This window comes from Hymenobacter sp. BT559 (assembly GCF_016427535.1).
GTDB lineage: Bacteria > Bacteroidota > Bacteroidia > Cytophagales > Hymenobacteraceae > Hymenobacter.
Genome location: NZ_JAELXV010000002.1, coordinates 806043 through 921385 on the forward strand (window position 1 = coordinate 806043; position 115343 = coordinate 921385).

78 protein-coding genes (2 of these 78 cut by a window edge) are annotated in these 115343 nt (G+C 59.3%); 29 read left to right on the forward strand and 49 right to left on the reverse strand.

Annotated features, from left to right (window positions below; all coding sequences use genetic code 11):
* From JAO77_RS09970 to JAO77_RS09980, 3 genes are all read left to right on the forward strand, one after another.
* Positions 1-1161 carry the 3' end of a polyketide synthase gene (locus tag JAO77_RS09970; protein ID WP_198990201.1) on the forward strand. Its footprint begins 5532 nt before the window's first position, so the window shows 1161 of its 6693 coding nt (coding positions 5533-6693); the start codon falls outside the window, past its left edge; its stop codon occupies positions 1159-1161.
* Between the two features lie 5 nt (positions 1162-1166).
* A complete protein-coding gene (locus tag JAO77_RS09975; RefSeq protein WP_198990202.1) occupies positions 1167-5219 on the forward strand; it encodes a non-ribosomal peptide synthetase in 4053 nt (1350 codons plus the stop codon).
* 134 nt (positions 5220-5353) lie between these two features.
* Positions 5354-6019 carry a 4'-phosphopantetheinyl transferase family protein gene (locus JAO77_RS09980; protein ID WP_198990203.1) on the forward strand — a complete coding sequence of 222 codons (666 nt, stop codon included), beginning with the start codon at positions 5354-5356 and terminating at the stop codon, positions 6017-6019.
* 20 nt (positions 6020-6039) lie between these two features.
* Here the strand turns inward: JAO77_RS09980 and JAO77_RS09985 are convergent, their stop codons facing one another.
* The 3 genes from JAO77_RS09985 to JAO77_RS09995 all read right to left on the reverse strand — a co-directional run bounded on the left by JAO77_RS09985 (position 6040) and on the right by JAO77_RS09995 (position 11314).
* Complete coding sequence (locus tag JAO77_RS09985; RefSeq protein ID WP_198990204.1) at positions 6040-6636, reverse strand: PH domain-containing protein; 597 nt, start codon at positions 6634-6636, stop codon at positions 6040-6042.
* The gene (locus tag JAO77_RS09990; RefSeq protein ID WP_198990205.1) at positions 6633-7823 is read right to left on the reverse strand and encodes a glycosyltransferase; all 1191 of its coding nucleotides are present in this window, start codon (positions 7821-7823) and stop codon (positions 6633-6635) included. Before JAO77_RS09990 ends, JAO77_RS09985 begins: the two co-directional genes overlap by 4 nt.
* 104 nt (positions 7824-7927) lie before the next feature.
* A complete protein-coding gene (locus tag JAO77_RS09995; RefSeq protein WP_198990206.1) occupies positions 7928-11314 on the reverse strand; it encodes a TonB-dependent receptor in 3387 nt (1128 codons plus the stop codon).
* 345 nt (positions 11315-11659) lie between these two features.
* Between JAO77_RS09995 and JAO77_RS10000 the strand changes: the two genes are divergently transcribed.
* Positions 11660-12574, forward strand: a complete 915-nt coding sequence (locus tag JAO77_RS10000) for a YicC/YloC family endoribonuclease (protein WP_198990207.1) — start codon at positions 11660-11662, stop codon at positions 12572-12574.
* 310 nt (positions 12575-12884) lie between these two features.
* Entirely contained in the window at positions 12885-13427 is a 543-nt protein-coding gene (locus JAO77_RS10005) for a hypothetical protein (RefSeq protein ID WP_198990208.1), read from the forward strand.
* 149 nt (positions 13428-13576) lie between these two features.
* Here the strand turns inward: JAO77_RS10005 and JAO77_RS10010 are convergent, their stop codons facing one another.
* The 12 genes from JAO77_RS10010 to JAO77_RS10065 all read right to left on the reverse strand — a co-directional run bounded on the left by JAO77_RS10010 (position 13577) and on the right by JAO77_RS10065 (position 34529).
* On the reverse strand, positions 13577-14227 hold the full coding sequence (locus JAO77_RS10010; RefSeq protein WP_370550020.1) for a M28 family metallopeptidase: 651 nt from the start codon (positions 14225-14227) through the stop codon (positions 13577-13579).
* 71 nt (positions 14228-14298) lie between these two features.
* Positions 14299-15333, reverse strand: coding sequence for a VanZ family protein (locus JAO77_RS10015; RefSeq protein ID WP_198990209.1), 1035 nt, complete (start codon positions 15331-15333; stop codon positions 14299-14301).
* A 114-nt stretch (positions 15334-15447) separates the two neighbouring features.
* Positions 15448-15828: a glycine cleavage system protein GcvH gene (gene gcvH / locus JAO77_RS10020; protein ID WP_198990210.1), complete on the reverse strand. Its 381-nt coding sequence runs from the start codon at positions 15826-15828 to the stop codon at positions 15448-15450.
* 119 nt (positions 15829-15947) lie between these two features.
* Positions 15948-23651 (reverse strand): T9SS outer membrane translocon Sov/SprA, encoded by a 7704-nt coding sequence (gene sov, locus JAO77_RS10025; RefSeq protein WP_235998341.1) that lies wholly within the window; start codon positions 23649-23651, stop codon positions 15948-15950.
* A 131-nt stretch (positions 23652-23782) separates the two neighbouring features.
* Positions 23783-24388 carry a Holliday junction branch migration protein RuvA gene (gene ruvA, locus JAO77_RS10030; RefSeq protein ID WP_198990211.1) on the reverse strand — a complete coding sequence of 202 codons (606 nt, stop codon included), beginning with the start codon at positions 24386-24388 and terminating at the stop codon, positions 23783-23785.
* Between the two features lie 197 nt (positions 24389-24585).
* Entirely contained in the window at positions 24586-26856 is a 2271-nt protein-coding gene (locus JAO77_RS10035) for an NADP-dependent malic enzyme (protein ID WP_198990212.1), read from the reverse strand.
* A 79-nt stretch (positions 26857-26935) separates the two neighbouring features.
* Entirely contained in the window at positions 26936-29227 is a 2292-nt protein-coding gene (locus JAO77_RS10040; protein ID WP_198990213.1) for a LysM peptidoglycan-binding domain-containing protein, read from the reverse strand.
* Between the two features lie 143 nt (positions 29228-29370).
* The gene (gene gatA / locus JAO77_RS10045) at positions 29371-30807 is read right to left on the reverse strand and encodes an Asp-tRNA(Asn)/Glu-tRNA(Gln) amidotransferase subunit GatA (RefSeq protein ID WP_198990214.1); all 1437 of its coding nucleotides are present in this window, start codon (positions 30805-30807) and stop codon (positions 29371-29373) included.
* A gap of 3 nt (positions 30808-30810) precedes the next feature.
* Complete coding sequence (locus JAO77_RS24535) at positions 30811-31260, reverse strand: Sec-independent protein translocase subunit TatA/TatB (RefSeq protein WP_198990215.1); 450 nt, start codon at positions 31258-31260, stop codon at positions 30811-30813.
* 46 nt (positions 31261-31306) lie between these two features.
* Positions 31307-31657, reverse strand: a complete 351-nt coding sequence (locus tag JAO77_RS24540) for a twin-arginine translocase TatA/TatE family subunit (protein ID WP_198990216.1) — start codon at positions 31655-31657, stop codon at positions 31307-31309.
* Positions 31658-32130: 473 nt separating this feature from the next.
* Positions 32131-33651, reverse strand: a complete 1521-nt coding sequence (locus tag JAO77_RS10060; RefSeq protein WP_198990217.1) for a lipopolysaccharide biosynthesis protein — start codon at positions 33649-33651, stop codon at positions 32131-32133.
* An 83-nt stretch (positions 33652-33734) separates the two neighbouring features.
* Positions 33735-34529, reverse strand: coding sequence for an enoyl-CoA hydratase/isomerase family protein (locus JAO77_RS10065; RefSeq protein ID WP_198990218.1), 795 nt, complete (start codon positions 34527-34529; stop codon positions 33735-33737).
* Between the two features lie 242 nt (positions 34530-34771).
* On the opposite strand from JAO77_RS10065, the gene mscL reads away from it, so the two are divergent.
* Positions 34772-35149 (forward strand): large conductance mechanosensitive channel protein MscL, encoded by a 378-nt coding sequence (mscL, locus tag JAO77_RS10070; RefSeq protein WP_198990219.1) that lies wholly within the window; start codon positions 34772-34774, stop codon positions 35147-35149.
* 122 nt (positions 35150-35271) lie between these two features.
* On the forward strand, positions 35272-35685 hold the full coding sequence (locus JAO77_RS10075) for a hypothetical protein (RefSeq protein WP_198990220.1): 414 nt from the start codon (positions 35272-35274) through the stop codon (positions 35683-35685).
* Between the two features lie 221 nt (positions 35686-35906).
* Here the strand turns inward: JAO77_RS10075 and infB are convergent, their stop codons facing one another.
* From infB to ggt, 4 genes are all read right to left on the reverse strand, one after another.
* Positions 35907-39020 (reverse strand): translation initiation factor IF-2, encoded by a 3114-nt coding sequence (infB, locus tag JAO77_RS10080; RefSeq protein ID WP_198990221.1) that lies wholly within the window; start codon positions 39018-39020, stop codon positions 35907-35909.
* 124 nt (positions 39021-39144) lie between these two features.
* The gene (gene nusA, locus JAO77_RS10085) at positions 39145-40458 is read right to left on the reverse strand and encodes a transcription termination factor NusA (protein WP_198990401.1); all 1314 of its coding nucleotides are present in this window, start codon (positions 40456-40458) and stop codon (positions 39145-39147) included.
* A gap of 180 nt (positions 40459-40638) precedes the next feature.
* Entirely contained in the window at positions 40639-41133 is a 495-nt protein-coding gene (gene rimP, locus JAO77_RS10090; RefSeq protein ID WP_235998342.1) for a ribosome maturation factor RimP, read from the reverse strand.
* Positions 41134-41507: 374 nt separating this feature from the next.
* Positions 41508-43268, reverse strand: a complete 1761-nt coding sequence (ggt, locus tag JAO77_RS10095; protein ID WP_198990222.1) for a gamma-glutamyltransferase — start codon at positions 43266-43268, stop codon at positions 41508-41510.
* Between the two features lie 74 nt (positions 43269-43342).
* Here ggt and JAO77_RS10100 point away from each other — a divergent pair, with 74 nt between their 5' ends.
* A complete protein-coding gene (locus JAO77_RS10100; protein ID WP_198990223.1) occupies positions 43343-45409 on the forward strand; it encodes an alpha amylase C-terminal domain-containing protein in 2067 nt (688 codons plus the stop codon).
* Positions 45410-45487: 78 nt separating this feature from the next.
* On the opposite strand, the gene JAO77_RS10105 is transcribed toward JAO77_RS10100, so the two are convergent.
* Together JAO77_RS10105 and JAO77_RS10110 are read right to left on the reverse strand one after the other, a co-directional pair.
* Entirely contained in the window at positions 45488-45961 is a 474-nt protein-coding gene (locus tag JAO77_RS10105; RefSeq protein ID WP_198990224.1) for a YdeI/OmpD-associated family protein, read from the reverse strand.
* Between the two features lie 11 nt (positions 45962-45972).
* Positions 45973-47403, reverse strand: a complete 1431-nt coding sequence (locus JAO77_RS10110; RefSeq protein ID WP_198990225.1) for a glycosyltransferase — start codon at positions 47401-47403, stop codon at positions 45973-45975.
* A 511-nt stretch (positions 47404-47914) separates the two neighbouring features.
* Here JAO77_RS10110 and JAO77_RS10115 point away from each other — a divergent pair.
* A complete protein-coding gene (locus tag JAO77_RS10115) occupies positions 47915-48841 on the forward strand; it encodes a cation diffusion facilitator family transporter (RefSeq protein ID WP_235998343.1) in 927 nt (308 codons plus the stop codon).
* A gap of 98 nt (positions 48842-48939) precedes the next feature.
* On the opposite strand, the gene JAO77_RS10120 is transcribed toward JAO77_RS10115, so the two are convergent.
* From JAO77_RS10120 to JAO77_RS10130, 3 genes are all read right to left on the reverse strand, one after another.
* Positions 48940-49695 (reverse strand): succinate dehydrogenase/fumarate reductase iron-sulfur subunit, encoded by a 756-nt coding sequence (locus JAO77_RS10120; protein ID WP_198990404.1) that lies wholly within the window; start codon positions 49693-49695, stop codon positions 48940-48942.
* 149 nt (positions 49696-49844) lie between these two features.
* On the reverse strand, positions 49845-51779 hold the full coding sequence (locus JAO77_RS10125; RefSeq protein WP_198990227.1) for a fumarate reductase/succinate dehydrogenase flavoprotein subunit: 1935 nt from the start codon (positions 51777-51779) through the stop codon (positions 49845-49847).
* Positions 51780-51876: 97 nt separating this feature from the next.
* Entirely contained in the window at positions 51877-52614 is a 738-nt protein-coding gene (locus JAO77_RS10130) for a succinate dehydrogenase cytochrome b subunit (protein WP_198990228.1), read from the reverse strand.
* 266 nt (positions 52615-52880) lie between these two features.
* On the opposite strand from JAO77_RS10130, the gene JAO77_RS10135 reads away from it, so the two are divergent.
* Both JAO77_RS10135 and fabD read left to right on the forward strand, forming a co-directional pair.
* Positions 52881-55844, forward strand: coding sequence for a T9SS type B sorting domain-containing protein (locus tag JAO77_RS10135; RefSeq protein ID WP_198990229.1), 2964 nt, complete (start codon positions 52881-52883; stop codon positions 55842-55844).
* Between the two features lie 121 nt (positions 55845-55965).
* Entirely contained in the window at positions 55966-56868 is a 903-nt protein-coding gene (fabD, locus tag JAO77_RS10140) for an ACP S-malonyltransferase (RefSeq protein ID WP_198990230.1), read from the forward strand.
* A gap of 95 nt (positions 56869-56963) precedes the next feature.
* Here fabD and folK read toward each other — a convergent pair whose 3' ends face one another.
* Positions 56964-57455 carry a 2-amino-4-hydroxy-6-hydroxymethyldihydropteridine diphosphokinase gene (folK, locus tag JAO77_RS10145; protein ID WP_198990231.1) on the reverse strand — a complete coding sequence of 164 codons (492 nt, stop codon included), beginning with the start codon at positions 57453-57455 and terminating at the stop codon, positions 56964-56966.
* A complete protein-coding gene (locus JAO77_RS10150; protein WP_198990232.1) occupies positions 57452-58321 on the reverse strand; it encodes an alpha/beta hydrolase family protein in 870 nt (289 codons plus the stop codon). Before JAO77_RS10150 ends, folK begins: the two co-directional genes overlap by 4 nt.
* An 82-nt stretch (positions 58322-58403) precedes the next feature.
* On the opposite strand from JAO77_RS10150, the gene JAO77_RS10155 reads away from it, so the two are divergent.
* Positions 58404-59393, forward strand: a complete 990-nt coding sequence (locus JAO77_RS10155; protein WP_198990233.1) for a polyprenyl synthetase family protein — start codon at positions 58404-58406, stop codon at positions 59391-59393.
* Between the two features lie 38 nt (positions 59394-59431).
* On the opposite strand, the gene JAO77_RS10160 is transcribed toward JAO77_RS10155, so the two are convergent.
* Positions 59432-60118: a peptidoglycan DD-metalloendopeptidase family protein gene (locus JAO77_RS10160; protein ID WP_198990234.1), complete on the reverse strand. Its 687-nt coding sequence runs from the start codon at positions 60116-60118 to the stop codon at positions 59432-59434.
* Positions 60119-60250: 132 nt separating this feature from the next.
* Here JAO77_RS10160 and JAO77_RS10165 point away from each other — a divergent pair, with 132 nt between their 5' ends.
* From JAO77_RS10165 to dut, 3 genes are all read left to right on the forward strand, one after another.
* Complete coding sequence (locus JAO77_RS10165) at positions 60251-61348, forward strand: ferredoxin--NADP reductase (RefSeq protein ID WP_198990235.1); 1098 nt, start codon at positions 60251-60253, stop codon at positions 61346-61348.
* A gap of 193 nt (positions 61349-61541) precedes the next feature.
* The gene (locus tag JAO77_RS10170; RefSeq protein ID WP_198990236.1) at positions 61542-63290 is read left to right on the forward strand and encodes a M3 family oligoendopeptidase; all 1749 of its coding nucleotides are present in this window, start codon (positions 61542-61544) and stop codon (positions 63288-63290) included.
* A 97-nt stretch (positions 63291-63387) separates the two neighbouring features.
* Positions 63388-63828: a dUTP diphosphatase gene (dut, locus tag JAO77_RS10175; protein ID WP_235998344.1), complete on the forward strand. Its 441-nt coding sequence runs from the start codon at positions 63388-63390 to the stop codon at positions 63826-63828.
* Between the two features lie 63 nt (positions 63829-63891).
* On the opposite strand, the gene JAO77_RS10180 is transcribed toward dut, so the two are convergent.
* Positions 63892-64272, reverse strand: coding sequence for a hypothetical protein (locus tag JAO77_RS10180; protein ID WP_198990237.1), 381 nt, complete (start codon positions 64270-64272; stop codon positions 63892-63894).
* A gap of 97 nt (positions 64273-64369) precedes the next feature.
* On the opposite strand from JAO77_RS10180, the gene JAO77_RS10185 reads away from it, so the two are divergent.
* The 7 genes from JAO77_RS10185 (at position 64370) to JAO77_RS10215 (ending at position 73766) form a co-directional block, all read left to right on the forward strand.
* Entirely contained in the window at positions 64370-65344 is a 975-nt protein-coding gene (locus tag JAO77_RS10185; RefSeq protein WP_198990238.1) for a threonine ammonia-lyase, read from the forward strand.
* Between the two features lie 116 nt (positions 65345-65460).
* Positions 65461-66471: a sugar phosphate nucleotidyltransferase gene (locus tag JAO77_RS10190; protein ID WP_198990239.1), complete on the forward strand. Its 1011-nt coding sequence runs from the start codon at positions 65461-65463 to the stop codon at positions 66469-66471.
* A 114-nt stretch (positions 66472-66585) separates the two neighbouring features.
* The gene (locus tag JAO77_RS10195) at positions 66586-68400 is read left to right on the forward strand and encodes a tetratricopeptide repeat protein (protein ID WP_198990240.1); all 1815 of its coding nucleotides are present in this window, start codon (positions 66586-66588) and stop codon (positions 68398-68400) included.
* Complete coding sequence (gene lolB1 / locus JAO77_RS10200) at positions 68393-69184, forward strand: lipoprotein insertase outer membrane protein LolB1 (protein WP_198990241.1); 792 nt, start codon at positions 68393-68395, stop codon at positions 69182-69184. The genes JAO77_RS10195 and lolB1 overlap by 8 nt, the downstream gene beginning before the upstream one ends.
* A gap of 252 nt (positions 69185-69436) precedes the next feature.
* Positions 69437-70912 (forward strand): murein hydrolase activator EnvC family protein, encoded by a 1476-nt coding sequence (locus JAO77_RS10205; protein ID WP_370550033.1) that lies wholly within the window; start codon positions 69437-69439, stop codon positions 70910-70912.
* A 708-nt stretch (positions 70913-71620) separates the two neighbouring features.
* Positions 71621-72973 carry an exopolysaccharide biosynthesis polyprenyl glycosylphosphotransferase gene (locus tag JAO77_RS10210; protein WP_370550094.1) on the forward strand — a complete coding sequence of 451 codons (1353 nt, stop codon included), beginning with the start codon at positions 71621-71623 and terminating at the stop codon, positions 72971-72973.
* A 46-nt stretch (positions 72974-73019) separates the two neighbouring features.
* Positions 73020-73766: a WecB/TagA/CpsF family glycosyltransferase gene (locus tag JAO77_RS10215; protein ID WP_198990243.1), complete on the forward strand. Its 747-nt coding sequence runs from the start codon at positions 73020-73022 to the stop codon at positions 73764-73766.
* A 45-nt stretch (positions 73767-73811) separates the two neighbouring features.
* Here the strand turns inward: JAO77_RS10215 and JAO77_RS10220 are convergent, their stop codons facing one another.
* From JAO77_RS10220 to JAO77_RS10275, 12 genes are all read right to left on the reverse strand, one after another.
* Entirely contained in the window at positions 73812-76823 is a 3012-nt protein-coding gene (locus tag JAO77_RS10220; RefSeq protein WP_198990244.1) for a T9SS type A sorting domain-containing protein, read from the reverse strand.
* Between the two features lie 1009 nt (positions 76824-77832).
* A complete protein-coding gene (locus JAO77_RS10225; protein WP_198990245.1) occupies positions 77833-79020 on the reverse strand; it encodes a glycosyltransferase family 4 protein in 1188 nt (395 codons plus the stop codon).
* 13 nt (positions 79021-79033) lie between these two features.
* Positions 79034-80233 carry a hypothetical protein gene (locus tag JAO77_RS10230; protein ID WP_198990246.1) on the reverse strand — a complete coding sequence of 400 codons (1200 nt, stop codon included), beginning with the start codon at positions 80231-80233 and terminating at the stop codon, positions 79034-79036.
* A 3-nt stretch (positions 80234-80236) separates the two neighbouring features.
* Positions 80237-81076 (reverse strand): glycosyltransferase family 2 protein, encoded by an 840-nt coding sequence (locus JAO77_RS10235; protein WP_198990247.1) that lies wholly within the window; start codon positions 81074-81076, stop codon positions 80237-80239.
* 32 nt (positions 81077-81108) lie between these two features.
* The gene (locus tag JAO77_RS10240; protein ID WP_198990248.1) at positions 81109-82401 is read right to left on the reverse strand and encodes a glycosyltransferase family 4 protein; all 1293 of its coding nucleotides are present in this window, start codon (positions 82399-82401) and stop codon (positions 81109-81111) included.
* Positions 82398-83681 (reverse strand): glycosyltransferase family 4 protein, encoded by a 1284-nt coding sequence (locus JAO77_RS10245; RefSeq protein ID WP_198990249.1) that lies wholly within the window; start codon positions 83679-83681, stop codon positions 82398-82400. The genes JAO77_RS10240 and JAO77_RS10245 overlap by 4 nt, the downstream gene beginning before the upstream one ends.
* Complete coding sequence (locus JAO77_RS10250; protein ID WP_198990250.1) at positions 83678-84697, reverse strand: nucleotide-diphospho-sugar transferase; 1020 nt, start codon at positions 84695-84697, stop codon at positions 83678-83680. Before JAO77_RS10250 ends, JAO77_RS10245 begins: the two co-directional genes overlap by 4 nt.
* Positions 84698-84766: 69 nt before the next feature.
* Complete coding sequence (locus JAO77_RS10255) at positions 84767-86056, reverse strand: O-antigen ligase family protein (RefSeq protein WP_198990251.1); 1290 nt, start codon at positions 86054-86056, stop codon at positions 84767-84769.
* A gap of 65 nt (positions 86057-86121) precedes the next feature.
* Complete coding sequence (locus tag JAO77_RS10260; RefSeq protein ID WP_198990252.1) at positions 86122-87336, reverse strand: glycosyltransferase family 4 protein; 1215 nt, start codon at positions 87334-87336, stop codon at positions 86122-86124.
* Positions 87333-88913: a lipopolysaccharide biosynthesis protein gene (locus tag JAO77_RS10265; protein ID WP_198990253.1), complete on the reverse strand. Its 1581-nt coding sequence runs from the start codon at positions 88911-88913 to the stop codon at positions 87333-87335. Before JAO77_RS10265 ends, JAO77_RS10260 begins: the two co-directional genes overlap by 4 nt.
* Before the next feature lie 30 nt (positions 88914-88943).
* Entirely contained in the window at positions 88944-91331 is a 2388-nt protein-coding gene (locus tag JAO77_RS10270; RefSeq protein ID WP_198990254.1) for a polysaccharide biosynthesis tyrosine autokinase, read from the reverse strand.
* 67 nt (positions 91332-91398) lie between these two features.
* Complete coding sequence (locus JAO77_RS10275; protein WP_235998345.1) at positions 91399-92127, reverse strand: polysaccharide biosynthesis/export family protein; 729 nt, start codon at positions 92125-92127, stop codon at positions 91399-91401.
* A gap of 443 nt (positions 92128-92570) precedes the next feature.
* Between JAO77_RS10275 and JAO77_RS10280 the strand changes: the two genes are divergently transcribed.
* Positions 92571-93128, forward strand: a complete 558-nt coding sequence (locus JAO77_RS10280) for a hypothetical protein (protein WP_198990255.1) — start codon at positions 92571-92573, stop codon at positions 93126-93128.
* Between the two features lie 244 nt (positions 93129-93372).
* Positions 93373-94554, forward strand: a complete 1182-nt coding sequence (locus JAO77_RS10285; protein WP_198990256.1) for an OmpA family protein — start codon at positions 93373-93375, stop codon at positions 94552-94554.
* Between the two features lie 165 nt (positions 94555-94719).
* Here JAO77_RS10285 and JAO77_RS10290 read toward each other — a convergent pair whose 3' ends face one another.
* The 5 genes from JAO77_RS10290 to JAO77_RS10310 all read right to left on the reverse strand — a co-directional run bounded on the left by JAO77_RS10290 (position 94720) and on the right by JAO77_RS10310 (position 104524).
* Entirely contained in the window at positions 94720-94920 is a 201-nt protein-coding gene (locus JAO77_RS10290) for a hypothetical protein (protein ID WP_198990257.1), read from the reverse strand.
* 208 nt (positions 94921-95128) lie between these two features.
* On the reverse strand, positions 95129-97459 hold the full coding sequence (locus JAO77_RS10295) for a sensor histidine kinase (protein WP_198990258.1): 2331 nt from the start codon (positions 97457-97459) through the stop codon (positions 95129-95131).
* Between the two features lie 241 nt (positions 97460-97700).
* Positions 97701-98609 (reverse strand): glycosyltransferase family 2 protein, encoded by a 909-nt coding sequence (locus JAO77_RS10300; RefSeq protein WP_198990259.1) that lies wholly within the window; start codon positions 98607-98609, stop codon positions 97701-97703.
* Positions 98610-98611: 2 nt separating this feature from the next.
* A complete protein-coding gene (locus JAO77_RS10305) occupies positions 98612-99985 on the reverse strand; it encodes a flippase (RefSeq protein WP_370550039.1) in 1374 nt (457 codons plus the stop codon).
* 423 nt (positions 99986-100408) lie between these two features.
* Complete coding sequence (locus JAO77_RS10310; RefSeq protein WP_198990260.1) at positions 100409-104524, reverse strand: DUF7948 domain-containing protein; 4116 nt, start codon at positions 104522-104524, stop codon at positions 100409-100411.
* Positions 104525-104671: 147 nt separating this feature from the next.
* On the opposite strand from JAO77_RS10310, the gene JAO77_RS10315 reads away from it, so the two are divergent.
* The 3 genes from JAO77_RS10315 to JAO77_RS10325 all read left to right on the forward strand — a co-directional run bounded on the left by JAO77_RS10315 (position 104672) and on the right by JAO77_RS10325 (position 108653).
* Complete coding sequence (locus JAO77_RS10315) at positions 104672-105862, forward strand: endonuclease/exonuclease/phosphatase family protein (RefSeq protein WP_502213807.1); 1191 nt, start codon at positions 104672-104674, stop codon at positions 105860-105862.
* Positions 105863-106040: 178 nt separating this feature from the next.
* Positions 106041-107573, forward strand: a complete 1533-nt coding sequence (cysS, locus tag JAO77_RS10320) for a cysteine--tRNA ligase (RefSeq protein ID WP_198990262.1) — start codon at positions 106041-106043, stop codon at positions 107571-107573.
* A gap of 51 nt (positions 107574-107624) precedes the next feature.
* The gene (locus tag JAO77_RS10325; RefSeq protein ID WP_370550042.1) at positions 107625-108653 is read left to right on the forward strand and encodes a M28 family peptidase; all 1029 of its coding nucleotides are present in this window, start codon (positions 107625-107627) and stop codon (positions 108651-108653) included.
* Between the two features lie 79 nt (positions 108654-108732).
* Here JAO77_RS10325 and JAO77_RS10330 read toward each other — a convergent pair whose 3' ends face one another.
* The gene (locus JAO77_RS10330) at positions 108733-109320 is read right to left on the reverse strand and encodes a DinB family protein (RefSeq protein ID WP_198990263.1); all 588 of its coding nucleotides are present in this window, start codon (positions 109318-109320) and stop codon (positions 108733-108735) included.
* 99 nt (positions 109321-109419) lie between these two features.
* Here JAO77_RS10330 and JAO77_RS10335 point away from each other — a divergent pair, with 99 nt between their 5' ends.
* Positions 109420-110418, forward strand: a complete 999-nt coding sequence (locus JAO77_RS10335; RefSeq protein ID WP_198990264.1) for a hypothetical protein — start codon at positions 109420-109422, stop codon at positions 110416-110418.
* Positions 110419-110607: 189 nt separating this feature from the next.
* Here JAO77_RS10335 and JAO77_RS10340 read toward each other — a convergent pair whose 3' ends face one another.
* Positions 110608-111897, reverse strand: a complete 1290-nt coding sequence (locus JAO77_RS10340; protein WP_198990265.1) for a hypothetical protein — start codon at positions 111895-111897, stop codon at positions 110608-110610.
* 172 nt (positions 111898-112069) lie between these two features.
* Here JAO77_RS10340 and JAO77_RS10345 point away from each other — a divergent pair, with 172 nt between their 5' ends.
* Entirely contained in the window at positions 112070-113707 is a 1638-nt protein-coding gene (locus tag JAO77_RS10345; RefSeq protein ID WP_198990266.1) for an amidase, read from the forward strand.
* A gap of 87 nt (positions 113708-113794) precedes the next feature.
* On the opposite strand, the gene JAO77_RS10350 is transcribed toward JAO77_RS10345, so the two are convergent.
* Together JAO77_RS10350 and JAO77_RS10355 are read right to left on the reverse strand one after the other, a co-directional pair.
* Positions 113795-114145, reverse strand: a complete 351-nt coding sequence (locus JAO77_RS10350) for an avidin-fold protein (protein WP_198990267.1) — start codon at positions 114143-114145, stop codon at positions 113795-113797.
* Positions 114146-114148: 3 nt separating this feature from the next.
* A protein-coding gene (locus tag JAO77_RS10355) for an FAD-binding oxidoreductase (RefSeq protein WP_198990268.1) crosses the window boundary here: on the reverse strand, positions 114149-115343 show its 3' portion. It continues 215 nt past the right edge of the window; 1195 of the gene's 1410 nt are visible here — the last part of the coding sequence; its start codon lies off the right edge, out of view; the stop codon is at positions 114149-114151.

A 115343-nucleotide genomic window follows, 5' to 3' on the forward strand; every position in this document is an offset into this window, starting at 1 on the left:
CTGTGCGAGTTCACGGGCTTCGACCGGGTTGGCTTGTGCAATACTGGCTCGGAGGCCGTCCTAGGTGCCTTGCGCGTGGCCCGCACCGTCACGGGGCGCTCATTGGTGGTGGCCTTCACGGGGTCGTACCACGGCATTGTTGATGAGGTGCTGGTGCGCGGTACCAAACAGCTCAAGTCCTTCCCGGCGGCGCCCGGCATTATGCCCGAAGCGGTGCAAAATATGCTCATTCTGGACTACGGTACTGAGGAGAGCCTGCGCATCATCCGGGAGCGGGCGCACGAACTGGCGGCGGTGCTGGTCGAGCCCGTGCAAAGCCGGCGGCCCGAATTCCGGCCGGTGGCATTCCTGAAGCAGGTGCGCGAGGTAACAGCGGCTGCGGGTACGGCTCTAATTTTTGATGAGGTTATTACGGGCTTCCGGATGCACCCGGGCGGGGCGCAGGCGCTATTTGGTATCCGGGCCGACCTAGCCACTTACGGCAAGGTGGTGGGCGGCGGGCTCTCTATCGGCGTGATTGCGGGGCACGAAGAATGGATGGATGCCCTCGACGGCGGCCACTGGCAGTACGGCGACGCCTCGTTTCCGGAGGTGGGCGTGACCTACTTCGCTGGCACGTTTGTGCGGCACCCATTGGCGCTGGCGGCCGCCAAGGCCTCCCTCCAATACCTTAAAGAGCAAGGCCCTAGGTTGCAGCAAGAGTTGACAGCCAGCACCGAGCGGCTAGCCCATGCGCTCAATACCGAGCTCGAGCGCCAGCAGTTGCCCTTCTACGTGGCGCATTTTGGGTCGCTCTGGAAAATTAAGTTCTACGATGAGCTGCCGTATAACGAGCTGCTGTTTACGCTCATGCGCGAGAAAGGTATCCACATTTGGGATGGCTTTCCGTGCTTTCTCACCACAGCCCACACCGCGGCGGAAGTTGACCAGATAGTAGCGGCCTGCCTGGCTAGCGCCCGCGAGTTAGTGGTCGCTGGCTTCCTCAAGTCGAGCCGGCCTGCTACTGCCCGCCCGGCGGCGCCCGCCCTAGGTACCACCGAGCAGCTCAACCAGCCCCCGGCGCCCGGTGCTCGCCTGGGCCGCGACCGGGCCGGCAACCCCGCTTGGTTTGTGGCCGACCCCAGCCGCCCCGACAGCTATCGTCAACTTAGCGTGAACTAACGGCCATGAGCAAAATCTTTACTGATGACCCGCTCATAGCGCGCCTGCCAGCGCGCCTAGCCACGGTGGCTGAAGTGGAATTTGACCCCTTCGCCGGGCCCGAACTGCTGCGACTGGTGCCCACTACCGAATCGCAGGCCGAGATTTGGGCGGCGTGCCTGCTCGGCGGCGACGATGCCAGCCGCGCCTATAACGAGTCGGTGACCCTGCGCCTAGTAGGGCCGCTCGACCGCACCGCACTTGAGCGGGCGCTACGGGCACTAGGGCAGCGCCACGAGGCCCTGCGCTCGGCCTTCAGCGCTGATGGCAAATACAGCTGTGTATTTCGGGAACTGCCGCTGGAGGTTGCCTATCAGGCTATCACTGACCTAGGCGCCACTGAGCAGCAAGCGGCAGTGGCCGCTTGTGTGGCCCGCGATGCCCAGTACGTGTTTGACCTGCTACATGGCCCGCTGCTGAAAGCCAGTCTATTTAGCGTAGCGTCTAAGGAGCACCAACTGGTGTTGACAGTCCACCACATTGTATGTGATGGGTGGTCGCTGGGCATCTTGCTACAAGAGCTAGGTGCGCTGTACTCGGCTTATTACCAAGGCGTAGCGCCTACACTGCCGGCCGCCACGCCGTTTGGCCAATATGCCGACCAGCAGCTGCTTTTTAGTCGCAGCGCTGATTATCAAGTGGTCGAGCAATTTTGGCTGGCGCAATACCAAGGCCCGGTGCCGGTAGTGGCCCTGCCTACCGACTTTGCCCGGCCAGCCGTGCGCACCTACCATAGCGCCCGCGCCGATTATTCATTGGCTCCCAGCCTAGTAGCAGACCTCAAAAAAGTAGGCCTGCGGGCCGGCAGTAGCTTTGTGACGACGCTGCTGGCGGCCTTTGAGGTACTGCTGGCCCAGCTCACTGGCCAAAACGAAGTAGTAGTGGGGTTGCCAGCGGCCGGACAGTCGGCCAGCGGGCTACCGCAACTGGTGGGGCACTGTGTAAATCTGCTGCCCTTGCGTAGCCGGCCCTACGGCGATGGTGACTTTGTTTCTTATCTGCGGCAGCGCAAAACAGCGCTCTTCGACGCCTACGAGCACCAGCAACTCACCTTTGGCAGCCTGCTCAAGAAGCTGCGCCTAACCCGCGATGTCTCTCGCGTGCCATTGGTGCCAGTGGTGTTCAACATCGACCTAGGGCTGACCAACGAGGTGGCGTTTGAGGGCTTGCGCTACGAGCTGATTAACAACCCCAGAGCCTACGAAAGCTTCGAGCTGTTTTTGAATGCCAGCGGTACCGAGCAAGACTTGGTGCTGGAGTGGTCTTACAACACCGACCTATTCAAAGCCGAAACCATAGGCTTCTGGATGGCCAGTTTTGAGGCATTGCTGCGCCGCATTAGTACCGAGCCCACTACTAGCCTCAAGGCGCTGGTACAGGGCGAGGCTGCCCCGCTGGATGCGGCCTACCAAGCGCTCAATGCCACTGCGCAGCCGTATCCGGCACACAAACTGCTGCATCAGCTCATTGCCGAGCAGGCCCGGGCCACGCCCGAGCGGCCGGCGCTGCGGTTTCGCCAAGAACAGCTGTCATACCACGACCTAGACCGCCGCGCCAATCAACTGGCTAACTACCTCTGGCACCAGGGTGTGCAGCACGGCGACGTGGTGGGCATTGCGGTAGAGCGCTCGCCTGCGCTAGTTATTGCCCTGCTGGCGCTCATGAAGTGCGGGGCGGCCTACGTGCCCCTCGACCCCGCCTACCCAGCCGAGCGGCTCGAATTTATGCTCGCCGACGCAGGTGCGCGGCTGCTGCTGGCTTCTACCTCGGCTGCTCTGGCCACCACAGCCCGCGTGCTGGCCATCGACGAGGCCCTAGAGCTGTCGCGCAGCTACTCTGACCAGGAGCCCACCGCGCTGCCCGACAGCCAGCAGGTGCTGTATGTGCTCTATACCTCGGGCTCGACTGGCAAGCCTAAGGGGGTGGAAATCACACACCGCAATGCCGTAAACTTTCTGTGCAGCATGCAGCAAGCGCCGGGCATCACGGCCGAGGATAAGCTGCTGGCTATTACCACCATTTCCTTCGATATTGCGGGCCTGGAGCTGTACCTACCTCTAGTAAGCGGAGCCACCGTAGTGCTGGCCGACGCCTACGCAGCCAAGGAAGGACAGGAGTTGCTGCGACTGGTAGAAAGTGAGAAAATCACTATCATGCAAGCCACGCCCTCTAGCTGGCGCATGATGCTCGATGCGGGCTGGCAGCAGCCCCTGCCGCTGAAGGTGCTGTGCGGGGGCGAGGCCCTGCCACTAGAGCTGGCCAGCCGGCTGCTGGCTCGCAGCCAGGCCGTATGGAACCTGTACGGGCCCACCGAAACCACTATCTGGTCATCGGTTAAGCAGATGAGCCGCGCCGATACGGAAGTCACTATCGGCCACCCGATTGCCAATACCCAATTTTATATTCTGGATGAGCACGGCCGGCCGGTGGCCCCTGGTGCGCCGGGCGAGCTATGCATTGCCGGCGACGGCGTTGGCCGCGGCTATCTAAACCGCCCTGCCCTCACAGCCGAGAAGTTTGTGGCTAACCCCTTTGCTAGCCAGTCGGGGGCACTGCTTTACCGCACCGGCGACCTAGGCCGGCTGCTGCCTTCGGGCGAAGTACAATGCCTAGGGCGCCTCGACCAGCAAATGAAAATCCGGGGCTACCGCATCGAGCCCGCCGAAATTGAGCACGCCCTCGAAGCCTTTGAGGAGGTGCGCCAGGCTGTCATTAGCACCTACGAGCGCCACCCCGGCGACGAGCGCTTGGTAGCCTACCTCGTACTGGCCAGCCCGGCGGCCACGCCGCTCGACAAGGCCCGCACTGGTCGCTGGCAGCAGGCATTGCTAAGCCAACTGCCCGCCTACATGGTGCCTAGTGACTTTGTAACGCTTCCCGCGCTTCCCCTGACACTCAATGGCAAGCTCGACCGCAAAGCCCTGCCTGCGCCCAGCGGGGTAGAAATGGGCAGCACACTTGCCCCGAGCCAGCCCCACACCGACCTCGAAAAGCTGGTGGCCGCCACCTGGCGGGAGTGCCTAGGCGTGGCGCAGGTTGAGCTGAGCGATGACTTCTTTCAGCTAGGAGGCCACTCCCTCATTGCGGTGCAGGTGATGAGCCGCCTGGCCGAGGCCACTGGCCAGCGCCTGCCCTTGGCCACACTGTTTGAGCACCCTACGGTGGCAAAGCTGGCGGCTGTGCTGCAGCAGGATAGCCCATCGGCCGCATGGCACTCGCTAGTGCCCATCAAGCCCCAAGGTACCAGAACGCCCCTATACATCGTGCATGGGGCAGGATTCAACGTGCTTATCTTCAACGCGCTGTCGAAGCAGATGGCGCCCGACCAGCCCGTATACGGCTTGCAGGCTAAGGGACTCGACGGCACGGAGGAGCCCGCCGCTAGCGTGGAGGAGATGGCGGCACACTATGTGGCAGCCATTACGGCAGCTAACCCCAACGGGCCATATGCACTGGCGGGCTACTCGTTTGGGGGCATTATTGCTTTCGAAATGGCTCGCCAACTTACAGCGGCGGGCCGGCAGGTAGTCTTCCTGGGTATGTTTGACACCTATGCCGAGCGCACAACCCATTATGACCCGTGGTTGCGCAAAAAGTGGAAGCAAGGCATGAAGCGGGCTTATAACCTTTTCTATAATTTGGTGGCGCTGAAGAACAGTCCTCACGAGGCTATTAGGTTGAAGGTACAGTCGCTGCGGCGAGCCACAATAGAGCGGTTGCGGTACAGCCCAGCTGAGCAGTACGAGCGCATCAATGGGCACTCCTACCAGTTGGGCCTCGTGCACGCGCTGGCGCAGCATCAGTATCAGCTGCAGCCGCAAGCCGTTGTGGTGCACGTATTTCGCAGTAAGGAGCGCCTTTACTACATGGAAGACAGTACGTACCTGGGGTGGAAGGAATTTGCTACGGCTGGGGTGAAAACGTATGACCTGCCCGGCAATCATTTCCACATGTTTGCCCCGCCCCACGACATCGAATGCGCCCGGGTTCTGCAAGCCGCCCTCGACCAATGTACCTAGGTGGCAATTGCGCAAGTGTTGCCTGGCCTGGCAAAGCACACGCGCTCCTGACATGCAGTACCCGGCCGGGTACCGAAAGCTGGGAGGTACCAGTTTTCGGTACCCTGGCTGGCATCGCTGTTTTTCGGTTAGCTGTGTCTGGTAGCCAAGTAATGGTGTCGCAAGCCGTGGCAGTGCTGCAGGCCGCTGAGTTAGCACGCGCCCAGCGCTACCACCGCGCCGAAGACTACCACCGCTTTGTGCTGGGGCGGACGGCCCAGCGCTTGGTGCTAGGCGCATACTTAGGGTTGCCGCCAGCCAGCTTGCACTTCGAGCCGGGCGCTACTAAAAAGCCGCGCCTGCGCGAGGCCCCAGAGCTGCACTACAACGTATCGCACGCCGGCGACTGGGTACTACTGGCCGTAGCCGAGGCAGAGATAGGCATTGATGTAGAGCGCCTCGCCCCGCAGTTTGCTTTTCAAGAGGTGCTCGACTACAGCTTTAGTCCCGCCGAAAAAGTGTTCATTGAACGGAGTGCAGTGCCGAGCCAGGCGTTTTATCAACTTTGGACGCGTAAAGAGGCCTTCGTGAAAGCGACCGGGCAGGGCATCAACGCTGAGTTTGCCCAAGTGCCCGCACTGGATGGCCAGCACCGGCTAACTAGCTCCAGCCAGGTGCCTAGGTGGGAGGTTAGCACCTTTAACGTAGCGGCAGACTACATAGGCGCCTTGGCATACCCAGCGGCATTGCCCGGACCGCGGCAATTTTACGACTTAGGGAATGACGTGCTAAGCAACCTGTATGCGGGCGCCCAGCGCTAGTTTCGATGCAAGGCCAATCCTCAAATCCAAGCCCAGCCGCGGCGTCTTTCTACCACTTCTACCCCAAAATAGCGCAGGTAATGCACCAGTGGCTGCATACTCGGCAGTACCAGCGCGGTGAGAATAATGTCGCCCTGAGGCAGCGGCAGCCGCAGGTATTCATAAGGCCGCCAAAATACGCCGGGCCACCGGCAGCGGCTCCATTCCACTGGTCCGGGGCCGGGCCAACCCTGGCGGGCGGGGTCGTAGGCTAGCACGTCATCGAGCGCTACTTGTAAATGGCCCTTGGTTGGGTCAAAAACCAGTGTGGTAGCCGCATTGAGCGTGTAGTAACGCAAGTGCAGTAGTAAGGCTGGGGCAGCTAAGACAAGCACAGCCCCTAGCAGGCCCCAGGCCAGCCAGCGCTCGGCGGCTGTGGCGGCCAACAGGCCGGGGCCTGCGGCGGCCAGGCCAGCGCCTACTGCCAGCAGCGGCCACGCCAGCAGTGCCAACTGGCGGGTAGGGGTGGGGCGATAAACGGTGGTTTTCTTACTGAAAAGGCTAAGCACCCAGCGCACTAGCCCCAGCGCTACTACCAAGACCACGGCAGCTTCGAGCAGCGAGCGGAGAACTTTCATTGCCCCAAAATACGGGCATAGGCCGCACCGAAGGCCCGCCCTACTGCGGGGTAGCTATACTGAGACACCGCCCGTGCCCGTAGGCGGGCGGTGTCGAAGCGGCCAGCGGGGGCTGCCAGCACCTCGCGCAGGGCCTGGGCCAGAGCTACCTCATCGCCGGGCGGTACTAGTAGCCCTAGGCTGGGCTCGGGCAGCAACTCGGGTACGCCGCCCACGCTGGTAGCCACGGCGGGCAAGCCGCTAGCCTGCGCCTCGATGAGCACGCACGGCAGGTTTTCGTAGTTTGAAAACAAAACCAGACAGGCGGCGCGGCGCATCTCGGCCGCTACCTGGGCCGGGGGCAGCTTGCCCAGAAACGTGACTATACCCGTGTCCAATAGTCCCAGCTCCTGGGCTAGGCGGTGCAAGGCCGCCTCGGCCGGGCCGTAGCCTGCCACCCGCAGGCGCAGGCCTGGCTGGCTGTTCACTAGTTGGGCCACCGTGCGCAAAAGGCCGCCTAGGTTCTTGGCAGGCTCGTTAAAGGCGGCTACGTGCAGCAGGCCCCCGCGGCTACCTGGTTCGGTTGGCGGGCAAAATAGTTCGGTGTCAACTACGTTAGGGATGACGATGGTATGTGCATTGACGCCGCCTAGGGCCGCCAGCGCCCGCCCTAGGTCGGCCGAAACGGGCGTGAGCGCGACCGCCCGGCGCACTAGCTGGCCCACCAGCCAGCGCCTTAGCCACCCCAGCCGGCCTACATTGGCGGGTTGAAAAATCGTCCAATGCTCGGTGAGTACATAGGGCGTGTCGTGACGCCAACGCAGCCACCACGCCCACGCCGCTGGCCGAAATAGCACGTGTGCGTGCACTACCTCGGGCCGGGCGCCGCCCCAGTGGCGCCGCACCGCACGCAGGCCGCGCTGCTGGGCCAGCAGCCACAGCCCCAGCTTCAGCAGCCTGTCAAGGGGGGGGAGGCCAGTAGGGCGTGCCCGGTAGTAGTAGCGCCAGGTAGGCACCGGCCCACCTAGGTCAGCTTCCTCCACTAGCAATGTGGGAAGAGGGCCGCGTGCCACAGTAGCAAATACTACCGCGGCCTGCACCGGCCCGCCGTTCGCCGCGATGGCTGCCACATGCCGGGCTACAAAATCACCGTCCTGGTTGTCGTAGCGGTGCGGATACCACTTGGGCAGGTGCAGGATTCTTGGCAAGGGGCAGAGGCTAAATAGCAGTATGCAAAGTAATAGTATCCGTATAATTCAAACAGCCCGCTCTGGCCAGAGCGGGCTGTTTGATAAACTAGGCTAGCTGCTTCCTAGAACAGGTAGCGAACGCCCAATTGGCCCTGCCAGCGCGAGGCCAGTTGGTCGATGGAGTAGGTAGCCGGCGAGCTGTATGTGAAGGCTGGCCGGTTGTACTGGTTGGCGCTGTAGCTGGTCGAGAGGTTGCCGGCTGCGTCGGCAAAGGCCACTTGCGAGAGGCCAGTACCTAGAGTCGAGTTGAAGGTGTTGGGCACGAAGTACTGGCGGCCCCAGTTCTTGTTGAGCATATTGCCCACGTTCTGGATGTCGAACGAAATCTGGATGGTGTGGCGGGCCGGAATCTGGCCGGCTTCGTTAGCTTCTAGCTTGCCGAGCTTGGCCTCTACCATGAAGCGCACGTCGGCTTGGTTGTTCCAGGGCGTGCGGGCGGCATTGCGCTCGGCATACTGGCCGCGGCGATTCTTGAGGTAAGAGTCGTTGTCGATGAAGCTGCTGAGAGCCGCATACTGTGCGCCGCTGGCATCGAGGGCAAAGCCCGTGGGGTTTACGCTAGTAGCTACGCGGTTGACAAGGGTAATATCGGTAGCCGAGCCGGGAATGTAGGCGAGCTGCACGTTCTGCTGGCCGTTGCCCAAGAAGTTGTTGTTGTACACCCAAGTGTAAGGCGAGCCGCTGGCGTAAGTCAGGACCGAGGTAAAGTAGCCCGTGAAACGCTGACCTAGGCCGTGGTGCAGGTTAATGCTGGCTACCACGCGGTGACGCAGGTCAAAGTTGGAGTACGACAGAGCCGGGTCATTCACGTTCAGAGCTGGGTTCAGTTCCCAGTTGCTCTGGGGCGAGTTGCGGATACCGTTGCTGATGTCCTTGCTCACACCGTAGGTATAGGCGGCGCTCAGGTCTAGCAGGTTCACGAAGGTCTTGCCTACCGAGCCCGTAAGCTGGTAGCGGCGGCCTTGGTTAGTGTTGGTCAGCAGGAAGGCATTCGAGAAGGCCGTGTTCACCTTGGCATTGCCGCCGGCCGGGGCCGAGTAGCGCGGCGACTGGGTCGGGCCCTGGGCGAAGTAAGTAGCGTTGTCGGTCAGGTTAATATTCTGAAACTTCACGTCTTGCAGCACTTCCGTGTACAAGCCTTCTACCGAAGCCCGGAAGCCCATAGGCAGCTTGAAATCAACAGCCAGCGACGAGCGCCAGATTTGCGGCATCTTGAAGTCGGGGTCGATAAGGTTGATTTCGGTAGTATTCTGAGCTGAAGCCGGCAGCTGTGCATAAATCTGGTTAGGATTCTGGTTGAGCAGATACTTATTGCCGGCCGCCAGGTTGCCGCTGGTAGGTTGCAGGTTGTTGGCATCCACCGAGTTGTAGTTGATGCCGTTGTTGTAGTAGGCATATCCCAGCCACGCAAACGGAATGCGGCCCGTGAATAAACCCGTACCCCCGCGCACTACGATAGTGCCATCGCCCTTGGCGTCATAGTTGAAGCCCAGACGCGGCGACACTTGAATACGGCCCAGAATGTTGTTATTAAGGTCCGTCCAAGGCGTGTGCGAATACGTCTGGTTCAGGGTGCGGACGTCGTTCTGGGGGTTGTTTACTAAGGCCGTGTTCAGGGCTGGGGCCGTAGGCAACGAGGTGAGGTCAAAGCGGATACCGGGCGTGATTTTCAGGCGGTCAGTCACGTTCCACTCGTCCTGCAAGTAGGCTGAGTATAGGTTGACATTAAACGAAGCTGACGGGTTATTATAGTTGTACTCATAGCTATTATCGGTCTTGTTGTAAGTACCGCGAATACGCGTCGGCTGGTCGTTCAAAAACTGCGATACGCTGTTATACTCGATGCGGCCGTTCCAGGAGTTAATGAAGCCGTAGTCAATCTTGTACAGCTCGTTGTGGGTACCTAGGGTCAGCGTGTGGTTGCCCACGAAGTAGGTTAGGTTATCGGTAATTTCGAAGGTCTTGGTGCGGGTATTGAAGATGCTCGCCTCACGGTCAGAGCCCAGCAAAATCTGGTTCGAGCCGCGGTAGTACGAGCCTGAATACAGCGTGTTGTCGCCGGCTGAGGCGCCCACGTTATTAATCTGCACCGCCGGAAACAGGGTGCTCTGGCCACCCAGCAGCGAGCGGTAGTCGTGAATGTTGGTGTAGCCCAGAATAAGGTTGTTGGCAATCTTACTGCTGAAGTTCGATTTCACTTCCAGCACCGTCGAGTTTTGCAGGTTGTTCTGGTTGAAGTCCTGCGAGCCAAATTTGAACAAGCTGCCCGAGCGCTCTAGGTTAGTAGCGTCTGACTTTACATAGTTGTGGCGCAGCGCGATGCTCGTCTTTTCATCGAGGTTGAAGTCGAGGCGACCGAAGATTTTATCGCTGTTGGCGTGGATGTTATAGTTGTTGTACTCGCCTACGTTATAGCCGTAGGTGGTTTGCAGCTTGTTGGCGATGAGCTGGGCCAGGTCTTGCGACACCGGCGAGCCGGGCGTGCCTGCGCCGTAGAATTGCGGCTCTTGGCGGCGGGCTATTTCGCCGTTCACGAAGAAAAATAGCTTATTCTTTACGATGGGGCCACCTAGGCGGAAACCGGTCTGGTAGTCGTGGTAGCTGCTGCCAATGCGGTTGCGGTCGCCGTCGATGCTGCGGCCCGTAATATTTTGGTTGCGGCCGTAGCCGTACACCGAGCCGTGGAAGTCGTTGGTGCCCGAGCGCGTTACGGCGTTAATCGAGCCGCCCGTAAAGTTGCCCAGCTTCACGTCGAACGGCGCCACTGATGCTTGAATCTCCTGAATAGCGTCGAGCGAAATCGGGTTGGCGCGGGCCGACGAGCCCGGCAGGCCCGAGGTGCCGCCCTGCCCACCTAGGGAAGGCGAAAAGCCGATGGCGTCGTTGTTCACGGCACCATCCAGCGTGATGTTATTGTAGCGGAACGACGAGCCCGCAAACGAGTTATTCGAGTTGCGCGGGTCGAGGCGCGTAAAGTCTTGAATGCTGCGCGAAATAGTGGGCAGCTGCTGAATGGCTTCCTTGCCCACGTTGGTGCCCGCGCCGGTCTTGGTGGCCTGCGTGTTGCCCGTAATCACAACTTCATTCAGCGCCTGTGCCTCGGCAGCCAGCGTAAAGTTGAGGCGCGTGGTGTTGCCTAGGGTCAGGAATACACCGCTCACGGTCTGCGGCTTATATCCCACGTAAGTCACCGTCACGGTGTAGGGCCCGCCGGGCGCCAGGTTCGGGATGCTAAAGCGGCCGTCTACCTCGGTGCCAGTGCCGCGCTTGGTGCCGGTGGGCACATTGGTAGCCACAACGGTAACGCCGATGAGCTCTTCGTTCGTATCAGAAATGACCTTGCCGCTTATTGACGAGGTAGTGACCTGCGCCGAGGCCCAATGGGCAAGCAGCAGGAAGAGAAAAACGGCCAGTCGGGTTGCGGGCCGGCCTAGGGTAGGGGTGCGCATAGAAAGGGGGTTATGCCAATGCGCCTGCAAAGTTCCCCCACGGTATAAGCTAATTAAGGCTTCATAAATTATCAAATTATTGGTAATCAACAGAAGCTGTAATACTGGCGTAACATAGCCACCGCTGCTGTTGCCCCCAAGCGCACTCCTATATTAATAAGGTATGGCAAGGCTCACCAACCAACTGCTTCGGGGCGCAGTTATACTGTTTAACAAGTAAAACCACTCAGTCGCAGGGTAAATAGCCCTACTGGCCGTTAAAGGCCCTGGCGCAATAGCTTTGCCACTCACCTTTGTATCACCCAACGTTGCTCCTGGCGCCGCTGGCCCAGGCATCTCCCCGCTATGTTGCTATCCATGACCGGCTTCGGCCAGGCCCACCGCGAAACCGACCGCTATACCGCTACGGTAGAGCTGCGCTCGCTCAACTCCAAAACCCTCGACCTCACTCTGCGCCTACCGCGCTTTCTGCAAGCCCACGAACTCGACATCCGGCAGCAAATCACCAAAGCACTGCTGCGTGGCAAAGTTAATTTTAACCTCGATTTTGCGCGCACAACCACCACTGCCACGGTGGCCGTGCCGCTCAACCGCGAAGCCCTGCTGGCCGCTTTTCACGAGCTGCAAGCCGTGGCCCAGCACCTAGGCCTGCCCACCGGCGAAGACACCCTGCTGGCGGCCCTGCGCCTGCCCGGCGTTGTGCCAAGCGCGGCCGAGCAGGCGCAGGCTGCCCAAGCCGAAGCCGGCCCCGCCGATGAGCCCACCTGGGCCGAACTGCAACCGCTGCTTACCGAGGCGCTGGCCGCTATGCAACAGTTTCGCCACGACGAAGGCCAAACGCTTCAGGCCGAGATACTAAGCTACATCGCCACCATTCGGCAGCAACTGGCTGCCATCGAGCTGCACGACCCACAGCGTGTTGCGCACGTGCGCCAGCGCCTCGCGGCGCATTTGGCCGAGCTTGCTCAGCACGAGCAGTTCAATGCTACGCGCTTCGAGCAAGAGGTACTATACTATATAGAGAAGCTAGATATAGCCGAGGAGAAAGTGCGCCTAGCAGCTCATTTAAACTATTTCGAGTTAGCAATTCAGCAGCCCGATGAGGCAGTAGGCAAAAAGCTAGGCTTCCTGGCGCAGGAAATAGGCCGTGAAATCAATACGATAGGTTCGAAGGCCAATGATGCCACCGTACAGCACTTAGTAGTAGGCATGAAAGAGGAGTTGGAAAAAATCAAGGAGCAGCTCAACAACATTTTGTGATTACTACAAAAATATTTTTTGAAAAAAGTACTGCATCTTTCGGATTAGGTATTGCATATTTCTAATAAAATGAATGTTTTATAAATATGATTTATTGGGTTTTTATTAGATGCTTTACTTTATTAATCATTCATAAATAGTCTGTATATAAGCATTTTAATAAAATTAATTGTTAAGCTAAAATTTGATTTATCGAGCCTCCGGAGTCCTATTTCCTTGTGCAACGGAATTTGGATTTTGCTTGTAACTTAGATTCCACAAAGGACGAAGAGCTATTTCAACTCACTCACCCTCTTACTTTTTTACTTTTATGAAGTCACTCATACTAACTCTGCTGGTCTCGCTGTCGGGCCTGCTGATGGCAGCTCGGCCCGCTTCAGAAATCGAGCTGATAAAAAAGCGAGTGTTGAGCGAGCGCGTAGAAGTACTGATTCCGAAAGGCTTCGAACTGATGACCGAGCAGCAGATGGATTTCATCTACTCGCACGCTAGCAGCCGGCCTAGCGTAGTGTTCACCAACAACAACCTGGTGACGCTGTCCTTCAACTACTCTGACAATGAAGCCGACCAAGACATGGTCGATGTGTACCAAAGCAGCTTCTCCAAAACCTACCACAAGCAGTACAAGCAAACCACGTGGTTTGGTGAGGGTGTGAAGGAGGTTTCGGGCCGCAAAGTGGGCTACCTCGAATTTATGAAGCCGGAGATGGGCCACGAAGTTTATACGCTGGTGTTCTTCACCGACGTGCAAGGCAAGCTGCTCATCTGCACCTTTAACTGCGCCGACCGCCAGAAGCCCGAATGGGAGCCGCTGGCTAAGAAAATCTTGAACTCGTTGAAAGCCAACGGGTAAACGAGTTCCGCCTTCGGGCGGAAAGTGGGGGATACTTGTGACAGATTATTAGTGCATTAGGTTAGCGTTATAACAAGACTTATTCTATTATTTTATAAGAAAACCCCGGCCGGTTAGCGGTCGGGGTTTTTTAATGCCACGGTGGGTACCTAGGGCCGGGCGCCTAGGTCATCTAGAAAATCGCGCACCAGCCCAAACGCGCCCGCAAACCCTGCTAGCGATAGCGCGGCTGGTACATCGTGCACATCGTGGTAGGCTTGGCTGCCACCGCGGGTGTACAGAAAAAACGCTGGTACACCCGCTTCCGAGAAGGGAAAATGGTCGGAATTGGCGGCGCGGCCGCGGGCGGTGAGACGTGGCAGGTAGTGGTGCGCGTCGTTGAGAGCCATGAGGCGCTGGTAGGCGTGCTCGTATACTTTGCCATTGACTACGGTAGCACCTTCCTCACCGGTACCTAGGAGGTCGAGGTTGACCAAAAACTTGATGCGCGGCAGCGGCACTAGTGGGTGCGCCACAAAGTAGCGCGAGCCCACCAGCCCCGCTTCTTCGGCGCCGAATAGCAGAAACACGACCGAACAGGCCGGTTGGTTTTCGGGGCGGGCATAGTGGGAGGCTAGCTCCAATAGCAGCGCCACACCGCTGGCATTGTCATTGGCGCCTGAGAAGTAGGTCTTGCTGCCCATCATCCCTAGGTGGTCGTAGTGGGCCGATACTACCAGAAAGCTATCGGGCTGGGTACGGCCGCGGACGATTGCGGCGAGGTTCTGCGTCTGGTAGTTGCGCTTGAGTTCGGCGTCCACGCTAAGTGTAGCAGTGAAGGGAACAGCCGTATTGCTGATTTGAGCCAGTGGCCATTTGGAAGCCAGTACCTCTAGGTGAGGCTGCTTACCCTGCTGCGCAGCATGGAAGCGGTTAATTTATTGACCAATACAATGCGCGCCTCATACATTCTTTCCCATCTAGCCAGCAAATCAGCATTGCTAGGTGCAACTAATTGGCTTTCGGCACGTTGACTTAATACTAAGAATTGGTTCAGTTTTCGGTCTAAGTAGCCGGCCAATAATTCTCGTGCCTTGGCATCGCCTCCATGCAGGGCGGCGGTGTCGGCTGGGATAAGCGTGGCCGCCGTGATAGTAGTACTGGGCGATTCAGGTGAAACAATAAAATCGATGCCTGGCGTGAAAGATAAAGCAGGTACGGAAGACCGATTTTGGGAGCTAAGTCGTAGCTCCATCTTGCCCGGAAACGTATTCACGTCCAGCGTGAACGGCTGCGTAAAATCGAGGGCAAGCGGCTGTAGACCCAACTGGCGCAGCCGGCCACGTAAGTACGCGGCGGCTTTGTGCTCGCCACCTTGCACGTAGCCGCGCCCGTGCAGCTTCGGCGCCGCTAGTGCCTCAATAGTGCGGTGAGCGCGCCCTAGGTTGGGTGACTGGGCTTTGGCCGAGTGGGCAAAAAAAAGGCTGCTGCTCAAGAGCAGCAGCAGTACCAGCGGCGTGGCCACTTGGCGGCGCGACCACCAGTGCCAGCCTCCGCTAACCAGTAGCAGCGCCAGCGCGGCCCCTAGGCTATCGCCGACCAGGTCTGACCATTCGGCTTGGCGCCCCACCGCCATGAGGTATTGCAGAATCTCTATGAGTCCCCCAAATAGTACACTGCCGATGAGTACGGGCATGGCCGGCCGCTGCGCCAGCGCGGGCCAGCGACGCTGCTGCCGCAGGGCCACCCAGCTTAGCACGGCCAGCACGGCAAACACCCCGGCGTGGGCCGCGGTGTCGAAGGCTAGCAGCTTCCAGTCGGGAGTGTGGGGCATCTCCTTAGCCGGCGTGAGCGTGAGCACCAGCATAATGATGGCCCACAGCACGGGCGGCACGGCGTAAAATTTTCGGGAGGAAAGCTGGGTCATAAAGAATAGATACGGAGTAGCTGAGGCGAATAAGCGAAGAGAAGTTAAAAAAGAACGCCATGCCGAACGCGGAGCGTTCTGGGGCATGGCGTTCTGAAGCGGCGTAGGGCGGACCTAGGCGCCTACCAATTCGCTATAAGCTTCGGCGGTCATCAATTCGTCGATTTCGGCGGGGTTGCCAATAGACATTTTAATAATCCAGCCATCGCCGTAGGGGTCCGAGTTTACGGTTTCGGGGGCGTCGGCCAGCTTGGCGTTTACTTCGAGCACGGTGCCCGTGATGGGGCTGAACAGGTCAGAAACCGTCTTCACGGCCTCTACAGTGCCAAATACATCGTGCTGCGCGATGTCCTTATCTACGGTATCAACGTCCACGTACACAATATCGCCGAGCTCGCGCTGCGCGTGGTCGGTGATGCCGATGTACGCCACGTCGCCTTCGACGCGCAGCCATTCGTGGTCTTTGGTGTAGTGCAGGGTGGCGGGGAAATCCATGAGGTAAAAAGGGCGCTGAATAAATGAGTAAAGAAGAGGTGCGGCAAAAGTACGCCGCCGCGGGCAGTAGCCCTTGTTGAAAAATTGAGCAACGGCCACTTTACGCGTTTACACCGCGGCTATTGCAAGCTGTAGCGCAGCTGCAAGCCGCCTTCGGTGGTGGCGTTGCGGAAGGCATTGCTCACGCGGGGCTGCGTAATAGTTTGGGTGAAATAGAACTGGAGGTTGAGGCGGGCATTGAGCAGGTAGTCGACAGTGGGACGCAGCTGCACCGTGAGAGCACCATTGGTAATCTGCGAGGTTGGAATACCTACGTCGCCTTGTACGGCGGCTGCGCCGCCTAGCACGGCTGGAATGGGGTCTACTGAGTTCAGAATGCTGCGCTGAATAGTCGTGTTGTCACGAATGCTCAGGTCGAGGCGAGCCTGTAAGTTGTTTTTGAGCACGCGCTGCTCGCCGCCCACCCGGAAGGGCAGCCGCAAGCCAGTGGCCGCATAGCCAATGCCAATGGTGAGGTCGGTGGCGTGCACCTCGGTTACTTGGGCATTGGTGGTGTTCAAGGCCACGGCGCGGCTGGTAGCGTACTGCAAGCGGCCGGTTATATTGTTAACAGTCTGAAAGTTGATGCCGGCCAGCGGGGCCAGGCTTTCGAGGAAGCTGACCTGTCCCACCACGTAGTACGGCACGTACTGACCAGTGCTATTGACAACAAGGGGCACCAATGCGTTGGGTCCAAAATCGGGCTGGCGGCTGTAGCTGGTAGTAGTGGTGTAGCTACCTAGGGTATACACCGACGAATACAAGTGGTTGATAGTGAACGAACGAAACAAGTCGCGCATGCCCGGTAGCTCAGCGAAGGTGTTGTACTCGAGGCGCCAGTTGGGTAGTGGGAACATGCCAAAGGGATTGAAACGCTTAGCCTCGTAGCCATCCGACGATTTGCCGTGGTAGGCATCCAGGAAGCTCTGAATCAACACATCCTGCGAATTGAGGCTGTAGAGACCGGTAGTGGTACCAACCGCGGGCCTGGCCGGGTTAGCCGCCTGCAACTTGGCTTGCACGGCCGCACGGTTGGCCACGAAGCGGTCGAAGGCCTTACTAGTTTCGCCGTTGGCGCCTAGGTCACCAAAAAACGTTTGGATGGTGATAGTAGTGGCGCTGAATGAGCCTGTGCCTAGTGCTTGGACGGGAGCCTGTCTGAAATCACTAAAAGGCTGGAGGTAGCCAACTTCTTTATAGGCGATTGCTGACGTGTCTATTGCATTACGGTAGTATGACTCATCATTTTTGGTGCGCTGCCAGCGAGCATCAAGCTGGATGTTAAAGCCACGGAAGGGCTCTAGGGCAGTGCGGACTGCCACATTATCGGTCAGCAACGCGCTGTAAGCTGTGTTCAAGTATTGGCTCGACTGCGTATACCAACCCTTACTGACAGCTTCCTGGTAGAGCGAACTCAAGCTGTATTGCTGACCAAGAATGAAGGGAATGCCCGGCGCCAAGCCATCGAAGCTGCCATCGGTAAGGCCGAAGAAGCGCGTCCTAGGTAGGTAACCTGGCAGCAGCGTGCCATTAGAGTGAGCATAGGTAAAGTTGATACTGCGGGCGGTCATGATGGCGCGCAGGGCGGCCTTCACGAAGCGCAACGGGTCTTTGCGGGCCGTGTCGGGGGCAACTGGCTGCTGGGGGCGGCCAGGTGGCACTGGTGCGCCCGCCACCGGCTGGGCCGGCCGGGGGCGTGGGGCTGGCTGGGCATTATTGATGATGTTCAAAAACCGCACTTTGTTGTACAGCTTCACCAGGTCAATCTTGCCATTGGCCGTAAACTCAGCGTTGTTCTGCACCGTGTTGCCTAGGTTGATGGCTACAGTAGCAGTATCGGTCGGGTCTATTGTGCCATCAGCGAAGCGCATAGGGGTAGGGGTGCGGGCACGCAGGGCGGTAGAGGCGGCCTGCCAGGTGTAGTGCGCCGAGTAGCGCACATCGGCCGAGAGCCAGTCGGTAAGCGGAAACTTATCGAGCGGCAGGCGGTAGGTAGCCGAGATGGTTTGGTCGAAGTTGGTGGTGCGGCCGCCGCGTAGCAGGTTTTTCCACTGCTGCTCGCGGTTGGCGCGCGCCTCGGGGCTGTCGCCGATAGAGCGGCCGATGCCTTCGTCAATGACGCCGCGGTTATTAGCGGTGTAGTCGATGGCCAGCGCCTTGGTGATATCCCAGCGCAGGTCATACACCCTATTGATGTAAAACGACTTATAGAACACCCCCGGAATGCCGCCCGTGGTGGGCAGCGTGCCCGGCTCCAGCACACGCTGCAAGAAGCGCTCGTTGTAACGCCGGTCAAGGTCGGTGCGGAACGAGAAGCGACTGGGCAGCGGCGTGAAGTTGACTTCCTTAAAAATCTTGAGATAAGGATTGTCCAGCGCCTTGATAGTGCTCAGCGGCGTGAAGCTGCGCGGCGTGGTTTGGTAGATGTAGGCCAGCGCCGCCGTGTACGAGCGCGAGTAGTCGCGCTGAGTGTTAATGTCGGAGTGGGTGCGCTCGGTAATGGCGTAGCTCACGGCCACGTTCTCAATGTCCCAGGGGCGCACCTTGGTTTGGGAGGGGGCACGCTCCTTGCGCACATTCAGCACCGAGATGCTGCGGCTGGTGGTGCGGTCTACTACTAGCTGCTTATACTCGGCCTTGGCCTCAGCGGTCTGAAACTTGAGCAGGCTTTGCTCGAGCTTGGTATCGGGGTCGAGGGGGTCATACTGCGGGGTGCTGACCTGCGTGCTGGCCTGCACCAGCACGGGCACCTTCAGGCGCAGAGCGGGCGGCAAAAACTTATCAACCGCCACCGTAGCGTTGAGGTCGCCGCGCACGATATCGTTGGTCGAGCGGGCCTGAGCCTTGTCTTGCAGGCCGCCGAAGCCCACGCCCACAAACGACCCCGTAGCCGTGATATTAGCCAGGTCGGCCAGCTTCACATTCAGGCGGGCGTTGGCGGCCCAGCCACCTTGGTTTTCAAAGTCAAAGACCCGAAACTCATCGGCCCACAAGCAGAAGGTTTTTGAGCTAGTGTTGCCGGCCTTCACGGGGTTAAGCACGCCTATCATGCAGCCTTGCACCGCCGAAAAATCAGGGTTGCCTAGGATGGTAATGTAGGCCGTTTTGCCACTAGGTAGCAGCACTTTCTTTATATAAGGCAGCGTAAGCGGCCAGCCACGCTGGTTGCGCTCGGCCTTAGCGTCGATAAAATCCTGAAAGGCGATGTCTACGTTGTTGCTTTCGGGCCACACGTCGGTCTGAGCCGTTTGGCCGGCCGTCGTGAATGTCAGGGGCAGCGAGTACTCGTAGTAGTTCTGGGTGTAGTCGGTACCGATGCGTAGGAAAGCCCGCACACTGTCGCCTTCCTGCATGCTGCTCAGCGTGTTGGGGTCCTGCGAGTCGGCGTGGAGGTACATGCGCAAGCGCTTGTAGCGCAGCATGTTGATGCTGATGTTTTTGTAAGCCGCTTTGCCATAGCCATCGCGTAGCTCTTCTACGCACAGGCGCAAGCTCTGCTCGTTTTGCTGGCGCGATACCGATGACGAACCATACTCAATGTCACGCGTGATGCCGGGCGGCTGCACATAGGGAATAGCGCCGCTGCTGGCAGCCGTGGTCAAGCCGTTTTCCTCTACGCTTACCGTCGACACGTTGAACGCCCGCGCATCGGTTATCTGCGAAGTCAAGCCGACACTGGGGTCGGAAATGCGGCTCAGGAAGCGGCGCCACTGGTTGGCCACGAACTGCGGTTGCACCATGCGCAGCACCACCGGCTGCTGCCAGCCGGTGAGGTACATGCGCATGAAGCGAATGTTTTTGAAATCATTCGCCCCCCGGTTGCCTTGAATGCCGGTGTACTCGCGCACTGGAATGCGAAACTGATAGTACGTCACCGTTTCGCCCGTAATTGTTCCCGTAGTGTTGGTGACGGGGGCTTCTACTTTGTCAATAATGTAGTTTTCCCCGATGTTGAGCCTGCCTGGACGCAATTCCATGCTGTACTCGTAATACTGCTCCGAGTCTTGCACCACGTTGTCGCGGTTCAGGTCTTCTTTGTCGGGATAGGCCGTGGAGCTGAGCTGCGAGTTCTCAGGCGAGTTGCCTTCGTAGTTGTCGTAGTCTTTGTAGCGACCTAGGAGCTGGACGTTGTTCTGGGTATAGAACGGGTCAAGGTGGTGGCGGAAGTCGTCGGCCGCCGGGTCATCAAACGCGTCAAAACCTCCCGGCTTGCCATTCCAAAAAACCTTTTCATCGACGTTGCCGAAGCCATCGAGGCCCACATCTTGCAGAGCACGGGCGCCCGCTGCAGCATTGAACGCATCAGTCAAGAACTGCTGCGTAGTCACGCGGCCCCAGGCGGTAGGTTCTGTATTTTGGGCTGGGTCAGGGTCGGCTGGGGTAGGCAGGCCATTCTCAAACTCGTGGCGGTTGCCGTCTTTCAGCGCATCTTCACTCACGTTGCCTAGGTTCAGAATAAACCGGCCACCGGGGTTTGTATCTGCATAATAGGGCGTGCTAGAAGCCGGGTCATCTATCCGGGTAAGTTCCCGGTTGCTGGCCTTTGCGAAGGGGTCCAGCATCCAGAATTCTAGGTATTCAATGTTAGCGTTATCGAAATCTGTGTCAAACGTAATACCCCGCGAAATGCCGCCGAAGCGGCTAGCGTTGGCAGCTGGTGTGGTGTTGGCAAAGCGGCGGCCAGTACGGTCTCCGGCGTCAAGTCCGGTCGAGAAGTTATAAGGGCCGCGCTCGCTAGGGTAGTAGGCTAAGTCGAAGCTGTACTCGTAGCCGTTGCCGGTAGCCCCTAGGTCCTTATTAGGAAATATCTCATTGCGAGGTATGCCCCGGGTGTAGAAGTTGCTGAGCGTGGCCGCCGCAATACCCGATGTGCCGTTGCCACCGGTGTAGTAGCTCTGGTCGATGGTGTACCAGGCTAGCTTGCCACGCTGGTAATTACTGGCCAGCCCAGTAGCCGAGCCCAGAATGGGCGCGGGCGTGGCGGCCAGGCGCCAGGCCGGCACCGATGCCAGGCCCCCTAGGGTATAAGGCGTGCGGGCATTCTCGAAGTCGTCGATGTAGCTCACGCCGTTTTCGCCGCGCCCCAGTTGGGCCCGGCCAGCAATGAGCTTGGCCACTTCACCCGTAAAAGCCACTGTCGAAATCTCCTTGGTCGACACAATGGGCAGCATATCCACCAGCTTGGTCAGCACCCGGCTGTCTTTGCGGAAGCTCACGTCGCCGCCCAGCATGGTATTGTTGGCCGGCTCGTCGCCGATATTCACGCGGTTGATGCCGGGGGCCTGGTTTTCCAGGATGTGCATGGCCGTGAAGCCAAACAGGGCGTCCTTGTTGGCGGCGTAGTCGAGGCGGGTGCCCACCAGCTTACGCGGCTGCACCTGCACTAGGGCGTTTTTCTCAAAGGCTACCCGCAGCTCGTTGGCCGCGCTCAGGTAGGCAGGGTTGAGGACCTTGACTTTAGCCTGGTCATAGAACACCTGGTAGTCCACGCCCTCGGTCAGCAGCGTGCTACCCGAGTACACCTTCACCGAGCCCTGCGCCACCCCAATGCCGGGCAGGCTGATTTCGTCGGAGCCCGCCGCACCCTGAAAGCGCCCACGTAGGAAAAATTTGTCTTTTACCTGTTGCTGCTGTGCGTCGCTCTGCGTTTGGGTATAAAGCGCTTGGTACACATACTTCTGCACCAGCGCCCGCTCGGAGGCCGCTATCGTAGCATTGGTATTAGCCGTGTCGAACTGCGCCCGCAGGTAGGAACCAAACGGCTGCACGCTAGGGAATATTATCTTCCCTAGCTCCGGGTCAATGGTGATGCCCGGGAAAAAGTCAAAGTTGCCGTCGGCGTTGCGGTCGTTGTTGGCATTCACCCGGTCTAGCCCCAGCACCTGTATCAGCGGCGTATTCTGAATGCGCGCGCCTTCCTTCAGCGAAATCAAGTCTACGCCGGTGGCGTCGTCCTTGTAAATAATCTGAAGGTTAAAGTTGTCGCGGTTGAGTTGCGAGGCGTTCAGGGAATAGATGTTTTTCATCATCAAATCCCAGGCTGGCGTGTTGCGGGTGCGTAAGTTCGGGTTGAACTGGTTGAAATTGAGGCTCCTGTCATCGTAGGCTACGGTGCCCACACCAGGGTTGGTCGCCTTCAGCAGTTTCAGGAAGATTACCTGGTCCTGCGCTACGTTGCTGTACTCGTTTATCGTTTCGCCCACCGTGTAGGTAGTGCCGTTGTAGATGTACGAGTAGCTGACGCCCAGCACTTGGTCGGGCAGCAGGGCAGTATTGAGGTTAATATAGCCGAGCTGCGGATTGAAAGTGTACTCGCTGGGGGCCAGCTTGCGGGCGCGTACCCGCTCGTAGTCGAGGTTTTTAATCAGCGCTACCGTGCCCTGCGGGGTGGGCAGGCTACCTAGGTACTGCTCCACGTTCAGATTGTCGCGGGCAGCCGCGCCACCATTCAGCAGCGCATTATACAGCGAGTTGCCGGGGTTGCGAGCAAAGGGCGCCCCCCCCACAGTCTGGTTGAAGAACTGCGAGCGCAGCGTACGGTCGCGCCGGGGCTCGCCTAGGTCCATGAGGGCCACCACGTTGCGCAGGTTGTCGGTAGTGCGGTTGTCGTTGGTCACATACACCTCGAGGCGGGTGATGGTGATACCGCTCTGCACCGTGGGCAAGCCACGCAGGTTCTGGTCGTACTGGTCGCGGAAGTACTGGGCCAGAAAGAAGTGTCGGTCGCGCTCATACTGGCTGGCTTTCAGCTCGTAGGTGCGGCTTTGGGCACCGTTTTGCACCCGCACCTCGTCGGCCGAGCCGCGCAGCGTGGCCGCCACCGCCGTCACGCCCAGGCGCCCAAATTGCAGCTGGGTCTTGATACCGAACAAGTTAGAGCCACCCGTTATCAGCGAGTTGTTCAGGGGCATGCTTACGTTACCTAGGTCCAGTTTGCGCAAGATGTCGGTGGGCTGCCCCACGTAGTCGAACTTCATCTGGTTGTCGAAGTCGAACGCCGCCTTGGTATCGTAGTTGAACGTGAGCTTGAGCTTGGTACCGACCGTACCGCTCAAATTCAAGTTCATGTTCTGCTCAAATATGAAGTCGCCTACGCTCTGCTGGCGTAGGGTCAGGGCCGGGTTGCGGTTGGTGTTGAAGCGCGCGCCGGCCTTGAGCGTGAGCGAACCCGCTGGCCTAATGTCGATATAGCGCCCGCCAAAAATGCGGTCGGCTACCGGCCCGATGTCAATCTTCGGAATCAGCCGCTGGGCCTGGGCTGAGCCGGGCTGAGCCCCGGTGCCCGCCACGCCGCCCTGGCTGCGCAGGCGGTAGTAGTCGTTGATGGCCTGCCGCTCCTGAAACCGCAGTAGCTCCTCGCGCGTGATTTCGGTAGGGTCGCGGTAGTCGATGTCGGTGCCTACGGTTTCGCGCACGTCGTAGCGCTTCAGGCTGTCGTCGGGCGTCACCTTCACTTGCACGCTCTTGGGCAGGGGCAGCACCAGCGGCGAGCGCCGCCGCTGCGGCGAGAAGCGACTGCCCGGCCGGTCCTGGGTACGCACCCGCGGCCGCCGACTGGGGCGGTAGCGGCCAGTGTCGGCCGGTACAGTTTGAGTGGGCAAGCCCTGCATAGGCAACCCTAGCTGGCCCGCCCACGTAAACACCCCAACTGCTACGCGCGAGTGCCCCGCCGCCCCGGCCGAGCCCGCCCACGCCGCTGCCATAAACACCGACGAGACCAGTGTGGTCGTCAGGATGGTGGCAGGCGTAAGTAATTTATAACCAGCAGATAGTAGAGACTTCAAGCAGATACAAGGGTTCGGCCTGCCCTACCTAGGTAGGTGTCGCCGGGTTTAAGTATATAAAGCTAACAACCTAGGTAGCAGTTGTTGCTACTACCTAGGCTTGGGATACTAGTAGCTGCCGGGCCGCTGACTTAGTGCGATTTCAGGGCAAATTTGATTAGCTCTTCCACGCTCAAGTCGTTGCCGTGCTTGTGCTGAATCTGGTCGAGCGTCTTCTCAGCGGCCGCCCGGGCAAACCCCAGCATCACCAAGGCTTGCAACGCTTCTTGGCGCTGGGTATTGTGCTGGCGGGCCAGCGGCACGGTGTCTACGCCAGCCTTGGCTAGGAGCTCGTCTTTGCGCAGCTTGTCGCGTAGGTCCAGTATCACGCGCTGCGCCGTTTTGGGCCCTACGCCCTTGATACTTTGAATGGCGCGCACGTCCTCATTCACGATGGCCTGGCGAATCTCGCCCACGCCCATGCTGCTCACCATGATGATGCCCGTACCCGGCCCGATACCCGACACCGAAATGAGGTGCAGAAACAGCGCCTTCTCGTTGGGGTCGAGAAAGCCGTAGAGCGTCTGCCCATCCTCCTTGATGTGCTGGTAGGTATAGACCTTCACTTTCTCGTCTTCAGCCGGCAGCTTGGAGTAAGTAGCCAGCGAAATTTTAACTTCGTAGCCCACGCCGCCAGCGTCAATGATGGCTTGGGTGGGGTCTTTGTAGGCAAGTTTACCGTCTAGGTAGGCTATCATAGCAGAGAATACTGGCGGCGGACCGCCGAGGGAAAGTTGCCCGCCACGCCTAAGTATGGCCTGGCAAGCGGTTCTTGGCTTTGTACTATCAAAAATAAGCCCTAGGCGACCAAATACTAGCAAGGCGGCCCGAAAGCAAGCTGTCTGCTTTCGGGCCGCCTTAATAAAATAGTAAAACGGGGTTGTCTACGGCTGGCCTACAAGGCCTTACCGCCACGCTGGGCATCGGCCACCGCAATGGCCGTCATGTTCACAATCTCGCGCACACTAGCGCCAAGCTGCAGAATGTGTACGGGCTTGCGCATGCCCATCAGAATAGGCCCGATTACCTCGGCACCGCCAATTTCCTGCAGCACTTTGTAGGCAATGTTACCCGATTCTACGTTCGGGAAAATCAGCGTGTTGGCGCCGCGCTCGGCCAGCGGCGAGAAGCCGTACTGCTCGCGCAGCAGCTCAGGATTGAGAGCTACGTTAGCTTGCATTTCGCCATCGATGAGCAAGTCGGGATAACGCTCTTTGGCCAGGGCTGTGGCGGTGCGCATCTTGTCGGGCAGCACACCCGAGTTCGAGCCAAAGTTGGAGTACGAGATGGCCGCCACGCGGGGCTCGGTGTCAAAAAACCGCACGGCCCGCGCCGTTAGACCAATGATGCCCACGAGCTCCTCAGCGGTAGGGTTGATGTTCACCGTGGTGTCAGCGAAGAAGAACGGCCCGCGGCGGTTTTGGATGATGTACATCGAGGCCACCCGGCTCACGCCCTCGGCCGGCCCGATTACTTGCAGCGCCGGCACAATGCTTTTGCCATAGTCTTTGGTAAAGCCAGTGATGCAGGCATCTGCTGCGCCGGTTTCGACCATCATGGCAGCGTAGTAGTTGCGCTCGCGCATCAGGCGCTTGCCCTCGTAGAGCGTGATGCCCCGGCGCTGGCGCTTCTGGTAAAATAGCTCGGCGTACTCGTGGCGCGTGGCTTCTTCCTGCAGAATATCAATGATTTCGCAGCCTTCCAGGTCAATATTGTTCTCGTGAGCAATGGCCTGAATACGGTCGAGCGGCCCCAGCAAAATGGGGTGGGCGATGTTCTCGTCGCGCACAATCTGCGCTGCCTTGATAATCTTGTAGTTGTCAGCCTCGGCAAATACCACGCGGCGCGGCCCTGAGCGGGCTGCCGACGTAATGCGGTTCATCAGCTTCTGGTTGACCCCTAGGCGAGCGCGCAGCTCGTCTTCGTAGGCCTGCCAATCGGTGATGTCGCGGCGGGCTACGCCGCTTTCCATAGCCGCCTTGGCCACGGCCGGAGACAGCGTAGTGATAAGGCGCGGGTCGAGGGGCTTCGGAATGAGGTAGGCGCGGCCGAAAGCCAGCGTGTTATCGCCATAGGCTTTGTTCACCATGTCGGGCACCGGCTCCTTGCTCAGCTCGGCCAGGGCATGCACGGCCGCTAGCTTCATCGCCTCGTTGATTTCGGTAGCGCGCACGTCCAAGGCTCCCCGGAAAATGTAGGGAAAACCCAACACGTTGTTTACCTGGTTGGGGTGGTCCGAGCGGCCCGTGGCCATAATCAGGTCGGGCCGAGTGCTCATGGCTAGGTCGTAGCCAATTTCGGGGTCGGGGTTAGCCAGCGCGAACACGATGGGGTTGTCGGCCATCGTCAGCAGCAGCTCGGGCGGCAGCACGTTGGCCGCAGACAGACCTAGGAACACGTCGGCCCCTTGCAGCGCCTCAGCCATTGTGCTGATGGGCCGGTGCGTGGCAAAGCGCATCTGCATGTCGGCCAAGTTGGTGCGGCCGGGATTAATAATGCCGTCTTTGTCAAAGACAACCACGTTTTCGAGCTTCACACCCAGCTCTAGATATAGACGCAGACACGAAACTGCCGCTGCCCCCGCGCCGCTCACCACCAGCTGAATCTCGTCTATCTTCTTGCCCACGATTTCCAGCGCGTTCAGCAGGGCCGCCGACGTGATGATGGCTGTGCCATGCTGGTCGTCGTGCATCAGCGGAATGTTCATTTTCTCCCGCAGCTCGGTTTCGATGCGGAAGCACTCCGGCGCCTTGATATCCTCCAGGTTGATGCCGCCAAACGTGGGCTCCAGGGCCTTCACGATGCGTATAAACTCGTCGGGGTCTTGCGCGTCAATCTCAATATCAAAGCAATCAATACCCGCAAACTTCTTGAACAGTACGCCTTTGCCTTCCATCACGGGCTTCGACGCTGCCGGCCCAATGTTACCTAGGCCGAGCACGGCCGTGCCGTTAGAGATAACCGCCACTAGGTTGCCTTTGGCGGTGTACTTGTATACATCGTCAGGATTTTTGGCGATTTCCTTGCAGGGTTCGGCTACGCCCGGCGAGTAGGCCAGCGCTAGGTCGAGCTGGGTGCTCACGGGCTTGGTGGGTACTACCTCGATTTTGCCCTGGGGGCTAAGCTCGTGGTAGGCGAGCGCGTCTTGCGGATTGATTTTGAGCATGGTGGGAAGTTAGACCAAACAGAAACGGCCGCGAACCAATCGCGGCCGTTCGGCAAAATTACACTTTATTCGGCGGGCGCTACCCGCCCACTACCAGCTTTTGGCCCGGTTTTACCTGGTCGGTGGCCAAGTGATTGAGGCGTTTTAGCTGAGCTAGCGTCAGCCCAAAGCGCTTGGCGATGCTGAATAGCGTATCGCCGGGCTGCACGGTGTGCGTTTCCAGCGCAGGGGTAGCCAGGCTGTGCTTGGCGCGGCGCGGCGCCTGCGCCACCACCGGCAGGGAGGTAGCGTCGGCGGGCGCAGCTAGGCGCAATTGCTGCCCTGCCATCACGCTTTCGGTAGTTAGCTTATTCCAGGCTTTCAGCTGCTCGATGCTGACGCCTTGGGCCTGGGCCAGCTTGGTGAGATTATCGCCCGGCCGCACAGTATAGAGGACAGTAACTGCTTCGGTTTTTTCTTCCCTAGGTCGGCGGCTGTCGGCCTGCGTCCGGCCAGTGAGGCGTGCTTCGGCCAGTGCGGCGCGGTTGGTCCGAGGCATAGCCACAGCCTCTTCTGAGGCTAGGGCCGCATCTGAGTTGGCAGCGAGTTCTGGCTGCGGAGAGATGACCCGCGTTTCGCGGCGCTTGGTAATACGTGTAGGCTGCTGTACTAGTGCCACAGTGGCAGTGGCTTCGGTGGCCGCCGAGTCGGTGGGCATACCTAGACGCGTGGCGGCGGTGGCTTTGGCTGCGGCGGCCGCCTGCGCAATGGATAGGCGCCGCTGAGCCTCAGCTCGGGCTGCCAATTGTTTTTTCACGCGAGCCAATTCCTGAGCTTGGGCTATCTCGCGGGCGGCGCGCTCCTGGGCCTGGCGGGCGTAGCGCGCATTGGCAGCGGCTAGCAGCAGCGCCGTGCTGTCGGTAGGAGCAGCGCGGCGTAGCGTGGCCACCGTTACGGGGGGCGGTGCTGCCGCGGCTAGGATGGCTTGACTGGCCGCTGGGGCCGTGGGTGCTGGGGCGGGCACCAGCACTAGCAGCTGGCGGCCGGGCTTCAATGGCTGTTCTTTGCGTAGGCCGTTCCACTTGCGCAGTTGGGCCGGGCTTACGTGATATTTCTCAGCCACAGTGGCCAGGGTTTGCCCGCGGTGCAGGGTATGCGTGAGCCGCCGGAAGCGCGGCGCGGTCTCTTCAGATGTAGTGCGGGCTAATTGTGTGTTGGTCTGCCAAGGCTCCACGCCCGCCAGCCGAACAAATAGCGGCGATAGTGGCCGCGGCAGCTCGGCTGCGGGCTGGCAATAAGCCAGCAGTGTAGGGCGGTCTACATCACCTAGGTGCTCGCGGGCTGCCGTCGGAAACCGCAGCACGTAGGGCCGGTAGCCAGCCGGCAGGCTAGCGCGGCGCAGCTCGGGATTGTAGCGGGCCAGCGCCAGCGAGTCGTCATAGCCCAAGGCCCGGCTGAGGCGGCGCAGGTCAAGCGCCTGCCCATGCAGCGTTAGGGTGTCAAGCTGCTCGTAGTGCTGGTAGCGCAAGGCTGGGCTGTGCAAGTCGTGCTCCTTGGCGTATGTCATGGCGTACATGATGGCCGTGAAGGTGGGCACGTAGTTGCGCGTTTCGGCGGGCATGTGCGGGTACATATCCCAAAAGTTACGCTTGCCAGTCTTGCGGATTACCCGCTGCACATTGCCAGCCCCCCAGTTATAAGCTGCCAGCACTAGTTCCCAATCGTGAAACATGCGGTAGAGGTCACGCAGGTACTTGCAAGCCGCTTCCGTGGCTTTTTCGGGGTGCATACGCTCATCTACCCATTCGTCACGCTTGAGGCGCAGGTCGCCGGCGGTGGGCGGCATAAACTGCCACAGGCCCACGGCACCTACCTGCGACTTGGCCGTAGGTATCAGGGCAGACTCTACTACCGACAAATACTTCAACTCGTCGGGTAGGTTATACTTGGCTAGGTACTTCTCAAAAATTGGGAAATAAAAGTCTCGGCGCTCTAGCACGCGCTGGGTATAGCCACGCTGCCGCTCTGTAAAAAGCCGCACATAGGCCATCACCGCGTTGTTGAACTGGTGCGGCGCGGCTGTTTCGAAGCAGCTCATGCGGTCGCCTACTAGCTCTTGCAGCGTAGTTGGCGTTTGCAGCCAAGCTAGGCGGGCCGAATCTACCTGGGGCTCGACTAATGGCTCGGCGGCCAGCGAATCGATAGTAGCGGCGGGCAGGTCAACTAGTTGTCGAACAGTATCCAGCGGCGCGGCCTGCTGGGGGCGGGGCACCCGCTGGGCAGCTGCCGGCAGCGCGCCCAAGGCCAGGGCCCACACGAGTAACCGACCTGTCAAACGACCCCGCAAAGCAGGGCGATTGGCCGACGCGGGTACTTGGTGCGATACTTTCATTAGGCTAAGGTAAAATACAAGTTCTGAACAGCCTAACCGTTAGCAAACCTTGCTAAAAAAATGACTGACTGCGCAGCATCCCGCTACGCAGTCAGTCATTTTAAGGTTGGGCACTCCGTAAAGAGTACCTAAGAGAAAGTAAGCTAGCTAGCGGCCGTTACGGCGGTTAGTTCATTGGCAAAAGCCAGCAACTCAGCTTCCCGGAACGCGCCACTCAGAACCTGCAAGCCGATGGGCAGCCCTTCGGCGTCTTGCCCAGCCGGAATGGAGATGGCGGGCACGCCCGACAGCGACGCCTGCACTGTAAAAATATCAGCTAGGTACATCGATACGGGGTCCTGCTTCTCGCCAATTTTGAAGGCCGTAGTAGGCGTGGTAGGCAGTACCAGGAAGTCGTACTGGCGCAGTAATTCGTCAGTTTTTTCCTTGATGAGCCGCCGCACGCGCTGCGCCTTGGTGTAGTACGCATCGTAGTAGCTAGCGCTGAGCACAAAGGTGCCGAGCATGATGCGCCGCTGCACCTCGGGCCCAAAGCCCTGCGCCCGCGTTTTCTTGTACAGCGATTCCAGGTCCGTGGCGTCGGGCGCCCGGTAGCCGTACTTCACGCCATCGAAGCGCGAGAGGTTAGAGCTAGCCTCGGCCGTGGTCAGGATGTAGTAGGTCGGAATCATCTCGTCGAGGTACGGGAAGTCCACGGCTTCTACTACGTGGCCCTGGCTGCGCAGCGCGCCTAGGGTGCTTTCTAGCGCATCGTGCACCTCAGGCTGCAAGCCTGGCCGGTCGATAGCTTCTTTTAAATAGCCAATGCGGTAGTGGGGGAGGGGCTCGAGCAAGGCGCTGTAGGCGGGCACCGGTTGCTGGCTAGCCGTGCTGTCCATGCCATCAGGGCCGGCCATTACCTCAAGCAGACGCGCGGCATCCTCTACCGAATGGGTGATAGGGCCAATCTGGTCAAATGACGAGGCAAAAGCTACCAGCCCGTAGCGCGAGATGCGTGAGTAGGTCGGCTTCAGCCCAACTACGCCGCAAAAAGCAGCGGGCTGGCGCACCGAGCCACCCGTATCTGAACCAATGGAAGCCAGGCACATATCGGCCTGCACCGCTACGGCCGAGGCACCCGACGAGCCACCGGGCACGCGGCTAGGGTCCTGGGCATTGCGCGCGGGGCCAAAAGCCGAGTTCTCGTTCGAGCCACCCATGGCGAACTCGTCGCAGTTCTGGCGACCGATAAAAATGGCATCCTCGTCGAGCAGCCGCTGCACGGCCGTGCCGGTGAAGAGCGACTTAAACCCGTCGAGAATGCGGCTGCTGCTTTGCAGCGAGTGGCCTTGGTAAGCCAGCACATCCTTGAGGCCAATGACCATGCCGGCTAGGCGGCCGGCTGTGCCTAGGGCCAGCTTTTCGTCCACGGCGGCGGCTTGCTGGCGAGCTTCGTCGGCCCACACTTCCAGAAAAATATTCAGCTCGGCATTGCGCTGGGCGATGTTATCGAGGTAATACTCAACGAGCTGGCGGCAGGACGTAGTGTCCGCCGCCAGCTCGCGCTGGATTTCCGAAAGGGAAGAAAACAGAGGTTTCAAATCTTATGCGTCAGGTGAAGGCTGGTCGAGGCGCGGCTTGTTACCGGGCACGCTGCCCGGCAGGGGCGTGTCGTGTGCGTGCGGGGCAGGAGCTGCGGCGGGCGAATTTACGTCATTCGCGGCATTATACACCGGGTGCACGGGCTCATAGCCCGACGGCTGCGTGGGGGGCACATGGCCATACTGCGGCTGCGAGGGGTCGTAAGGCTGCTGGTAGGGCGCCTGCTGCTGCGGCGGATACTGGTTGGAATACTGGTTCGGACGCTGCTGGCCGGCATTCTCAAACTCATTGCGAATCTCGCTGCTGGCGTCCTTAAATTCTCGGATGCCTTTACCTAAGCCCCGCGCGAGCTCCGGAATTTTATTAGCACCAAAGAATATAAGAATGACGACCATAATCAGAATCAATTCGGAGCCGCCGATATCACCTAGGAAAAGCAGGGTAGAAGTCATAAGAAAGAAGGGGGTAAGACGAGAGAATAAAAAAGCTGGCTAGCAACTAGGCTGCCGGACCGTTTGGGTTGTACGGAGCGGCCGGCGGCACCTGGCCAGGCGCCTGTTGGCCGTAGCCGGGCTGCTGCTGCGTGTAAGGCTGGTGCGGCTGCGCATAGGGCTGCTGGGGCTGGCCAGCGTATTGCTGCGGCTGGCCATAGGGGGGCTGGGGGGCCGTGGGCGCTTGGTAGTTGGGGCGCTGCGGCTCATTGTTGGCATCCTTAAACTCGCGCACGCCCTGGCCAATGCCCCGGAACAGCTCGGGAATGCGCTTAGCACCGAAGAACAGCACCAGCACAAAGATGATAAAAATGATGGTCTTCGGATTGCTGATGAACAGCAGGGTGAGAACTAGCATGAGCAAGGGGGCTAAGCAGCCGTAGCGAGTGGAAAAACGAAGAGAAAAGATAGAAGCCAGTATACGATAAAAGCCGTGCTACTGGACTGCTACAAAGGTATCAGTTTAGTTGGTTTTGCCCGGCACTCAGTAATAGTAGTGCGCCAGCCCGCCACATAGGCTATGCTCCTAATGGTATTAAGGAAAGCCACCTGGGGAAAAAGATTACTAGATTATTCCAAGTAAATAATTAATTGAACGTTAGCATGCACATTCCATCTGTTCGCAGATTAGAAGGATGAATTCAGCGAAAAGATTCAGCAGTACTGCGCATATGTCACTCAAAACTGCCAACTTTGTATCGGTTAGCAACCTGATACTGTAATCGACCTTTTGGCCGATTCGGGAAAGGGAAGTTGGCTAAGTTTGTTTTCATAGCTCAGAAAGACACCGGGTTGTGCCCGGTGTTTTTTTTAGACCTATCTTCTCATAGGTCAGCCGCGCGCACGCCGCAACTGTCGGCCTTCCACCAAATACACTAGTCCTAAAAAGAGCAGCGGCAATAGTAACCCCACTGCATAGTGTGCGGGCCATGGCAGCACGCCGATGCTAGCTTGCCCTGCTACTACTAGGCCCACGGCGCCAAGCAGCCACAATAGTAGCCGACCCACCGGGTAGGGCACCGGAAAATGCCGCTCGCCCAGCCACCAGCACAGCGCCGCCATCAGGAAGTAGCACGCTAGTGTGGCCCAGGCGCTACCAGTATAGCCCAGCACCGGGATTAGCACAAAGTTGAGCGCGATAGTCAGTACCGCGCCGGCGGCCCCAATATAGGTGCCAAAATAGGTCTTATCGGTCAGCTTAAACCACACCGAAAGGTTGTAGTAAACACCTAGGAAAAGGTTGGCGAGCAAGAGAATAGGCACCACATCGAGGCCCGTCAGGTAAACTGGGCGCCGCAGAAATAGCGGACCTATCCAGCTCAGGTTTAAGCTAATACCCACAAAGATAAACGCGCAGCACAGGGTAAACCACTTGAGAACCAGCGCAAACGTGGCCGGCGAGTTTTTCTCGGTGCTTTGGGAGAAAAAGAAGGGCTCAGCTGCGTAGCGAAAGGCTTGGATAACAAGCGACATGAAGATGCTGAGCTTATAGCAGGCCCCATATACGCCCACGGCGCCCAGCCGGCTTAGGCCCGGGTAAAAGTTTTCGGGTAGCCAGCGCGGCAGCAAAATACGGTCGAGCGTTTCATTGACCATGCCGGCTAGGCCCATCAGCATGAGGGGAAGCGCGTAGGCTAGTAGCGGCCGCAAGAATGATAAGTCGGGCCAGCGAAAGCGAAAATCCAGAAGCTCGCGCCCCAGTAGCACTAGCGTCAGGGCCGAAGCGGCGAGGTTGGATAGAAACACGTACCCTACCCCTAGATTAGGATTATACACCGCTGCTACGAGCGGCCGGAGTCCGGCTAGCCAGCTGGTCGAAGCACTCTGCATTACGTAGGGACACAGCACCACGAAAAATAGATTGAGTCCAACATATAATAAAATGTTGGTCAAGCGGATAGCGGCAAACTTGCGCGCCTTGTTCTCAAGCCGCAGCCGTGCAAAAGGCAGGGCCGCTATTGCATCAAATCCTAAGATGAGCGCTACCCAACGAGCGTATTCTTCGTGTCCGGGTGGTAAGTCGAGCAGCCCTAGTAAGGGGCGAGCCAGCAATGCCAGTAGCAGCGTAAGTAACACGCTACTGAGCAGTAGCAGGCTCAGCGTGCGGTTGTATAGCTCGCGGCGGTCTTGGCCGGAGCGGTTGGCAAAGCGAAAAAACGTGGTTTCAAGCCCGTAGGTGAAGACTACGTTCAGGAAGGACACGTAGGCGTAGAGCCCAGTGACGATGCCATACTCAGCCGCTGCAAAGTGAGCCGTGTAGATGGGCACCAGCAAGTAGCTCAGCACCCGCCCCACTATGCTACTAACCCCGTAAATGGCCGTTTGGGAGGCCAGCTTTTTCGCAATACTCATTCGCTAACGCGTAGATTACCCACCAGGCTAGGTAACTGCATAGAAAGCAGTCAACTGCCTCAAATAGGCAACCCTTGGTAAAGTTATTTTCCGGTAAATACGGCCGGTCGTTTTTCAAGAAACGCTGCCGTTCCTTCTTTAAAATCACGGGTTCCGAAAGCCTGACCGAAGGCAGTTGCTTCGGCTTCGTAGCCTGCTTCACCACCCTGGTCGAAGTAAGTATTTACGCAGTCGATAGTAAGCCCTAGGGCGATGGGCGCCTTGGTTAAAATCTTAAGCAGCAGGTTACGGCAAAAAGTGAGTAGCTCGGTCTGCGGCACTACATGGTTGGCCAGGCCCAGGCGCAGGGCCTCGTCAGCTTTCACTTGGTCGGCGGTGAGCAGCAGCTCTAGGGCTTTGCCTTTGCCCACCAGCTGTACCAAGCGTTGCGTGCCGCCGTAGCCAGGCAGCAGGCCTAGGTTGACCTCGGGCTGGCCAAAGCGGGCATTCTCAGCCGCCACGCGGATGTGGCAGGCCATTGCTAGCTCGCAGCCACCCCCTAGGGCAAAGCCGTTGACGGCCGCCACCACAGGCTTAGGGCTGGTCTCAAATCTCCGAAATACGGCTTGCCCTCGGGCAGCGGCTTCCTGGGCCTCCGGGCCACTCAACTGAGCAAGCTCGGCAATATCGGCCCCGGCCACGAATGCCTTCTCACCACTACCCGTCAGCAGAATGCCTCGCACCGCCGCATCTTGGCGCGCGTGCCCTATGGCTTTCCCTAGGTCCGCAATAGTAGCAGCATTTAAGGCATTGAGCTTCGTAGGACGGTTGACGGTAAGCGTAAGAATGCCAGTAGCGGCATCCAGGTCGTAGAGCAAATTATCGAAGATGGGAGCCATAGAGAAAGCACAAAATGCGGATGGGCCCCCAAAGGTAAGGCTAGGTCAGTAGCAGTAGCGTTAGCCAGGGGTGGCAGTTACATGGCGTTAAATTATTCCTCGCTTTGACTGGACTATAGGATGTTTCCTGCATATTGCAGCAGTATTTGTGCCATCATTAGGGCAGGCAAGTAATTGCTAGTCATTCGCCTAGGTCGTACACATACAGTGCAATCTCCTTTTACCCTTTTCTCTTTCTCCCAATGAGCATCGTTTCCGAATTCAAAGAGTTTATTTCTAAGGGCAACGTACTCGACCTCGCGGTCGGGGTAATTATCGGTGCTGCTTTTGGTAAAATTGTTTCGTCGCTTACCGACGACATTCTGATGCCAGTTTTAGGCTTGGTGGTCGGCAAAATGGATTATTCTACTATCACCCTAGGGCCAATGAAAGTGGGATTATTCATTAATGCGGTGCTTAACTTTTTTATCATTGCCTTCTGCATTTTTCTCATCGTGCAGGCTGCTAACAAGCTTAAGCGGCCCGCTCCGGTAGTTGTAGTAGAGCCACCCACGCCCTTGCCCACTAAAGAGGAAGTATTGCTAACCGAGATTCGAGACGCGCTACGCACCCGAAACTAGTGCGGCGACAGCTGGGAGGTGCCAACTTCCTTCACACAATCGCACCTCCGGGCCGGAACTTATTGAAGTTTATAAGCAGTTAGCGGCGTACTTTCGAAGCTTCATATTTGTAATTTTTTCGCGTGAAAAACATCCTTGCTGCTGGTTTATTGGCTGGTTCATTTGTATTAGTGAGTGCTGTGGCCGCCCAGGCCCAATCAGCTACGGGTGGCACGCCAGCGGCCGAGGCCCCGCCTAAGTCTATTGACCCCGCCCGGACGCGCCGACAGCAGCAAATGAGTCCTGAAGACGCAGCGCGCGACCAGCAGATGCAAATTCTGGAAGCTCGCACGGGAAATACCAGCTTTGGAGCCAGTAACGGCAAGCCTGCGCACCAGTATGACAAGGGCAGCGGCGGCTTTACGCTGCGCAAGTACCGGGCAATGCCCGGCCAGGAAAACAAGCGCGGCCTAGGTCACCAAGCGCCTGGTAGTGTTACTAAAGGCCAGCCTTTGGTGCACAACCACAAAAAGAAAAAGAAATTCCTGCTTTTCTAGACCGCCGAGTCGAATGGATTTATTGGACGCAACGGATACGCCTGCCTACGGCAGGCTGACTACTCAGTCAGAAGCAAGTTTAGGTATAGGTAAAAAGAGAGGATTACCCAGTTGGGTAACCCTCTCTTTTTATTGAAAAGACCTTAGGTGATTTCTGGATAAGTCAGCCTGCCGTAGGCAGGCGTATCCGTTGCATCCAATAAATCCATTCGACTCGGCGATTAGAGCTTACGCTTAATTTCCTGTTCTTCGAAGCCTTCAATGTTATCGCCCTCTTGGAGGTCATTGAAGCCTTTGATGGAAATACCGCACTCGTAACCTTGGCGCACCTCCGACACATCGTCTTTAAAACGCTTGAGGTCCTGAATCTCGCCAGTATGCTGCACAATGCCATCGCGTACCACCCGCACGCGAGTTTTGCGAGTGAGCGTACCGTCCGTCATCATACAGCCGGCAATGGTACCAACTTTGGTGATGTTGAACACTTGGCGAACTTCGGCATTGGCCACTACCACTTCGTGCAGGGTCGGTGCCAGCATGCCTTCCATCGCGTCCTTCACCTCATTGATGGCGTTGTAAATGATGGAGTACAAGCGCACGTCGATTTGCTCTTGCTCGGCCAAGCGGCGAGCGCTCTGAGAGGGCCGCACCTGGAAGCCGATGATGATGGCATCGGAAGCCGAAGCCAGCAGTACATCGCTTTCCGAGATGGCACCTACCCCTTTGCTCAGGATGTTCACCTTCACTTCGGGCGTGCTCAGCTTCAGCAGCGAGTCGGAGAGTGCTTCTACCGAACCGTCCACGTCACCTTTTACCAAGATATTGAGCTCCTTAAATGAGCCGATAGCCAAGCGGCGGCCAATCTCGTCGAGGGTAATGTGCTTTTTAGTACGGATGCTTTGCTCGCGGGCCAGCTGCTGGCGCTGGGTGGCCAGTTCGCGGGCTTCACGCTCGGTTTCCATTACCTGAATACGGTCGCCGGCCTGCGGAGCACCTGTGAGGCCAAGTACCTGCACTGGGGTAGCTGGGCCAGCTACCTTCTTCTTTTTGCCACGGTAGTCGGTCATGGCCTTTACACGGCCATAGTGCGGGCCAGCCAGTACCACATCGCCTACGTTCAAGGTACCGGTCTGCACCAGCACCGTCGTAACGTAGCCGCGGCCTTTATCCAGCTCGGCTTCGATTACCGTACCCACCGCATTGCGTTCGGGGTTAGCTTTCAGGTCGAGTAGTTCAGCTTCGAGCAGCACTTTTTCGAGCAGGTCCTCTACCCCTAGGCCCGACTTAGCCGACACCTCTTGGCTTTGGTACTTGCCGCCCCACTCTTCTACCAGGATGTTCATCTGCGAAAGTTCTTCGCGGATTTTTTCTGGGTTAGAAGTGGGCTTGTCGACTTTGTTAAGGGCAATAACAATCGGTACCCCGGCTGCCTGCGCGTGGTTGATAGCCTCCTTTGTCTGAGGCATCACTGAGTCGTCGGCCGCAATCACGATGATAGCGATGTCGGTCACTTTCGCACCGCGGGCACGCATAGCCGTAAAGGCTTCGTGACCAGGCGTATCAAGGAAGGTGATGGGCGAGCCAGACTTGGTTGTTACCTCGTAGGCGCCAATGTGCTGCGTGATGCCACCGGCCTCACCTTTAGCTACGCTAGCGCTCCGGATGTAGTCAAGTAGCGACGTTTTACCGTGGTCGACGTGACCCATGATAGTCACGATAGGAGCCCGCGGCTGCAAGTCTTCGGGGGCATCGCTCAGGTCGATAGCCTCCTCGTCTTCTTCGGCCGAGAGGAATTCTACATCGTAGCCAAACTCGTCGGCGATAACCGTGATGGCTTCGGCGTCGAGGCGCTGGTTGATGGATACGAACATACCCATACCTAGGCATACCCGAATTACCTCGTTCACGTTCACGTCCATCAGAGACGCAAGGTCGTTAGCCGAGATAAATTCGGTAAGCTTGAGGGTCTTGGCGTCGAGTTCGTTCTGGGCGCGGAGTGCTTCGCGCTCTTCAGCAGCCATGCCTCGCTTATCGCGGCGGTAGCGGGCGCGGTTGGCAGCGGCGTTGTTTTTGCCGCCGCTCAACTTAGCCAGTGTAGCCTTGATTTGCTCCTGAATCTGCTTATCGTTTTGCTCGGGCGTAAGTGCAGGCTGCGGAGTGCGGTTGTTACCCTGACCAGAGCGGTTGTTACCTTGAGCGGGGCGATTACCTTGGCCCTGTCCACCGGGGCGATTGCCTCCCTGACCTTGCTGGCCGGGCGCACCCGCCGGGCGGTTGCCTTGGTAGCCGCCTTGCTGGCCAGTGCCAGGGCTAGTGTTAGCACCACCGCCTGGCTGGCCGGGAGCGGGCAGCCGCTGGCGCTTCTTCTGGTTATTATTGTTATTATTGCCAACGCCGCTCTTGCGCACATCAGACGAGGCGACGGGGCGAGGACCACGACCACCCGGACCACGACGGCTCGAGTCGACCGGCAATTGAATCTTGCCTAGTACAGTCAGGCCCTTCAGCTGGTCAGCCTTGGCCGTAATAGTGCCTTCTTCAGTAGCTGGCGCTTCTGCCGGAGCCGTAGGGGCAGCTGGGGTCGCGGGTGCGGTAGCTACTGGCGTAGGTGTAGGTGCAACAGGAGCTGCTGCCACAGGTGCAGGCGTAGGTACTACTGGCGCTGGCGCGGCAACGGGCTCTGCCTTAGCGGTTACTGGCTGGGCTGCCGGCGCAGGAGTAGGACGCGGAGCGGCCGGAGTATCAGGCTGAGGCTGGGCTACTGCAGCGGGTCGCGGTGCCGGAGCTGGGGTGGCTACAGGAGTAGGGGCAGGTGCCGGAGCCGGCGTGGCCGGACGCGGAGGAATAACGCGCCCCTTGCTATCTAACTCAATCTTACCCAAGACCTTCAGGCCAGGAGTTTTAGGTGCTTCAGCTACTGGAGCACTTGGTGCGGCAGCTGGCTGAGCAGGCGCAACTGGTGCTGGAGCCGATGCTGCAGCAACAGGAGCAGCTACTGGCGTAGGTGCGGGGGCTGCTGCTATAGGAGCAGGTGCTGGCTTGGGAGTTGGTGCTGGCGCAGGTGCAGGCGCGGCCGGTTTTGCAACGGCGGCTTGTGCCTGGGCATTCAGCTCATTCTGGCGGCGCGCCTGCGTATGGCGCTGTGCTTCCTGCTTGTCCTGAGCCGAGGCGGCAAATTCCTTTTCCAACAATGCCACCTGCTCGCCAGTGAGCTTGGTAGTGGGCTTATTTTCGACCACAATCCCCTTGCGGGAAAGGGTCTCGACGGCCCGGTCGATACCGATGTTCAGGTCTTTGGCCGCCTGAATAAGCCGTTTCGGGGTTGCTTCCGCCATTCTATAAAGTCGCGAACGATACGTTCTTGGGTGCAAAGGTAAAGATTAAATCTGGCCAGCAGGCTATAAACCAAGCCTACTGGCTCGATTTAATAATATCCCTGCGGGCGGTTGGCCCCGGCCCTCATTGGGCGGCCGGAGCGCTGTCGGGGGTAGCCGAAGCGGCAGGAGCAGCTTCGTCAGTCGGAAGGTCGTCGTCGTCCGCAAATTCTTGACGAATAATGCGGTATACATCGTCCACCGTTTCTTCTTCTAGCTCGGTGCGGCGCACGATGTCGTCCTTTTTAACGGCTAACACAGCGCGGCCCGTGTCGAGGCCAATTTTCTTGAGCTCGGTGATTACCCAAGCATCAATTTCATCGGTAAACTCGTCGAGCGCAATATCTTCTTCGTAGTCGGTGGCTTCGCGGAAGACGTCGATTTCCATGCCTACCAGACGCGAAGCCAACTTGATGTTGGCACCACCCCGGCCAATGGCCAAGCTCACTTGGTCAGGCTTCATGAACACGGAAACTCGGCCAGTTTGTTCACTGATTTTCATGGAACCTACCTTGGCGGGGCTGAGGGCCCGGGCAATGAACAGCTCAAGATTGTCAGTGTAGTTGATGATGTCGATGTTTTCGTTCATCAACTCTCGCACTACTGGGTGAATGCGGCTGCCTTTCATACCCACGCAGGCACCTACTGGGTCGATGCGCTCGTCGTAGCTTTCTACGGCTACTTTAGCGCGCTCGCCGGGCTCGCGCACTACGTTTTTGATGGTAATGAGGCCATCAAAAATTTCGGGTACTTCCTGCTCAAACAAGCGCTCGAGGAAAGCGGGGGCAGCGCGGCTCAGGATAACCTTGGGCGTGCCATTCACAACATCCACGCGGTGCACTACGGCGCGCACGGTGTCGCCCTTGCGGTAGCGGTCCTTCGGAATCTGCTCGCTCTTGGGCAGCACCAGCTCGTTTTCGTCTTTGTCCAAGATAAGGGCCTCGCGGCTCCATACTTGGTACACTTCGCCAGTGATGATTTCGCCTACTAGGTCCTTGTATTTCTGATACAGGTTGTCGCGCTCCATGTCCTTCACGCGCTGAATCAGCGTTTGGCGGGCTAGGAGTACAGCGCGGCGTCCAAAGTCATCAATCTTGATGGGCTCGGCTACCGACTCACCAATCTCAAAATCGGGCTCAATCTTTTGGGCCTCGTTCAGCGGAATCTTATCGAGGTCCCAGATATCCTCCGAGTCGTCGTCCACGATTTCGCGGTTACGCCAAATCTCTAGGTCACCATTATCGGGGTTGATAATCACGTCGAAGTTAGAGTCGTCCTCAAACTTCTTGCGAATCATCGTCCGAAACACGTCGTCGAGGATAGACATCATCGTGGGCCGGTCGATGTTGCGGCTCTTGGCGAACTCTTGGAAGTTCTCGATGAGCATCCGGGCGTTCAGGTCGGCCGCCGCGGCGGCGACTTCCTGTGGGCTAGGGGTTGCTTTTTTAGCCATGAGAGATAGTTTTTGGCTGCTAGCTTCGGGCTATCAGCTGGTAGCTTTTTGAATATCAACAGCCGGTCAAAACCGGCTGCTTGCGTCGGGCGAAAAGCTAACAGTTGCTAGCTGTTAGCTAACAGCTTATTTAAAGGAGATAACAACTTTTGCCTCCTTAATGTCCCCGAAAGGAAAAAAGGCAGCAGGAAGCGTAGTTTTCTTCGACTTTACTTTAATAACTTCTTCCAGCTCAATGCCTTCGGGCGTGACGGCAGTGAGCGGACCCGTTTTCTCAGTGCCATCGGCCAGCTTCAGCGCGAGGCTGCGGCCAACATGGCGCTGGTACTGGCGTGGGTCGGTGAGGGGCTGGTCGGCGCCGGGCGAGGTAACCTCGAGCGAGTAAGCAGCCTCTTCGCCATACGCTTCTTCGAGGCCGCGGTTGAGGCGGCGTGTCACCTGGGCGCACTCCTGAATGCCTAGGCCGTTGGGGCCATCGAGCGTGGCGGTGATTTTGGGCATCACCGAATCAGAAACGGTCAGGTCAACTACGTACAACCCACTGTCGCCGAGGGCGTCGGCGAGTAGCTGCTGAATACGGTGGCGGTCAAATTGGGCCATGGCGGGCGGGGGCTGGGACAAAAAAAGAGGGGACTGCGCGTCCCCTCTTTTCAGATTGAATACCAATTTCGAGTGCAAAGGTACGAAATTCTTAGAGGCTTTGCAAGTAGCGGCAACTAGCCATTCCTAGGTGTCCGTATTGCACCACCAAGCAACTAGGGTAATGAGCGAGGCAAGTGTGAGACTGCCAGCACAGAGACCCTGGGTTAAGTGCAACTGCCAGCATAAATTCTGGTGAGTTACTTGGCTGATACATGCTTCAGAGTTATTTGTTTCATACTTCAAACTCACTAGAATATCGGCAATAGCTAAGCCGGTCACAGCACTCATGACCAATAGGCCTGCTACCGACCAAGCAATAATAGACTCGGCTGCTTTGGACATGCAGCGTTGTGCTAGTAGCCTACCGAAGCATCGTCGCCCCTAGGGTCGGCGCCGCCCTCTAGCTGCCCGTTGGGCCGCACTCTAATGATGTCGAGCCGGCCCCACGGCGCCCGTGGCTTCGGGTTGTAGCCCTTTTCCTGTAGCGTTTTTTCAGCCTCGGGTGTGAGGGCGCCGGCCTCCACATCAAGCTGGTCGGGTAGCCACTGGTGGTGCAGGCGCGGGGCCGATACGGCCTGCTCGGCATCGGCCCCATAGTCTACGATGCTGAGGATGGACTGCAATACACTATTAATGATAGTGCTACCGCCCGGCGAGCCCGTTATGAGAGCTAGCTTGCCGTTTTTGGTAAGGATAGTGGGCGTCATGCTGCTGAGCATACGCTTGCCGGGGGCGATGGCGTTAGCAGTGCCGCCCACTAGGCCATAGAAGTTGGGTACGCCGGGCTTAGATGAAAAATCATCCATCTCATTATTAAGCAGGAAGCCGGCACCGGTTACTACTACTTTGCTGCCGTAAGCGCCGTTGAGAGTGGTAGTGCAACTTACAGCGTTGCCTTGCGCGTCGACGATGCTGTAGTGCGTAGTTTGGTCGCTTTCGTATGGCGGCAGGCCAGGGCCAGCCGTGATGCTGGCGCTCGGGGTGGCCTGGCCATCGGGGCGGATAGTCATGGCACGCTGCTTATTATAGTCTTTCGCGAGCAGCTGCGCTACGGGTACTTTTCCAAAATCGGGGTCACCTAGGTAGGTAGCGCGGTCGGCATAAGCCCGGCGCTGCGTCTCCGTAATAAGGGATACTGCCGTGGGCGTATGATAGCCTAGGTTAGCTAGGTTGTAGGGTTCTAGCATTTGCAGCATTTGCAGCAGGGCTACGCCACCGCTGCTGGGCGGTGGCATCGTGATGACATCATAGCCGCGGTACTGGCCATGCAGGGCGGCGCGCCACTTGGGCTGGTAGCTGGTAAGGTCTTGCTGGGTAATGAGACCCTTGCCACGCCGCATTTCGGCCAGTAATAGCTCGGATGTTTTACCTTGGTAAAAACCAGCGCGGCCTTGGTCCTGAACGCGTTGGAGCGTAGCCGCCAAGTCGGGCTGCTTAAGGGTATCGCCTTTTTGCCAGGCCGTGGCCCGCACGAACACGGGCGGCGAGCCAGGGTTGTACTTCATGAAATCGGCCTGAGTGCGGTTGAGGCCCGCGGCTTCTTTATCGGTGAGGGCCACGCCGTAGCGCGCCAGGCGCACGGCTGGGGCCACTAGCTTAGCCCAGGGGAGTTTGCCAAGCTTTTTATGAAGGACTTCCATGCCGGCCACGGTGCCGGGCGTGCCCACAGCCAGCGCGCCAGCTGTGCTGAGGCCAGGTACCACGTTGCCGCTGGCGTTGAGGTACATGTCGCGGCTGGCGGCAGCGGGGGCCGTTTCGCGAAAGTCTAGAGTGCCGGCCGTGCCGCTGTGGTCGCGGTACACAAGAAAACCACCGCCGCCAATATTGCCGGCCACTGGCAGCACTACGGCCAATGCAAACTGCACGGCCACGGCCGCGTCGTAGGCATTGCCGCCTTGCTGCATAATGTCGCGGCCTACTTTAGAAGCTGCCGGGTGAGCCGATACTACCAGCGCGTGCTTGGCTACCACGGGCGCAGCCGCTGGTGGCAGCTGGTTGGCCACGGTGCTAGTGGGCTTAGCTGGGCGGGTGGGCTTGGCTAGCTGCCCCAGCGCGGGGCTAGCTAAAGTGACCACCAACAAACCAGCTCCGTAGAGACGAGTAAATAATTGCATACTGCAAAGTAGGCACCGCGGCTCGGCTATCGGGCGGCTGCCTACCTTTGGATGTCCCTATTTTTTCCTTGCTTATGTCTGCCGACGACCAGGCCTCCGCCACCGTTTCTACCGCTCCTTCGCTGACGCTCACCCAAGAAGATTCTTGGTTGCAGCCCTACGAGCCCGTGCTCCTGGCCCGCCAACAGCGCCTGGCCGACCGGCTAGCCGTCATTAAGAAGGAATACGGCTCGCTTAGCAAATTTGCCCTGGCCCACCAGCGCCTAGGGCTGCACTACGACCCACGCCGCCGCGGCTACGTGGTGCGCGAGTGGGCGCCGGGTGCCGAGGCTATGTATCTAGTCGGCGACTTTAATTTCTGGAACCGCGGGGCTGACCCGTTGCACAAAGACGAAGCTACTGGTATTTGGGAAGGCTTTATTGCCGATGATGAGCACGGGCGCCGCCCCGCTGCCGGCTCGCGCTACAAGCTGCACGTGGTGGCCCACGGCCACGGCAAAGACCGCCTGCCCGCTTATCTGCGCCGGGCCGTGCAAGACGAGCACAGCAAAGATTACTCGGCCCAGCTCTGGGTGCCTGAGGCTCCGTTTCAGTGGACCGACCAAACATTTCGGGTGGCCAACGCCACCAAAGGCCAGCCGCTCATTTATGAGGCGCACGTGGGCATGGCGGTTGAAGAGGGGCGCGTGGGCACCTACCGCGAGTTTGCCGACCGTGTGCTGCCCCGCATCCAAGCCGATGGCTACAACTGCGTGCAGCTAATGGCCGTGCTGGAGCACCCTTACTACGGCTCGTTTGGCTACCATGTCGCCAACTTTTTTGCTCCTAGCTCTCGCTTCGGCACGCCCGAAGACCTGAAGTACTTAGTAAACGAGGCGCATAAGCGCGGCATTGTGGTGCTGCTCGACTTGGTGCACTCGCACGCTGTGAAAAACGAAGCCGAGGGCCTGGCCGATTTCGATGGCTCGGGCAACCTCTACTTTCATAAGGGAGACCGCGGCAACCACCCCGGTTGGGACTCGAAGCTATTTGACTACGGCCGGCCCGAGGTGCAGCAGTTCTTGCTCAGCAATCTGCGCTACTGGCTTGAGGAGTTCCACTTTGACGGTTTCCGGTTCGATGGCGTCACGTCGATGCTCTACCACCACCACGGCGAGGGCCACGCGTTTGGGGGCTACGACAGCTACTTTGGCCCGCAGGCCGACGACGATGCCATTCTCTACCTCATGCTGGCTAGCACGCTGGTGCGCGAGTTTAAGAAGTCGGCCATTCTGGTAGCCGAGGACATGAGCGGCCTGCCTGGCCTGTGCCGCCCCATTGCCGATGGGGGCGTAGGCTTCGACTACCGCTTAGGGATGGGCTTACCCGATTTCTGGATTAAGACCCTTAAGCACAAGAGCGACGAAGACTGGGACCTAGGCGAGCTGTGGCACCAACTCGTGAACCGCCGCCAGGGCGAAAAAACGGTGGCCTACGCCGAAAGCCACGACCAGGCGCTGGTGGGCGATAAAACACTGTCGCAATGGCTATTTGGCGATGCTATCTACCACCACATGCAGGCCAGCGACCCCGATGGCGGCGCGGCGCGGGCCATAGCCCTGCACAAGCTTATCCGGCTCATTACGCTGAGTGCGGGCGGCGAGGCCTACCTCAATTTTATGGGCAATGAGTTTGGCCACCCCGAGTGGATAGACTTCCCGCGGGCTGGCAACGACTGGAGCTATCACTACGCCCGCCGCCAGTGGAGCCTAGCCGACAACCCCGACTTACGCTATAGCCAGCTACTGGCCTTCGACCAGGCCATGCTGGGTCTGGCCCGCCAGCGCCAGCTCTTGCTAAAAGGTCCTGCTCAACTGCTCAACATAGACTACGGCAACAAAATCATCGCCTTTGAGCGGGCCGGGCTAGTGTTTATATTTAGCTTCAACGTGAGCGAGAGCTTTTTTGACTACGGTATCCCGGTGCCCGCCGTGGGTCGCTACCGCCTAGTGCTCACTTCCGACCGGCCTGCTTTCGGGGGCTTCGACCGGCTCGACGAATCCGTTACGTATGATACCCTAGGGGGAGGTGGCACCGCCAAGGCACCCCGCCTGCGGCTGTATGTGCCCAGCCGCACGGCCTTGGTGTTAGCCAAGGCGTAGGTAGTGGGAGTAAAAGGCAATGAGCGTAATGTTAGAACAGCATTACGCTCATTGCCTTTTACTCCCATTGCTCATTTATTACTCGCGTTTGCGCCCGATGCTGAGGCGGTATAGCGTTTCGGTAAGGCGCTTGGCGCGAATCTCGGGCGACTTAGCGCCTTTGAGGTAGCGCACGTAGGAGCGTTGCTCGGGCTTAGTCAGGCTCTTGAAGAAAGTGCTGGCGGCAGGAGTGTCTGCCAAGCCCGCGGCTAAGTCGTCGGGCAGGTTCACCACGCGCTCGCTGAGGTCGTGGCTAAGGGCTACGTGCAGCACATCACCCACGGTTTTGCCTACCGCGCGGCGCACCTCGCGGGGTACTACTAGGGCATAGTAGCCATCGCCGAGCGGGGTCAGCTCGCCTTGGTAGGGAAAGCCCTCGATGGCCGTTTGCACGGGTAGCTCGTCTTTGGTGCCGTAGACCTCGGCTACCGAGAAAGGCACCACCACAAACACGTCGCCCGTGCGCGGGTCGTCTTCGAGCACCGCTTCAAATTCCTGTTCAAAATCTGTCATCAGCCGTAAAATTAACTTGCACTGCCGCTTGGGCGTAGCTGTGCGGTGCGCAAAGCCTGCGCCACAGCGTCGGCATCGGCGGCGGCTACGGTGCGCACGAGGTCAGATGGTAGGCCTATGTCGAGGCGCAGACGGCGCGTGAGCTCCGGTGTTTCGGCCAAAATAAGGTCTGCGCGGTGCAGGGCCTGGCGTTGCAGCTCGGCTTGCCAGCCAGTAGCAGTTTCGAGTGAATCGGCTTCGCCCGCGGCTAGTGTAGACACGTGCAGCACCAGCGGCTGCCGCGTGCGGTAGCGCAGCTCTTGCGCCGCCAGCCAAGTCGGCCAAGCCGGCGCATAGATGGCCGCAAACGGCGCCTGCGCCAAGGCCACCGGCACCGCAAAGCGTGCGTACTGAATAACCTGGAAATTCAGATTTGGCGCCTCAAACGGCTGGCTCACCACCCTAGGTTCTGTAGGAATGTCGCTGGACTCCGTAGCCAACGGCTCTCCAACCGTAGCCTCGTAGTAGGACGCCTCGTCCTCAAGGTCGGTAGCGGGCGCCGGCTCCTCTAGCGGCAGGGGCGCGCGTAGGGCCGCTAGGTCTTCCGACCAGCCTGCATGGGCGGGCCCTAGGGGCTCGGCCAATGGCACCTGCGTAGTGGGGTCTTCTTCGGTCGCTAACTCAGACAAGCTAGGGGCTAGGTCTGCTTCCGCATCGGGGGCGGGCACCGGCAACTCGGCTGGTAAGTAAGTTGGCGCCAGTGCTGACAGGGGCTGCTCGGGTTGAGCCGTGGCCGGCAGGGTGGGGGCAAAGGCTAAAAATTCGTTTTTTTCGAGAGCTGCTACCCTGGGCTGGGCAATGCCTAGGCTAGGTACCGGAAGAAGTTCATCTTTAATGTCTTCTCCTTGACTGCCTAGGTAGGGAACGGCGGGCTGGTCGGCAATACCCTGCCAAATAACCCCGGGCAGGGCTTGCTTACTCAGCTCGGTAAGCTCGGGCAAGCTAAAGCTGCTGAGGCGGAGCACGCGCACCGCCGACCAAGCAAGCGGCTCTGGCGCTACTGCGACCAGAGTAGCGGGCACCTTAGGGATGGGCAGAGCTTCTGGCGAAATACCTAGGGGCGGCAAAACCGTCGGTGCGGGCTCCAGCACTGGCAAATCTGGCAGTGTGCTGGGCGTAGTGGCGGGCACTTCAGGGATTGCCGGCGCGGCGTTGTCGGCTTCCGCTAATGGCAGTTCTGCGCTGTCTGCCGCGAGAACGGGCGGCGCGGGTTCGTCTGCGGCAAGAGGTAAAAATTCTTCCTGTGTAGGCTCGCCCGTGGCGGCGGGCACCAGCACCACTACCGAATCTAGCGCCGGAGTCGGGGCTTCGGTGGCGTCCACTACCGCGCGCACAGCGGGGGCGGCTTCATCCCAGGCTAAAACCAAGACGGTAACGGGAACGGCAGCAGCAAGCAAACTCATGGGCGGCAAATGTGCCTGCGAATAACGGTGCTGCGAAACGCAATTCCGTGGCTGGCCTCAGAATATTACTATAATCAAGGTGCTCTAAGCAGGTTCTTAGCGCTTTGCTTTTTGCATTAAAGCTTAGCTTTTAGTGCTCGCTAGTTTGAGAGAGTGCCTTTCGATTGTTTAGTTTATCTATACGGCCTCCTCTGCCTCGTGGCCAATTTTACTTGGGAAAAGTATTATGTGCTGACTAACTCGGCTGCGCATAGCCCTGCGTAACCGCCGCTCGGCCTAATGCGCTAGGTCAGGCAAACCAACAGCGACTTACTATCGGAGAGGTATCCGGTCACTGTCTGCTATCAGGCAAGTTGCTGCAATTTCGCTAACTCACGCCGAACAGCTTCTGGGTATTAGTGCTCAGTTCAAGGATGCGCGCCTTTGCTTATAGTTAGCCCTGCGGCAGCCCTAGGCTGCCTACGTGCGTACTAATATGCGAGCCTCATTATTCGCATCGCTCGCTACGCCCTTGTCTACCAACGAGCCGCAATCCAAGATTGCCATTATCACCGCACTGGCTGCCAATTTTGGCATTGCTGCCATCAAGTTTGTGGCCGCTTGGTTCACGGGCAGCTCGGCTATGCTGTCCGAGGGCATTCACTCGCTCGTAGATACGGCCAACGAGTGGCTACTGCTACTTGGGCTGCGCAAAAGCCAACATCCTGCTACTGAGAGGCGGCCGTTTGGCTACGGCCGCGAGCTGTATTTCTGGGCCTTCATGGTGGCTGTTTTCATCTTTGTGATTGGCGGCGGCCTCTCGCTCTACGATGGCATCGACCACATTCGGCACCCTGCCCCACTACGTAGCCCCACCTGGAACTACGTGGTGCTAGCAGTAGCCTTCTGCTTCGATGGGGCCTCCTTCTTGGTAGCCCGCCGCACCTTCAATGCTCAGCGCGGCCGCCAGCCATTTTGGAAAGCCTTTCGTGCTAGCAAGGACCCTTCTATTTTCGTCGTGTTGTTTGAAGACGCATCCGATTTACTGGGCTTGCTGATTGCCTTCCTAGGAGTGTTTCTTAGTCATTTGCTCAATCAACCCGTGCTTGATGGTGTGGCCTCGGTGCTTATTGGCCTGCTTCTGCTGGTAGTAGCAGGGTTGCTGCTACGCGAAACCAAAAGTCTACTGCTCGGTGAGCCAGCCGAACCAGCCCTGTTGCAAGAAATTACGGAGCTAGCGCAGGCTGAGGCTACCATTATCAATACGGCTGCGCCACTGTCTTCCTATCTTAGCCCTCACGAGCTGTTAGTGGTGCTGCCCGTCGAGTTTACCTCCAGTTTGTCCGCTGCGCAGCTCACCCAGGCGGTAGAGCAGTTGCGCGCCAAGATTGAAGCGGCTCATCCCGATGTAAAGCATATATTCGTTCAGCCTGCCAACCTCGCTAAACCCGCTGCTTAGCTCCCTCGGTTGCCAGCTATGCTGTCGTTATCCATAGTGCATAAAAAAGGCGCCCTAGGTCTACTAGGGCGCCTTTTAAAGATTATGACCTAAGCGAGTTAAGCTAAGTTATTCGATGCAGCCTTGGCCGTTAGGAACTCGCGGTTTAGAATAGCGATGTTTTCGAGCGAAATACCTACAGGGCATTCGGCAGCGCACGAGCCAATGTTAGAGCAAGCGCCGAAGCCTTCGATGTCCATTTGGGCCACCATGTTTTCGACGCGCGTTTGAGCTTCTACTTTGCCTTGGGGCAGCAGGGCCAGCTGCGATACCTTGGCGCTCACGAAGAGCATCGCCGAAGCGTTTTTGCAAGCCGCTACGCAGGCACCGCAACCGATACAGGTGGCAGCTTCGAAGGCCCGGTCAGCAATCTCTTTCGGAATCGGAATCTCGTTGCCATCGGGCGCGCCACCCGTGTTCACGCTCACGTAGCCACCCGCCTGGATGATGCGGTCGAACGCCGAGCGGTCGACGCTAAGGTCTTTGTTAACCGGGAAGGCATTAGCGCGCCAGGGCTCGATGGTGATGGTGTCACCGTCCGAGAACTTACGCATGTGCAACTGGCAAGTCGTCGTGCCCTTTTCGGGGCCGTGCGAACGGCCATTGATAAACAAGTCGCACGAGCCACAGATACCCTCGCGGCAGTCGTGGTCGAATGCTACGGGGTCCGTACCTGCGCGAAGCAAGTCTTCGTTGAGCACGTCGAGCATTTCCAGAAAAGACATGTCGGGGGAAATGTCTTTGACGTTGTACTCGACAATTTGCCCCTCAGTCTGACGGTTAGGCTGGCGCCATACCCGTAGCTTCAGGTTCATTGGTTTGGTATTGGTAGTGGAGGCAGAACCGGCCATTTTTCTTTCTAGCTGTTAGCTGTTGGCTATTTGCTGTTAGCTTTTTTTAAGACAGAGGCGGTAGCCATAGCAGAGCGCTACCAGCTAACAGCCAACGGCTAACAGCTTCTAAATTATTTGTAGCTGCGCTGGGTCAGCTTCACGTTTTCGAACACCAATTCTTCTTTGTGGAGCGCTTCGGGCTGGTTGTCACCCGTGTACTCCCAAGCTGCCACGTAAGCGTAGTTGTCGTCGTCGCGCAAGGCTTCGCCTTCGGGCGTCTGGTACTCTTCGCGGAAGTGGCCGCCGCAGCTTTCGTTGCGGTTGTAGGCGTCGTCTATCATCAACTCGCCTAGCTCCAAGAAGTCGGCTACGCGACCGGCTTTCTCAAGCGCCTGGTTCATCTCCTCGCCCGAGCCTACCACTTTTACATCTTGCCAGAACTCGCGGCGCAGCTTCTGAATCTCGGCTTTGGCGTGCTTCAAGCCTTCCGCATTGCGGGCCATGCCGCAATATTCCCACATAATATGACCTAGGGCCTTGTGGAAATCGTCGGGCGTGCGGTTGCCTTTGATGCTCAGAAGCTGCTCTACCCGCGCCTGCACAGCGGCTTTCGCCTCGGCAAAAGCGGGGTGGTCGGTCGTCACCGGCTTGGGCGGCGTTTGAGCCAGCTGGTCGCCAATGGTGTACGGAATTACGAAGTAGCCATCGGCTAGGCCCTGCATCAGTGCCGAAGCACCTAGACGGTTGGCGCCGTGGTCCGAGAAGTTGCATTCGCCGGCTGCATACAGGCCCGGAATGGTGGTTTGCAGGTTGTAGTCAACCCACAGACCACCCATGGTGTAGTGCACCGCCGGGTAGATGCGCATAGGCATCTCGTAAGGGTTTTCGTCGGTAATCTTCTCGTACATCTCGAAAAGGTTACCGTACTTCTGGCTTACTGCCTGGGCACTAGTGCGCTTAATAACATCGGCAAAGTCGAGGTATACGGCCAAGCCCGAGGCACCTACGCCGCGGCCTTCGTCGCACATCATTTTGGCGTTGCGCGAGGCTACGTCGCGTGGCACTAGGTTACCGAAAGCAGGGTACTTGCGCTCCAGGAAGTAGTCGCGGTCTTCTTCTTTGATGTCCTGCACCCGGATTTCGCCTTTGCGCAAGCGCTCGGCAATCTCTTTGGTAGCGGGCACCCACACACGGCCGTCGTTACGCAGCGACTCTGACATCAGCGTCAGCTTCGACTGATAATCGCCCGATACCGGAATGCAGGTGGGGTGAATCTGGGTAAAGCAGGGGTTTGCGAAGTAAGCGCCCTTCTTATGGGCACGCCACGGGGCAGTTACGTTGCAGTACTTCGCGTTGGTGCTGAGGTAGAATACGTTGCCGTAGCCACCCGTAGCCAGTACTACCGCGTGGGCAGCATGGGTCTGCACCTCGCCGTTTACCAAGTTACGCGTTACAATGCCGCGGGCCTGTCCGTCTACCACTACCACGTCGAGCATTTCCGAACGGGTATACATCTTCACTTTGCCGTAGGCTACCTGCCGGCTCAGAGCCGAGTAGGCACCTAGGAGTAGCTGCTGGCCCGTTTGGCCGCGAGCGTAGAACGTGCGGCTTACTTGCGCACCCCCGAACGAGCGGTTGGCGAGCAGCCCGCCGTATTCGCGAGCGAACGGCACGCCCTGCGCTACGCACTGGTCAATAATGTTAACCGATACCTGCGCCAGACGGTACACGTTGGCTTCGCGAGCGCGGTAGTCGCCGCCCTTGATAGTATCGTAGAAAAGACGGAAAACTGAGTCGCCGTCGTTCTGGTAGTTTTTAGCTGCGTTGATGCCACCCTGCGCCGCAATGGAGTGAGCCCGGCGCGGCGAGTCGTGGTACGTGAAGGCTTTCACGTTGTAGCCAAGCTCGGCCAGCGATGCCGCCGCCGCGGCCCCAGCCAGACCCGTACCCACCACAATCACGTCGTACTTACGCTTGTTGGCGGGGTTAACGAGCTTGACGTTGAATTTGTGCTTGTCCCATTTCTCGGCCAGGGGGCCTTCGGGCGCTTTGGAAAATAATTCCATATCTATCGGGTGGTTAGGTAGTCAGGAGGTTAGGGGTATAGGAGAAGCACGAACTAGGCATTTTGTTCGGCTATCTAACTCCTAACGGCTTAACAACTTAGTTGAAAGCTAACGTCAGATGTTGCAACGTCATAGCTACGCTATCTTTTAGCGCGCCTTGCTCGTTGGTGAACAGGTAAAAGTACAGCGGCATCGAAGCGAAACCAGCCGAAACTAGGACAGCGAAAGCATAGCCAAAGTTCTTAATCAGTGGCATGTATTTGCGGTGGTTGAGGCCCAGGGTCTGGAAGCCCGAGCGGAAGCCGTGCCACAGGTGGTACCCTAGGCTAGCCTGCGCGGCTACGTACAGGATAACATACCAAAGCTGGTGGAACGACGTTACGACTACCTTATACAGATTGTCGTTGTGGTTAATGTCCGGGTCAGGAGTGCCGAAGCGCGCGCGCCAGAAGAAGTTGTACAAGTGTACAATCAAGAAAACCAGAATGATAGAGCCCAGAATGCCCATGTTGCGCGAGGTCCATTCCGAATTCTGCTTAGCTTCCCACTGGTCGTATTTGTGCGAGCGGGCGCCTTTATTGCGGAGCGTCAGCATGAGGGCCTCGTAGATGTGGAAGCCAAAGCCCAGCACTAGCCCCCACTCGATGGTGCGAATGATGGGGTTATGACCCATGAAGTGCGAGTAAACGTTGAACGCTACGCCGTCGTCGTTTTTGAAGAGCTGGAAGTTGCCAATCAAGTGCACTACCAGGAAGGTGCAGAGAAACAAGCCTGTCAGGGACATGATAATCTTGCGCCCAATGCTGCTGGTAAAGGTTTTTGTAAACCAATTCATAAAAATATCAGCCAAAAAAGAGCTACTTAAGTCGCCCAAAGGTAGGGCCGGGGCCCCTGACCCCCAAGCACGCCGCCCAATATGCGTGCTATTTAGAATGGTTAAATATTGCAGTTTCGCGAAGTCTCAGTAGGCGTGAATCAATCCCTGCCACTGCCCGTTAAGCTGGTATAGCGTAGTTTATAACCACTACTGGCCCTCAAAAGTTGTGTCTAGTAGTAGGTTGGCAGTGAAGGAATCAGCTTGGCCCCCCTTATTATTGTTATATGCAAACACTTTCCTCTCCTAAGTCGTCGGTTTGGCGCAACGGGTGGTTTCTCATACTGTGGCTAGTCAGCTTAGGCTGGCTATTGCCCACGGCCGCGCACGCTACCCACCTGCGTGCTGGCGACATTCAGGCCAAGGTCGACACGACGCCGACCCGCAACCCGAATCGGATTTTCTTTAAGCTGACGCTGTACCGCGACCCGCGGTATGTGCAGCAAAATACCATCAGGGTTTACTACGGCGATGGTAAAACCAGTGACCTAGATATCCCGACTGGGATTCCCAAAGCCAGCGAAGTATCAGTCTCGCCCACGGCCAACGTTATCACGTTCTACTTCGAGCACACGTACCCTGGCTCGGGCCGGTACACGGCTAGCATGGTGGAGGCCAACCGAGTGGCGGGCGTGGTGAACATGACGGCCTCGGTAAACCAAACGTTCTACATCAGCACCACCCTCACGGTAGACCCCGGCTTGGGGCAAAACCGCTTGCCGGTGCTGCGGGCGCCGGCCATTGATGCCGCCGCGGCCGGGCAAGTGTTTTTGCACAACCCCGCGGCCTACGACGCCGACGGCGACTCCCTAGGCTTCCGGCTGATGCAGAGCCAGCAAGTAGCCCTGATACCCAACCCGCTGCCCGCTAACTTTATTCCGACGCCCAGCATTACGAATGGGTATGAATACCCGAACAGCCAGACGTTTGGCACCCCGGGGCAGAATCCAGTGCAGGTGTCTTTCCTGGATAATAACGGTAATCAGCTAGCGCAGGTAGGGGCGCCCGCTTCGCTCACCATTAATAGAAGCGGCCAGCTTATCTGGAACGCACCCCTACGTACTGGTACGTACAACGTGGCGATTATCGTGGAAGAGTGGCGTAAGAACGCCCTAGGCTATATTAAGATAGGGGAAGTACTGCGCGACATGCAGATAGACGTGGTAGCTACCAATAATCTGCCGCCCGTCATTAAAATTCCGCAGGACACGTGTGTGGTGGCTGGGGCAGTGCTCAATAAGGCTGTAACGGCGGTAGATGGTGTGGGGCCGAATGCCCCGGCTACGCCGGTACAGCTTTTTGCCTACAGCGGTATCATTCCACCGGCCACGTTCCGGCAATCGACCCAGGGGCCGCCGCGCGCGGTGGGCCGGTTCAACTGGACTACGGCGTGCGAGAATATTGCGGCCCAGCCTTACCTAGTGGTATTTAAGGCGCAGGATACGCCGCGCACGCCGCCCAGCGCCAACGACCCTCCCTTGATTGACGAAAAAACGTGGCGCGTAACGGTAGTGGGGCCCGCGCCCACCAACCTGCAAGCTGCTCCTACCACCAACCAGCGCGTGCTGCTGACCTGGGCAAGCTACCCTTGCCTATACTCCAGCCAGCCGGGCGTGCTGCCCACTATTCAAATTTATCGGCGCGAAAACTCGTATCCGTTCACGCCGGGGCCCTGCGAAACGGGGATTCCGGCAGCGGCAGGCTACACGCGCATTGCCAGCATTCCGGCCAACCTGACGGCCTATACAGACGACAACAACGGCCAGGGGCTTACCCGCGGCCGCACGTATTGCTACCGCATCTACGTCACATTTCCGCTGCCAGCAGGCGGGGCTAGCCTGGCCTCAAACGAGTCGTGCGCCACGCTCACGGGCCGCTCGGCTCAGCTCACCAACGTAGATGTGCTAACCACAGCGACCGCCAACGGGCAGATTGCCATTAAGTGGACCCAGCCGCGGGCTAATGTGGGCAACTTTAACGCCCCCTTAGGGTACCGCCTGAGCCGCAGCGCCACTGGAGCCGCTCCCTTTACGCTGGTCACCACTAAAACCAGCTTGGCCGACACTACCTATGTGGACAGCGACCCCGCGCTGAACACCCAAGATGTGCAGTACACCTACCAGTTGGTTTTCTTTAGCGCGGCTGCTCCACAGCCAGGCAGCGCCGAAACCACTGAGACCTCGCCGCTGGCCAGCAGCGTGCGCCTAAACGTGGTGCCGAACAGCCTAGGTCGGCAAAATGCCCTGACTTGGACTTACCAGGTGCCTTGGGATAACAGCGGCCGCCCCACCAGCATCTACCGCCGGGTGGGCACGGGCGCGGGGGCATTCAGCCTGCTTACGACTGTGACGCCTAACGCTGGTGCTACTAGCGTCACGTACAACGACCAGGGCCTCACGGTGGGCGAAACGTACTGCTACTACGTGCAAACGAACGGGCAGTATGCCACGCCGGTCAACTCGCTGGGCCAGCCGATATTGACCAACCTACTCAACCGCAGCCAGCAGCAGTGCACGGTGCTCATCCCCACGCCTTGCACGCCGGTGCTGACCGTAGCGCCCATCAACTGCGACAGTTTGGCTGACCTCGACCAGCGAGATTCGAATTTCAACTTTGCCGCTCAGCGCTACCAGAACCGCCTGCGCTGGACCCTCGGGAGCACGCCGGCCGGCTGCAGCTCGGACGTGGCGTATTTCCGCATCTACTACCGTCCTACTCCAGAGGGCGCCTTCACCCTCATCGACTCGACCACGCAGTATACTTACCTGCACCAGGTGCCGCTGAACCCGGCCGGCAACACGGGCGGGGCGGGCTGCTACGTGGTGCAGGCCGTAAACGCGGCCAAGGTGCGCAGCGCTCTGAGCAACGTGGCTTGCCAGGACAACTGCGTATTCTTCTTGCTGCCTAATATCTTCACCCCCAATGGGGACGAGCTCAATGAGAAGTTCCGGCCCAAAACGGCTAGCCCCATCGTGCGCACCCACATCCAGATTTTCAACCGCTGGGGCCGCAAGGTGTATGAAAGCGACCGGGACCCCTACATCAACTGGGACGGCGGCGGCCCGCTCGGCGAAACGGGGTCTAGCGGCAAAGTGTCCAACGGCCTCTACTACTACCTGGCCGAGGTTGAATTTGCGGACTTTGCCGCTACCAAGCGCACCTACAAAGGCTGGGTAGAAGTGGCCCGCTAGCGCCAGCCGCCCAGCAAGCAATAAAAGCCGTCTCGGAAGAGGCGGCTTTTTTTTGCGCTAAGTTTGCCTCGCCAGCCGCTGGCTAGCCTTTTTTACCTAAGTAACGCTGTTTATACCGCTTATGCAACCTACCACCGCTGGCCCCGTGGCCGTTGTTTTTCCTGGCCAGGGCAGCCAGTTTCCGGGCATGGCCCGCGAGCTATTCGACCAAAACGAGGCTGCTCGTGCCTTACTCACGCAGGCCAATGACATTCTGGGGTTCAGCCTCACCAACCTGATGTTTGAGGGCACCGAGGCCGACCTGCGCCGCACCGACGTGACGCAGCCCGCCGTATTTGTGCACTCGGTGGCGCAGTTTGTGGCGCAGCCCGATTTGCAGCCCGCTATGGTGGCCGGCCATTCCCTAGGTGAGTTCTCGGCGCTAGTGGCGGCCGGCGTGCTCTCGTTTGCCGATGCGCTGCCGCTGGTGGCCCGCCGCGCCCAAGCCATGCAAGCGGCATGTGAGGAGCAGCCCGGCACAATGGCCGCCATCTTGGGCCTAGCCGACGACGTGGTAGAGCGCGTGTGCCAGGAAATTACAGCTGGCGGCGACGTAGTGGTAGCGGCCAACTACAATTGCCCCGGTCAGCTCGTTATTTCGGGCTCAACCGAAGGCATCACCAAAGCCTGCGAAGCCCTGAAGGCGGCCGGGGCTAAGCGTGCCTTGCCGCTGCCCGTGGGTGGGGCCTTCCACTCGCCCCTGATGCAGTCGGCCCAGGCCGCACTGGCCGAGGCCATCGAGCGCACCACCTTCCAGCCCGCGCGCTGCCCCGTGTACCAGAACGTAGATGCTGCTCCGCACCGCGACCCCGCCGAAATCAAAGCCAACCTGCTGGCCCAACTCACTGCGCCCGTACGCTGGACCCAGAGTGTGCAAGCCATGGCGCAGGATGGCGCTGTCACTTTCCTAGAATGTGGCCCCGGCAAGGTGCTGCAAGGCTTGGTGAAGAAAATTGCCCCCACTGCTACTGCTGCCTCGGTGTAAATAGATAGTTGCCCTAGGGTACTACCTAGGGCAAAACTAGGCTAAAGCCTACTGCAAGCTCTGACCTCCATAAAGGTCAAGGCTTGTAGTAGGCTTTAGCTTTTTACCCGCGTCACTTCCAGCGGGTCGGGGCAATGGGCCAGTAGCTCAGCTACCGTTTGGTGCAGCTGCGGATGCACCAAACCAGGAGCTAGCTCGGCCAGCGGCACTAGGGCAAAGCGGCGGGCGGGCAGCGCTGGGTGCGGCACCGTTAGAGTAGGAGTATTGATAATTTCCTGCCCGTAAAACAAAATATCGACATCGAGCGTGCGGGCACCCCAGCGCAGCCGTCGCTCACGGCCGGCCTGCTGCTCGGTGGCCAGGCAGGCCGCAAGCAACTCGGCGGCGGGCAGGGCAGTGCGCACGGCCAGCACCTGGTTTAGAAAGGCGGGCTGGTCCTCCACGCCCCAAGCGGCCGTTTCGTAGTAAGCCGACGCCGCTACGATAGCGCCGGCCGTGGCGGCAAGCACCTGCTGAGCCTGCTGCAAGTAGGCGACGCGGTCGCCTAGGTTGCCGCCCAGCAGCAGATACGATACAACGCTGCTCATGCGTGTTGCTGAAAGAAAGTAGCAGTGCGCTCGGCCACCAGCCGGGCCAGAGGTGGCAGCTCGGGGGAGGACCACGGATGGCCGCCGCCGAACATGTGCCCTGCCTCCGGCACGATGAAAAGCTCTGCGTCGGGCTTGCGGGCCAAGAGCTCCTCGGCGGCGCTCAGGGGCACGGTTTCGTCGGGGTCGCCGTGCACAATGAGCAAGGGCTGGCGCAGCTGTGGCACCAGCCTAGGTAGGTCGAGGCGCGGCCGGTTGGCGTGGTAGTCTTCGGCAATTTGGTAGTACATAGGCAGCTGCTGGCCGGTGCGCGAGTTGGGCACGTAGAGCACGCCTTCGCGCTGCCACTGCGCAATAACCTCGGCGGGCCAGCGCGGCGCAAGGTCGGCCACGGCGGCCCAGGTAGCCACGGCCGCGATGCGGGCGTCTTCAGCAGCCTTCAGCAGCACCAGTCCGCCCCCACGGCTATGGCCGATGAGATACAGGCGCCCTAGGTCGAGCAAGAGCGCGGGCAGCGGCGTAGCGCCGGGGGTATGTAGGGCGTCGAGCAGCTGCCCTAGGTCGTTAAGCTCGTGGCTAAAGTTGTTGTGCCCAAAGGCTTCGAGGTCTTCTAGGTCGCCGGTGCCGCCCACTACCACGCCGTTGTGCGAGAGGTTGAGCTTGATGAATACAAAGCCCTGCTCGGCAAAAAAACGCGCTAGCAGCGGGAAGTGCCCCCAGTCCTTAAAACCTTTGAACCCATGCACGAACACCACCACGGGCCGGGCCGGGGCGGTAGGCGAAGCAGGAGTTAAATAGGTGGCATCGGCGGCAAAAGGGCGGCCGTGGCCGGTGCCCGTGAGCACGAACTCAACAGTAGTAAGCATACGTATAGCGAGGAAAAGTACCGCAAGCTACTTCCTAGGCAGTAGGGGCCAATGCGCCCGGCTGCCGTATCATTGCGCCCGCATGGCACACCCGCTCGACTCTATTCAGGCTCCTATCGCCGCCGAAATGGCTGAGTTTGAAGTGAAATTTCGCCAGTCGATGCAAACCAACGTGCTGCTGCTCGACAAGATAATGGGCTACATTGTGCGCCGCAAAGGCAAGCAGGTGCGGCCCATGTTCGTGTTTTTAACGGCCCGCACTGTAGCCGCCGACCCGGCCGGCCCGCTAAATCCCGCTTCCTTTCGGGGCGCGGCGCTCATCGAGTTGCTGCACACCGCCACGCTGGTGCACGACGATGTGGTGGACGAGAGCAACTACCGTCGCGGCTTCTTCTCCATCAATGCGTTATGGAAAAATAAGATAGCTGTGCTGGTGGGCGACTACCTACTTTCGCGCGGCTTGCAGCTGGCGCTAGAGCACGATGATTTTGACCTGCTGAAGATAGTAAACCGGGCGGTGCGCGAGCTTAGTGAAGGCGAGCTACTGCAAATCGAAAAGGCCCGCCGCCTCGACATCACGGAGGACGTTTACTTTGATATTATCCGCCAGAAAACAGCGTCACTCATCGCCTCTTGCACGGCGGTGGGGGCAGCATCGGTAGGCGCTAGCAAAGAAATAGTTGAGCGCGCCCGCCTTTTCGGCGAGAAAGTGGGCATGGCTTTCCAGATAAAAGATGACCTGTTTGACTACGGCACTGCCGAAATTGGCAAGCCCGTGGGCATCGACATCAAGGAGAAAAAAATGACGTTGCCGCTCATCTATGCCTTGCAGCAGGCGAGCTGGCTCGATAAGCGCCGCGTTATTTTCAACGTGAAGAACAACGCTGGCCACCGTGACCGCGTGCAGCAGGTTATCGACTTCGTCAAAAAATCGGGCGGCCTCGACTATGCCGTGCGCACCATGGAGCGCTACCGCGACGAAGCCCTAGCTATTCTGCACGAGTTTCCGGCCTCGGCCGCTCGCACCTCACTGGAGGCGCTGATAAACTACACGATAGAGCGGGAGAAATAAGTAATAAGTAATAGGCGTAATACTGTTCTGCTATTACGCTAATTACCTATAACAAGCGCTGGGTCAGGGCACAGCTCTGCCCAATAAGCGCGCTCGCTGGGCGGGGCTACACCCGGAAAATCGCCCCAGCGGCCCTGCATATCGGCGATGAGCTGGAAGTGTAGGTGCGGCGGCCAGTCACCATTTTCGGGGTAGGGGCCTACGTGGGCAAAAGTTTGGCCTTGGGCCAGCGCCTGCCCCGGTTGCAGACCTAGGAGGTCGGTGCGCGTGAGGTGGCCGTAGAGGCTGAAAAACGTCCTCCCTTCGAGTTCGTGTGCTAAGATGACAGTCGGGCCATAGTCGCCAAAATTGTTGTTATCGGCCAGACTGTGCACCGTAGCGGGTAGGGGCGTGGCTACAGGCGTGCCCGCCGGTACCCATACATCGAGCCCGAGATGCAGCGAGCGGGGCTCCGTGGCGTCGGCGAAGTGCGGGCTGCGACGGTAGATAACACGGTTTTCGAGGTAGCCGCCCAGGCCGACGGTGGCCCGTTGCTCGGCTAGCATGGTGTCCACCACCTTGTCGAAGAATGCAGTGTCTCGTAGCTCTTCGGGGCGCCCTAGGTGCGGGTTAGAGGCAGTGAAATCGAGTTGTGCTGCGGTGGGGTCGACCAAGGCGCAAGTGGGAAGCACGGCGGCAAACTGCCCGCGGTGCCGGGCTAGGAGGGAAGCTAGGTCTTGTGGCATGGGGCTGCGAAGCTAGGCTACGGCGCCCACGCGGGCCCTAGGTTGGGGTAGGCACCCAAATTATACACTAGCCGTACCAAGCACACGAACCGTAAATTTGCGCTTTATTCTAAATATATCAAGTCCGAGCCCATGTCGTCGTACCTGACGCTGACCGTCGTTGCCCTTACCCAGGAAACTCCTGATACCGTTACTATTCACCTCGAGCGGCCCGACCGCCAAACCGTGCCCAGCAAGCCGGGCCAGTTCCTGACCTTGCTGGTGCCCTGCGGCCCGGCTGGCTCTAAGCCCGAGCGCCGCGCCTACTCGCTCAGCAGCACGCCGGCCGAGGCACCTAGGCTGTCGGTAACGGTGAAGCGCGTGGCCGGTGGCCTGGTCAGCAACTACTTGCTCGATACCGTGAAGGTAGGCCAGCAGTACGAGGTGCTGCCGCCCCTCGGCAACTTTGTAGTGCAGCCCAGCCCCAAGGCGGCGCGCTCGCTGGTGCTCATTGGGGCGGGCTCTGGCATCACGCCGCTCATGAGCATGCTCAAGGCCATTCTCAGCGAGGAGCCGCAAAGCCACGTGCTACTGCTTTATGGCAACCGCAACGAGGAGTCCGTCATTTTTAAGCAGCAGCTTGCCGACCTAGAAGCCAACAGCCGCGGCCGCCTGCAGGTAGAGCATGTGTATAGCCAGCCGCTACGCCCGGCCGGGCCGCACCAGCACACGGGCCGCGTCAACCGCACTACCATTTTGCGCATTCTGGAGCAGCGCCACCAATTTCCGGCGCCGCAGGCCGAGTACTACATCTGCGGGCCCGAGGGCCTGATGACGGAAGCCGAAGCAGCCTTGCAACTGCTCAATGTGCCGAGCAGCCGCATCCGGCGCGAGAGCTTTGTGGCGGCCGCCGATACGGCCGAAGCCAGTGCCACCCACGGCGACGTGCTGGCCGGCACCGACGATGGCCCCGTGAAAAGCCGCAACGTGACCATTCAGTACGAGGGCAGCGAATACGTGCTCAACGTGCCTACCGGCAAAACCATTTTGGATGCCGCGCTTGACGAAGACATCGACCTGCCCTACTCGTGCCAAGCCGGCTTGTGCACCGCCTGCCGCGGCAAGTGCCTATCGGGCAAAGTACACCTCGACGAGCGCGAGGGGCTGTCCGACTCTGAAATCGCCAAAGGCTATGTGCTCACCTGCGTGGCCCACCCGCTCACCAGCGATGTGGTAATAGAAATAGGCTAGCCCTAGGTAATGTTATTGGGGTGCCAGCCAGCTGCTTGCGGCTGGCTGGGTAGGTGTGGCATAATCATTCGGTAACCTTTGGCGGTTGAAACTTAAGCCGTGCAGCTTACTTTGCCCGCCGCAAGCAAGCGGCTGGCTAGTTGATTTAGCAAAGGCCACACCCATTTGCCTACCATTTGCGTACCCTATTTCTATGCTGATATCTGAGGTTGATACGAATGCCCTATCCGTGGCGACTGATACGGCGCGCCCCCCGCGCCACTACTTACCTGAGGAGTTTTACGTCACCGATTGGGCGACACTAGAGCCTTTCTTTCAGGAACTACAAACCCGCAATTTACCCGATGCCGCCGTTCTAGAACAGTGGCTACTCGACCGCTCGGAGCTTGAAGCCGTGCTGAGTGAAGACCTAGCGTGGCGCTACATCCGCATGACCTGCGACACCCAGGACGAGAGCCACGCCGAGGCGTTTCAGTTTTTTGTGCAGGAAATCGAGCCGCAGGTAGCGCCCTACGACCATGCCCTCAACGAAAAGCTACTGGCTGCCCCCAGCTTAAACGAGCTGGATGAAGCGCGTTACGGCGTATTCCTGCGCTCGGTACGCCGGGCGTCGGAGATTTACCGCGAAGAAAATATTGCGCTGAAAACCGAAATCTCGACCAAGCAGCAGCAGTACGCCGCTACCGTGGGCGCCATGACGGTAACCCTTGATGGCGAGGAGCTAACGCTGCCCCGCGCCGCCGACCGCCTCAAGAGCCTATCGCGCCCCGTGCGCGAGCAGGCGTGGCGGGCCATCCAGGCGCGGCGGCTGCAAGACAGCCAGCCGCTCGACCAGCTCTTTACCGAACTGGTGCAGTTGCGCCACCAGGTAGCGCTAAATGCAGGCTTCGGAAACTTTCGTGACTACATGTTTGCCGCGCTTGGGCGCTTCGACTACACCCCAGAGGACACGTTTAATTTCCACTCAGCCATTCGGGAAACGGTGGTGCCGCTCATTGATGAGTTTGATGAGGCCCGCCGCCACGACCTGTCGCTGCCCGAACTGAGGCCCTGGGACCTCGACGTAGACCCCAGCGGCAAGCCGCCCCTGCAGCCGTTCCAAACCGGCGAGGAACTGCTGGAGAAAACCATCACGGTTTTTCAGCGCCTCGACCCCTTCCTAGGGCAGTGCCTAAGCACCATGCGCCACATGGGCCACCTCGACCTAGAGTCGCGCAAGGGCAAGGCGCCAGGCGGCTACAACTACCCGCTGGACGAAACGGGGGTGCCGTTTATTTTTATGAACGCCACCTCGTCGCTGCGCGACGTGGTAACGATGCTGCACGAAGGTGGGCACGCGGTGCACTCCTTTCTCACGCGCCGCTTGCCCTTGTCGGCCGACAAGCACCCACCGAGTGAGGTGGCCGAGCTTGCTTCGATGAGCATGGAGCTAATGAGCATGGACCACTGGGATGTCTTCTTCGACGACCCTGCCGAGCTGCGCCGCGCCAAGAAAACGCACCTAGAGAGCGTGTTAGAAACCTTTCCGTGGGTGGCCACCATCGACAAGTTTCAGCACTGGATATACGAGAATCCCGCCCACACCGAGGCGCAACGCCACCAGCGCTGGACCCATATTTTCCAGGAGTTTAACCAGCGCACCGTAAGCTGGCGCGGCCTCGAAAACTTCCGCCCCTACCTGTGGCAGAAGCAGCTGCACCTCTACGAAGTGCCGTTCTACTACATCGAGTACGCATTGGCACAGCTTGGGGCTATTGCCGTGTGGCGCAACTTCCGGCAAGACCCGGCCGCGGCGCTGGCTGGCTACCAGCGGGCCTTGGCCCTAGGGTATACCCGACCCATTGGGGAGGTGTACGCCGCAGCCGGTATCCGCTTCGATTTCAGTACCGAATACCTGACGCAGCTCGCTGACTTTGTGCGTGACGAGATGGCAGCGCTGTAAAGTGAACGCTTCTTGCCAACTGCACATAAAAAAGCCCGGCAACAAACCGGGCTTTTTTGTGTGCGCCTAGGGCGGCGGCGACCAGTAATTTTGGCAAATGATGCTTACAATTCCCGTTATCAACCGCTCGCGGCATTCGCTACCCGAGTACCAAACGGCGCACGCGGCCGGCCTCGACTTGCGCGCCGACCTGCCCAACGGCCCCATTACCCTAGGGCCGCTAGAGCGGCAATTAATATCCACTGGCCTGAGCTTGGCCCTGCCCGTGGGCTACGAGGCACAGGTGCGGCCACGCAGTGGCCTGGCCTACAAGCACGGCATTGGCATCGTCAACAGCCCCGGCACTATCGATGCCGACTATCGGGGTGAGATTAAGGTGCTGCTGGTCAACCTATCCAATGAACCATTTGTGGTGCAGGATGGGGAGCGGATTGCACAGCTGGTAGTGGCGCGGCATGAAACCATCTCCTGGCAGCCCGTCGAGCAGCTCAGCGAAACCGAGCGTGGTGCAGGCGGCTACGGCAGCACTGGTAAGTAATAGAAAGTGCCTAGTGCTTAGATATGAAGTACTAAGCACTAGGCACTTTCTACATAAGCACTACTAATGATGAGCCGCGTGGCGGTTCTGCTGCTGGCCGATAATCTGGAGGTTACCACCAGCCGAAATGAGCTTTTGGCTTAGCTCGCGCAGTTTGTCGCCCACACCACCGAAGGCGTGCAGGTTGAGGGCTGCTTTGCCGGTGAGGTTACCAAGTTGGTAAAACGACTTGGCCATGGCCGAGGCATCGCCGCTGCCAATAGCCCGGTTGAGCACATCAAGCTCCTGAGCGATGGGGCGCAGGGCGGGGTCGTTGCTGCTCTGCAGCGAGTTGAGCCAATTACCAACCTGGCTCTGGCCGGCACTGGCGTCTTGGGTGAAGCCGGCGCTGGTAGCGGCAAACAGGCTTTGGATGCTGGATTCGATTTCAGAAATGTAGTTCATACAAGCAAAGTACGGGACGGAAAAGCTAACGCGGAAGGTGGGGCAGCAGTTTTCGCCGCAACTTTGCACGCATTGGTAAGTTGACCCTAGGATACGTATGAAGCTTGTTACGCTTTCCGACATTGAGCAGGCCCGGCAGCGTCTGCAAGGCCTGGCCCGGCGCACCCCCCTGCTACCCTTTGAGGTGGCCGAGCTGCCTGGCGAACAGGTTTTTTTGAAGCCAGAAAGCTTACAGCCCATCGGCTCATTCAAAATCAGGGGGGCGGGCAACCGCATCATGGCCCTGACGGCCGAGGAGCGGGCGCGGGGCGTGCTGGCCTACAGCAGCGGCAACCACGCCCAAGGGGTGGCCTACGCCGCCCGCCAGCTTGGCCTGAAGGCAACCATTATCATGCCCACCAATGCGCCGCAGGTCAAAATAGCGGCTACGCGGCACCTAGGAGCCGAGGTACTGCTCTACGACCCTGCCCATGAAAAGCGCGAGGCCGTGGCCGCCCGGCTGCTGGCCAATGCTGCCCACCCGCCCGTACTGGTGCCTCCCTTCGACGATGCCTATGTAATAGCCGGCCAAGGCACCGTAGGGTTGGAAATACTAGAAGACCTGCCCGCCGTAGAGCTGGTGCTGGCCCCCGTGGGTGGCGGTGGCTTGCTAGGTGGCGTAGCTGCGGCGCTCAAACTCCTGAAGCCTAGTGTGAAAATTATTGGTGTCGAGCCCGAGCTGGCGGCCGACGCTCAGGCGTCATTCCGCCAGGGGCAAGTGGTAGAGTGGGCCGCTGCCGACACCAACCGAACCTTAGCCGACGGGGTGCGTACCCTGGCCCTGAGCGAGCTTACCCTGGCACACCTGCGCCAATACGCCGACGACGTAGTGACCGTGAGCGAGGCCGAATTGCGCGCCGCTGCCCGCCGCCTGCTACTCGAAGCCCGGCTGGTAGTAGAGCCCACGGCCGCGCTGCCGCTGGCGGCCATACTGCGCCACCGTGCTAGCCTGCCGCCCAGCCGGCATACGGTGCTCATTCTCAGTGGTGGCAACGTAGACCCGGCCGTATTGGCTGAGCTACTGCTGCACTAAATAGTGCACGCCAGTAGCATCCTACTGGGTTCGGGCGTTTCTTTGCGGCGAAACGATTCTGACCAAAACAAGTATCTGTCGAAGACAAACCTTCTTTCACTCCTTCTCTCCCTCCAATGAAAATCATCGTCCCGATGGCTGGCATGGGCAAGCGGATGCGTCCGCACACGCTCACTGTACCCAAACCCCTGATTCCGATTGCCGGCAAACCCATTGTGCAGCGCCTTGTAGAAGATATTGCCCGCGTGTGCGGCGAGGCCGTAGAGGAGGTGGCGTTCATTATCGGCCGCTTTGGTGCCGAAGTAGAAAAAAGCCTAATTAAAATCGCCGAATCGGTAGGAGCAAAGGGCACTATTTACTACCAAGACGAGCCCCTAGGTACCGCCCACGCCATTTTGTGCGCCAAAGACTCGCTGAGCGGTCCGCTGGTGGTAGCGTTTGCTGATACGCTGTTCAAAGCTGACTTTACGCTTGATAGCTCGGTGCCCGGCACCATCTGGGTGCAGAAGGTAGAGGACCCCAAGCCTTTCGGCGTGGTGAAGCTCAACGAGCAAGGCCAGATTACCGACTTCGTAGAAAAGCCCGAAATCTTCGTATCGGACCTCGCCATTATTGGCATCTACTACTTCCAGGACGGCGAGTACCTGCGCAGCGAACTGCAGTACCTGCTCGACAATGACATCAAGGACAAAGGCGAGTACCAACTCACTAACGCCCTCGAGAACATGAAGAACAAGGGCACCATCTTCGTGCCCGGCCAAGTAACCGAGTGGCTCGACTGCGGCAACAAGGATGCTACCGTCTTCACCAACCAGCGCTACCTAGAGTATCTCAAAGAGCGCGGCGAAAACCTGGTGGCCGACTCGGCTATCATCATCAATTCGGTACTTATCGAGCCCGTTTATATTGGTGAAAACGCCGTCATTACCAACTCGGTAGTGGGCCCGCACACGAGCATTGGCAGCAAGAGCAACGTGCGCGATTCGTGCGTGTCGAACTCCATTGTGCAGACGTCGGCCTCGGTACTCAATGCCGTTATTACCGACTCCATGATTGGCAACTTCGCCAGCGTGAGCAGCAAAGCCATCGACCTAAGTGTAGGCGATTATAATGTGTTGAAAGTGTGATTTTTTGACGCAGTCTGACGTTATCGACGACGCGGCCCTCCCGGAGGGTCGCGTCGTTCGTCTTTATTCCCCCGTACTTTCGTGAGGCAGGCCTTAGCCTGCGCGAGAAGAGCTATGCGTCAATTTGTTGTGAGTCTGTTGGTTTTGGGATTGTGTGGTCCGGCAGGCTGGGCGCAGAGCCGGCGTGCGCCGGCCGATAGCGCCGCCGTCATTCGCAAGCCCACCAAGCTCAGCCGCCAGGAAAAGCGCGAGCTGGCGCGCCGGGCTGCTGCTGGCGATGCCCCGCGGCCCGCGGCTCCGGTGCTTTCACCCAAGGACAAGGAGGTAAGCGAAGCTCTTTTTGTGGATGGCGTGAAGTACGTGACGCTCGAAGACTACCCTAAAGCGCTCGACCGCCTGCTGAAAGCCTACGCCCTCAGCCCCGACAACGCGGCTGTCAATTACAAAATAGCCGAAGCTAACTTGCTGAGCGGCAACCTGCGAGATGCTGCTAACTACGCCCGAGCGGCCGTGCAGCTTGAACCTAAGAACGCCTATTATTATCTGCTGCTAGCGCAGGCGCAAGCCAGCCAAAAGCAGTATGATGCCGCTACTGCCACCTACGCTACCCTAGTGCGCGAGGTACCGGGCTCGGGCAACTACCTGTTTCAGCTGGCCGACCTATACCTGGCTCAAAACAAGCTGCCCGAAGCCCTAGGTACCCTTGAGAAAGCGCAGCAGCAGTTTGGAGCGCTGGACGAGATTTCCTTTAAGCGGCAGCAGATATACCTGCGCCAGAATAACTTGCCGCTAGCGCTGAAGGAAGGCGAAAGCCTCATTGCTAACAACCCGACTGAGCCGCGCTACGTGCTGGCTCAGGCCGAGATGTACGCCTCCAACAACCGGCTGCCGGAAGCCATTCGAGTGGCCGAGCAGGCGCTGCGCATCGACCCCGACAACCCACAAGCCCGGCTGATACTGGCCGAGGTATACCGCCAGCAAGACCAGCCCGAAGCCTCGCAAAAGCAGTTGAAGCTCGCCTTCGAGAATCCGTCGCTTGACATCGACCAGCAAGTACGCATTTTGGTGGGCTACCTCAAACAGCTGCCTAATGATAAGCTAAACTCCCTGGTCCTTGACCTAGCTGCTGCCACCGTGCGCAGCCACCCTAAGGAAGCTAAGGCTTACAGCGTGGCCGGCGATGTGCAGACCTTAACCGGCAAAAAGCGCGAAGCCCGCAACACCTACCTCAAGGCCCTGCGCTTCGACAACTCAAAATACCAGCTGTGGCAGCAAGTAGTGCTGCTCGATGCGGAGCTCAACCAGGCCGATTCGCTGCTCGTGCACAGCGACCGCGCACTGGAGCTGTTTCCCAACCAGGCGCAGCTGTGGTTTTTTAATGGGGTAGGGCACTCGCTGAAGCAGCAGCCCAAGCAGGCAGTATCGGCGCTGGAGCATGGCCGCAAGCTGGCCGCTGGCAACGCCGAGCTACAAGCGCAGTTTGATGCTCAGCTCGGCGACGCTTACCACGAGCTAAAAGACAACGCGAAATCGGATGCCGCGTATGAATCGGCCTTGGCAGCGGAGCCCAATAACTACGGGGCTCTCAATAACTACAGCTACTATCTGAGCCTACGCGGCGAGAAGCTGGAGAAAGCCAAGGAAATGTCGGGCCGCACGGTCAAGCAGTTTCCCGACAACGATACCTACCTAGACACCTACGCCTGGATACTGTATAAACTAAAAGACTACGCGGGAGCCCGCACCAGCCTGGAGCACGCGCTTAAGACCACTAAAGATGCCGCTGTCATTGAGCACTATGGCGATGTGCTGTGGCAGCTAGGTCAGCGCTCGCAGGCCATAGCCGAGTGGCAGCGTGCCCGTAAGGCCGGGCCGGGCGCTTCGCCCCTGCTAGACCGCAAAATCAAAGAACAAAAGCTGTATGAATAAATCTGCTATCATGCTGGCCGCCTTGGCGCTAGCTAGCTGCCACCGCGTACCATCGTCGTCGGGCAAGCTCGGACCGGGCACGTCTACGGCCGTGGCGCCCGTGGCTGCCCCAGCCGGGGTGAAAGCTAATAACACAAGTTTTCAGTACCTAAACGGCCGCGGCAAAGTGCATTTCAAGCACAAGGAAGTAGACCAATCGGCTAATTTTAACCTGCGGGTGCGGCGCGATTCGGCCATCTGGCTGTCGGGTTCGTTGCTAGGCATCGAGGGTGTGCGGGCACTGCTCACGCCCGATTCGGTGCGCGTTGTCAACCGTTTGCAAAAGAGCTACTTCGCCGGCGACTATGCTTACCTCAGCCAGTTGCTGAATGTGCCCGTGAGCTACCAGCAGATGCAAGCCATTTTGCTGGGCGACTACCAGCCTGCCCCCACTGGTACCAGCCCCAAGGTGAGCACCGAGGGCGCTAACCAAGCCGTGACCTACCCACAGGCTGCGTTGCTGCTCGAGCAGCTTATAAGCACCGAGTCGGGCCGCTTGCAGCAGTTGAAAGTGAGCGAGAGCGGTGCGCAGCGTAGCCTCACCGTTGCTTACTCCGATTTTCAAAAGCTCGAAGGCACCAACCTGCCTTTTGCCTACACGGCCAATGTAGTTGGCCAGCAGGGCGGGGCCGAAAGCACGTCGGCTACGCTTAGCTTCTCGAAAGTAGAGGTAGGTGCTGGCCACCTCGATTTTCCGTTCAGCATCCCAAAAGGCTTTAAAAAGGAAACTCGTATTAAAAAGTAAGCCTCCTGGCAGGCTGGTGTAAAACTGCCCTCAGAAGCTCGCAAGCGAAGTTTTCTGAGGGCAGTTTTATGCGTGATACCCCTGAGTTACCCTAGGCATATAGGAGGAATACTTGACTAAAAAGGAGGATTAGACAGCTTTTTTCGGCCTGATTCCCTAAGTCCGAGTAGCAGCGTTACCCTGTGCTGCGCGGCTATACCCGCTGCGTATGCGTTATTTTGCAAGGCGGTAGCTGGTGCGCCGTTTGCTTTTGTGACTGCTTCGTTGACAATTTCTAAGTGCTACTACTTGCTTGGGCTGCTGCTGCTACTAGGCACGCTGCCGGCTGCTGCCCAACGCCATCAGCGCGCCAAAACCAGCAAAGCCAAGATGCCGGCTAAAACCCGGACTAAAACGGCTACTCGCACGCAACGTGCAGCGCCGACCCGCCGCTCGCATCAGCGCCAGCGCGCCAAGTCCAAAGAGCAGCTAGAGCGCGAGCGCCAAGCCAACCTGGCGCGCATTCAGGAAGCGGGCAAGGTGCTGACCCAAACCACGCAGAAGAAGGAGGCGACCCTAGGCCAGCTCAATGTTATCAAGGAAAAGCTGACGGTAAAGCAGGGGCAGATTCAGCATATTTCGACGCAGCTGAAAGGCATCGAAACCAACGTGCACCAGACGGCCAAGCAAGTGCTGACCACCCAGCAGCAGCTCGCCAACCTCAAAACTGAATACGCCCGGCTGATGTACGCTGCCTCCAAAACGAGCAGCGGCTTTAACCAGCTCATGTTTTTGTTCGCGGCCGAGTCGTTCAATCAGTTTGTGCTGCGGCTGCGCTACGTGCGGCAGTATACTGAGGAGCGCCAGCGGCAGGCGCAGCGCATCATGGGCACGCAGCAGCAACTGAGTCATCAGCTCGATGGTCTGACGCAGCAGCGCCAGAAGCAAAAGAGTTTATTGACGACCCAGCTGGTCGAAAACCGCAACCTCCTAGGTCTCAAAAATGAGCAAGACGAGGTGGTACAGCAGCTCAGCCAACAAGAGCAGGGCTTGCGGGCCGAGCTAGCGCAGCGTCAGCGTGCCGTGGCCCAGCTCGATGGGCTGATAGCCCAGCGCGTGCGCGAAGAAATAGCCCGCGCGGCCCGGGCGGCCCGCCTAGCTGCTGCGGCCGAGCGCCGCCGGGCTGCTCGCGCTGCAGCCGGCCGTAGTAGTCGCGGTGGGCGGTCAGCTGACGATGCAGATGCCAGCGCCAACCCCGAAAGTGACGCGCCCGAAGAAACCTCGGCCGACCGCCGCGCAAGCCGCGTAGCTCTTACGCCCCAAACGGCCCTGCTGTCGTCAAACTTTGCGGGTAATAAAGGCCGGCTTCCCTGGCCTGTGGCTCGAGGCTTCGTAGCTCAGCATTTTGGGCGGCACGCACACCCAGTGCTCAAGCACGTGGTAGTAGAAAACCGTGGTGTTGACATTCAAACCACTACCAATGAGCCAGTGCGGTCAGTATTTGCTGGGCGAGTGCTAACGGTGGCTCAGGTGCCGGGTATGAATACCATCGTCATGATTCAACACGGTGAGTATTTCACGGTGTATGCTCGGTTGCGCTCGGTAAACGTGCACGAAGGTCAGCAAGTGGACGCTCGCGAAACCATTGGCAGCGCTGCTACCGATGCTGATGGTACTGCCATAGTGCAGTTTCAGGTATGGCGCAACTCTGCTAATCTCAATCCTGAAGGCTGGCTAGGCCACAAGTAAGTTGCGGCGCCAACTCTGGTTGTTTGCGGGCCGCATAGGCGGCAAAAAGGTTGTTGGCCTTGCACTATGCAGTAATCTCAGGCTGTGCTACTAGTTGCTACCAAGCGCTTGCGCAGCTATGCACCTAGGGTGCCAAAGCTCAACTATATTTTGCCTGCGAATAATAGGCGAAATACTAGATGGGCTAGTAGCATTCTTGCCATTGTACAGAAAATGTGCGGTCATAAATAATTACTTCAATCAGGTGTAAATATTTTCGTGACGCCTGCGGTTTCCTGATAAAAATTATATTTCTCAGGTTGGCAGCAAGGGTTTTAAAAGGCTTACTTTGTGTATAACGTCCAGATTAACAAATATTTATATTTTTAGTGTATATCCTACGAGCGTTGGTATATAAAAGTTAGATTGTTAGTTATGGTATTGATGAGCTTATAAGAAAAAAATATTTAAGATTCGCAATATCATTTCGTACTTAACAAAAAATTAATACTGGTACTATAGGGGGAATTTAGAGGAGTTATAAGCTGTGTAGTATGAAAATTGCAACTGCTTATTTATTCGACCCTATTTTATCTAGACCATGGTATGACCAAAAGCGTATATTCTCTGCACCCCAATTAGGGCTCTGCTGCTAAAATCTTAGTATAGGTCAATTGCAACATTATGGTACTCTACGCTCGACGAACTCAAGTAAATCAACTACTACTGTTGATTGTCGATGTCCTGCTCATCTTCGGAGTATTCCGATTAATTAACTATATTCAGCGTAGTGACTGGGATTTCTCCGGAGACTATCCTATGTTCTTCGCCATTTTTGCCCTGCTTTGGTGGATACTAGCCGGGCGGTTTGCTAGCTCTGTGCCGCTTGACCGGCTGGCTACCTACGGCGAGAAATTTTGGTGCCTAGTTCGGACACTCTTGCTACATGCTGTGCTGCTCACTGCTGGGCTGCTGGTGCTGCAAAAGCGCCTATTGCCTATGCGGTATTTGCTACTGCTGTATTGCATGGCGGGCACAGCCGTAGTAGTGGGACGGTTATTCATGACCTTCCTATACCGCACATATCGTTACCGCTTCGCTCGGCCCCATAGCCGCTTTGTGATTGTGGGCACCAGCCGTAGCGGCCGCGAGTTGCACAGCTTCCTGACGGTGCACGACCCACTAGCCAACCAGTGCTTAGGCTTCTTTACCGATACCGATGCTCCCGAGGATGTGAAGCACCTAGTGCGCGGCCGGGTAAGCGAGCTAAAAGACTTTTGCTTACAAGAGCAGGTAGATGAAATCTATTTCGCATTGCCTCTCAACCAAACTGATTTTATTCAGGAGCTTTCCAGCTTTGCAGATGCAAATTTCATTGCGTTTCGTATTGTGCCCGATTTTGAAGGCACGCTGCATGAAGGCGTCAATATGCACTATCACAGTGGTGGGCCTATCCTAACGGTGCGCCGCAATCCCCTAGGTATGCGCCCCAATCAGATAGCTAAACGTCTGTTCGACTTAGCTTTCTCAGGGTTTGTCATCACGACTATCTTCCCAGTAGTGATGCCCATACTGGCTTTGCTGATTAAGCTTGACTCACCCGGCCCTATTTTCTTTAAGCAAATGCGGCCTGGTAAGCGCAACAAACTTTTTCCATGCTACAAGTTGCGGACGATGCGTACTGACCTAGGAGGTACTGAACTGCAGGCTACCAAGGGAGATGCCCGCGTAACTCGTGTAGGCCGCTTCCTGCGTGCATCTAGCCTCGATGAACTGCCACAGTTCTTCAATGTATGGATGGGTCATATGTCAGTGGTAGGTCCGCGCCCCAACATGGTGTCGCAACTGGAAGAATACTCAAAGCACATTAGCACCTACGCGCAGCGTCACGTCGTGACGCCAGGCATCACAGGCTATGCCCAGGTAAACGGCTACCGCGGCGAAACGCGGGCTGAAGGCGCTATGGAAAAGCGCGTGGAATATGACCTGAAATACGTGGAAAACTGGTCGCTGCTACTGGATGTCCAGATTATCGGCAAGACAGTGTGGAACATGATAGCCGGGGAAAAGAACGCGTATTAATAACAAGGCCCCGAATACAGGTAATTTTTATTCTATCATAGTATCTATGCTAGCCAAGCAGACAGTTCTTGACTCAGGTATTTCTACGGGTTCATTTGATGATTTTGTAGAGAAGATTTTGCAACTGGGCGCAGCCCGCAACTCGGCTTATGTGTGCTGTGCCAACGTGCACATGGTAGTAGAAGCGCACCGCGACGTAAGCTTTCGCCAGGTGTTGGATGAGGCTAATCTCGTGACGCCCGACGGTGGCCCAGTGGCCAGCGTGGCTGGGTGGCTAAGCGGGCAACCGCAGGAGCGGGTAGCGGGTATGGACCTGCTGCCCGCCTTGCTCGCCGAAGCTGCGCGTCGGGGGCAGTCGGTATATTTCTACGGAACTACCGATGAGGTATTGCAAGCTATCGTAGACCGGGCTAAGCGCGAGTTGCCCAATCTGCGATTGGTGGGTACCTGCGCACCGCCTTTCCGAACGCTCACGCCTGAAGAAGAAGAAGCACACGTAGCAGCCATTAATGCTGCCGACCCCGACCTCCTATTTGTAGCCCTAGGCTGCCCCCGGCAAGAGCGCTGGATGGCTGCGCACCGCGGCAAGATTAAGGCCTGCATGTTGGGCGTAGGGCAGGCTTTTCTGGTGTATGCCGGCCTAGAGCAGCGCTTGCCAGTATGGGCACGGCGCCTGTGGCTGGAGTGGGCTTATCGCCTATGGCTAGAGCCGCGCCGCTTATGGCGCCGGTACTTAATTACAAATTCCCGCTTTCTCTACCTGATGGCCCGCCGCACGCTTGCGGGGGCCTAGGAGAGAAAGCGGGAATCAGGACTGCTAGCTTGCTGATGCTGGCGGCTAGTGCTTTATTTCGAGGCGCTGAGCCGAAGTAGCACTGCTGCCCAAAACGCGCAGGATATACAAGCCATCTTCCAGCTTGTTGGTGTCGAGCGTGAACTGGTTTTCGCCAGCTACCGCCTTGCGTTGGTAGGTGATAAGCGTATTGCCTTGCAGGTCGGTAATTACGATAGAAACCGTAGACTCTTGAGCCACTTGGGTAGTAAGCATTACCTGGTCACGGGCTGGATTAGGATACAGCGCTGGTACAACAGAAGCTTCGGAAGCAACCGGGGCCGACTTAGCGCTGCTTGCAGTGGTGGGCAGTAGCGTGATATCGTCAAAGTGGAGCCACTGGCCCCCATTGGCTTGGGAGTAGATACCAACCTCCAACTGGCCGTTCGTTACGTTAACGCTCGGGATGGTAATCTGTACCCACTCGTTAGGCGAGGTCGGTACGTTTGCGCTAAGGACACTGCCGCCGTAATTCTGAGCTTGTAGTTGGGCTACGCGCTGGCCGCCCGTGCTTTTAACCCAGGCGCTGAGCGTGTAGGTACCGTTGGCCAGACCCGTTACGGTCTGGTAAGTATAAATCTGATAGTTCTCGGGGCGATAGTGCGTACCGTGGTAGGTGCCCGTACGGGCGTTAGGGTACGACTCTGAGTAGCTAGCATATGCTTGGGTAGTGCCGCCAGTCCGCGTGAGCCACTGGCGCGGAGCTACCACGCCTGCGTTATCGTCTTCGAAGCTAAAATTACCAACCGAGTTGGTAGTAACAAGCGACGGTTGCTGCGTGGTTTGCTGAGCGAATTCTACGTCGTCGAAGTAGATGAACTGGTCGCTTTTGGCCTTGGAGTAGAAGCCGATTTCGCACTGCCCGTTGGTGACGCGGATGTTGTTTACGCTCACCTGCACCCAGCTGCCGTTGGTGGCCGTGATGTCGGTGCTGAGCGTGCCAGCCCCGAAGTTCTTGGCCCACAACTGGGCTGCGGGCTGGCCGCCGCTGCTCTTGACCCAGGCGCTGAACGAGTAGGTGCCGTTGGCCAGGCCCGTCAGGGTCTGGTAGGTGTAGACCTCGTAGGCGCCGGTGTTGCGCCAGTGCGTGCCGTGGTAGGTGCCGGAGTGGGCTCCGCCGTAGGCCTCGGTGTAATCGACGCTGGCGGGCGTGCCGTTGCCCACCCACGTGAGCCAGCCAGCGGGCGCGTCTACCTCGGCCCCATCCTGCTCGAAGCTTGGATTTACTACCAACGCACTGCCATTGCTGCTCCCTTGGTTGGAGCCTAGCGAAGGAATTACTACTAGAACCGGAACAGCTGCCGAAGAGGTAGTAGCGCCGCTGTTATCAGTAGCACGAGCTGTGAGCGAGTAAAGGCCAATGAAAGAGGGTGTCCAGTTCAACTGGAAGGGGGCGCTGGTAGCGGTACCTATGCTGGTGGAGCCGTTGAAAAACTCTACCTTGCTAACGGTGCCATCAGCATCAGCAGCTGTAGCGTTGAGGGTGAGCGCTTTACCAAGCACTAGGTTGCTAGTAGCGGCTAGCGTTACAGTTGGTGCCTTATTAGACGTAGTCTGCTGGGTGAATTCTACGTCGTCGAAGTAGATAAACTGGTCGCTTTTGGCCTTGGAGTAGAAGCCGATTTCGCACTGCCCGTTGGTGACGCAGATGTTGTTTACGCTCACCTGCACCCAGCTGCCGTTGGTGGCCGTGATGTCGGTGCTGAGCGTGCCAGCCCCGAAGTTCTTGGCCCACAACTGGGCTGCGGGCTGGCCGCCGCTGCTCTTGACCCAGGCGCTGAACGAGTAGGTGCCGTTGGCCAGGCCCGTCAGGGTCTGGTAGGTGTAGACCTCGTAGGCGCCGGTGTTGCGCCAGTGCGTGCCGTGGTAGGTGCCGGAGTGGGCTCCGCCGTAGGCCTCGGTGTAATCGACGCTGGCGGGCGTGCCGTTGCCCACCCACGTGAGCCAGCCAGCGGGCGCGTCCACCCCGGCTCCGTCCTGCTCGAAGCTCGGGTTGACAACGGTCCCGTTACCGACTGGTACCGTAACTACTGGTGGCGTGGTGCTGTTTACTGGGCCCACGGTCACGCCGGCCTGTTGCAGCTTAGCTTGCCACCGCGTTGCTTCGGCATCCTCAGTAGCCGTTGTGATGGGGTTGGGCAAGTGGACGGTACCCGTGCAGGGGCCGCAAGCGCCTGGGCTCAGGTCGAGGCGGTCAGTATAAGGAAAGTTAGAGTTCCAGCTTACGTAGCCTATCGTATTGTTCTGAATACGGTTGTTGAAGTAAACGCTGGCGGGCTGCTTATAGTAGTTGAAGACCCCTAGGGCTGCCCAGCCTGCATTGAGGCGTTGGCCATTGGGCAGGTAGCCGCTGGTTACAAGCCGGTTGTCGTGGTAATAAATGTCGTGGCCAGCGGCGATGTTCATAGCCGCATTAGCCGTACCCACAAACTGGTTGTTGTCAGCCTCTATATAGCCGGCTGCTTCGGCCAGCGTACTGGCATCGCCATCGGTAGTGAGGCCAGTGCCAGTAAACTTAGCTGACGTAGCCGGGAAAGGGTAGGCACCACGCACAAAGTTGTCGTGTATTCGAATGGAGCTCTGGGCCGTGCCCGACGAATTATAGAGGTTGATGTTGTCCTCTACCAAACTCTCGTTAGCTGTGTTGATTACCTCGTTATACGAAATGTCGATGCCAGGCACACGCGTTACCGTGTTCAGAATCAGAAAGCTGCTGCGTGTGCTACCACCATTCCGCCAGCGCCCGTCAATATTGCGCACTCGGTTATAGCGCACCGTCAAGGTTTGGCCAGACTGGCCCGAGCCGCTCCAGCGGTTCACTACAATGCCGCTGGTTTGGGTAAACGAATTATGCTCAATGGTTAAGCTCTTAGCCCGGTAAGTGTCTAGGAAGCGGCCACGAGCCTGGCCATCGACCGTCGGCGTGAGACCCTGACCAGTGCAGTTACGCACCGTCAGATTAGCACCTTCGCCAGCTCTAATCAAATCACCGGCCCCCGAAAAAGTACAACCTTCCAAAATAACAGGCTCGGAAGTGGCAATGCGAACGCAGGGCGTGCCCGACGATAAGCTCTGATAGTTGCCAGTGTACGTACCTCCTTTAGTGATAACGATGGGGGCCGCATAGCTTACAGCTTGGGCTTGGCCTACAGTGGGTAGGCTCCCTGCTAGCAATGTGATCAAGCTGGCTGATAACCAGGGCTTACCTACGAAATTCAGTCGAGCTAACGCGACTGGCTTAATAGCCAATGATGTCATAGAGAGATGCAGCGTTAATTAAAAATATTTATAAAATCGGAAAGTCTAGTATGGCAAATATAATCACAGCATTCGATTTATAACCTATTGAGTAAGGACGTGATAGAAACCGAATATGAACACTAGCCCTAAATCCTTGTAAAATTCCGAGATTGTCAAGTTGGAATATTACAAAATTCGGGCGCCTCATATATTGGCTTTTTTTTATAATTAAGATTAGGTCTAAGTAATAAATGGTGCCTACAAGGGGGCTGCGGCTAGTTATAAAATGGGACTTGATAACACTTTACATAACTATCACATTTACTGTAATTTTTATATTGTGAGGCGTCCGTTCAGCAGCATCGCAGCCTAGCTAGCTTCCGTATTAAGAAACCAAGACGCTTTCCCACCTGATTCGACTAATAAGCAGCTCTCACTCATGCTTTTTGATGGCAGAGCAATTAGCCTTATTAATTTTTTGTGTCTCGCATTATTTTCACGCGCCTCGGCTCGCGACTACAGCCGCCACCCCCTACTAGGCTCCGCTAACGGCAGCGTCTCTTGACAAGCGCTAGACTGCCCGTGTCTGATGTGCGGCGTATCCCAGACTCGGTACCCTGATACCTGTGTATTTCAAGCAATGAGTAGTGTGTCAGGATATTATCATGCAATAGGCATTTACAAAAAAGGGTGCTTCCCCCTCGTGCCATGATATTGGCACGAGGGGGAAGCACCCTTTTTTGTGAATGCCTGGCGCGTTTTTAGACAAGCCAGACTTCGAAGAAGACTATTTTTTGGCGAGGCACTGTTCGTACAGGCCTAGGTACTGGTCGGCCACGGTAGCAAGCGGGAACCGCTCGGCCACGATGGCCACCGCTCGCGCCGAGAGCTTTGCATAAAGTGCCGGGTCGGACAGCAGGCGGTTAACGGCGTCCGCAATGGCGGCCACGCTTGTAACATCAACGAGCAGACCACCATCGGCCACTACCCACGGCACGGCGCCGCTCGCCTGGCCTGCCACCACGGGCACCCCGTAGGCCATGGCCTCTACGAGCACCATGCCAAACGATTCTTCAAGCGAGGTATGCAGTACCAGAGTGCTGGCGGCTATCTTCTTCAGCACTTCGTCGTGGGGCGTGGGACCTAGGAAGACTACATTCTTAATAGCGTGCTCCTGGCAAAAGGCGGCTGCGTCCTCGTCAGGTACAAAGGCTGTACCCATGGCCCACAGCACCGCGGCCGGGTGCTGCTGCTGCACGGCTTTGAAAGCCAAGAGCGCGTTTTTGCTGTTTTTGCGGTCGTCCCAGCCATTCACTACTACGCTGATAACGGGCTGGCTCAGCGGTGCTTTTACCAGGCTGGCGCGTTCTGGAATCACGACCGGGTTAGCTATTACGGCTACTTTGGCCTTAGTCCAGGGCTGCACTGAGTCGGCCATGTAGGGCGACACCGCCGTGAACCAGTGGCCCTTGCGGAACACGTAACGGGCCATAAGCAAGTGAAACAGCCTATTAAGCGTGCGCACGTATCGGTAGATAACCAGCGCGTTATCGTGCACCGTCACGATGGTTTGCGGGTCGTAGGCCAGACCCGCCAGGGCAAACTCGTAGGTCCAGTGGGCGTGCACCACCTCGGGGCGGTAGTGCTGGAGTTGGGCCAGCATGCGGCGGCGCTCGTACCAGAAAAAGTCGGCGGTGCGACCTAGGCGCCGGCCATTAGGCCGGAAGGTGCGGCTGCGGGCGGGCACCACCACGTAGGTTAGCTGCGGGCTTTCGTGCACGAAGGGCGGGTCGTCGTCGCCCATCTTATCATCGAGAGTGATGGCCACTACGCGGTGCCCGCGGCGCAGATACTCCTTTATAAGGTTGCTAATTAGTGGTGCGCCTTCGCGCCCTTTTGGGTAGGGGCCAGCGTGTCGCTCGGCCAGGGGTAGCAAATCATTCGTGGCAATGGGGGCTACGACTCCAATATACATGCGTGCTACTTACTTACGGCCGGGCCGGTTTGTTGAGGGGCAAAGGTCCAACGACGAGGCCCTTTTGTTTTAGTTTTTGTTGCCAGCTCCGCCATTCTCGCGCTTCGGTGGCGGGAGTGATGGGGTCTAGCAGGTGCACTGTGCCAGTGCACGGTGCACAGGCGCCTTCGCTTAGGTCCTGGCGGTCGGGGCCGGGTGCGTGGCCGCCCCAGTGTACATAGCCTACCGTATTCCCTTCTACCCGGTGGTTGAAAAATACGCTTGGTGGCTGGTGATAGAAGTTGAACACCCCTAGGGCAGCGTGGCCTGCCCGAAAGCGCTGCCCGCCTGGTAGGGCACCGCTTGTCACGGCCCGATTGTGGTGGTAGTAGATGTCGTGGCCAGCAGCGATGTTCATGGCGGCGTTGCCGGTTGCCACAAACTGGTTGTGGTCGGCTTCGATGAAAGCGGCAGCTTCCTCGGCCGTCTTCGCATCGCCATCCGAGGTTAGCCCAGTACCCGTAAACTTGTCGGCCGTAGCCGGAAAGGGGTAGGCACCTTGCACAAAATTATCGTGTACGTGCAGCGGGCTTTGAGCAGTGCCCGACGAGTTGTATAGGTTAATGTTATCCTCCACCAAGCTCTGGCCGGGCTCGTTTACCACTTCATTGAACGCAATATCTACCCTAGGGAGATGCTGCACCGTATTCAAAATTAAAAAGCTGGAGTGTGTGCTGCCTTGGCCGTCGCGCCAGCGCCCGTCTACGTTGCGCACCCGGTTGTAGCACACCGATAGGGTGGGGCCAGGCTGGCCCGCGCCGCTCCAGCGATTCACCACGATACCGCTGGTCTGGGTAAACTCATTGTGCTCGACCACAAGGCGGCTGGGGCGATATACGTCGAGAAAGCGGCCGGGAGCCTGCTGGTCGGCAGTGGGGGCGAGGCCCTGGCCGCGGCAGTTGCGCACGGTCAGGTCGGCTCCTTCGCCGGCTTCGATGAGGTTGCCCGGCCCGGTGAGTGTGCAGCCCGCCAGCACCACAGGCTCGGTAGTGGCTACGCGCACGCAAGCCATACCGGAGGAGGTGCTGCGGTAGGTGCCCGTGTACGTGCCGCCGTGCGTGATGACGAGCGCCGCGGCTCCTCCTAGGTGGTGGTGCGTGCAGGCCGCCAGCCCATGGGCCGCGCTGGCCCACGCTAGCCACAGCCAGCTCGTAATGCGCGTGGTGGCCTTCATCAATTAGTGCAGGAAGTAGCCCACCAGCCGCCGGGCGTAGCCGTTTAGCAGAAAATAGGGTAGGTAGGGCTTAGGACAATTCTTAAGGGCAAAATGGGTGAAGTTCATCATATTGCCGCCGCCCCGAATGCTGAACAGGTGCTGGAAGTAACCCTTCAGGCTGCGCTGCTTGCGCGTTAGGGTTTGGCCGCTTTCCTCGGGGTAGGTGCTCAGCTTGGCGTCGTAGTTGCAATACACCGGGAAGCCGGCGCGGCGGGCTACGCTGGTGTAGTCGAAGTCGGCGAGGTAGTGCGGCAGCCGCTTCTCGTCAAACAAACCAATTTTATCAGTAACAGCCTTTGGGATGAGCAGGCCGCGGCCCGGCAGGTACGTCACTGGGTGCAGGCCAGTGCGCTTGGTAGCCGGCAGTTCCTTTAGTAGGTTGTAGGTGGTATTAGTCCGAAAATCCAGCCGCTCGCCGCCGTAAATGGTTTCGCCGGTATTAGCGTCAAACTCCAGGGCACCGAGCACGGCGCGGGGATGCTGGTCGGCGGCGGTGAGCATTTGGGCCACAAAATCGGGCGCAGCCACTACATCGTTGTTTAAGGTCATCACGCGGTCGGCACCTAGGGCCAGCGCCAGCCGGATGCCCGCGTTCACGCCGGCCGTCCAGAAGAGGTTGCCGTCGCCGGTTACCACTTCTACCTCGGGGTAGTCGCGAGCCAGCGCCGCAGCCGTCTCATCGGTCGAGCCATCGTCTACCACCACCGTGCGGAAGTCTTGGGTGGTTTGGCGGCGCAGCGACTCTAAGCATTCGCGGGTATAATGCCAGCGGTTAAAGACAGGAATAACAATGTAAAGCATAGTGTAAGCGAAAGAGAGCAATAAGAGCGAGGCTAAACGGAGGCCGCCGCCACGGCCACGGGCTTGGGCTGAGGAGCCAGGCCGGCCAGCTCGGGGGCCAGCTCAGCTGCTTGCTGATAGAGGCCAGTCACCAGCTTTTTGCGCGTGTAGCTAGCGGCAAAGTCGATGCCGGCGCGGCCCATCTGCTCAAGCTCGGCGGGGTGGTCGTAGAGGTACTCTACGGCGCGCGCCAGGGCGGCAGTGGTGGCCTCAGCCGACTGCACCGGTACTTTGATGCCGGCCGTGTCCGGAATAAAGTCGGCGGCGCCGTGGTGGTCGAGGGTCAGGATGGGCAGCCCTAGGGCCATAGATTCTAGGTACTGGTTAGCATAAGTATCGCGCAGGCTGCACAACATAAACAAATCGTGGCTGAGGTATGCTACGCGCGTAGTCTCATACGGTACGCTGCCGTGCCAGGTCACATGCCCTTGCAAGCCAGCCTCGGCAATCCAGCCGGGTACCAAGTCCCCCACCGGCCCGTCGCCCATAATATCGAGATGGAACTTGACACGTTTGTCAACTTGCCCTAGGGCCGCCAGCGTGAGGTGTAGCCCCTTGCGCGGGTAAATGCGGGCCAGCCACAAGATGCGCAGCTCGCGGCCCGCCAGCGCGGGGCGGGGCTGGTAGGTCGTGGCGCGGAAGCTTTCGGGTAGGGCCGCGCTCATTGTCAGGGCCACTTTGCGGGCACCTAGGCGACGGGCTAAAGCCGCGGTGTCGCTATTGGCTGCCATTACCAGCGCCGCGTGGCGCATAGACTGCCGCACGTTGGGGTCGAAGGCCGTGAGCAGGCTGCTAATAACGTTGCGAACCGTTTCGGTCTTAAACCACTCGGGCAAATACTTGCGAAGCGACCTAGGAGCTACCATCCCGCCACCCAGCGGACCTAGAAGCAAAGGCTTCTTGAGGCGCCACAGCCACGACGCCATTTGCAGGCTGTTGTACGTGACGTGGTGCACGGCCCCAAAATCTTCCTGCGCATCGAGCTGGCACGCGGCGCGCCACGCCCGGTACTGCCACACGATGTAGTGCAGATATACGCCAATCTGCCAGCGATAAGCAAAATCTGCAAACTTGGGCGCAGCCACGTACACCGGGTGAATGCGCTGGGCCACCGGGTCAGCGGCGCGGTCGGCTAGTAGCTTGGTAAGGTCGGCCCGGCCGCGTGGGGTGGTCAGGCACCACACCTCGTGGCCCAGCGCCGCCGACTCCCAAAGCCAGTTAAAGCCATTGCCCTCTTCACTGCCGTGGTTTGGGTTGCAGGCATACGCAGAAAGGAGCAGCTTCATAAATGTGAGTAAATAGCCTGCCGGGCGGCTACACCCGGCTGACTAAGCGCCGCGGTAGGCGATAGGTCAGTTAGCAATTGCTGAAGGCGTAGACTACGTAAATACCAGGTTTGGGTACAGGCATACGCGTAGCCGACGCGGCCCATGGCTACGCGCTGCGCCGGGTTGTCGTAGCAATCCTCTACTGCGCGGGCCAGTGCAGCTACCGTTTCGGTGGGCGTGGTTACGGGCGCTTTGAGGGCGGCCGCGGCCGGAATAAAGTCGCGCGCACCCTGGTGGTCGAGGGTGATGATGGGTAGGCCAGCGCCCATCGCTTCCAGCAGCTGCATAGCAAACGAGTCGCGCAGGCTAGCAAACATGAATACGTCGTGGGTGAGGTACATCTCGCGCACCTCCAGCCAGGGCAACGTGCCGGTCCACGTCACGCGCCCCTCCAGGCCGTGCTGCCGAATGAGGTCGGGCAGCTGCGGCCCTAGGTACCCATCACCCACAATAGTGAGGTGAAACGGGACCCGCGGGTTTACCTGCCCTAGGGCCTCGAGCACCAGTGGCAGGGCCTTACGCGTCACGAGCCGGCCCAGCCACAAGATGCGTAGCACTTCGCCCTCGGGACGCACCGGAAACTGCTCAGGTAGAAAATTATCGGGTAAGCCAGAGTCTACAAACATCTGCACGCGCTGCCCGCCTAGCTCTTTTACTTTAGCGGCAGTTTCGGTATTTGTGGCGAGTACAAGTGTAGCATGCTGTAAGGATTGGCGGACGTTGGGGTCGAAGGTGGTAAGCAGCCAGGCAATGGCATTGCGCAAGGTTTCGGTTTTGAACCAGTCGGGCACGTAGTTTTTGAAGGCAGCGGGCGCGTGCTGCCCGCCACCCAGCGGGCCAATAACCATAGGCCGGCCCAGCCGCCACAGCCACGACGCCATTTGGAGGCTACCGTAGGAGGCGTGGTGCACTAGGGCAAACTGCACCTGCTTGGTGAGGCGCCGTGCCACGCGCCACGCCAGAAATTGCCACACGATATAGTGTAGATAAACACCAAACTGCCAGCGATATAAGAAGTCGATAACCTTGGGCACCTGCACGTAGTGCATGTGCATGCGGGCTTGCTCGTCGGGCCCTAGGTGGTCCACATAGGCATCGAGCGCGGGGCGGCCAGCGGGCGTGGTGAGGCACCATACCGCATGGCCCGTATGATGCCACTCGTGCATCCAGTTAAAGCCAATGCCTTCCTCGCCCCCGCGGGCGGGGTTGCAAGCGTAAGCCGAAACCAAAACGTTCATGATACTGTGGTAGCTAGTTTGGAAGCAGGCTGTTTAGGGCTCTGCAAACCCGAAGCTACGGGCTTCTGCCCGGCAAACAAGCGCCGCAAGATGGTAGAAATGCGGCTCATCAAAAACTCGTTAAAACGGCGGTTGTCGCGTTTACGGTCCTGGGCTACTGCAACCGGGTGGCGCAGCGGGAAAACTAGGTCGCGGGCGGGCACAGCGCTCATCACGTCGTTGCCGTCGTGGGTGTGCGTCGAGCCGTTGCCAAACCCGATGTTACCCACCAAGTTCACGGCTGGCACAATGTAGAGACCTTGGTGCCGGGCAATGGTGTACTCCCACTGGTAGTCCCACACATCGGGCGGCTGTGGCAGGGCCAGCACGCCGGCCATCTTGCCCATGCGGTAGCGCTTTTCGAACGGGCCCGTGAAGGTGCTATCTAGTTCGCCCGCTGCTCTTACACGTTCAAAATCAGTGAGGTGATAGTCGTAGAGCTGCCAGGCGCGGCGCCAGGTAGCCCAGCCCCAACTGTTGCGCTGCGTCGAGAAGTGATACGACGGGTCATTGGGCCCTAGGGGCTTGCTGGCCTCCGAACCGAAGTTGTTGCCGCCGATGTGCATCACACGGGCATCGTCGCGGTAGCGGGCCAGCAACTCGGCGCAAAACCGGAAAAAGCTCGGCGATGGCACACAGTCATCCTCCAGGATAATGCCTTCGGGCTCGTGCTCAAAAAACCAGTTCATGGCCGTGACCGGGGCCAGCCCGCAGTTCAGGTTTTGTTCCTGAAACAGCGTGAATACCTGGCACGGCCAGTCGACTTCCTGCACCACGGCGCGGGTTTCGGCGCAGCGCACGGCATCGGTGGGGTGGCCGGCGCGGGGGCCGTCGGCCGCCACGTAGAGCCGGGTGGGCCGGGCTTGCCGAATGGTTTCGAACACGCGCCGGGTAGTATCGGGGCGGCTGAAAATCAGCAGTAAAACTGGGGTTGTTAACGCTTCAGCAGAAGAAAGATGGGGAGCAGCTTGGGCCATAAGTAGCTTGGCTTAGTAAGAACAGAATAGAGGGACCTAGGGATAGTAGCAGCACGGCGGCCGCACGACTTACGAAGCCACCAGTTCGGCCGGTTCAGAGGCCCACTTCGGCGTTTCGTAAACGGGTAGCGACTGGGCCTGAGGCTCGGGCTCGGCCACGGCGGCTAGCAGCAGCCCCAGCAGCCCAAAGTGGTAGGTTGACCAATCGTAGGAGGCGCCAAACACCAGCAAGCACCCGAAATACGAAATAAGCAGGGCCGTATCGGCACGCATGGGCCCGCGCTGCAGCAGCCGCTGCGCCACCCGAATGAGGGGCACCAGCACCACCATCAGAATGCCCATAATGCCGAAATAATACGCACGGTCGAGGTAAAAGTTGTGGAAGTGGTGGCCCGTGCGGTCGGCCCACATGGGCTGGTCGCTGCTTGGGTCGTAGAACTGCATCGGCACCTCAAAGCCTTCAAGTCGCCAGCCCGCTACGGGGCGCTTTTCTACCAGCGGCATGTACGATTCTATCTGCTTCAGGCGCCAGCTGCCAGTGCCTTGTTTGTCGGCGTTGGCCATGTCCTCCACGTTCTTCTGCATGCGGGTTACCACCTCGGGGTTGTTGAGCACGACCATTGTCACGCCCAGCGAACCCAAGATGGCGGGCAGGCCCACTAGCATCACCACTTTGGTAAAGGAGAACTTGGCGCCCGGCGTGCGCAGCAGCAGCAGTAAATCGAGCGGCACAGCAATGGCCGTGGCAATCCATACCGAGCGGTGCTGCAGGAAAATGATGAGCGGTAGGCACACCAAGAAGCTCAATAGCAGCAGGATGTTGCCGTGGGTGAGATAGCGGTTGAGGCAGTACAGCGCCACTGGCACAAACAAATAGGCCGCCGCCGAGCCAAAGCCGCGCTCATTCTCGGCAAAAGCTGACAAGCTCAGCGAGTCGCGGTGAAAGACCAGCAGGTTGGCCAGCAGTACAAACACCAGCGCCCCGATGAGCTGGCTCATCGAAGGCAGCCCAAAGCGCCGGTAAAAGGCGTAGATGCCAAACATGATGAGCAGCACAAACAGCTTGCTAAATACGTGCGGATACGCCATCCAAGAGCCCTGGTCGGCGTACGATTCCAGCATCAGCCCCCCAATGCACGCCAGCACCACGTACATCCACTTGCGAATCAGAGGCTCCATATAGCGCCCGTAGAGCACGATGGACGCCACCGACAGCGCAAACAGCAAGTAAGTGTAAAGCTTGACACCCTCCGGCTCCTGGTCGACCTGCGGGCCATATATAAATTCCCAAAACGCCGCATTGGTGGCCAGCACGGCCAGCAAGGGCAGAATCAGGATAAAGCGCAAGTTAATTTTCATGCGATATCATGCTAACTAAGTACTAACTAGCGGAAAAGAAATAGGTAGGGCGAGGTAGAGTAGCGCTAGGCATGCGCCACTAGGGGCTGCGGCTGCGGCGGATTAAGCGGGGCTAGCCCCGCCGCCTCGCGGTAAAAGGCTAACGTATTGCGCACCATTGCGGCCACGTCGAAGCGAGTACGCGCGTAGGCATACTGGCGCTGCTGTAGGTCGCGCAGTGCGGCTGGGTTGTCGAGCAGCGTGGCTAGCTGGGCGGCCAGCGCGGCCGGTGCCGTGCCCTGAGGCACCGAGGCCTCGGGCGTAGCCGCTAGCAGCTCGGGGCTACCCCCGGCAGCCAGGGCTATGGTAGGGCAGCCGGCCGCCATGGCCTCAATCACAGCATAGGGGCAGTTTTCGCGAGCGGCGGTGTGCACGTACACATCGGCGCCGTGCAGTAGCGCGGCTACCTGGGTTTGGTAGCCGAGCAGCACCACGTTGTCGCCTAGGTCCTGCTCCGCGATGAGTTTGCGCAGCAAGGCTTCGTCCTCGCCTTTGCCCACTAGCACCGTTACGCAGCCAGGGTGCAGGTGCCGCAGCTCGGCCGCCACGGCCACTAGGTAGCGCTGGTTTTTGCGAGGTTCGAGCTGGCCGATATTCAGAATAATGGGCCGGCCCGGAAACATAGCCCGTAGGTCGGGCGCAGTGCTCTGACTAGACCTAGGTGCGGGCGCGAAAGCTGCCATGTCCACCCCATTGTGCGCCACGGCCGTGCGCGCCCCAGCGGGCAAGAAGGGCAGCGTAAGCTGCAGTGCGTATTCCGAGATACCTAGGAAAAACTTTGTGCGGCGTAGCAGAAAATTATACCAGCTTACCTCGAAGCGGGCGGCCCAACTGGTAGGGGAGAAGCTAAGCTGCTTCACCACTTCCTCGCCGGGGTGGTCGTTGTAGTGGCCGGTTACTACTACCGGCACCCGGTTGCCGAGGGCCAGGCGAGCGGCCCAGCCACTGCTCACATCCTGCGCGTTTACCACATCGTAGGGCTGGTTGCGGTCGATGGCGCAGAAGATTTCGGCCACGTTGCCAAGCTCGATGCCCACGCGCGCACCTAGGCGGCCGGGCAGCAGCCCCAGCCCCCGCCGCACCACCCCAATCGAGCGCCGCACCCACGGGCGTAGGCTGTCCTGGGTCACCACCGTTACCTGGTGGCCCTGGGCGCGCAGCAGGGCCGCCAGCCGCTCGTAGTGCACCCGCACCCCCGAGGCGGCGCCCGGCACCTGCAACGAAGTCAGCAAAATGTTCATGGCACGAGGGGTTGTTCGAAGGCGTCCCAAGCCGCGAGCACGCCGGGCCGGCGGTCCAGAAAATCGGTGTAACGCGCCAAGCTGGGCTGCCAAGAGGCTGGCACAGCCCGCAGGCTGCGCACCTTGCCCAGGCCTTGCCGCAACATGGGTAGTAGCTCGTCGGAGGGCCAGCGCAGCACCACCGTGCCCAGTACAATGGCTCCGGCTGCCATCAGGGTCAGTAGCGCCAGCAGCGGCGGCAGTTGGAGCGGGCGAACGGCCATTGCCACCAGCAGCAGCCCAAGGCCGACCGCCGCAGCATTAAGCAGGCCGGGCTTATAAATAGCCAGCAGTCGCGAATATGGAATATTAATATCGCGGTGCGTGATGCGCATGTACAAGAAGGTGCGCACCACCTCGCCCGTGCCGATGGCGCCCGCTATGCCAGCCAGGCCATAGCCCTTCAGCAGCCAAAACAAGCCGCCTAGGAGCGCCATGAATTCAAGGTTAAGAATAATCTTCTGTTGGAGGTTGGCGCGCGCATCGGCTACTACGCCCGCAAACAGTGTCGTCATGCTCAGCGGAATGGAAAGACAGAGCACCCGCAAAATTGGTACCGAAGCTGCCCAGCGCGGCCCCAACAGCACCTGCACCAACTCGGGCGCCGCCACCGCCACGCCTGCGCATACGGGCAGCACCACGGTAGCCACCAGCGTGCTGCTGGTAAGGTACAGCGCCCGCACCCGCGGCAAGTCGTTCTGAATTTTGCTGAACGCCGGAAAAGCCACCCGCGCTAAGCTATTGGTCAAGAAGTACATGGGTAAGTACAGCAGCATGTAGGCGCGGTTGTAAATACCCAGCAGCACTGACCCTAGGAGCCGCCCAATAAGCAGCGTGTCGAGGTTGCCATTAATAAATTCGAGAAAGCCGACTACCGATACGCGGCCGCCGTAACCCAGCAGCTTAGCATAAGGCTCGCGGCGAAAAATAAACCGCAGCGAGTGGCGGGCCACCGCGTAGTTGAGCGAGGCCGCAAAAAACTGCTGCGCTAGGCTGGCTACCACCAAGCTCCACACACCCGCCCCGAGCGTGGCCAGCGTGATGCCCACCCCGCCGTAGCCCAGGATGTAGGCTGCCACCTCAATCTTGGCGATGGCCTCGAAGCGCATTTCGCGGCGCAGCAGGCTAGTGGCGGTAGCACCTAGGCCAACCAAAATGAACCCTAGAGCCTGCACGCGTACCAGTGGTACTACGGCTGGGTTTTCCAGAAAAAGCACCGCGAGCGGTGCGGCCAGCCAGGCCACGGCAGCCACCGCCAGGCCCAGGCCCAGCGAAGCCGTAAATGTGGCGCGCACGTCATCAGCGTTGATGTCGGTGCGCTGCACCAGCGCGTGGCCTAAGCCCATTTCGGCGAAGTAGCTGCCGAAGCGTAGCACTACGCCCGCCATCGCTACCAGGCCAAAAGCAGCCGGGTCGAGCAGGCGCGCCATCACAGCGGTGTAGCCGATTTGCATCACGGCTGTGAGCACCGTGGCGGCCGTGGTCCACTGTACGCCTCGCACTGCAGTGGAGGCAAGGTTTTTAGTTGTTACTGCCATACTACTATGCTTGCAAAAAGGAAGTGTACCTTACACCCCGTATTTATAAGCATTGGCCTTATAGCGGTACTCGTAGGATTGGGCAAAGTGTACATCGTTCATCACCATGTACAGTTGCTTGACGTTGTGCTCGCGGTGCATCTCGGCAATCTGCCCCACCAGCGCGCGGTCGGTGTAGTTCTGACGCACCACATAAATCTTAGCGTCTAGGTGCTGCAGCAGCACCAAAAACTCCGATACGTAGCCCAGCGGCGGAATATCAACCAGAATGTAGTCGTACTCCTCGCGCAGCATCTGGATGAGCTCGGCCAGGCGCGGGCCCTCAATTAGGCGGGTTGGGTTGTGGGGCAGCGGGCCGCAGCAAATCACGTCGAGGCTGGCTATGCTGGTGGTGTGGCGGGCTTGGTCGAGCGCGCTCTCGCCGGCTAGGTAGGTGCTCAGGCCGTGGTCGCGGCGCGGGTCGATATCGAAGTAGCTCGCCAGCGTAGGCCGGCGCATGTCGCATTCGAGCACGATAACGCGGCGCCCGCTCTGAGCCAGTTCGGCGGCTAGGTTCACGGTGCAGAAGCTTTTACCCTCGCCGGGTACCGACGATGTCACGCCAATTACGCGCTTGTCGAGGCCCGCCGCTAGGTACTGCATATTTACCCGCACCGCTCTAAACGCCTCCGCAATGGGGCTGCGGGGGTCGTGCAGCATGGTTTGCTTGTCCTCGGTCGTGCCGTGCGGAATCACGCCCAGCATCGGAATGTTGGTGAGGCGCGCCAAGTCTTCCTTGCTTTGCACGCGGCTATTAGTTTTCTCCTGCATCAGCACCAAGCCAGCGGGTAGCACCAGGCCGGCCAGCAGGGCCAATAAGCCTACCAGCAGCGGCTTTGGCGACGAAGGCCCCAGGCCGCTCTGCTTGGCCGCGTCCACAATTTTCTTGTCGGTCGAGTTGGTAGCCAGGGCAATAGCTGCTTCGTTGCGCTTCTCCACCAAGTAGCTGTAGTTCTTCTCGTTGAAGGTGCTAGTATTGGTGAGCGTGCCCAGTTGGCGCTCGTTCTCAGGCATGCGGTTAAGCTCGCTGCGCACGGCACCTAGGCGCTGGTCAGCATCGCGCAGGGCGTTGTCTGTGGCCGCAACTAGGCTGGTTAGGTTCTGAATAAGCAACTCTTTAGTAGTTGCTATTTTCTCATCCGCCACTTTTACAATGGGGTTGATGTCACTGGCGCTCACCGCTAGGGCCGCACGCTGGTTGTTCTGCTCCGACAGCTGCTGAATAAGGCCTGTTGTGGCCGGGTCTTCTACACCATTGCTGCTGAGGGTCACGGCATCGCTAGGGGCGCGGTGAGCTTTCAGGTAGTCCAGCATATTCTGGTACACGCGGCGGTTGGTCACCAGCCGGGCCCGGTCGGCCGTCAGGGCGCTTTGCTGTTGAATGCTCGCGCCCGACTGAGCATTTACATCTACTACGTTGTTAGAAGCGCGGAAAGAGCTGAGGTTCTGCCCAGCCCGCGACTTCGACTCGGCTAGCTTAGAAATCTCGTTGTCTAGGAAGGCCACTGTCTTGCCACCCACTTGGTTTTTCTGCTTCAGGTCGTCTTGCACGTAGGTGTTCATCAGCGTGTTCAGAAACTGCGTTTCCTTGGCTGGCACCGTGCCTTGCGTCGTAAGCTCCAGAATGCGCGACTCGTGGTCGGTGGGCTTCACTTTCAAGCGCGTCTGGTAGTCGCCTACCAAGCTATTGATGTCGTTGAGCTTGAAGAAGTAGTGTCCGCCCTGGCCGCCGAGCTGGTCGGGCTCGGGCCGGAAAACTACCGTGAGCAGGGCGCTGCGCAGCGTGTCGCCGGCGGCCACTACTTGGTCAAACTTCACATCTTGCACCTCGCGCACTAGGTCGCCGGTAGCAAGCTGGCGCAGCTCGCCGCGCTTGGCATCGGCGTGCACCCGGAACTTATTGTCGGCCAGCGCCTCTACATAGATAGGCACACCCGTGAGCTGGGGCCGGTTAGGCGCCGGGATTACCCAGAAGGGCACGTCGCCGGGCGCCCGCTCGCGCACTTGCAGCGGCTTCACTGCATTCAGCCACGAGTCGGGCTCCACAAAATAGCTTACCGTAAAGGGCAGCTGGTTTAGGGTGCGCCGCAGCATGTCCGACGAAGTGAGCAGGCCCACCTCGTCTTCTAGCTTTAGGCCCTTAGGCTTGCTGTCCAGCAGTTGCAATAGCTCCTGCGCTTGCTTCGAGCCCGTTGATTGGTCGCCGATGAGCAGCGTTGCCTTGAAGTCGTAGGTCGGCGACTTCACTTTCAGATAAGTCCAGGCTAGGGCGCCGGCTACCAGCAGCGATACTACGAATACCGGCCAGCGGCGGCGTAGGTTAAAGAATAGCTCGTTTAAGTCTAGCTCGGCGGAAAAAGGAGCGGGGCGTGTGTCCATACTTTATAGCAGAATAAGTGGTGGCCCAGAAGGAGAGGCCAGTAGGTAGTAAGAAAGAGCTTGTGTACTAGCGGTTAGCGATGTAGCTGAGCAGCAGCACTACCGCCGAAATACCCGCAAACACGATACCTAGGTTGGTAGCGTTGCCGCGGCTGGTGCGCGCCTTCATGGGCTCGACATACAGCGCATCGTTGGGCAGCAGGTAGTAGTAAGGAGATTTCAGCAGGTTGGCATCGGTCAGGTTGATGAGCACCACCTCCGAGCCCTTGGGCGTTTGGCGGATGAGCTTGATGTTCTCGCGGTTGCCAAACTCGGTGAGGTCGCCGGCCATACCTAGGGCCTCAAATACCGTGGCTTGCGGGTTGTAGATAAAATAGCGGCCCGGCGAGCGCACCTCGCCCAGCACCGTAATCTTGAAGCTCAGCAGCTTTACCAGCACGTTGGCGTCGCGCACATAGGCGGTCACTTTTTGCTGCAAAAAGGCGTGAACCTCTTCCATGCTCATTCCCTGCACCTTTACCCGCCCCACGGTGGGCAGGTTGATGCTGCCCGTGTCATCTACTGCGTAGCCGGTGAGGTAGAGGGTGCCGGGGTCGCTCGACGTGATGGTTTGCGGGCCGGGCACGTTAAAAATGTCGCTCAGCACCGGCTGCACGCTCTGCACCCGAATGCTCAGCACGTCGCCGGGCTGCAGCTTATACGCGGGGCGAATATTCTCGGTCTGAAGTGGCTTCTGCGTCGAGTAAGTGCCGGTTTGCAGATAAGGCAGCTTGCTCTGGGTAACGCAGCTGCCCAAGCTTAACAGTAACCCCCCTAAAATAATTAAATGCAGTCGGAAACGTGAAATCATGCGTGGGCGTAATTAATCAAAGTGGTGAAAATGAAGCGTAAAGCTACGTAGGATATACAGATGCCAATTTGCCTATCTACCTACCAAAGCAAGGCCGATAAGCTTCAGCAAGGCCGAGTAAGCTTCTAAAATAAGGGGCTGGGTACCGAGCTTCGGCGGCAGATACGGAACACGGGGTGGGTAAGGTTGTGCGCCGCTACGTTGGGAGGCGAGTCGGGTTTGGCCGGAAATGAGAATAAACAAAGTGCCTCACCTAAGGCAACTCCCAGTCCTAGGTTGCCGTAAGGGCCTGCTAGCGCGCTAAGCAGCTGAGGCCATGCAAGCAAGGGGCCGGCGCCCGCCCCCGCGAGCACTGCTCCCAGCGTCTGCATCAGTACAATTTAATTTTTATGAAACAAGCGTTGGTGCTGGCCGGGCTACTCGCGGCGGGCAGCTGCAGCTCGCCAGCGGCTCCGGCCACCGGCACCCCCACTGGCACTACCCAGGCCGCTACCCCCGCCTCGCTCTCGGCCGGTACACTCCAGCAGGCCGTAGCTGCCTACATAACAGCCAATCAGGCTGCTTTTGCGGGCTACGAGCCCGTGCGCTGGGGCCGTCCCGTAGCTTACACTAAAAGGAGTGAGGCTACCACCAAAGGCCTCGCTGCCATGCAGCAGTTCGATAACGCGTTAGCTGCTAGGAATAAGGCGCTTGCCGAGTATAATGACGCACTAGCCCGCCACGCCGCCCCGGCCAGGGTAGAAATGCTGAAAACGCGCTACCGCAATGCCACCAAGCACAACGACGCGCTGCTCGCCACTGCCAACAGCTTTGCCGGCGTGAAAGACACCGCGCGCCTAGGTGCCCAGTTGGTGCACGTGTACCGCACTAGGGCCCGGAGCGGTGTTATGGTTCTCGATAGCGCAGCTTTCTTGGTGCATACTACCGGTGTGGTAGAGCGCCTATAGCCGCGCTTGGGTAACGCCTAAAAGTGCAAAGTGACCCGTTACTTACTCAGTTTGTGCGCGCTTAGGTGCCGAACACAGTAGGTTATTACGCTGCGAAAGCACAACCGTTTATTTCGTGGGGTTGGCTCTATGAGTCAGTGCCTAAGCTAGCTTACGGGTTTTGCATAATTAAAAGTTGTTAGGCTATTGAACTAAATATTGACGTACCTAGGAAAAAATTTCTTAAAATCGAACTTCTACTATCTTGACCTCTGCCACTGCTCGCCCCATGGTGCCGCTGCAACAACTACCGGATGAGCTGACGAAATATATCGCCCAGCACAAGCTGGTGCGGGCCGATATACTGGCTGCCGAGCAGCCCACAACCCTGCAGCAAGCCATTGCGCAAGCCGCTGGCCTGACGCTGCGCAGCTTTGCTGAGCTGGCTGGCCAGCCCAGCAGCCGCGAAGTGCTGTGGAACACTGCCCGTGAAGCTGCCGCTGCGCCGGGCACACCTGCTACCAATGAGGCGGGCCGCAGCCTGCTGCGCCAAGTACTCGATGACCGCTACCACGGCACGGTGAGCGCCACAGCCGCAGCCGCACAGGTATCGGTGGCTACGGTACACCACTTGTTCGAGCGGGTGCCGGCCGCCGCGCTGACTTTCATTGGCGAGGCGGTGGCCGAGCAGCACTGGACGGCTCAGCAGCTAGCCGATTGGCTGCGGCCGCGCCGGCACGCGCCGCTGCCGGTTAGCCCGGCCCCTGTGGTGGCCGCCGCGCCGCGGCCCCTGCCTAAAGCAACGCCTGCAGCGCCAGGCTGGCTTGCCAGGCCGGCCCATCTATTGCTGGTGTTGATGACCGTAGTGGCCGTGGCCGAGTTTGGCTACATTCTTAAGCTACGAAGGAGCGACGCGGCGGACTCCGACGCGGCCCCCGGCGTGGTCACTGCGGCTGCCAGCTACCCGGCGGCCTCCGATGCAGCAGAGCCAGGAGTGCCCAAAAGCGGGAGCTTCCAGCCCATCAAAGCCAAATCGACTGAAAGCAAGCTTTATCAGCTGTTGCTCGCCCCTGCCGACGAAGCCAGCCCCGCAGACCCTGCCAGCAACTGGATTGGGTTTGACCGCATCACCTTTGCCGATAACGAAGCCAAGCTCAACAGCGAAGCGCTGTGGCAGCTGGCCAACGTGGCCAGTATTCTGAAGCGCTTTCCAGAAGCCAGGCTCAAGATTGGCGGCTACAGCGGCAACTCGGGCAAGCCTCTCAACGACTTGCTGTTGAGTAAGCGCCGGGCCGAAGCCGCCAAAAAGGCGCTGGAGAACTTTGGCGTAGCGGCCGACCACCTGACGGCCGTTGGCTACGGGCCGCTCGATAGCAGCGCTCCGCATACCGCTAAGGCCGGCCAAGTCCTCAGCTACCGCGTGAGCCTGCAAGTGACGCAGAAATAGCTGGCTGCTTTCTTAGCTAGCTCAGGTATTGCCGGTCCACATACTATCAAAAAGGACCCTAGGTGTCTTTTTCGGGCCGTTTGACCGACTTGCTGCGCAGCTAGGCCACGCCACATAACCTAGGCGGCCTGTCTACTGCAGGTTACTGGTCGGGTATACAGCGGCTTAGCTGCCTTGGCTCTCGGCGGCGCGGGTCTGGCTTACCTGCGACCAACTGAGCTCGCCAGCTATGTAGCGGGTATATAGCTGCTGTATGTAGGGGCTAGCCTTTTTCAAAACGGGTATAACGCGCTGCATCTGCTCGAGCACCCAGGCGCGTTGCTCAGGAGTTTGCGCAGCGGGGCCAAACTTTGGGTTGTGAGACATAGGGAGTAGCTAATAGAGTACACTGCAAAATTCTGCAATGCCCGGCAACTCCAAATGAGCGTTAGTGCTGATTTAACTTAATGAAAACACCCAATTGTGCTAAGAACTACCTAGGTACTTCTTCCTAGGTAGAGTGGCTGTGTGGCCAGCGGCCAATGGTGGGCTAGTTGGTGCGTAGCAGATTTTCTGGGCGCTGGTGGGTGTAAGCCTATGCTCGGGCTGGCGGCGTGTGGGGCGATGGCAGAGGCAGGCGAATAAAGCACTGGGCGCCCTGGCCTGGAGCGCTAGCTACGTGCACCTCGCCCCCGAGCAAGGCTACCCGGCTGCGTAGGGTGCGCAGGCCCAGCCCGTCGCTGGTGCGCGTGGGGTCAAAGCCGCGGCCATTGTCTTCGACCCGCAGCACTATCCAGGAGGCCAGTACTTCTACTTCGAGGGTGGCTTCGGTGGCGTGGGCGTGCTTCAGTACATTTTGGGCCAGCTCCTGCGCCATGCGGTACACGGCCAGCTGCAGCAGGCCCGGCAGCGGCGGCTCCTCCCCGATAACGATGTGGTAATGCCAGCGCAGGGTGGGCGTATTGAGGGAGCGGCCGATGCTAAGCAGCGTGGCCTCCAGGCCAAACTCTTCGAGCAGGGCTGGCGTGAGCTCGTGCGAAAGCTCGCGCGTTTGCCGGATGGCCTCGCTCAGCAGGCGCGCGGCCTCCTGGCGCGGGGCCAGCTCGGGGGTATTGGGCAGGCGGTCGAGGTGCAGCTTGGTAGCGTATAGCAGCTGCCCAATGCCGTTGTGCAGGCTTTCGGCGATGCGGCGGCGCTCTTCTTCCTGCGCCTCCTGCACGGCCTCAAACAAGGCTTGCTGCTGGCGCAGGCGCAGGCGCAGGTTATCAGCCTCAAGCTTATGTACCCGGCTGATGTCTAAGTCAACGCCCAGCAGGTGCAGGGGCTGGCCTGCCGCGTCGCGCACCAGCACGGCCTTAAGGCGCAGGGTGCGCACCTGCTGGCCCACCCGCAGGCGCAGGGTTTCCTCAAAGTCGGCGGGGGCGGTGGTGAGGGCCTGCACCACGCGTTCAGCCACGGGCCGGTCGTCGGCCACGGCGTGGTCGAGGTAGATGGTGGGTTGCAGCGCCGTGCCCGGCGCCAGGCCAAAGAGGCGGTACATACCCGCCGACCAGCGCAGCTCGCCGGTGGCCAGCTCATATACCCAGCTACCTAGGTCGGCCACTTGCTCTGACTGCTCTAGCAGCCGCAGGTTTTGCAGCAGCTCCTGCTCGGCTTGCTTGCGCTCGGTAATGTCGACCGTGGTCGTGGCCACGCCATCGTGCAGCTTCACAATGGACTGATGAAACCACCCATCGAACTGCTCGCCGGTGTAGTGCCGCTCCTGCTGGTTGGGGCGCCCGGTTTCAACTACCTGTTTAAATGTATCAAAAATACCGGCCTCTACCACGCCGGGGTTGTGCGTCAGCAGGCGATGACCAATAACGTCGCCGTAGCTTTCTTCCGAAACCCGGTTGTTCAGAACCCAGGCAAAATCAACTATTTCGCCCTGGGCATCGCGCACGGCCTCAAACACCTGCACCATATTGGGCGAGCTATCGAGGGTGGCCCGCAGCAGCTCGCGGCTGGTTTGCAGCGCCTGCTCGGCCTGCTTGCGGGCGCTGATGTCCTCGGTGTGCATCACGAAGCCGTCGCCCATCTTCACCAGCGTTTGGTGAAACCAGCTATCGAACTGCTCATGGTAGTAATAACACTCGTGGTCGATGGGCACGCCAGTTTGGGTTACCTGCACAAATTTCTCAAATAGTCCACTAGTCACTACGCCGGGGTTCTCCTCCAGCACGCGCTTGCCCACCGGCTCACCGTATTGTTCGGTCCAGGCTTTATTAGCAAACACCCAGGTGAAGTCTACGATGTGCCCGGCCTCGTCGCGCACGGCCTCGAAGGCCTGCACCACAAACAGTGTGCTGTCTAGGGTGATGCGCAGGCGCTCTTTGGCCTTAAACAGTTCCTGCGCGGCCTCGTGCTCCTTGGTTTTGTCTTCTACCACGCCCTCCAGCCGAATGGGCACCCCGGCTGCATTGCATACTACCTGGCCGTGCGACTCGGTGAAGCGCCATTGCCCATCGGCCCGCCGAATGCGGCGGCTGTAGTGGTAGGGCTGCCGGTCGGCCAGAGCCTGGTCTAGGGTGTGCCGCACGGCGGCCACGTCCTGCGGATTTGTGCGGGCGTCGAGCCACTCCAGCGAGGGCCGGAAAGAATAGGGCACTTCGCCAAATAACCGGTACAATCCCTCCGAAAAGTGAAAGGCGCCGCTTACCAGGTCGAGCTCGTAGCTGCCAATGCCTGCCACGGCCTCGGCTGCTTTCAGGCGGGCCTCGCTGGCGGCTAGCTCCTGCCGGGCCGCTTGCAGCTCCTGGTTTTCGAGCAGCAGCGCCTGCAGCTGGGCCTGGGTCTCGGCTAGTGCTGCCTGGGTCTGGGCCAGCGTAGCACTAGAGGCGAGAGCAGAGGTGTCGGGGCGGGCAGCTAGGGGCGGGGCGTCTTCCATGGGGTAGTATAAGCTACAGCGAGCACCGCCGCTGGGCGCCACCGGCGGCACGCAGCAAAGCAGGCAGCCCTACTGCTGCAAGCCAGCGCTAAAATTAGCAGTCGGGGCCAAATTGGCGCCACCGTATAGCCGCGAGCCCCTCGGCCAGCAACGTAAAAAACCGGCCAGGCTTCGCTACATGCGGCCCAACCGGTTTATATACTTAAAAGAGACCCTAGGTATAACCAGCCGGTATGCTAGGCTACTTGTGGTTGCGCTTGTACAGCTGCAGAGTGCGGATGGTATCAGGCCGCTTGCGGAAGTTGTTGGTGAGACTGTCCAGCGTGGCCTCGCCGTAGAGTAGAAAGTTATAGAAGCGGTTTTGGCGCTTCGACATAGCTTGCTGCAAGGTGGCCTTGGTGGCCCAGCTGGCAAAAAGCACGCGCCCTAGGGTATTGCCAAACTGGTTTTGGAGCACGCGGCGCTGGTTGCGCACGGCATAGTACTGCTTCCAGGCGGCCGGCCACGGAATGCCGTCGCGGTCGAACGAGGCCGGGTGGTAGAACACGCTGCTGGGCACCGTCACCACCGGAAAGCCCATTTTCTGGGCCCGGGTCATGTACTCGACCTCATCGCCCCAGATAAAGAGCTCTTTGTCAGGAATGCCGATGGCCTTTACCACGCCCGAGTGCACCAGCGTACCATTGAAGAACGAAGCCACGCCATATATCAGGTCGAGGCCCTGCATGTCGCTCACCTTGCGGTACGACACGTTGGGGCGGTCTACGAAGAAGGCCAACTCATCGCGGCTATTTACGCTCACCGACATCGAGTTCTTGATGCAGGGCCCTAGGTTAGGCGAGTTCAGCAGGTTGGCCAGCGCGTCGGGCGCGGCCAGGCAGTCGTCGTCCATGCACCACAGCCAGGTATAGCCTGCCTTATAGGCTGTGTCGATGCCCGTGGCAAAGCCGCCCGCCCCACCTAGGTTAGCTTGGGTAGTCACGCGCAGGTCGGGCTGAGTAGCCAGCCATTCCTCGGTGCCATCGTTGCTGCCGTTGTTGATGATGAAAATGGTGTCGAGCGGGCGGGTTTGCTCGCGCAGCGTGTCGAGGCACTTTTTAAGGTCGGCGAGGCGGTTGTAAGTAACCACCACAGCAGCAACAGTTTCCATAGTTATAAGGAGCTAGATTTGCGGTTTCGTAAGGTTTGGATGCGGGCCTTGGCAAACGCTAGGCCTTCGCGCAGGTGTGAAAGCTGCATCAGGTCGATGCCGCGCCACCGCAGGTAGAAGTACATGGCGGCGGTGATGTAGAGCTCGGTGAGTACTAGGGCATATGCGGCCCCTAGGTGTGCATAGGGCCGCACCAGCAGCCAGTTGAGGCCCAGACCGATAACAGAGCCACCCACCGTAATCCAAAAGAAAGGCCGGTCGAGGCGCAGGTTGAGCATGGTGTGCAAACCCAGCAAGTTGCTCAGCCCGATTATCAGGGGCAGCACCGCCACCACGCGCAGCACCGTGCCAGCCTCCTGAAACTTGGCCCCGTACAAGATGCCCAGCACCAGCGGCCCCACCAGCCACAGCCCAATGGCCACCACTGTCAGCAAGGCCGCCAGCGGAAAGAATACCTGCCGCACCATGCGCAGCCCCTGCTCGCGCCCCTGCCCAAAGGCCTGGGCCACAATGGGGAAAAATGCCTGGTTGAGGGCTAGACTGGTAAACGACTCGGCCATGCTCTCAAGCCGGGTGCCGGCAGCGTAGATACCCACATTGTAGGGCATGCTCAACAGCCCCAGAATGAAGGTGTTGGAGCTGGCGTAGATGGTGATGGCGACGTTGGAGAAGAACAGCGTGCGGTCTTCGCGGAAGCGGCCGCGCAGCTCGGTCCAGCTTGGCCAGCGCAGGTGTAGGCCAAAGCGCCGGATGGCCACGCCCAGGGCTATGGCGCTCACCAGTATCTGCGCCACGCTGATGGCCAGGTTCTGATAAATGTAGTCGTCGGCGTGGCGAATGAGCAGCAGCACTGACATGGAGAACAACAGCTTGACGGCCAGGTTGAAGATGGATACCCGCCCTAGGTCCTCCATAGCCTGGTACAGCCACAGCGGCGACAGCACTGTGCCGATGCACACCAAGTAAGTGCACACGTGCAGCCACAGGTGCGCCCGAAACTCGGGGGCGCCCAGCGACAAGCCCAAAAAGATGAGCGTCGAGATTCCCCACAAGAGCGTTTTGCCGGCCAGCACTTGGCTCACAATGCGGTTGGTCGCCTCTTTATCCTCCCGGTTGGCGGCAATGGCGCGCACGGCAGCCATGTCGAAGCCATAGTTGATGAGCAGGCTGAAATACGTGACGTAGGCCTGCGAAAAATTGAGCAGGCCGAGCTTATCGGGGCCGATGATGCGGACCACGTAGGGCACCGTCAGCAGCGGCAGTAAGAAATTGGCAATCTGAACGCTGAAGAGCGAAGCCACATTAAGGGCAAAGCGCTTCATGGTGGGTTTGGCTATGCCCGCCTCGTTTTTTACAATGGTAACGTCGTTGCTCACTAGGCAGCAGAAATCGGGTGTGAAGCGGCAGAGTAGATAGGGTAGTGGGTGGGATTTAAGATAGTATAACTTATATTTTTTGGCTATTGCCGGCCCGTTATACGAGAAGTTGCGCAAGTAGGTAGTTCACCTTGCCCATTAAATAATTAATAAGCTGAACAGCGCAACCCCCGCCAATAGTGACTTAGCACGGCATTTGGCAAGCGCAGGACGCTGACAGACTTGCCACAGGCTGTCACACGAGGGGCGCCACATCTTGCGCGGGCACAGGAAATAAAACAATTATTTTTAACCGATGCGCCCCCAGCCGGCACATGGCCTGCCCTGCGTAAGCGCGGCACTGCGAGCAGGCCGTAACTCAAAAACAGAAGCGGGCGGCCCCTAGGGAGCCGCCCGCTTCTGTTTTTGAGCCGCTGGTCGCTCTTATCGAATTAGCTCGACCCAGCCTTTGATGGGGGCGCGGCCGTCGGTGGGGGTGAGCAGAAAGTAGTAAATGCCGGCCGCTTGGCCCTGGCCATCCCAATTGTTAAAGTAAGCTGGGCTTTCGTACACCTTCTGGCCCCAGCGCGTAAATACTTGCAGCCTGGGTTGGCAGCCACCTAGGCGGGGCTCGAAGAAGTCGTTCAGCTTGTCACCGTTTGGCGTGAAAACGTTGGGTATTAGCTCTTCCTGCACCTGTATAGGCGCCAGCGATACCTGCACCGAGCAACTGCTGCCGCTGTAGCGCAAGGTGGCCGTGGGCTGAAAGCTACCGGCCTTCGTGTACGTGTGCGTGACGCTGAGGCCGGTGGCCGGCGCGCTGCCATCGCCAAAATCCCAGGTCATGACGGCATCGGCCAGCAGGGTGGCGACGGGCTGGCTGAAGCGCACCGTGTAGGGCGCCACGGCCGGCGCCAGCGTGCTGGCCCGCGACGAATCGGAGCGGCACACCAGCGGCTGCTCGGCTGGGGCCAGCGTAGGTGCCGCCAGCAGCGTAATGCGCCGCGTAGCCGAGGTGGCGCAGGGCGTGTTGCCGCCCATGGTGTAAACCATAGCCACGGTGCCTGACGTGGCTGGCGGCGTAAACAGGCCGCTGGCCGTGACGCCCGGCCCGCTCCAGACGCCCCCCGCCGGCAGGGCGTGCAACTGAATCGCGCGGATACTGCCGGGGCACAGCGCCGTATCGGCGGGCATAACTACCCGCACGGCGGCCGGCGATACCTCCACCGTCAGCGTGGCCTGGCCCGTGCAGCCGAACGTCGAAACTACGCTGTAAGTCAACGTTTGGGTACCTAGGAAGCTGGCGCTAGGTGTGAAGAAATAGCCGCTCATGACCGAGCCGCTTACGCCAGGCCCCGACCAGGTGCCCCCCGCGGGCTGACCCATCGTGAGCGCTACCGCGCTGCTGCCCACGCACATGGCCGGTAGGTTTGGCACGCTCACCTGGGGCCGGGCCAGCACCGCGATGGCCTGGGTAGTAGTGGCAGCGCACGAGCCATCGGGCGCCGGTACACTGTACGTCAGGGTTTGAGTAGTGCCACTCATGGCGGCGGTGGGGGTGAAGAAGTAGCCACCCGTAGCCGAGCCGCTTACGCCCGCGCCCGACCAGGCGCCGCCCACCGGCTGCCCGCTGGTGAGGGCCACGGCCCCGCTGCTGGCGCATACCGTGAGCGCCGCGCCGGCCGTGGCCTGCACCACCGCTACCACGCGGGTGGCGGCGCTGGCGCAAGGCGTGCCCCCGCTGATAGTATAAGTAAGCGTGTGCTGGCCTGGCCCAGCCGCCGCGGGCGAAAACTGATTGCCCGTAACACCCGGCCCGCTGAACACGCCGCCCGCCGGGCTGCCCACCAGCGTGATAGGAGCGATAGTGCTGCCTGGCTGCAAGCAGTAGGCTGCCTGCGGCAGCGCGCTAAGCACCGCGGGCCCCACCGGTGCCACCGTGATGCGCTGCTGGCCCGTAGCTGTGCACACCGGAATAACCCCCGCCAAGGTATACGTCAGGGTTTGCACCCCAATGAGTGCCGCGCTGGGCGTAAACACGTAGCCCCCGGTTACGGAGCCCGTGACGCCGGTGCCCGTCCAGACGCCGCCGCTGGGCGTGCCCGTCAGGGCCACGGCCGCGGCATTGGCGCACACCGTTTGGTCGAGGCCCACGGTGGCCGACTGCGGCTCGAAGTTCAGCTTGAACGCCGCGTTGTTGCAGTTCGAACTGTTGTTGGTAGTAGAGTAGGTGTAGGCGCCAGCCGGCACCGGAAAAGCAGAAGAGTTGGCGCACGAGCACACCGCCGAGTAAGCTACCCCGCGCGGGTCGAAGCGCGACGTGCCGCCGTCTACGTGGTCGCCAGTAGAGTTGGTGCCCGCGTTGCCGTAGTAAGTGCCGTACAGCAAGCGGGTGAGGCCAGGCGCAAACTGGGCTAAGTAAAAGTCGGAACCTGCGCCCGGCGTATCGGGCGTGCCGCGCACCGCGTTGGGCGTCACGGGCAGGCCGTGCGTGTAGCCGTTAAAGTTGAACGTACCAGAGCTGTACACCCCTAGGTTGTTGTTGCCGCCCCAGCCGCACACGTACACCCGGTCGCACTGGTCTACTAAGAATGCGGTAGGGGAGATGTCAATAGTGTTGCGGCCGCTGCCAAACACTGTGCTCAGCAGGCGCTGGTCGAGGTCGGCGTTGAGCTTTTGAATAAACTGCCGGCTGCCAGTGTTGCTGTACGCGCCCGCCGTCACGGGCCAGGCGCCCATTGTTTGGCCCAGCAGGTATACTCCGCCATCGGCCCCGAGCTGTAAGAAATAAGATTGGTCGTAATTGCTAGTGCCTAGGTAGGTAGCGCGTTGAATGCTGGCCCCGTTGGCCGCAATGCGTGCCACAAACCCATCGACGTTGCCCTGCGCCGTGGTTTGCAGTGCGCCGCTGGTCACCGGGAAGTTGGGGCTGAGCGTGCCACCGGTCACGTACACGTTGCTGTTGGCATCGAGTTGCAGCGAGTAGGCGGCATCGGCCGCGTTGCCGCCTAGGTAGCCGCCCCAGGTCATGGTGTTGAGGGCGGCGGGCAGCTTCAGTACCACGGCATCGCTGCTACCGCCCCGGCTGCTGCCGCCAAAGCTGCCCGCCGTCACCGGAAAGTTGGTCGAGCTAGTCACAGAGGCTACATATATATTGCCAGCCGCATCGGTCAGGACATCGCCCCGGAAGGCATCGCCGTAGTTCTGAGGCAGCTGGCGTACCCCTAAAGTCTTGTTGTAAGGTACCAAGCCATCGGTGCCGCTGCCCCCTAGGTAAGTCGAGGCCGCCAGGCCGCCGCTGCTGGTGAGGCGGGTAACCACGATGTCGGTGCCGCGCGAGATGAGGTAAAAGTCATCGCCTACCGCATCGCCAAACGGGTCAGCCGACGTGCCACCGTTAAAGCTACGCTGCAAGGCATCGCGGCTGACGGGGTAGTTTGTCGAAGACGTAGTGCCCAGCATTACCAACTCGTTTTGGCTGTTCACCACTAGGCTGCTCGGGTAGTCGTGCGAGTTGCCGCCTAGGTAGGTGGCCCACACCCGCGAGGCCGCCCCGTTTACCGAGGTGTTGTACTTGATAATGGCAATGTCGATAACCCCACCGAACGTGGTTTGAAACGCCCCAACGGTAGTTGGAAAGTTGGTTACCGAAGAGCCAAATTGATTAAGCACGATGCCGCCCGAGTACATATTGCCCGCCGCGTCATAGGTCGCCGTGAAGCCCCAGTTGTCGCTCAGCGCGCCGGTATAAGTCGAAAACTGCACCGTGGGGTCGATGACGAGTGGCCGGCTGCGGTCGTACTGCCCCAGCGCGAAGGTCACCGTGGAGTCGGCCAGGTTCAGGCGGTAGTGGCAGGCCACGGGCTGCGGCTGCCCGGTGGCGGGGTCGGTTTGGTAGGCCTGCGGCGCCAGTTCGGTAAGGTTGCCCACGGTAGTGCCCACGTGCAGGCGGCCATCGGCACCTAGGCGCAGGCTGCTGGCGCCTTGGTACTGCAGCTTCACCAGCGCCGGGTTGGCGCCGGCCGCCAGTTCAAAATCGTATTCTAGGTGCTGCTGCTTGTTTTCATAAAACCGCGCCCCGATGCCCGGCCATGGCGCCTGATAGCGCACCTGCCGGTAGCTGGGCACGCCCTTGGCCCAGTGGGCCGGGTCGTTACCCTGCAGGTAGTTATACACCTCGCCCGTGGCCTCGGCCGGCACTAGCGGCGTGGCCACGTCGGCACCCACAAAGCGCACGCGCAGCTGGTGGCCGCGCAGGGGGCTTTCGGCGGCCGGCAGGTGCGGCGCGGCCGCGGCCGAGCGCTGCCCGGCGGCCTTGGTAGCGCGGCCATCGTGCTCGTGCGGGTGCCGAATGCTCTCCAGCAGCACGTAGTGCAGCCCGGTGGGCTCTAGGTAGAGGTGGCCGCCCGGCACTGCGCTGGAGTAGCGCACCGCCGCTGGCCACTGGCCCTGGTTCGGAACAAACTGCAGCGTGCGCCCGTCGGCCGGGGGCGTAGCTTGGGCCGCCAGGCGGCCTGCGAGTAGCAGAATACAGGAGAGAAAGTAAAGAATTTTTTGCATAAAAATCAACTAGCCAAACCACTGGTAAAACTACACCAGTCCCGCCCACGCCTCACCACCATCTGAAAATTAAGTTAGCACCGCCGCCGGGGCGGGGCGTAATTTTGCCGGCCCGGTGGCTACTCGGCTGGCGGCCTGATTGCGTTGGTGCGCCGCTTATTTCGTTATCGTTTTACTTGGGTAGTGCTCATGGGCTTGGCCCTAAGCGTGCTACTTGGCGAGCGAATACCTGCCAGCAGCTGGTCGCTGGCGCCACTGCTGGCCCTCACGGTGCCGCTGTGGCTGATGCTGGTGGCGCTACTAGTGCTCTACTGGCTGCGCCGAAGCTGGCGCGTGGCGCTGCTGCCACTGGCCGCGCTGGTACTGGCGTGGCCGCAGGTGCAGCGCGGCCTGCCACTGCACCTAGGTAGTGCGGCACAAGCTGAATTGGCCAAAGAGGCTCGGCACAGCTCTCACGCACTCAGCACTGAGTATCAGGCACCAACCCTGCGCTTGCTGTCCTACAACGTGCGCATTTTCAACGTGTACCCACAGCTGCGGCGGCTAGACCCGGCCGCGCCGGCCAAGGCCATTAAGTGGCTGGCGACCAGCCCGGCCGATGTGCTGTGCCTGCAGGAGTACTACCAGGAGCCGCCCGGTGCTCCCTCCGCCGATGGCAAGCTGTTTCAGGTGGGCGAGCGCCTGGGCGCGGGCAGTGGCCGGCATGTGTTCGTGTCCAAAACCCTCACCAATAGTATCGGGGCCGAGTTTGGGCTGGCCATTTTTTCGCGGCTGCCCATTGTGGGCCGGGGCGAGATTTCATTTGGCCGCCTTACCCAGAACCACGCCATGTGGGTCGATGTAGTAGGGCCCGCCCGCGGCGACACGGTGCGCATTTTTAATACGCACTTGCAGAGCATGAGCCTCGACGAAGGCGACATCGTGGCAGCGGGTTCGTCGCGGGCGGGCTTCAAAAGCAAGGGCCGCAGCCTCCTAGGTCGCTTTGTGCGCGGCGCGGCGGCCCGCGCTTGGCAGGCCGATACGCTGCTGGCCCACGTGCGCCGCTCGCCCTACCCAGTGCTGCTGGCCGGCGACCTCAACGACCTGCCGTATTCCTACGCCTACTCGCAGCTAGCCAGTGAGTTGCAAAACGCCTGGGCCACCGTTGGCTTTGGGCCCGGCAACACCTACCACGGGCGCCTGCCGCCATTGCTGCGCATCGACCAGCAGTTTGCCGGCCCGCAGTGGCGGGTGCTGGACTGTCGTATTCATTCCGAGATTCCGTATGCCGACCATTTCCCCGTTGAGGGGCTGTATCAGCTGGCAACTAAGGCGGACTTGCAGTCCGCGAGCAAGTAGGCGAGGTACTTGCGCCCCAACTTATGGGCCGAAAGACCACGCTACTTGTTAAATCATCCTGAACTTTGCTGCTCGTTCGGCGTTGGGTACTACTTGGTTTTGCCAGTTACTTGCTGGTTCTTTCCCGACCGCCGAAAGCAAGGGCGCTTTGCTACTTGCTCATTGTTACTAACTTGTCATGCCGCTGACGCTCTATAATACGCTTACCCGCCAAAAGGAAACCTTCGAGCCGCTGCACCCGCCGCAGGTGGGCCTCTACCTCTGCGGACCCACCGTGTACAACGATGCCCACCTGGGCAACGCCCGTGGGCCCATCGTGTTCGACGTGCTCACGCGCTACTTGCGCCACCTAGGCTACCAGGTGCGCTACGTGCGCAACATCACCGACGTAGGGCACCTCGAGAGCGACGCCGACACTGGCGAGGATAAACTGGAAAAAGCAGCCAAAGCCAAGAAGTTAGAGCCTATGCAGGTGGCTCAGCACTACACTAATAGCTACCGCCAAGCTATGGCCTCCCTAGGGTGCTTGCCGCCCGATATCGAGCCCCAAGCCAGCGGCCACATCACCGAGCAAATTGCCCTGACCGCCGAAATCTTGGAGCGCGGCCTAGCCTATGAGGCTAACGGCTCGGTGTATTTCGACGTGCCCAAGTACAACGCCGAAGGCGGGCAGTACGGCCGCCTGTCGGGCCGCGTGGTGGAGGAGCTGCTGGCCGGTACCCGCACCGAACTGGCCGGGCAGGAAGAAAAACGCTCGCCTGCCGACTTTGCGCTCTGGAAAAAGGCTTCGCCGCAGCACATTATGCGCTGGCCCTCGCCCTGGGGCGAAGGGTTTCCGGGCTGGCACCTCGAGTGTTCGGCCATGAGCCGCAAGTACCTAGGCGCCGAGTTTGACATCCACGGCGGTGGGCTCGACCTCATGTTCCCGCACCACGAGTGCGAGATTGCGCAAAACGAGGGCTCGCACACGCCCAGCCCCGGCGCCCGGTTCTGGCTGCACAACAACATGCTGACCGTAAACGGCGCCAAGATGAGCAAGTCGCTGGGCAACTTTATTACCCTGCCTCAGATGTTCAGCGGCCAGACGAGCGCCTTGTCGCAGTCGTACTCGCCCATGACGTTGCGCTTCTTCTTCCTGCAAGCGCATTACCGTTCGCCCATCGACCTCAGCGACGATGCCCTGCAAGCCGCTCGCAAAGGCTACCGCAAGCTTTTGAATGGCTTGCGCCTGCTTGATAAGCTAACGGGCGACCTAGGCGAAGTGAGCGGCGAGGAAGTGAAAGCAGAGGAGACGCCCGCTAAGCCCGGCCCGCCTAGCCCAGCTCAGCAGCTGCTGAACCTGGCAGCCAAGCCCTTCGCCTTCCTCGACGACGACCTGAACACGCCCCGCGCCGTAGCGGCGGTATTCGACCTGCTCAAGCGATTCAATACCTTGGCTACCAACCCGGCTGCGCTAGCCGAGGTAGGCCCCGCCGCCCTGCGTGAGGCCGCTGCTGCCTACCGCACGCTGGTGCAAGACGTGCTAGGTCTGCGCGATGAGCCCCGCGCAAACACCGAAGACCTGCTGGGCCTCACCCTAGGTTTCTACCAGGAAGCCAAGGAAGCCAAAGCCTACGACAAGGTAGACCAGATTCGGGCGGCCCTCAAGAGCCAGGGTATCGTTATTAAAGACACTAAAACCGGCGTGGAGTGGGCCTATAGCGAAGAATAGTCTGCGCCGAGCTCCCCGAACTACCTTGCTTCTCATTCTGTTAGACCCCGCGTGAAAAACCTTCTGCCCCGGCTCGCGCTCCTCGGCGCTGCCACTGTTCTGCTCACCGCCTGCCCTTCCGAAAAGCCGGCCGAAACCGCTAGCCAGCCCGAGCACGCCGACGCCACACCTAAGGCCCCGGCCTTTAATGCTGATTCGGCCTACGCCTTCACGGCCAAGCAGGTAGCGTTTGGCCCCCGCGTGCCCAACACAGCTGCGCACGTGGCCTGCGGCAATTACTTGGTGGCTAAGCTCAAGCAGTTTGGTCTGGCGGTGCGCGAGCAGCCATTTACGGCCATGACCTTCGATGGTACGCAGATAAAGGGCCGCAACATCATTGCCCAGTACCAGCCGCAGGCGGCGCGGCGGGTGGCCATTTTTGCCCACTGGGACACCCGGCCCTTCGCCGATGCCGAGCAGGACAAGGCCAAGCGCAAGCTGCCGATGGACGGCGCCAGCGATGGCGCCAGCGCCGTAGCTGTGGCCCTGGAAATGGTGCGCACTCTCAGCCAGCAGCCCGAAAAGCTAGCGCCCAACGTGGGCGTAGATGTTATTCTGGTCGATGCCGAGGACTGGGGCTACGAGGCCGGCGCCATCGAAGGCCAGAAAAATATGCTCGAAGACAATGGCGATGGCTGGTGCCTAGGCTCGCAGTACTGGGCCAAAAACATGGTGCCGCCCAACTACAAGGCTGAGTACGGCATCTTGCTCGACATGGTGGGCGCCAAAGATGGCCACTTCACTCGCGAAGGCACGTCGCTGGAAAAAGCTCGCAGCGTGGTTGATAAAATCTGGAACACGGCCGCCAAGATTGGCTACTCCGACTATTTCCTCTTCAAGGACACGGGCGCCATCACCGACGACCACGTGTATATCAACCAGGCTGGCATCCCGACGGTGGATATCTACGACCACCCCGCCTACGGCGAAGAATATTTTCCGGCATACCACCACACCACGGCCGACAATATGAGCATCATCGACCGCAAAACGATGAAGGCAGTGGGACAAACGGTGTTGCAAGTTATTTATAACGAGTAGCTTGTCCTAAACCAACTAAAAAAGGCCCGTCCTTGCCGAGAAGCAAGGACGGGCCTTTTTTAGTTGGTTTAACCCAGACCTAGGAGTGTTTTGTAGCGTTGGTGGCCAGGGCTTGCTCGGCCTGCTGCACGTAGCGCTTGTAGTTGGCTACCAGGGTTTCGAGCACATCTGTGAGGCGCAGCTTGAGCCAGGGGTGCAGCGGGTTGGGCACGCGCACGGCGCCAGCGTCAACTTGGCGGGCCAGCAGTAGCAGGCGCAATAGCTCATCGAGCTGGCGGGTAAAAGCCTCCACCACCGTGCCTGTGAGGCGGACGCCGGTGGGCGAGTACTGCTTGGGTACTCGAAAAGTGGCATCTGAGTCGTTGTCTTGCCGGGCGGCGCTGGTGAAGCGTCGGCCCAGCCAGCCGCTGCGCACCGATTGGCGAGCTGCCGAGCCGCGGGCCTGCGCTAGCTTCAGGCTGTTTTTAACCAGAGGTAAATAATAGCCGCTGAGGATGTTGAGGTGCTCTAGGCACTGACCCACGCTCCACTTGTCGTAGCCGGGGCGGCGGTTGAGCTGCTCGTTGTTGAGTGGGCGCAAACGCTGGTGAGAGGCCACGCGCAGGGCCAGCACCTGGTTGGTCAACTGGTCAAAAAAGTCGTTGGTATCGCGCGAAGAAGCACTCATGCAGTAGGCGGCAGTCCAGCTTGAGAAAAAGTTAGGGTTGTAATATTACGGCGCCGGCTGGAATCCGGTCGGCTGCTATCTACTATTCGGTGTCCACTTATGTTGTCAACTTTATTCTCTAGGTGCCCCATGCAGCGGCTGGTGGCTTGGCTGCCGTGGCTGCTAGCTACCGCCCTGGGGGCCCAGGCCCAGGCCGTGCCCAACCCCGGCGAAAACATCGAATACCTCATTACGTTTGGCGCTAAAGCCGACCCCGCTTGGGGCGACGACGATTTTACGCAGACGTTCTTCTTCCTAGTGCCGCAGGGCCAGCGCCAGCCGGTGTACCTGCGCGTGTACGACCCCGACTGCGGTGGCAAGCTCGACTCGCAGAAGGGCGGCTACGACACACGCACCAGCTTCAGCATCTATGGTGGGACGGGCGCCCACTCGGGGGCCGGCGCCCGCGACCCGCGCCCAGCCCTCAAGCCCCTGCCCGTGACGGGCCGCCTATTGCAGGAAAAGACTTTTGGGAGCGAGCCACAATACGATGGAAAATACTACACCTTCGGCCCGCTCAACCCGCTAGAGGGCGAGCTGGTGGAGGAGTTTAAAGGGTACGTATTCAAAGTGATAGTGCGGGGCCTGAGTGGTAATGATGGCAACGTATATCGCTTCTTCTTCAGCACTGAGCGCGCCGCCAACAATGCGGTGCCCGGTGGCAATGCCTTTACTTATGAGTACTGCTTCCGGCTGCCGCCCGCGCTGCGCAAAGCCACGGTGCACCTCTACCCCTTTGTCAACGACAAAGTGGTAAGCATGAAGCAGAGCAACTACGATGTCGATAAGTCGGCCACGCTCACGGTATTCAGCGTTTCTAAAAACGGCCACCCCGGCGTAGTAAGCGGTGACAAGGAGTGGAGCAGCAACGTCATCCCGATTACCGATAAGGAGCGCGGTCTGTCGCTGGATTTTCGCTTGACCAGTACTACCAAAACGCCCAATGACATGGTCTTTTACGTCACCGACCAGTACGATACGGCGCTGCCTTTCTTCGCCGTACCCATTGGCGGCCCGCCGCGCTACAAGTACGACATTGATATGAAAATCCACCGCTAAGTAGATAAGAGCTTAGCCTATTTTAGCAAAAAAGGCCGCCTGGTAGGGCGGCCTTTTTTCGTCTGTCATGCAGAGCGTAGCGAAGCATCTCGCGTGGCGCAGTAAATCATGCCGTTCTAGGGTTAGTGCTGCACGCAAGATGCTTCGCTGCGCTCTGCATGACAGACGAATCAACTCTACAGTAATTCACTAGCTATTAGGTTCGTCGCGGCCAGCGTTGCGGCGGGGCTCGGGGCCGTAGTCACCTTCTTCGGGCTTGTCGTTGCCCTCGGGCCGATAGTCGTCGCGCTGGCCCTGGCCGTAATTTTTGGCTTTGTCCTGCTGCGTAAAGTTGTCGTATTCGGGGCCGCGGGCACCGGGGTTTTCATCATCATAAGAGCCGCCACGCGAGCCGTGGCCCTGGCTGGCATCGCCCTCCTTAGAGCCGCCTGGCCCAAAGCCGCTACGCGAGTCGCCTGTTTTGGGATTGCCTGGCTGCTCTTGCTCGCTGCGCTCGTGGCCATAGCCATAGCCTTCAGTTTGAGGTGCGTCGGGCGAGTTGACGGGGGCCGGAGCCGCGCCGCCGCCCGGCTGCTGGTCGTGGCTGCGGCCGCCTTGGCTGCCTTGGTTGTCGTAGCCGCCGCGCGAGGAGCGCTGGTCTTCTACCTCGCCGTGGCCGTTGGGGCCTAGGGGCAGGTGGCGGTCGGGGGTGCCGGCTGGTAGCCCAGCGCCGCTGGTGTGGCCGTAGTCGTCAGCATAGGCCGGGCCCACGGTGGGAGCGCCGTTATCATTTTGGAAGGCGGCGTCGGGGCCCGTTTTATCGGGTAGGTTGCGGGTGTCCTGGGTATTGCCGCGGCCGTCGGTAGGCGTAGCTTGGGGTTGGCCCATAATAGCAGCCTGGGAGGTTGGTGTGTCGCGCACGGCGTGGCCTTGCTGGTCGGGCACTAGGTCGCGGCCATCGTAGGTGCGGTACGAGTTGTGCTGCGGGCCAGGCTGGGCCGCGCCCTCGCCGTAGTATTTCTCTTCGGTAGCTTCGGCCCTAGGGTGCTCCGCAGCCGGATTGGTTTCGCGATACTGGTTGCCGTAGCCACCGTGGGTGGCGCCCTGGTTATATTCTTGCTGGCCGAGCTCGCCGCGGTTGGCGTCGGCGCGCTGGTTGCTGGCGCGGTTGTCGTCGCGGTAGCTGGGCTGCACGTCGTTGCCGAAGTTGCCGCCATACACGTTTGGCTGCGTGCTATTGGAGGGCGGGGCGGCCGTGAGGTCGTCGGGGTTGGCTTCTTTGTTTTCTTGCTGGCCACCGGCTTCTACGGCGCCCTGGCCAGCATCCATCTCACTATCTACCAGTTCTTGGCTGCTGGGCGGCGTATCGGTGGTCGATTTATTAGGGTTATTAGCCAGCGTGTTCTGTACATCGGCGCCCATTTTAGTGTTGGCCGTGGGCTCGGGGCCGCGGTTGCCCGCAATGGAGTTAGTGCCGGGGTTGGCTTCGTCGTTAGTCATAAGAGGGAGGGCCAGAGGCGGTGGGAAAGGCGAAGGTGCTGCGGGCTATACGCCGCCGCCCAAACAGGGGTTGACGCCTAGCTAGCTTGGGGCCTGCTGCGCCGCCGGTAGTCGAGCTTTTGGCAATTAGGCGCTCGGCTTACATTTGAAATTCTGAACCTGCCCTCGTTTTATGAAGCGCCGCCAATTTCTACGCCAAAGCACTCAAGCTACCCTTGCCTCTAGCCTGTTGCCGCTCGCGGCCAGCGCGTTGCCAGCAACCCTGCCCACTACCACACCTAGGAGCCTCGCCGCCCAGCCGCAGGACAAAGACCTGGACCTGAGCGAGCGCACCATTGCCGACCTGCAAGCCTATTTGCAAAGCAGCCAGGGCAGTAGCCGCCGCCTGTGCCAGCTCTACCTTGACCGCATCGCGGCGCTTAATGCTAAAGGCCCGGCTATCAATGCCGTAATCGAGCTAAACCCCGACGCACTCAGCATTGCCGACGCTTTGGACAAAGAACGAAAAGCCGGTAAACTGCGGGGCCCGCTGCACGGTATTCCGGTGCTACTAAAGGATAATATCGACACCGGCGACAAGATGCAGACCACGGCCGGTGCGCTGGCCCTAGCTGGGCACCGTGCCGCCAAAGACTCCTTCGTGGCCAAGCAGCTGCGGGCGGCGGGCGCCATTATTCTGGGAAAAACCAACCTCAGCGAGTGGGCCAACTTCCGCTCGACGCACTCTGCTAGTGGCTGGAGCAGCCGCGGCGGCCAAACCCACAACCCCTACGTGCTCGACCGCACGCCTAGTGGCAGCAGCGCCGGCTCGGGCGCCGCGGTGGCCGCCAGCCTGTGCGCCGTGGCCGTGGGCACCGAAACCAACGGCTCCATCGTGTCGCCTTCCTCGGTTAACGGGCTCGTCGGACTTAAGCCCACTGTGGGCTTGGTGAGCCGCACGGGTATCATCCCCATTTCGGCTACCCAAGATACGGCGGGCCCTATGACCCGCACCGTGCGCGATGCCGCTCTGCTCCTAGGTGGCTTGGTGGGCATCGACCCGGCTGATGCGGTTACCCAGGCCTCTGCCGCCCCGAAAAAGCCGGTGGACTACACGCGCCTGCTGCGCCCTGAGGCTTTGAAAGGCCAGAAGCTGGGCGTAGAAAAAGGCCACCTAGCCAGCCAAACTGCTGCTGGGGAGCTATTGCGCCAAGCCGTGGCCGTACTCAAAGCGCAAGGTGCCACAGTGGTCGAGGTAGATGTGCGCAGTGCCGTGACACCCGTCGGCGAGTCGGAGTTCGACGTGCTGCTGTACGAGTTCAAGGATGGCGTAAACAAGTACCTAGGGCAAACCAACGCGCCCGTCAAAACCTTGGCCGACGTCATTGCCTTCAACAAAGCCAACGCCGCCAAGGCCATGCCGTTCTTCCAGCAAGAAATTCTGGAGCAGGCTGAGAAAACCGATGGCCTAGGTGCCGAAAAATATAAAACGGCCCTGCGCAAGGTGGTAGATACCTCGCGTCAAGCCCTGGACGCAGCCCTCAGAACGGACGGTGGCTTGGCCGCCATCGTGGGCATCACGACTGGCCCGGCCGCCTGCATCGACCTTGTGAATGGCGAGTACGGTACTGGACCCGGCTTTGCGGGCCCGGCCGCGATGGCTGGCTACCCGCACCTCACGGTGCCGATGGGCAACATTCACGGCTTGCCTATAGGCATTTCCTTTGTCGGCGCCCCCTACAAAGAAGCCGAACTGCTAGGCCTGGGCTATGCTTACGAGCAGGCTACCAAGCACCGCCAGGCACCGACGTTCCGGGCCGTAGTGGGGTAGGATACTCCACCTACTAAAGAAAGGGGGTTGCCCCGGCTTTACTGCAAAGCCAGGGCAACCCCCTCTTTTATACAAGCCGGATGGCTTTTAGCGTACTTCCTCTAGTACCGACTCGCCGCGCGAAAAGTCGCCGCTGGTCCACTGCCAGGTTTCGTGGAGGCGCAGGCGGCCATCGGGCAGTACCTCAGGCACCGTTTGGCAAGTGCCCGTTAGTAATTGGCCGTCTTGGTTGAGGTGCTGGTAGCGCATATCCAAGTTGCCAAAGCAATCGGCTCGGGCCAGCAGCATCCCGTGCCGAATGGTACCGCCGGCGTAGGTGCCCATGACGACTTCATCGGTTTGCTGGTAATGGAAAAGGGTATCAGTGCTCACCTCGCCATTGGCACTGCTACTAACCGACCGAAACGTGCGATTGTGGTAGCTAACGGGCTGATTCATTGCCTAAAATATCTTGCCTGGGTTTAGAATGCCGTGCGGGTCAAACACTTGCTTGATGCCGCGCATCAAGTTGAGGTTGGCTTCGGCCAGGGCGATGTGCATAAAGGGCTTTTGCACCAGGCCAATGCCGTGCTCGCCCGAAATGGTGCCGCCAAGCTTCACGCAGAGCTGGAAAATCTCGGAGATAGGCTGGCGCAGGCCTACGTTCCACTGCTCGTCGGTGAGCTCGCCTCGGATGATGTTGACGTGCAGGTTGCCGTCGCCGGCGTGGCCGTAGCACACGCTCTTGAAGCCGTAGCGCTGGCCGATTTTCTTTACGCCTTTGAGCAGCGTGGGCAGCTCGGCGCGGGGCACCACGGTGTCTTCTTCCTTATACACCGAGTTGTAGCGCACCGAGTTGCCGATGTTGCGGCGAATCTTCCAAAGGTCGTCCTTTTGGCCGGCCGTGTCGGCCAGCAGAATTTCGCCCACGTCGTACTTCTCCAGCACTCCATACACCTGCTCGGCTTCCTTGTAAAGCTGGTCTAGGTCTTGGCCATCAAGCTCGATGAGCAAGTGCGCGGTAATGTCCTCGGGCAGCGTAAGCGGAATCTTGAGGTAGTCGGACGACCAGGCGATGGCCTCGCGCTCCATAAACTCCATGCCCGACGGGATGACGCCTGCCCGGAATACTGCCGATACCGCTTCCGCCGCCTGCGCCTCTTGGCGGAAGGGCACCAGCATCAGGATATTGTGCTGGGGGTAGGGGAGGAGCCGGAATACCACGCGGGTGATAATCCCTAGGGTGCCCTCCGAGCCCACCATGAGCTGCGTGAGGTTGTAGCCGGTGGCGTACTTGAGCGTGTTGGCGCCAGTCCAGATGATGTCGCCGGTGGGCAACACTACTTGCAGATTCAGCACGTAGTCGCGGGTGGTGCCGTATTTCACGGCCTTTGGGCCACCGCTGCTCTGGCTCAGGTTGCCACCTAGGAAGCACGAGCCCTTGCTGGCCGGGTCAGGGGGGTAAAATAGGCCCACTTCTTTCACCGCATTTTGCAGGGCCTCGGTAACCACGCCGGGCTCAGTGGTCACTTGCAGGTTACGCTCGTCGATGTGGAGAATCTTGTTGAAGCGCTCCATGCTTAGCACCACGCCGTTGTGAATGGGCAGCGCCCCCCCGCTCAGGCCCGTGCCCGCACCCCGCGCCGTTACGGGCACG

What these genes read in the sequence shown, in the direction of transcription:
- JAO77_RS10245 (WP_198990249.1), bottom strand. Translation starts at nt 83,681, where the DNA reads ATGAACGTTTTGGTTTCGGCTTACGCTTGCAACCCCGCCCGCGGGGGC.
- JAO77_RS10340 (WP_198990265.1), bottom strand. Translation starts at nt 111,897, where the DNA reads ATGACTAACGACGAAGCCAACCCCGGCACTAACTCCATTGCGGGCAAC.
- JAO77_RS10250 (WP_198990250.1), bottom strand. Translation starts at nt 84,697, where the DNA reads ATGGCCCAAGCTGCTCCCCATCTTTCTTCTGCTGAAGCGTTAACAACC.
- JAO77_RS09985 (WP_198990204.1), bottom strand. Translation starts at nt 6,636, where the DNA reads ATGAAAGTTCTCCGCTCGCTGCTCGAAGCTGCCGTGGTCTTGGTAGTA.
- ruvA (WP_198990211.1), bottom strand. Translation starts at nt 24,388, where the DNA reads ATGATAGCCTACCTAGACGGTAAACTTGCCTACAAAGACCCCACCCAA.
- JAO77_RS24540 (WP_198990216.1), bottom strand. Translation starts at nt 31,657, where the DNA reads ATGCTAGTTCTCACCCTGCTGTTCATCAGCAATCCGAAGACCATCATT.
- gcvH (WP_198990210.1), bottom strand. Translation starts at nt 15,828, where the DNA reads ATGGATTTCCCCGCCACCCTGCACTACACCAAAGACCACGAATGGCTG.
- fabD (WP_198990230.1), top strand. Translation starts at nt 55,966, where the DNA reads ATGCAACCTACCACCGCTGGCCCCGTGGCCGTTGTTTTTCCTGGCCAG.
- JAO77_RS10240 (WP_198990248.1), bottom strand. Translation starts at nt 82,401, where the DNA reads ATGAAGCTGCTCCTTTCTGCGTATGCCTGCAACCCAAACCACGGCAGT.
- JAO77_RS09995 (WP_198990206.1), bottom strand. Translation starts at nt 11,314, where the DNA reads ATGCGCACCCCTACCCTAGGCCGGCCCGCAACCCGACTGGCCGTTTTT.
- folK (WP_198990231.1), bottom strand. Translation starts at nt 57,455, where the DNA reads ATGAGCAGCGTTGTATCGTATCTGCTGCTGGGCGGCAACCTAGGCGAC.
- cysS (WP_198990262.1), top strand. Translation starts at nt 106,041, where the DNA reads ATGCCGCTGACGCTCTATAATACGCTTACCCGCCAAAAGGAAACCTTC.
- JAO77_RS10065 (WP_198990218.1), bottom strand. Translation starts at nt 34,529, where the DNA reads ATGGCTCCCATCTTCGATAATTTGCTCTACGACCTGGATGCCGCTACT.
- JAO77_RS10105 (WP_198990224.1), bottom strand. Translation starts at nt 45,961, where the DNA reads ATGACAGATTTTGAACAGGAATTTGAAGCGGTGCTCGAAGACGACCCG.
- JAO77_RS10185 (WP_198990238.1), top strand. Translation starts at nt 64,370, where the DNA reads ATGAAGCTTGTTACGCTTTCCGACATTGAGCAGGCCCGGCAGCGTCTG.
- JAO77_RS10170 (WP_198990236.1), top strand. Translation starts at nt 61,542, where the DNA reads ATGCTGATATCTGAGGTTGATACGAATGCCCTATCCGTGGCGACTGAT.
- JAO77_RS10000 (WP_198990207.1), top strand. Translation starts at nt 11,660, where the DNA reads ATGTTGCTATCCATGACCGGCTTCGGCCAGGCCCACCGCGAAACCGAC.
- JAO77_RS10260 (WP_198990252.1), bottom strand. Translation starts at nt 87,336, where the DNA reads ATGAACATTTTGCTGACTTCGTTGCAGGTGCCGGGCGCCGCCTCGGGG.
- JAO77_RS10040 (WP_198990213.1), bottom strand. Translation starts at nt 29,227, where the DNA reads ATGAAAGTATCGCACCAAGTACCCGCGTCGGCCAATCGCCCTGCTTTG.
- JAO77_RS10110 (WP_198990225.1), bottom strand. Translation starts at nt 47,403, where the DNA reads ATGAGTTTGCTTGCTGCTGCCGTTCCCGTTACCGTCTTGGTTTTAGCC.
- JAO77_RS10255 (WP_198990251.1), bottom strand. Translation starts at nt 86,056, where the DNA reads ATGAAAATTAACTTGCGCTTTATCCTGATTCTGCCCTTGCTGGCCGTG.
- JAO77_RS10270 (WP_198990254.1), bottom strand. Translation starts at nt 91,331, where the DNA reads ATGGACACACGCCCCGCTCCTTTTTCCGCCGAGCTAGACTTAAACGAG.
- JAO77_RS10005 (WP_198990208.1), top strand. Translation starts at nt 12,885, where the DNA reads ATGAAGTCACTCATACTAACTCTGCTGGTCTCGCTGTCGGGCCTGCTG.
- ggt (WP_198990222.1), bottom strand. Translation starts at nt 43,268, where the DNA reads ATGCAATTATTTACTCGTCTCTACGGAGCTGGTTTGTTGGTGGTCACT.
- JAO77_RS09975 (WP_198990202.1), top strand. Translation starts at nt 1,167, where the DNA reads ATGAGCAAAATCTTTACTGATGACCCGCTCATAGCGCGCCTGCCAGCG.
- JAO77_RS10165 (WP_198990235.1), top strand. Translation starts at nt 60,251, where the DNA reads ATGTCGTCGTACCTGACGCTGACCGTCGTTGCCCTTACCCAGGAAACT.
- dut (WP_235998344.1), top strand. Translation starts at nt 63,388, where the DNA reads ATGATGCTTACAATTCCCGTTATCAACCGCTCGCGGCATTCGCTACCC.
- JAO77_RS10135 (WP_198990229.1), top strand. Translation starts at nt 52,881, where the DNA reads ATGCAAACACTTTCCTCTCCTAAGTCGTCGGTTTGGCGCAACGGGTGG.
- JAO77_RS10160 (WP_198990234.1), bottom strand. Translation starts at nt 60,118, where the DNA reads ATGCCACAAGACCTAGCTTCCCTCCTAGCCCGGCACCGCGGGCAGTTT.
- JAO77_RS10235 (WP_198990247.1), bottom strand. Translation starts at nt 81,076, where the DNA reads ATGCTTTACATTGTTATTCCTGTCTTTAACCGCTGGCATTATACCCGC.
- JAO77_RS10265 (WP_198990253.1), bottom strand. Translation starts at nt 88,913, where the DNA reads ATGGCAGTAACAACTAAAAACCTTGCCTCCACTGCAGTGCGAGGCGTA.
- JAO77_RS10120 (WP_198990404.1), bottom strand. Translation starts at nt 49,695, where the DNA reads ATGAACCTGAAGCTACGGGTATGGCGCCAGCCTAACCGTCAGACTGAG.
- JAO77_RS10330 (WP_198990263.1), bottom strand. Translation starts at nt 109,320, where the DNA reads ATGAGTGCTTCTTCGCGCGATACCAACGACTTTTTTGACCAGTTGACC.
- JAO77_RS10155 (WP_198990233.1), top strand. Translation starts at nt 58,404, where the DNA reads ATGGCACACCCGCTCGACTCTATTCAGGCTCCTATCGCCGCCGAAATG.
- JAO77_RS10345 (WP_198990266.1), top strand. Translation starts at nt 112,070, where the DNA reads ATGAAGCGCCGCCAATTTCTACGCCAAAGCACTCAAGCTACCCTTGCC.
- mscL (WP_198990219.1), top strand. Translation starts at nt 34,772, where the DNA reads ATGAGCATCGTTTCCGAATTCAAAGAGTTTATTTCTAAGGGCAACGTA.
- JAO77_RS10035 (WP_198990212.1), bottom strand. Translation starts at nt 26,856, where the DNA reads ATGCTCAAAATCAATCCGCAAGACGCGCTCGCCTACCACGAGCTTAGC.
- JAO77_RS10060 (WP_198990217.1), bottom strand. Translation starts at nt 33,651, where the DNA reads ATGAGTATTGCGAAAAAGCTGGCCTCCCAAACGGCCATTTACGGGGTT.
- JAO77_RS10280 (WP_198990255.1), top strand. Translation starts at nt 92,571, where the DNA reads ATGAAACAAGCGTTGGTGCTGGCCGGGCTACTCGCGGCGGGCAGCTGC.
- JAO77_RS10310 (WP_198990260.1), bottom strand. Translation starts at nt 104,524, where the DNA reads ATGCAAAAAATTCTTTACTTTCTCTCCTGTATTCTGCTACTCGCAGGC.
- JAO77_RS10225 (WP_198990245.1), bottom strand. Translation starts at nt 79,020, where the DNA reads ATGTATATTGGAGTCGTAGCCCCCATTGCCACGAATGATTTGCTACCC.
- JAO77_RS10150 (WP_198990232.1), bottom strand. Translation starts at nt 58,321, where the DNA reads ATGCTTACTACTGTTGAGTTCGTGCTCACGGGCACCGGCCACGGCCGC.
- JAO77_RS10190 (WP_198990239.1), top strand. Translation starts at nt 65,461, where the DNA reads ATGAAAATCATCGTCCCGATGGCTGGCATGGGCAAGCGGATGCGTCCG.
- infB (WP_198990221.1), bottom strand. Translation starts at nt 39,020, where the DNA reads ATGGCGGAAGCAACCCCGAAACGGCTTATTCAGGCGGCCAAAGACCTG.
- JAO77_RS10015 (WP_198990209.1), bottom strand. Translation starts at nt 15,333, where the DNA reads ATGACCCAGCTTTCCTCCCGAAAATTTTACGCCGTGCCGCCCGTGCTG.
- lolB1 (WP_198990241.1), top strand. Translation starts at nt 68,393, where the DNA reads ATGAATAAATCTGCTATCATGCTGGCCGCCTTGGCGCTAGCTAGCTGC.
- JAO77_RS10350 (WP_198990267.1), bottom strand. Translation starts at nt 114,145, where the DNA reads ATGAATCAGCCCGTTAGCTACCACAATCGCACGTTTCGGTCGGTTAGT.
- JAO77_RS10300 (WP_198990259.1), bottom strand. Translation starts at nt 98,609, where the DNA reads ATGGAAACTGTTGCTGCTGTGGTGGTTACTTACAACCGCCTCGCCGAC.
- JAO77_RS10290 (WP_198990257.1), bottom strand. Translation starts at nt 94,920, where the DNA reads ATGTCTCACAACCCAAAGTTTGGCCCCGCTGCGCAAACTCCTGAGCAA.
- JAO77_RS10230 (WP_198990246.1), bottom strand. Translation starts at nt 80,233, where the DNA reads ATGAAGGCCACCACGCGCATTACGAGCTGGCTGTGGCTAGCGTGGGCC.
- JAO77_RS10180 (WP_198990237.1), bottom strand. Translation starts at nt 64,272, where the DNA reads ATGAACTACATTTCTGAAATCGAATCCAGCATCCAAAGCCTGTTTGCC.
- JAO77_RS10125 (WP_198990227.1), bottom strand. Translation starts at nt 51,779, where the DNA reads ATGGAATTATTTTCCAAAGCGCCCGAAGGCCCCCTGGCCGAGAAATGG.
- JAO77_RS10195 (WP_198990240.1), top strand. Translation starts at nt 66,586, where the DNA reads ATGCGTCAATTTGTTGTGAGTCTGTTGGTTTTGGGATTGTGTGGTCCG.
- JAO77_RS10215 (WP_198990243.1), top strand. Translation starts at nt 73,020, where the DNA reads ATGCTAGCCAAGCAGACAGTTCTTGACTCAGGTATTTCTACGGGTTCA.
- JAO77_RS24535 (WP_198990215.1), bottom strand. Translation starts at nt 31,260, where the DNA reads ATGACTTCTACCCTGCTTTTCCTAGGTGATATCGGCGGCTCCGAATTG.
- JAO77_RS10335 (WP_198990264.1), top strand. Translation starts at nt 109,420, where the DNA reads ATGTTGTCAACTTTATTCTCTAGGTGCCCCATGCAGCGGCTGGTGGCT.
- JAO77_RS10100 (WP_198990223.1), top strand. Translation starts at nt 43,343, where the DNA reads ATGTCTGCCGACGACCAGGCCTCCGCCACCGTTTCTACCGCTCCTTCG.
- JAO77_RS10295 (WP_198990258.1), bottom strand. Translation starts at nt 97,459, where the DNA reads ATGGAAGACGCCCCGCCCCTAGCTGCCCGCCCCGACACCTCTGCTCTC.
- JAO77_RS10130 (WP_198990228.1), bottom strand. Translation starts at nt 52,614, where the DNA reads ATGAATTGGTTTACAAAAACCTTTACCAGCAGCATTGGGCGCAAGATT.